The organism is Streptomyces sp. NPDC006012, from assembly GCF_042871185.1.
GTDB lineage: Bacteria > Actinomycetota > Actinomycetes > Streptomycetales > Streptomycetaceae > Streptomyces.
Map to the genome: position 1 here is coordinate 484,625 of NZ_JBIAIE010000002.1, position 115,343 is coordinate 599,967.

General features: G+C 70.2%; 97 protein-coding genes, 3 tRNA genes and 3 pseudogenes (2 of these 103 running past the window's edge). 41 read left to right on the forward strand and 62 right to left on the reverse strand.

Annotation, left to right across the window (positions count from 1 at the left end):
- A protein-coding gene (locus tag ACFYPJ_RS06280) for a protein kinase (RefSeq protein ID WP_389011287.1) crosses the window boundary here: on the forward strand, positions 1-337 show its 3' end. Its footprint begins 1,304 nt before the window's first position; the window shows 337 of its 1,641 coding nt (coding positions 1,305-1,641); its start codon lies off the left edge, out of view; its stop codon occupies positions 335-337.
- 270 nt (positions 338-607) lie between these two features.
- Here the strand turns inward: ACFYPJ_RS06280 and ACFYPJ_RS06285 are convergent, their stop codons facing one another.
- The gene (locus tag ACFYPJ_RS06285) at positions 608-1,150 is read right to left on the reverse strand and encodes a bacterial proteasome activator family protein (RefSeq protein WP_389011290.1); all 543 of its coding nucleotides are present in this window, start codon (positions 1,148-1,150) and stop codon (positions 608-610) included.
- A 133-nt stretch (positions 1,151-1,283) separates the two neighbouring features.
- Here ACFYPJ_RS06285 and ACFYPJ_RS06290 point away from each other — a divergent pair, with 133 nt between their 5' ends.
- Positions 1,284-1,919, forward strand: coding sequence for a hypothetical protein (locus ACFYPJ_RS06290; RefSeq protein ID WP_389011293.1), 636 nt, complete (start codon positions 1,284-1,286; stop codon positions 1,917-1,919).
- 21 nt (positions 1,920-1,940) lie between these two features.
- Here the strand turns inward: ACFYPJ_RS06290 and ACFYPJ_RS06295 are convergent, their stop codons facing one another.
- Positions 1,941-2,924: an NAD(P)H-quinone oxidoreductase gene (locus ACFYPJ_RS06295; RefSeq protein ID WP_389011296.1), complete on the reverse strand. Its 984-nt coding sequence runs from the start codon at positions 2,922-2,924 to the stop codon at positions 1,941-1,943.
- 180 nt (positions 2,925-3,104) lie between these two features.
- Positions 3,105-3,797, reverse strand: a pseudogene (locus ACFYPJ_RS06300) (potassium channel family protein); the annotation flags it as partial.
- A gap of 176 nt (positions 3,798-3,973) precedes the next feature.
- Between ACFYPJ_RS06300 and ACFYPJ_RS06305 the strand changes: the two are divergent.
- The gene (locus ACFYPJ_RS06305; RefSeq protein ID WP_389011299.1) at positions 3,974-5,065 is read left to right on the forward strand and encodes a potassium channel family protein; all 1,092 of its coding nucleotides are present in this window, start codon (positions 3,974-3,976) and stop codon (positions 5,063-5,065) included.
- A gap of 109 nt (positions 5,066-5,174) precedes the next feature.
- Here ACFYPJ_RS06305 and ACFYPJ_RS06310 read toward each other — a convergent pair whose 3' ends face one another.
- The 5 genes from ACFYPJ_RS06310 to pdhA all read right to left on the reverse strand — a co-directional run bounded on the left by ACFYPJ_RS06310 (position 5,175) and on the right by pdhA (position 11,189).
- Positions 5,175-6,539: a molybdopterin molybdotransferase MoeA gene (locus ACFYPJ_RS06310; RefSeq protein WP_389011302.1), complete on the reverse strand. Its 1,365-nt coding sequence runs from the start codon at positions 6,537-6,539 to the stop codon at positions 5,175-5,177.
- Positions 6,536-7,501: an NTP transferase domain-containing protein gene (locus ACFYPJ_RS06315; protein WP_389011305.1), complete on the reverse strand. Its 966-nt coding sequence runs from the start codon at positions 7,499-7,501 to the stop codon at positions 6,536-6,538. Before ACFYPJ_RS06315 ends, ACFYPJ_RS06310 begins: the two co-directional genes overlap by 4 nt.
- Before the next feature lie 117 nt (positions 7,502-7,618).
- Positions 7,619-9,040 (reverse strand): dihydrolipoamide acetyltransferase family protein, encoded by a 1,422-nt coding sequence (locus ACFYPJ_RS06320; RefSeq protein WP_389011308.1) that lies wholly within the window; start codon positions 9,038-9,040, stop codon positions 7,619-7,621.
- Positions 9,040-10,044: an alpha-ketoacid dehydrogenase subunit beta gene (locus tag ACFYPJ_RS06325; RefSeq protein WP_389011311.1), complete on the reverse strand. Its 1,005-nt coding sequence runs from the start codon at positions 10,042-10,044 to the stop codon at positions 9,040-9,042. The genes ACFYPJ_RS06320 and ACFYPJ_RS06325 overlap by 1 nt, the downstream gene beginning before the upstream one ends.
- Entirely contained in the window at positions 10,041-11,189 is a 1,149-nt protein-coding gene (pdhA, locus tag ACFYPJ_RS06330; RefSeq protein ID WP_389011314.1) for a pyruvate dehydrogenase (acetyl-transferring) E1 component subunit alpha, read from the reverse strand. Before pdhA ends, ACFYPJ_RS06325 begins: the two co-directional genes overlap by 4 nt.
- Positions 11,190-11,365: 176 nt before the next feature.
- Here pdhA and ACFYPJ_RS06335 point away from each other — a divergent pair, with 176 nt between their 5' ends.
- Complete coding sequence (locus tag ACFYPJ_RS06335) at positions 11,366-11,866, forward strand: Lrp/AsnC family transcriptional regulator (RefSeq protein WP_389011317.1); 501 nt, start codon at positions 11,366-11,368, stop codon at positions 11,864-11,866.
- Positions 11,867-11,868: 2 nt separating this feature from the next.
- On the opposite strand, the gene ACFYPJ_RS06340 is transcribed toward ACFYPJ_RS06335, so the two are convergent.
- Both ACFYPJ_RS06340 and ACFYPJ_RS06345 read right to left on the reverse strand, forming a co-directional pair.
- Positions 11,869-12,456 carry a TetR/AcrR family transcriptional regulator gene (locus ACFYPJ_RS06340; RefSeq protein WP_389011320.1) on the reverse strand — a complete coding sequence of 196 codons (588 nt, stop codon included), beginning with the start codon at positions 12,454-12,456 and terminating at the stop codon, positions 11,869-11,871.
- Entirely contained in the window at positions 12,453-13,970 is a 1,518-nt protein-coding gene (locus ACFYPJ_RS06345; protein ID WP_389011323.1) for a 3-hydroxyacyl-CoA dehydrogenase, read from the reverse strand. The genes ACFYPJ_RS06340 and ACFYPJ_RS06345 overlap by 4 nt, the downstream gene beginning before the upstream one ends.
- Before the next feature lie 160 nt (positions 13,971-14,130).
- Here ACFYPJ_RS06345 and paaN point away from each other — a divergent pair, with 160 nt between their 5' ends.
- The gene (gene paaN, locus ACFYPJ_RS06350) at positions 14,131-15,822 is read left to right on the forward strand and encodes a phenylacetic acid degradation protein PaaN (RefSeq protein WP_389011326.1); all 1,692 of its coding nucleotides are present in this window, start codon (positions 14,131-14,133) and stop codon (positions 15,820-15,822) included.
- A 197-nt stretch (positions 15,823-16,019) separates the two neighbouring features.
- Here paaN and ACFYPJ_RS06355 read toward each other — a convergent pair whose 3' ends face one another.
- The 3 genes from ACFYPJ_RS06355 to ACFYPJ_RS06365 all read right to left on the reverse strand — a co-directional run bounded on the left by ACFYPJ_RS06355 (position 16,020) and on the right by ACFYPJ_RS06365 (position 18,993).
- Complete coding sequence (locus tag ACFYPJ_RS06355) at positions 16,020-16,775, reverse strand: TrmH family RNA methyltransferase (protein ID WP_389011329.1); 756 nt, start codon at positions 16,773-16,775, stop codon at positions 16,020-16,022.
- Between the two features lie 227 nt (positions 16,776-17,002).
- Positions 17,003-18,316, reverse strand: coding sequence for an HTTM domain-containing protein (locus ACFYPJ_RS06360; protein ID WP_389011332.1), 1,314 nt, complete (start codon positions 18,314-18,316; stop codon positions 17,003-17,005).
- Positions 18,313-18,993, reverse strand: a complete 681-nt coding sequence (locus tag ACFYPJ_RS06365; protein ID WP_389011335.1) for a DUF5819 family protein — start codon at positions 18,991-18,993, stop codon at positions 18,313-18,315. Before ACFYPJ_RS06365 ends, ACFYPJ_RS06360 begins: the two co-directional genes overlap by 4 nt.
- A gap of 683 nt (positions 18,994-19,676) precedes the next feature.
- Between ACFYPJ_RS06365 and paaA the strand changes: the two genes are divergently transcribed.
- The 6 genes from paaA to ACFYPJ_RS06395 all read left to right on the forward strand — a co-directional run bounded on the left by paaA (position 19,677) and on the right by ACFYPJ_RS06395 (position 24,963).
- Entirely contained in the window at positions 19,677-20,699 is a 1,023-nt protein-coding gene (gene paaA, locus ACFYPJ_RS06370; protein ID WP_389011338.1) for a 1,2-phenylacetyl-CoA epoxidase subunit PaaA, read from the forward strand.
- Positions 20,696-20,983 carry a 1,2-phenylacetyl-CoA epoxidase subunit PaaB gene (gene paaB / locus ACFYPJ_RS06375; protein WP_145879076.1) on the forward strand — a complete coding sequence of 96 codons (288 nt, stop codon included), beginning with the start codon at positions 20,696-20,698 and terminating at the stop codon, positions 20,981-20,983. Before paaA ends, paaB begins: the two co-directional genes overlap by 4 nt.
- Positions 20,984-21,075: 92 nt before the next feature.
- Positions 21,076-21,765 (forward strand): 1,2-phenylacetyl-CoA epoxidase subunit PaaC, encoded by a 690-nt coding sequence (gene paaC, locus ACFYPJ_RS06380; RefSeq protein WP_389011622.1) that lies wholly within the window; start codon positions 21,076-21,078, stop codon positions 21,763-21,765.
- On the forward strand, positions 21,759-22,412 hold the full coding sequence (gene paaD, locus ACFYPJ_RS06385; RefSeq protein WP_389011341.1) for a 1,2-phenylacetyl-CoA epoxidase subunit PaaD: 654 nt from the start codon (positions 21,759-21,761) through the stop codon (positions 22,410-22,412). Before paaC ends, paaD begins: the two co-directional genes overlap by 7 nt.
- Positions 22,412-23,476, forward strand: coding sequence for a 2Fe-2S iron-sulfur cluster-binding protein (locus ACFYPJ_RS06390; protein ID WP_389011344.1), 1,065 nt, complete (start codon positions 22,412-22,414; stop codon positions 23,474-23,476). The genes paaD and ACFYPJ_RS06390 overlap by 1 nt, the downstream gene beginning before the upstream one ends.
- A gap of 353 nt (positions 23,477-23,829) precedes the next feature.
- Positions 23,830-24,963, forward strand: coding sequence for an acyl-CoA dehydrogenase family protein (locus tag ACFYPJ_RS06395; protein ID WP_389011347.1), 1,134 nt, complete (start codon positions 23,830-23,832; stop codon positions 24,961-24,963).
- A 26-nt stretch (positions 24,964-24,989) separates the two neighbouring features.
- Here ACFYPJ_RS06395 and ACFYPJ_RS06400 read toward each other — a convergent pair whose 3' ends face one another.
- The 8 genes and pseudogenes from ACFYPJ_RS06400 to ACFYPJ_RS06435 form a co-directional block, all read right to left on the reverse strand.
- Positions 24,990-25,319, reverse strand: coding sequence for a rhodanese-like domain-containing protein (locus ACFYPJ_RS06400; protein WP_389011625.1), 330 nt, complete (start codon positions 25,317-25,319; stop codon positions 24,990-24,992).
- Between the two features lie 227 nt (positions 25,320-25,546).
- A complete protein-coding gene (locus ACFYPJ_RS06405) occupies positions 25,547-26,359 on the reverse strand; it encodes a hypothetical protein (protein ID WP_389011350.1) in 813 nt (270 codons plus the stop codon).
- A 184-nt stretch (positions 26,360-26,543) separates the two neighbouring features.
- On the reverse strand, positions 26,544-27,911 hold the full coding sequence (locus ACFYPJ_RS06410) for a DUF2252 domain-containing protein (RefSeq protein ID WP_389011353.1): 1,368 nt from the start codon (positions 27,909-27,911) through the stop codon (positions 26,544-26,546).
- A gap of 367 nt (positions 27,912-28,278) precedes the next feature.
- Positions 28,279-28,483: pseudogene (locus ACFYPJ_RS06415) on the reverse strand (LuxR C-terminal-related transcriptional regulator); the annotation flags it as partial.
- Between the two features lie 46 nt (positions 28,484-28,529).
- A complete protein-coding gene (locus tag ACFYPJ_RS06420; RefSeq protein ID WP_389011356.1) occupies positions 28,530-30,107 on the reverse strand; it encodes an aldehyde dehydrogenase (NADP(+)) in 1,578 nt (525 codons plus the stop codon).
- The gene (locus tag ACFYPJ_RS06425) at positions 30,104-30,733 is read right to left on the reverse strand and encodes an isochorismatase family cysteine hydrolase (protein ID WP_389011359.1); all 630 of its coding nucleotides are present in this window, start codon (positions 30,731-30,733) and stop codon (positions 30,104-30,106) included. The genes ACFYPJ_RS06420 and ACFYPJ_RS06425 overlap by 4 nt, the downstream gene beginning before the upstream one ends.
- Positions 30,734-31,230: 497 nt before the next feature.
- Entirely contained in the window at positions 31,231-31,917 is a 687-nt protein-coding gene (locus tag ACFYPJ_RS06430; RefSeq protein ID WP_389011362.1) for an SDR family oxidoreductase, read from the reverse strand.
- Between the two features lie 868 nt (positions 31,918-32,785).
- Positions 32,786-32,869, reverse strand: a tRNA-Leu gene (locus ACFYPJ_RS06435).
- 480 nt (positions 32,870-33,349) lie between these two features.
- On the opposite strand from ACFYPJ_RS06435, the gene ACFYPJ_RS06440 reads away from it, so the two are divergent.
- From ACFYPJ_RS06440 to pknB, 6 genes are all read left to right on the forward strand, one after another.
- Positions 33,350-34,210: an FhaA domain-containing protein gene (locus tag ACFYPJ_RS06440; RefSeq protein ID WP_389011365.1), complete on the forward strand. Its 861-nt coding sequence runs from the start codon at positions 33,350-33,352 to the stop codon at positions 34,208-34,210.
- Between the two features lie 10 nt (positions 34,211-34,220).
- On the forward strand, positions 34,221-34,745 hold the full coding sequence (locus tag ACFYPJ_RS06445; protein WP_389011368.1) for an FHA domain-containing protein: 525 nt from the start codon (positions 34,221-34,223) through the stop codon (positions 34,743-34,745).
- 143 nt (positions 34,746-34,888) lie between these two features.
- Positions 34,889-36,436 carry a Stp1/IreP family PP2C-type Ser/Thr phosphatase gene (locus ACFYPJ_RS06450; RefSeq protein WP_389011628.1) on the forward strand — a complete coding sequence of 516 codons (1,548 nt, stop codon included), beginning with the start codon at positions 34,889-34,891 and terminating at the stop codon, positions 36,434-36,436.
- A 26-nt stretch (positions 36,437-36,462) separates the two neighbouring features.
- Entirely contained in the window at positions 36,463-37,902 is a 1,440-nt protein-coding gene (locus ACFYPJ_RS06455) for an FtsW/RodA/SpoVE family cell cycle protein (protein WP_389011371.1), read from the forward strand.
- Positions 37,899-39,380 carry a peptidoglycan D,D-transpeptidase FtsI family protein gene (locus ACFYPJ_RS06460; protein ID WP_389011374.1) on the forward strand — a complete coding sequence of 494 codons (1,482 nt, stop codon included), beginning with the start codon at positions 37,899-37,901 and terminating at the stop codon, positions 39,378-39,380. The genes ACFYPJ_RS06455 and ACFYPJ_RS06460 overlap by 4 nt, the downstream gene beginning before the upstream one ends.
- 170 nt (positions 39,381-39,550) lie before the next feature.
- Entirely contained in the window at positions 39,551-41,539 is a 1,989-nt protein-coding gene (pknB, locus tag ACFYPJ_RS06465) for a Stk1 family PASTA domain-containing Ser/Thr kinase (RefSeq protein ID WP_389011377.1), read from the forward strand.
- 331 nt (positions 41,540-41,870) lie between these two features.
- Here pknB and ACFYPJ_RS06470 read toward each other — a convergent pair whose 3' ends face one another.
- The 6 genes from ACFYPJ_RS06470 to ACFYPJ_RS06495 all read right to left on the reverse strand — a co-directional run bounded on the left by ACFYPJ_RS06470 (position 41,871) and on the right by ACFYPJ_RS06495 (position 46,498).
- Positions 41,871-42,584 (reverse strand): class E sortase, encoded by a 714-nt coding sequence (locus tag ACFYPJ_RS06470; RefSeq protein WP_389011631.1) that lies wholly within the window; start codon positions 42,582-42,584, stop codon positions 41,871-41,873.
- A gap of 47 nt (positions 42,585-42,631) precedes the next feature.
- Positions 42,632-43,666 carry a class E sortase gene (locus ACFYPJ_RS06475; RefSeq protein WP_389011634.1) on the reverse strand — a complete coding sequence of 345 codons (1,035 nt, stop codon included), beginning with the start codon at positions 43,664-43,666 and terminating at the stop codon, positions 42,632-42,634.
- Positions 43,667-44,073: 407 nt separating this feature from the next.
- Positions 44,074-44,748, reverse strand: coding sequence for an aminodeoxychorismate/anthranilate synthase component II (locus ACFYPJ_RS06480; RefSeq protein WP_389011380.1), 675 nt, complete (start codon positions 44,746-44,748; stop codon positions 44,074-44,076).
- Positions 44,745-44,942 (reverse strand): hypothetical protein, encoded by a 198-nt coding sequence (locus ACFYPJ_RS06485; protein WP_376525650.1) that lies wholly within the window; start codon positions 44,940-44,942, stop codon positions 44,745-44,747. Before ACFYPJ_RS06485 ends, ACFYPJ_RS06480 begins: the two co-directional genes overlap by 4 nt.
- 16 nt (positions 44,943-44,958) lie before the next feature.
- Complete coding sequence (locus ACFYPJ_RS06490) at positions 44,959-45,654, reverse strand: class E sortase (RefSeq protein ID WP_389011383.1); 696 nt, start codon at positions 45,652-45,654, stop codon at positions 44,959-44,961.
- 37 nt (positions 45,655-45,691) lie between these two features.
- On the reverse strand, positions 45,692-46,498 hold the full coding sequence (locus tag ACFYPJ_RS06495) for a DUF881 domain-containing protein (protein ID WP_389011386.1): 807 nt from the start codon (positions 46,496-46,498) through the stop codon (positions 45,692-45,694).
- 142 nt (positions 46,499-46,640) lie between these two features.
- Here ACFYPJ_RS06495 and crgA point away from each other — a divergent pair, with 142 nt between their 5' ends.
- Entirely contained in the window at positions 46,641-46,895 is a 255-nt protein-coding gene (crgA, locus tag ACFYPJ_RS06500; RefSeq protein ID WP_389011389.1) for a cell division protein CrgA, read from the forward strand.
- A gap of 353 nt (positions 46,896-47,248) precedes the next feature.
- On the opposite strand, the gene ACFYPJ_RS06505 is transcribed toward crgA, so the two are convergent.
- Together ACFYPJ_RS06505 and ACFYPJ_RS06510 are read right to left on the reverse strand one after the other, a co-directional pair.
- Positions 47,249-48,142, reverse strand: coding sequence for a rhomboid family intramembrane serine protease (locus tag ACFYPJ_RS06505; protein WP_389011392.1), 894 nt, complete (start codon positions 48,140-48,142; stop codon positions 47,249-47,251).
- A gap of 127 nt (positions 48,143-48,269) precedes the next feature.
- Positions 48,270-48,803 carry a peptidylprolyl isomerase gene (locus ACFYPJ_RS06510; RefSeq protein ID WP_389011395.1) on the reverse strand — a complete coding sequence of 178 codons (534 nt, stop codon included), beginning with the start codon at positions 48,801-48,803 and terminating at the stop codon, positions 48,270-48,272.
- Between the two features lie 402 nt (positions 48,804-49,205).
- Between ACFYPJ_RS06510 and ACFYPJ_RS06515 the strand changes: the two genes are divergently transcribed.
- Positions 49,206-49,910 carry a DUF5324 family protein gene (locus ACFYPJ_RS06515; RefSeq protein ID WP_389011398.1) on the forward strand — a complete coding sequence of 235 codons (705 nt, stop codon included), beginning with the start codon at positions 49,206-49,208 and terminating at the stop codon, positions 49,908-49,910.
- A 246-nt stretch (positions 49,911-50,156) separates the two neighbouring features.
- Here the strand turns inward: ACFYPJ_RS06515 and ACFYPJ_RS06520 are convergent.
- From ACFYPJ_RS06520 to ACFYPJ_RS06530, 3 genes and pseudogenes are all read right to left on the reverse strand, one after another.
- Positions 50,157-50,353, reverse strand: a pseudogene (locus ACFYPJ_RS06520) (DNA-binding response regulator); the annotation flags it as partial.
- A 417-nt stretch (positions 50,354-50,770) separates the two neighbouring features.
- Positions 50,771-51,763 carry a PP2C family protein-serine/threonine phosphatase gene (locus ACFYPJ_RS06525; RefSeq protein WP_389011637.1) on the reverse strand — a complete coding sequence of 331 codons (993 nt, stop codon included), beginning with the start codon at positions 51,761-51,763 and terminating at the stop codon, positions 50,771-50,773.
- A gap of 148 nt (positions 51,764-51,911) precedes the next feature.
- The gene (locus tag ACFYPJ_RS06530; RefSeq protein WP_389011401.1) at positions 51,912-53,153 is read right to left on the reverse strand and encodes a hypothetical protein; all 1,242 of its coding nucleotides are present in this window, start codon (positions 53,151-53,153) and stop codon (positions 51,912-51,914) included.
- Positions 53,154-53,586: 433 nt separating this feature from the next.
- Between ACFYPJ_RS06530 and ACFYPJ_RS06535 the strand changes: the two genes are divergently transcribed.
- A complete protein-coding gene (locus ACFYPJ_RS06535; protein WP_389011404.1) occupies positions 53,587-55,017 on the forward strand; it encodes a serine/threonine-protein kinase in 1,431 nt (476 codons plus the stop codon).
- A 154-nt stretch (positions 55,018-55,171) separates the two neighbouring features.
- On the opposite strand, the gene ACFYPJ_RS06540 is transcribed toward ACFYPJ_RS06535, so the two are convergent.
- Entirely contained in the window at positions 55,172-55,468 is a 297-nt protein-coding gene (locus ACFYPJ_RS06540) for a hypothetical protein (RefSeq protein WP_389011407.1), read from the reverse strand.
- A gap of 625 nt (positions 55,469-56,093) precedes the next feature.
- Positions 56,094-56,166 (reverse strand) — tRNA-Ala (locus ACFYPJ_RS06545).
- 183 nt (positions 56,167-56,349) lie between these two features.
- On the opposite strand from ACFYPJ_RS06545, the gene ACFYPJ_RS06550 reads away from it, so the two are divergent.
- Together ACFYPJ_RS06550 and ACFYPJ_RS06555 are read left to right on the forward strand one after the other, a co-directional pair.
- Positions 56,350-56,898, forward strand: coding sequence for a helix-turn-helix domain-containing protein (locus ACFYPJ_RS06550; protein WP_389011410.1), 549 nt, complete (start codon positions 56,350-56,352; stop codon positions 56,896-56,898).
- 150 nt (positions 56,899-57,048) lie between these two features.
- Positions 57,049-58,890 (forward strand): protein kinase, encoded by a 1,842-nt coding sequence (locus ACFYPJ_RS06555; RefSeq protein WP_389011413.1) that lies wholly within the window; start codon positions 57,049-57,051, stop codon positions 58,888-58,890.
- A gap of 150 nt (positions 58,891-59,040) precedes the next feature.
- Here the strand turns inward: ACFYPJ_RS06555 and ACFYPJ_RS06560 are convergent, their stop codons facing one another.
- Together ACFYPJ_RS06560 and ACFYPJ_RS06565 are read right to left on the reverse strand one after the other, a co-directional pair.
- Positions 59,041-60,252 carry a hypothetical protein gene (locus tag ACFYPJ_RS06560; RefSeq protein WP_389011416.1) on the reverse strand — a complete coding sequence of 404 codons (1,212 nt, stop codon included), beginning with the start codon at positions 60,250-60,252 and terminating at the stop codon, positions 59,041-59,043.
- A gap of 717 nt (positions 60,253-60,969) precedes the next feature.
- A complete protein-coding gene (locus tag ACFYPJ_RS06565; RefSeq protein ID WP_003999697.1) occupies positions 60,970-61,098 on the reverse strand; it encodes a DLW-39 family protein in 129 nt (42 codons plus the stop codon).
- A gap of 348 nt (positions 61,099-61,446) precedes the next feature.
- On the opposite strand from ACFYPJ_RS06565, the gene ACFYPJ_RS06570 reads away from it, so the two are divergent.
- The 3 genes from ACFYPJ_RS06570 to ACFYPJ_RS06580 all read left to right on the forward strand — a co-directional run bounded on the left by ACFYPJ_RS06570 (position 61,447) and on the right by ACFYPJ_RS06580 (position 63,887).
- Positions 61,447-61,785: a DUF6344 domain-containing protein gene (locus ACFYPJ_RS06570; RefSeq protein ID WP_389011419.1), complete on the forward strand. Its 339-nt coding sequence runs from the start codon at positions 61,447-61,449 to the stop codon at positions 61,783-61,785.
- A 546-nt stretch (positions 61,786-62,331) separates the two neighbouring features.
- Complete coding sequence (locus tag ACFYPJ_RS06575) at positions 62,332-63,120, forward strand: GntR family transcriptional regulator (protein ID WP_389011422.1); 789 nt, start codon at positions 62,332-62,334, stop codon at positions 63,118-63,120.
- Positions 63,117-63,887 carry a glycosyltransferase family 2 protein gene (locus ACFYPJ_RS06580; protein WP_389011425.1) on the forward strand — a complete coding sequence of 257 codons (771 nt, stop codon included), beginning with the start codon at positions 63,117-63,119 and terminating at the stop codon, positions 63,885-63,887. Before ACFYPJ_RS06575 ends, ACFYPJ_RS06580 begins: the two co-directional genes overlap by 4 nt.
- 59 nt (positions 63,888-63,946) lie before the next feature.
- Here the strand turns inward: ACFYPJ_RS06580 and ACFYPJ_RS06585 are convergent, their stop codons facing one another.
- The 3 genes from ACFYPJ_RS06585 to ACFYPJ_RS06595 all read right to left on the reverse strand — a co-directional run bounded on the left by ACFYPJ_RS06585 (position 63,947) and on the right by ACFYPJ_RS06595 (position 66,001).
- Positions 63,947-64,882, reverse strand: a complete 936-nt coding sequence (locus tag ACFYPJ_RS06585) for an FkbM family methyltransferase (RefSeq protein ID WP_389011428.1) — start codon at positions 64,880-64,882, stop codon at positions 63,947-63,949.
- A 114-nt stretch (positions 64,883-64,996) separates the two neighbouring features.
- Positions 64,997-65,182 carry a ferredoxin gene (locus ACFYPJ_RS06590; RefSeq protein ID WP_389011431.1) on the reverse strand — a complete coding sequence of 62 codons (186 nt, stop codon included), beginning with the start codon at positions 65,180-65,182 and terminating at the stop codon, positions 64,997-64,999.
- Between the two features lie 309 nt (positions 65,183-65,491).
- Positions 65,492-66,001, reverse strand: a complete 510-nt coding sequence (locus tag ACFYPJ_RS06595; protein WP_389011434.1) for a hypothetical protein — start codon at positions 65,999-66,001, stop codon at positions 65,492-65,494.
- Positions 66,002-66,779: 778 nt separating this feature from the next.
- On the opposite strand from ACFYPJ_RS06595, the gene ACFYPJ_RS06600 reads away from it, so the two are divergent.
- Together ACFYPJ_RS06600 and ACFYPJ_RS06605 are read left to right on the forward strand one after the other, a co-directional pair.
- Positions 66,780-71,240, forward strand: a complete 4,461-nt coding sequence (locus ACFYPJ_RS06600) for a hypothetical protein (protein WP_389011437.1) — start codon at positions 66,780-66,782, stop codon at positions 71,238-71,240.
- Positions 71,241-71,582: 342 nt separating this feature from the next.
- The gene (locus tag ACFYPJ_RS06605; protein WP_389011440.1) at positions 71,583-72,878 is read left to right on the forward strand and encodes an MFS transporter; all 1,296 of its coding nucleotides are present in this window, start codon (positions 71,583-71,585) and stop codon (positions 72,876-72,878) included.
- A gap of 229 nt (positions 72,879-73,107) precedes the next feature.
- On the opposite strand, the gene ACFYPJ_RS06610 is transcribed toward ACFYPJ_RS06605, so the two are convergent.
- From ACFYPJ_RS06610 to ACFYPJ_RS06625, 4 genes are all read right to left on the reverse strand, one after another.
- Positions 73,108-73,341 carry a hypothetical protein gene (locus ACFYPJ_RS06610; RefSeq protein ID WP_389011443.1) on the reverse strand — a complete coding sequence of 78 codons (234 nt, stop codon included), beginning with the start codon at positions 73,339-73,341 and terminating at the stop codon, positions 73,108-73,110.
- Positions 73,342-73,755: 414 nt separating this feature from the next.
- Positions 73,756-74,505, reverse strand: coding sequence for a hypothetical protein (locus ACFYPJ_RS06615; RefSeq protein WP_389011446.1), 750 nt, complete (start codon positions 74,503-74,505; stop codon positions 73,756-73,758).
- 182 nt (positions 74,506-74,687) lie between these two features.
- The gene (locus ACFYPJ_RS06620) at positions 74,688-74,894 is read right to left on the reverse strand and encodes a hypothetical protein (RefSeq protein ID WP_389011449.1); all 207 of its coding nucleotides are present in this window, start codon (positions 74,892-74,894) and stop codon (positions 74,688-74,690) included.
- Positions 74,895-76,107: 1,213 nt separating this feature from the next.
- Positions 76,108-76,842, reverse strand: a complete 735-nt coding sequence (locus tag ACFYPJ_RS06625; protein ID WP_389011451.1) for a GntR family transcriptional regulator — start codon at positions 76,840-76,842, stop codon at positions 76,108-76,110.
- A 240-nt stretch (positions 76,843-77,082) separates the two neighbouring features.
- Between ACFYPJ_RS06625 and ACFYPJ_RS06630 the strand changes: the two genes are divergently transcribed.
- The 4 genes from ACFYPJ_RS06630 to ACFYPJ_RS06645 are packed head-to-tail and all read left to right on the forward strand — an operon-like array spanning position 77,083 to position 80,121.
- Positions 77,083-77,358, forward strand: a complete 276-nt coding sequence (locus ACFYPJ_RS06630) for a hypothetical protein (RefSeq protein ID WP_389011454.1) — start codon at positions 77,083-77,085, stop codon at positions 77,356-77,358.
- 47 nt (positions 77,359-77,405) lie between these two features.
- Entirely contained in the window at positions 77,406-78,776 is a 1,371-nt protein-coding gene (gene repSA / locus ACFYPJ_RS06635) for a replication initiator protein RepSA (RefSeq protein WP_389011457.1), read from the forward strand.
- The gene (locus ACFYPJ_RS06640) at positions 78,773-78,964 is read left to right on the forward strand and encodes a helix-turn-helix domain-containing protein (protein WP_389011460.1); all 192 of its coding nucleotides are present in this window, start codon (positions 78,773-78,775) and stop codon (positions 78,962-78,964) included. The genes repSA and ACFYPJ_RS06640 overlap by 4 nt, the downstream gene beginning before the upstream one ends.
- Positions 78,964-80,121: a tyrosine-type recombinase/integrase gene (locus ACFYPJ_RS06645; RefSeq protein WP_389011463.1), complete on the forward strand. Its 1,158-nt coding sequence runs from the start codon at positions 78,964-78,966 to the stop codon at positions 80,119-80,121. The genes ACFYPJ_RS06640 and ACFYPJ_RS06645 overlap by 1 nt, the downstream gene beginning before the upstream one ends.
- A 78-nt stretch (positions 80,122-80,199) precedes the next feature.
- Here the strand turns inward: ACFYPJ_RS06645 and ACFYPJ_RS06650 are convergent.
- From ACFYPJ_RS06650 to dnaA, 9 genes are all read right to left on the reverse strand, one after another.
- Positions 80,200-80,276, reverse strand: a tRNA-Ile gene (locus ACFYPJ_RS06650).
- A 224-nt stretch (positions 80,277-80,500) separates the two neighbouring features.
- The gene (locus ACFYPJ_RS06655) at positions 80,501-81,316 is read right to left on the reverse strand and encodes a DUF3566 domain-containing protein (protein WP_389011465.1); all 816 of its coding nucleotides are present in this window, start codon (positions 81,314-81,316) and stop codon (positions 80,501-80,503) included.
- 20 nt (positions 81,317-81,336) lie between these two features.
- On the reverse strand, positions 81,337-83,934 hold the full coding sequence (gyrA, locus tag ACFYPJ_RS06660) for a DNA gyrase subunit A (protein ID WP_389011468.1): 2,598 nt from the start codon (positions 83,932-83,934) through the stop codon (positions 81,337-81,339).
- A gap of 42 nt (positions 83,935-83,976) precedes the next feature.
- Complete coding sequence (gyrB, locus tag ACFYPJ_RS06665) at positions 83,977-86,061, reverse strand: DNA topoisomerase (ATP-hydrolyzing) subunit B (protein WP_389011471.1); 2,085 nt, start codon at positions 86,059-86,061, stop codon at positions 83,977-83,979.
- Positions 86,062-86,506: 445 nt separating this feature from the next.
- Positions 86,507-87,049, reverse strand: coding sequence for a DUF721 domain-containing protein (locus ACFYPJ_RS06670; RefSeq protein WP_389011474.1), 543 nt, complete (start codon positions 87,047-87,049; stop codon positions 86,507-86,509).
- Entirely contained in the window at positions 87,046-88,206 is a 1,161-nt protein-coding gene (gene recF, locus ACFYPJ_RS06675) for a DNA replication/repair protein RecF (RefSeq protein WP_389011477.1), read from the reverse strand. Before recF ends, ACFYPJ_RS06670 begins: the two co-directional genes overlap by 4 nt.
- 54 nt (positions 88,207-88,260) lie before the next feature.
- Complete coding sequence (gene gnd / locus ACFYPJ_RS06680; RefSeq protein WP_389011480.1) at positions 88,261-89,136, reverse strand: phosphogluconate dehydrogenase (NAD(+)-dependent, decarboxylating); 876 nt, start codon at positions 89,134-89,136, stop codon at positions 88,261-88,263.
- A 146-nt stretch (positions 89,137-89,282) separates the two neighbouring features.
- Positions 89,283-90,413, reverse strand: coding sequence for a DNA polymerase III subunit beta (dnaN, locus tag ACFYPJ_RS06685; RefSeq protein WP_389011483.1), 1,131 nt, complete (start codon positions 90,411-90,413; stop codon positions 89,283-89,285).
- A 1,110-nt stretch (positions 90,414-91,523) separates the two neighbouring features.
- A complete protein-coding gene (gene dnaA / locus ACFYPJ_RS06690; RefSeq protein ID WP_389011485.1) occupies positions 91,524-93,461 on the reverse strand; it encodes a chromosomal replication initiator protein DnaA in 1,938 nt (645 codons plus the stop codon).
- Between the two features lie 375 nt (positions 93,462-93,836).
- Here dnaA and rpmH point away from each other — a divergent pair, with 375 nt between their 5' ends.
- The 9 genes from rpmH (at position 93,837) to ACFYPJ_RS06735 (ending at position 100,830) form a co-directional block, all read left to right on the forward strand.
- Positions 93,837-93,974: a 50S ribosomal protein L34 gene (rpmH, locus tag ACFYPJ_RS06695; RefSeq protein ID WP_003956500.1), complete on the forward strand. Its 138-nt coding sequence runs from the start codon at positions 93,837-93,839 to the stop codon at positions 93,972-93,974.
- Positions 93,975-93,994: 20 nt separating this feature from the next.
- On the forward strand, positions 93,995-94,366 hold the full coding sequence (gene rnpA / locus ACFYPJ_RS06700; protein WP_389011488.1) for a ribonuclease P protein component: 372 nt from the start codon (positions 93,995-93,997) through the stop codon (positions 94,364-94,366).
- Positions 94,363-94,728, forward strand: a complete 366-nt coding sequence (gene yidD, locus ACFYPJ_RS06705; protein ID WP_389011491.1) for a membrane protein insertion efficiency factor YidD — start codon at positions 94,363-94,365, stop codon at positions 94,726-94,728. The genes rnpA and yidD overlap by 4 nt, the downstream gene beginning before the upstream one ends.
- A gap of 3 nt (positions 94,729-94,731) precedes the next feature.
- Positions 94,732-96,042 (forward strand): membrane protein insertase YidC, encoded by a 1,311-nt coding sequence (gene yidC / locus ACFYPJ_RS06710; protein ID WP_389011494.1) that lies wholly within the window; start codon positions 94,732-94,734, stop codon positions 96,040-96,042.
- Positions 96,043-96,057: 15 nt separating this feature from the next.
- Complete coding sequence (locus tag ACFYPJ_RS06715) at positions 96,058-96,570, forward strand: protein jag (RefSeq protein ID WP_389011497.1); 513 nt, start codon at positions 96,058-96,060, stop codon at positions 96,568-96,570.
- Positions 96,571-96,683: 113 nt separating this feature from the next.
- Positions 96,684-97,400, forward strand: a complete 717-nt coding sequence (gene rsmG / locus ACFYPJ_RS06720) for a 16S rRNA (guanine(527)-N(7))-methyltransferase RsmG (protein WP_389011500.1) — start codon at positions 96,684-96,686, stop codon at positions 97,398-97,400.
- A gap of 328 nt (positions 97,401-97,728) precedes the next feature.
- Positions 97,729-98,802, forward strand: a complete 1,074-nt coding sequence (locus ACFYPJ_RS06725; protein ID WP_389011640.1) for a ParA family protein — start codon at positions 97,729-97,731, stop codon at positions 98,800-98,802.
- Positions 98,799-99,899: a ParB/RepB/Spo0J family partition protein gene (locus ACFYPJ_RS06730; protein ID WP_389011503.1), complete on the forward strand. Its 1,101-nt coding sequence runs from the start codon at positions 98,799-98,801 to the stop codon at positions 99,897-99,899. Before ACFYPJ_RS06725 ends, ACFYPJ_RS06730 begins: the two co-directional genes overlap by 4 nt.
- Before the next feature lie 313 nt (positions 99,900-100,212).
- Complete coding sequence (locus ACFYPJ_RS06735; RefSeq protein ID WP_389011505.1) at positions 100,213-100,830, forward strand: GNAT family N-acetyltransferase; 618 nt, start codon at positions 100,213-100,215, stop codon at positions 100,828-100,830.
- Positions 100,831-100,934: 104 nt separating this feature from the next.
- Here the strand turns inward: ACFYPJ_RS06735 and trxA are convergent, their stop codons facing one another.
- The 7 genes from trxA to ACFYPJ_RS06770 form a co-directional block, all read right to left on the reverse strand.
- On the reverse strand, positions 100,935-101,267 hold the full coding sequence (trxA, locus tag ACFYPJ_RS06740) for a thioredoxin (protein WP_389011508.1): 333 nt from the start codon (positions 101,265-101,267) through the stop codon (positions 100,935-100,937).
- Between the two features lie 42 nt (positions 101,268-101,309).
- Positions 101,310-102,278, reverse strand: a complete 969-nt coding sequence (trxB, locus tag ACFYPJ_RS06745; RefSeq protein ID WP_389011511.1) for a thioredoxin-disulfide reductase — start codon at positions 102,276-102,278, stop codon at positions 101,310-101,312.
- A gap of 167 nt (positions 102,279-102,445) precedes the next feature.
- The gene (locus ACFYPJ_RS06750; RefSeq protein WP_389011514.1) at positions 102,446-102,943 is read right to left on the reverse strand and encodes a hypothetical protein; all 498 of its coding nucleotides are present in this window, start codon (positions 102,941-102,943) and stop codon (positions 102,446-102,448) included.
- A 434-nt stretch (positions 102,944-103,377) separates the two neighbouring features.
- Entirely contained in the window at positions 103,378-104,103 is a 726-nt protein-coding gene (sigM, locus tag ACFYPJ_RS06755; RefSeq protein ID WP_389011517.1) for an RNA polymerase sigma factor SigM, read from the reverse strand.
- 26 nt (positions 104,104-104,129) lie between these two features.
- Positions 104,130-105,848: a protein kinase family protein gene (locus tag ACFYPJ_RS06760; RefSeq protein ID WP_389011520.1), complete on the reverse strand. Its 1,719-nt coding sequence runs from the start codon at positions 105,846-105,848 to the stop codon at positions 104,130-104,132.
- 119 nt (positions 105,849-105,967) lie between these two features.
- A complete protein-coding gene (murJ, locus tag ACFYPJ_RS06765; RefSeq protein ID WP_389011523.1) occupies positions 105,968-108,406 on the reverse strand; it encodes a murein biosynthesis integral membrane protein MurJ in 2,439 nt (812 codons plus the stop codon).
- A gap of 46 nt (positions 108,407-108,452) precedes the next feature.
- Entirely contained in the window at positions 108,453-110,819 is a 2,367-nt protein-coding gene (locus ACFYPJ_RS06770) for a DUF6049 family protein (protein WP_389011525.1), read from the reverse strand.
- Positions 110,820-111,076: 257 nt separating this feature from the next.
- Between ACFYPJ_RS06770 and ACFYPJ_RS06775 the strand changes: the two genes are divergently transcribed.
- Positions 111,077-112,519 carry a CCA tRNA nucleotidyltransferase gene (locus ACFYPJ_RS06775; protein ID WP_389011528.1) on the forward strand — a complete coding sequence of 481 codons (1,443 nt, stop codon included), beginning with the start codon at positions 111,077-111,079 and terminating at the stop codon, positions 112,517-112,519.
- Between the two features lie 140 nt (positions 112,520-112,659).
- Here the strand turns inward: ACFYPJ_RS06775 and ACFYPJ_RS06780 are convergent, their stop codons facing one another.
- From ACFYPJ_RS06780 to ACFYPJ_RS06790, 3 genes are all read right to left on the reverse strand, one after another.
- Complete coding sequence (locus tag ACFYPJ_RS06780) at positions 112,660-113,973, reverse strand: MFS transporter (RefSeq protein ID WP_389011531.1); 1,314 nt, start codon at positions 113,971-113,973, stop codon at positions 112,660-112,662.
- A gap of 86 nt (positions 113,974-114,059) precedes the next feature.
- Positions 114,060-115,142, reverse strand: coding sequence for an inositol-3-phosphate synthase (locus tag ACFYPJ_RS06785; RefSeq protein WP_389011534.1), 1,083 nt, complete (start codon positions 115,140-115,142; stop codon positions 114,060-114,062).
- Positions 115,143-115,185: 43 nt separating this feature from the next.
- Positions 115,186-115,343, reverse strand: the final stretch of a protein-coding gene (locus ACFYPJ_RS06790) for a PadR family transcriptional regulator (RefSeq protein WP_389011537.1). It continues 526 nt past the right edge of the window; 158 of the gene's 684 nt are visible here — the last part of the coding sequence; the start codon falls outside the window, past its right edge; its stop codon occupies positions 115,186-115,188.

A 115,343-nucleotide genomic window follows, 5' to 3' on the forward strand; every position in this document is an offset into this window, starting at 1 on the left:
CGACACCGGTACCTCGGCCCCCGCGTCGCAGGCGGTGGGCCATCGCGGCCCGGACCCGTCGAAGACGATGGACGCGACCGAGTGCTCGGAACCGCGGGAGTCCTACGAGGACCCGGACAAGATCCAGGTCCCCAGCTTCAAGTTCAAGAACGTCAGGTCGGTCAAAGCCTGCTTCCAGAACGCGGGCTGGAAGATGCAGGAGATCCAGGTCGACGAGAACACCTACGGCGAGGGCACGGTCATGGACCAGTTCCCCGCAGCCGGCACGGACGTCGACCCGCGGGACATGCCGATGATCCAGCTCAAGATCTCCACGGGCGATCCGGCGACGGGCTGAGCCGCAGGGGCGGAGGCTGCGGGGCGGAGGCCCACGGGCCAGAGGCCGCGCGGGGCGGGGCCGCGATCGGGAATCGGCCATCGGCGATCGGCGATCGGGGTCCGGGAGCGGCTGAGCGGCTGAGCGGCGCGGCGCTGAGTCCGGGCGGACGGTTCGGGCAGGACGTGCAGGTGGTGCAGGCCGTACCGACGGTGCGAGCCGTACAGGCCCGAACGGGCCCCGCGGGCCGAGGGCCCGGCGGCGTGGCCGGGCCCCTCGGGGAGCGGCGGTCTACAGGTACGGTCCGCCCGCACGGCCGCCCAGGTGCTTGTCCTCGGAGACGTCGGCCCCGCCCACACCCGGCGGCAGCGCACGACGCATCTGCTCCAGCTGGGCACGGGCGGCCATCTGCTGGGCGAACAGCGTCGTCTGGATCCCGTGGAAGAGACCCTCAAGCCAGCCCACCAGCTGGGCCTGCGCGATGCGCAGTTCGGCGTCGCTGGGCGTCGCCCCGTCGGTGAAGGGGAGGGAGAGCCGCTCCAGCTCCTCGACCAGCTCCGGGGCGAGACCGTCCTCCAGTTCCTTCACCGAGCTGCGGTGGATCTCCTTGAGCCGGGCACGGCTCGCCTCGTCCAGGGGAGCGACGCGCACCTCTTCGAGCAACTGCTTGATCATGCTTCCGATCCGCATGACCTTGGCGGGCTGCTCGACCTGCTCCGTCACCGGGATCTCGCGCGAGTCGTCGTCTCCGCCGCCACCGAGAGCCATGCCGTCCTGGCCCACGACCAGGATCTGGGGGTTCTCGGGCGACCTTTCGTTCCTCGGCATCTCCATGCCGCCATTCTCTCGCACGCCCGCAGCTCACCGTCCTGGCGCCCCCTGATCTTCCTGATCCGCCCGTTAGACCTGTCGGCGGAGTGCGGAATGCCGGGATTGAAGCGACATGTGAGGCTTGGCAGTGTTGATCTTGACGACTGGGTTCCGGGAGGTCACCGACGTGGCTCCATGGCTGCGTTTCACGCTCCGCCTCGCGCGGCTGCTGCTGGTGCTGGCGGCGGTCCTGGTGCCGTGCGGCACGGCCACCGCGTACGAACCCGAGGCCGCGCCCGCGGACTCCGCGAACCCCTCGACCTCCGCCGAGCCGTCCCCGGCCGGGAGCCGTACGGGCGGAGCGCTGCCACGGCCGGATCACCCGGACGGCCCCGCGGTCCCCACCAAGGGCAAGGAAGACCCGGATCGCACGCACGACACGGACGACACGGACGGCACGGAAGGCGCCGACGACGCCGACGAGGAGATCGGGAAAGGCGAGGGAGACGGAGACGACGACGCCTCGCCACGGCAGACCGGCCCGCGGAATCCGCACGAGGACGACGACGGCGACGGCGTCACCGACCCCGTCGGCTCCCAGTCGCCCCAGGCAGCCGGCCGGCTCCCCTCGGCGACCCCGTCGGCCGACGCCGCGAACCCGGGCATCGCCGGCGACGGAGGGGAGTCCGCCACCGAGCCCGCCATGCGGCTGCTGCCCCTGGGCAGCGGACTGATCCTCATCGGTCTGGGCCTCGGCCTCGCCTTCCTGGGGCTGCGGGTGCGGCGCGGCTGAGGGGCCGGGGCGGCGTGAGGATTACGGCGTGACCAGCAGGACCTTGCCGATGTGGTCGCTCGCCTCCAGCGTCCGGTGGCCCTCGGCAGCCTGCGACATCGGCAGTTCACGGTCGACGACCGGACGGACCTGACCCGAGCCGAACAACGGCCACACATGCTCGCGTACCGCCGCCACGATGGCTGCCTTCTCGGCGAGCGGGCGGGCCCGCAGCGAGGTCGCGCTGATCGCCGCCCGCTTGACCAGCAGCGCGCCGAGGTTCAGCTCGCCCTTGCCGCCGCCCTGCAGTCCGATCACCGCGAGCCGCCCGTTGACGGCGAGCGCCTGGACATTGCGCTCCAGGTACTTGGCGCCCATGTTGTCGAGGATGACGTCCGCGCCCGCGCCGTCCGTGGCCCGTTCCAGCTCGGCCACGAAGTCCTGCTCCCGGTAGTTGATCAGGATGTCCGCGCCCAGTTCGGCGCACCTCTCCAGCTTCTTCTTGCTGCCCGCGGTGACGGCGACCTTGGCGCCCACCGACTTGGCCAGCTGGATCGCCATCGTGCCGATGCCGCTGGACCCGCCGTGCACGAGCAGCGTCTCCCCCGGCCGCAGCTGGGCGATCATGAAGACGTTGGACCAGACCGTGCAGACCACCTCGGGCAGCGCGGCGGCCTGCTTGAGGTCGACGCCCTCGGGGAGGGGCAGCAACTGCCCCGCCGGGACGACGACGCGCTCCGCGTAGCCGCCGCCGGCCAGCAGCGCGCAGACCTCGTCGCCGACGGCCCAGCCGGTGACGCCGGGCCCGATCGCGGCGATCCGGCCGGAGCACTCCAGACCGGGGTAGGGGGAGGCGCCGGGCGGCGGGTTGTAGAAGCCCTGCCGTTGCAGGACGTCGGCGCGGTTGACGGCGCCCGCCACCACGTCGACCAGCACTTCGCCCTCGCCGGGAGGTGCCGGATCGGGCACCTCGCTCCACACCAGCGCCTCGGGACCACCAGGTTCGGGAATCGTGATCGCATGCATGCCCCGGACGCTACTCCTCCGCCCTGGGCGGGGTCCCCGACACGGCTCCGACAGTCCACGGGACCAGGCTCCGGGCCCCGGCCGACCGCACAGACCTGCCTCCGGGCCCCGGCTGTCCGTTCAGGTCCGGTGTTCAGGGCTCAGGCCCAGCGTTACCGGCTCAGGCCCGGTGTTCCCGGCTCAGGCCCGGGGCAAGTGGCGGATTCCGGGCGCGATCCGGGGCGTCGGCGACGCCCGGACGATCGTGATCAGACGGTCGGTCAGCTGGAGGGCTCCGACGGACGGATCGTCGTAACCGAGCACCCGGTGCCCGCGTACGACGCTCACCACCAGGTCGTCCGTCTGCCGCGGGCTCTTGCCGACCTCGGCCTTGACCACCGGGCGTTCGACGATGTCGAGCCCCATGCCCTGCTGGATGAGATCCTCCATGACCATGCCCGCGGCGGGGCTGAGCACGGACAGGCCGAGCAGACGGCCTGCCGCGCTGGCGCTGGTGATCACGGCATCGGCGCCCGACTGCTTGAGCAGCGGCGCGTTCTCCTCCTCACGCACCGCGGCCACGATCTTGGCGCCGGGGTTGAGCTGCCGGGCCGTCAGCGTGACGAGGACGGACGTGTCGTCGCGCTGCGGGGCGATGATGACCTGCCGGGCCTTGTGCACCTCGGCCCGCTTCAGCACCTCGCTGCGCGTGCCGTCGCCGGCGACGCCCGCGTACCCCTCGGCGGTCGCCGCCTCGACCGCCTTGGAACTGGGATCGACCACGACGACCTGATCCTTCTTCAGGCCGGTCGCACAGACGGTCCGAATCGCCGACCGCCCCTTCGTGCCGAAACCGATGACGACCGTGTGATCCCGCAAGGTGGCCCTCCAGCGCGTTCCCGAAAGTGACTGGCTCGTGTCTGCCCACGGCTACCCCCGTGTGGCAGGGTCACCCACGTCATGTGGACGGTGGCCGACCGGTCTGCCGGGGTGGACAAGTATGTTTCTCCCGCTCCTGCACGGAACATGGTCCTCTAGATCCGCGACGTCGACCGCAGAGGAAGCACCGGATGAGTTCCCCCAGGCAGCCGGCATCCGGCCGAGGCCGCCTTCCGATCCTGCGGTCCCTGCGTTACTGGTCACGGGCCGAGGAGGACCAGTCCGTCAGACTGCCGGTCGGCGTCACCGTGCCGCCCCTCCAACAGGTGCTCCGCCGCCTGGCGATGGCGCTGATCGTGCTCGTCGTCACCACGCTGGTGGTCTGGCTCGACCGGGCCGGATACCGGGACAACGCCGACGGCAAGGTCGACTTCATCGACGCCGCGTACTACGCGACCGTCACGCTGTCCACCACGGGGTACGGCGACATCACCCCGGTGGCCCACGGCGCCCGCATCAGGAACATCTTCGTCATCACACCCCTGCGTGTGCTGTTCCTGATCATCTTGATCGGTACGACCCTCGAAGTCCTCGCCGAGCGCACCCGGCAGCACGTCCGGATCGAACGGTGGCGCGCACGCACCCGCAGCCATGTCGTCGTTGTCGGCTACGGCACGAAGGGCCGGCACGCCGTGGAGACGCTGCTCGGGCAGGGAACCCCGAAGGACCAGATCGTCGTGGTCGACCCGCAGGAGAAGGCGGTGGACGCCGCCGGCAGCGACGGCCTCTTCTCCGTGCAGGGTGACGCCACCCGTACCGACACGCTGCGGAAAGCCGAGTTGCAGAGGGCAGCCCAAGTGATCATCACCCCGCAACGCGACGACACCGCCGCCCTGGTCACCCTGACGGCACGGCAGCTCAACAAGCGGGCGGCCATCGTCGTGGCCGTCCGAGAGGACGAGAACGTGCCTCTGCTCAAGCAGAGCGGCGCCACCACGGTGATCACCAGCTCCAGTTCCGCCGGCAAGCTGCTCGGGGTGGCCATGTCCAGCCCGCACAGCGCCGACGTCCTGGAAGACCTCATGACCTCCGGCAGCGGACTGGACCTGATCGAGCGCCCGGTGGCCTCGGCCGAGGTAGGGGAATCACCACGCCGCAGCGACGATCTCGTCGTGGCCGTCGTGCGCGGCAAAGAGGTGCTGGACTACGCCGACCCGAGGGTGGAGACCCTTGAGCACGGCGACCGGCTGATCACCATCCAGCGTGCTGTGCCGAGCTACTGACGGGCGAGGACGAGGGCTGGCGGACGAGGGCGAAGGCTGGCGGGCGAGTACGAAGGCTGGCGGGGCGGGGACGAAGATCGTCAGATCACGCTGCCGGGACGGGGACGTTTCACGTGAAACACACCCCGATCCCCGCGGATGCCCACGGCAGGTCGAGCAGTTCCGTCTCCTGCCCCTGTTCGGCCCCGCCCGGCGGCACGACCGCCAGCGCGTCGGCGGCGGCGATACCGCGCAGCATGGCCGGACCGCTGTAGTGCAGTGGCACGGCACGGTCACCGCGCACCGCGACGGGGACCAGCCGGGTGTCATGCGGATGCCCGTGCACCGCCTCCCACAAGGGCAGCGCGTACGGCTCGGGGGCGGGGTGGAGGGCCAGGGTGCGCACCAGGGGCTCGGCCAGGGTGAGCAGGCCCGAGACGGCCGCCAGAGGGTTTCCGGGGAGACCGACGAGGTGCTGGTTCTCCTTGGTGCGGGCCAGCAGCATGGGGTGGCCGGGGCGCACCTCGACCCCGTCGACGAGGAGTTCGGCGCCGATGCGGGTCAGCGTGGGGTGGACATGGTCGACCGGCCCGGCCGCGGTGCCGCCGGTGGTGACCACGAGGTCCGCGTCGGAGAGGGTGATGGCCTTCCGGAGGACCTGCGCGTCGTCGCCCAGCCGCCGCACGGCGATGACCTCGGCGCCGAGCGCCTGCAGCCAGGGCGGCAGCATCGGGCCGAGCGCGTCTCGGATCAGACCGTCGTGCGGCAGCCCTTTGGTGAGCAGTTCGTCGCCCAGGACGAACACCTCGGCACGCGGGCGGGGGACGGCGGTGACGGTGTCGTACCCGGCGGCGGCGGCGAGGCCCAGGACGGCAGGGGTGATCAGGGTGCCGACGGGCAGCAGCTGGTCGCCGGTACGGCACTCCTGGCCGCGTGGGCGGATGTCCTGGCCGTGGCCGACCTCGCGGCCGGCGTGCAGGCGTCCCTTGGGGTCGGTGCGGCCGTGTTCGGAGCGCAGGACCGCGGTCGTGTCGGCCGGGACGCGGGCACCGGTCGCGATACGCACCGCCTCGCCGTCGGTCAGCGGCTCGGGCTGTGTCTGGCCGGCGAGGACGCCCTCGTCCCGGACAATCCAGGGGCCGGGCCCGGCGACCGCCCAGCCGTCCATCGCGGACGTGTCGAAGGAGGGGAGGTCGCTGAGTGCGTCGAGCGGGGCGGCGAGAACCAGGCCGAGGGCACCGGTGAGCGGCACCGAGACCGGGGCGCGGCGGGAACCGGACCGGGCGGCCCGCGCGGCGATCTCCCGGGCCCGCCGCCAGGGGGTGGCCCGGTGCTCGTCTGCCGGGGCGGGCACCTGACCTGCGGAGGCGGAGCCGTGGCCGTCACCGGGACTGTTGGGTTGCCTGTGCTCCCTCACGAGGGCGAGCGCCTCCTCGACGTCGAGGTCGTCGGTGTCCTCGGCGGGCCCGTCGGCCCGGATGCCGCGGGCGGTCATCCGGCGTGCGAGCCCGGGTCGGGCTGGTCGGTGGGGCGCGGTGCCCCGGCCTGCGCGGTGTCGTTGCGTTCCGCCGGTTCGGCTGCCCGCGCGGCCTGCGCCTGCTCGGCCTCTTCTTCCCAGCGCAGCGCCAGCGCGGCGGCCTTGCGGGCGGCGTCGGCGACGGCCTCGGGGCCGCCCTTGCCCTGGGCGGCGGCGTAGCCGACGAGGAAGGTGGTCAGCGGTGCGGCGGGGCGGGCGACCCCGTGGGCGGCGTCACGGGCCAGGTCGAGCAGCACGCCGGTGTCGACGTCCAGGTCGATGCCCAGCTCGTCCTTGACTGCGGAGATCCATTCATCCAACACGTGTTCATGCTCCCTGATCCGTGCCCTTGCGGCGGCGATGTCGTCCCAGGTGTCGCAGTCGAAGGACGCGAGCGGGTCCGGGACGCGGGTGAGGTCGAGCGCGCCGGTGAGCCTGCGCAGCGGCAGTCCGGTGAGGCTGCCGTGCGCGTCGGCGAGCGCCGCGAGTCCGCGGCGCAGCGCGCTCGTGCGGTACGCGGCCACGAGCGGCTGCTCGCGGCCGTCCGCGTCGGTGACCAGCGCCCCCTCGGCACCGGAGGACACGAGGGCCGTCAGCAGCCCGTCCACCGTGGCCGCTGCGAGGAACGGCAGGTCGGCGGAGAGTACGACCGCGTACTCCGCTGCGGTGTGCCGCAGCCCGGCGTCGAGTGCGGCGACCGGACCGGCACCCGGAGGTTCCTCGCGCACCCAGCGCACGGGGCGCGCGGTGGGGCGGGGGCCGGCCACGACGACGGTCCTGCGGGCGGTGGCGCAGGCGGCCAGCACACGGTCGAGCAGGGACCGCCCGCCGACCCGGAGGCCGGGTTTGTCGACCCCGCCGAGCCGCCGGGCAGCACCGCCCGCCAGGACGACGGCGTCGTACGGCTCCGCCGTCCCGGCGGCGGGAACGTTGTCGGTCACACCCCGAGTATGCGTGCCGCGCTGATCACAGGGAAACGATCCGGGCGGACGTGATCCGCGGGCAGCGCCAAGACGGAGCGCTCGGGTCGGCCGCCCGGCCGCCTGATCACCGCGCGGTCACAGCGTCCGCAGCAGCACCGCCGGCTGTTCCACGCAGTCCGCGACATACCGCAGGAAGCCGCCCGCGGTGCCGCCGTCGCAGACCCGGTGGTCGAAGGTGAGCGAGAGCTGCACGACCTGCCGCACGGCCAGCTCGCCCTCGTGCACCCAGGGTTTGGCGGCGATGCGGCCGACGCCCAGCATGGCCGCCTCGGGGTGGTTGATGATCGGTGTGGAGCCGTCGACGCCGAACACTCCGTAGTTGTTCAACGTGAAGGTGCCGCCGGTGAGGTCTGCGGGGGTCAGCGTGCCGGCACGGGCGGCCTCGGTCAGCCGGGCGAATTCCGCCGTCAGGCCCTCGGTGTCCCGCGCGTGCGCGTCGCGTACGACGGGCACGACGAGGCCGCGCTCGGTCTGTGCGGCGAATCCGAGGTGGACGCGGTCGAGCCGGACGATCTCCCGGGCCTCGGTGTCGACAGTGGAGTTCAGGTCGGGGAACCGGGCCAGGGCTGCGGTGCAGATCCGGGCGAGGAGCGCGAGGACGGAGATCTTCGGTCCGCCCGCCGCGTTCATCGCCGCCCGCGCGCCGAGGAATTCGGTCGCGTCGGCGTCCACCCAGCAGGTCGCGTCCGGGATCTCCCGGCGGCTGCGGGACAGCTTGTCGGCGACGGCCCCGCGCATGCCCTTGAGAGGGATGCGGGTGGCCGCGGCGGCCGTTGCCGGGGCTGGTCCCGCCGCCACCGGGGTGAGAGGAGCGGGGGCGGTTCCGGCGGCCGGTGTGGTCGCACCCGCGGTGGACGAGCCGCCCGTCGCGGCGGCCCGGAGTACGTGCTCGACATCCGCGCGCAGGATCAGCCCGTCGGGACCGGAGCCGGTCAGCTGCCGCAGATCCACCCCGTTGTCCCGGGCGAGCCGGCGGACCAGGGGGGAGATCACGGGTACGGGGCCGTCTGCGGGGCGGGCGGCCCCCCGCGCGGGTGCCGTGGCCACCGCACCGGTACCGGCGACCGTGCCGGACGCCGCGGCCCCGCCGAGCGCCGCCGTCCCACCGGACGCCGCCGTCCCACCGGACGCCGCCGTCCCACCGAGCGTCGGCCGCACCCTGCGCCGCCGTGCCGGAGGCGCCCCCGTGCCGTAGCCGACCAGGACGTTCCCCGAACCCTCCGGCTCGCCGCCCGGAGCGTCCGTGGAGTCCGCCCCCACCGCGACCGTCAGCAGCACCGCCCCCACGGGCAGCTCGGCACCCTCCTCGCCGAAGCGGGCCGTGACCACACCGCCGTACGGGCACGGCACCTCGACCATCGCCTTGGCCGTCTCGACCTCGACGACCGGCTGGTCGACGGCGACCACGTCACCGACCTCGACCAGCCAGCGGACGATCTCCGCCTCGGTCAGCCCCTCACCGAGGTCGGGCAGCTTGAACTCCAGCACCTGTGCCATCAGCCCTCGGCCTCCCACTGCAGCCGCGCCACCGCGTCCAGGATCCGGTCGACACCGGGCAGGTGGTGCCGCTCCAGCATCGGCGGCGGATAGGGGATGTCGAACCCGGCCACCCGCAGCACCGGCGCCTCCAGATGGTGGAAGCAGCGTTCGGTGACCCGCGCCGCGATCTCCCCGCCCGGCCCGCCGTACCCGCCCGACTCGTGCACCACGACCGCGCGGCCGGTCCGCCGGACCGACGCGCAGGCCGTCTCGTCGTCGAACGGCACCAGGGAACGCAGGTCGACGACTTCGAGGTCCCAGCCCTCCGCCCGTGCCGCCTCGGCGGCCTCCAGGCAGACCGGCACGGACGGCCCGTACGTGATCAGCGTGGCGCTGCGCCCGGGGCGCCGCACCACCGCGCGGCCCAGCGGTTCGACGGCCGTGGGCTGCTCCGGGTTCCAGGTGTCCTTGGACCAGTACAGGCGCTTGGGTTCGAGGAAGACGACCGGGTCGTCGGAGGCGATGGCGGAGCGCAGCAGCCCGTAGGCGTCGGCGACGGTGGCGGGCGTGACGACATGGAGCCCCGGAGTCGCCATGTAGTACGCCTCGGAGGAGTCGCTGTGGTGCTCGACGCCGCCGATGCCGCCGCCGTAGGGGATCCGGACGGTGATCGGCAGGGGCATCGCCCCGCGGGTGCGGTTGCGCATCCGCGCCACATGGCTGACGAGTTGTTCGAACGCCGGGTAGGCGAAGGCGTCGAACTGCATCTCCACGACCGGACGCAGCCCGTACATCGCCATGCCCACGGCCGCGCCGAGGATGCCGGCCTCGGCCAGCGGGGTGTCCGTGCAGCGCTCGTCGCCGAACTCCCGGGCGAGCCCGTCGGTGATCCGGAAGACACCGCCGAGGGTGCCGACGTCCTCGCCCAGGACGTGCACCGCGGGGTCGTCGGCCATCGCATCGCGCAACGCGCGCGTGAGGGCCTGCGCCATGGTGGCGGGCTTGACGGCGACGGTGGTCATCGGTGACCGCCTTCCGGGCCGGCATCTGCCTCGGCGTCCAGTTCGGCCCGCAGCAGGGCCTGCTGCTCGCGCAGTTGCGGGGTGGGCGTGGCGTAGACGTGGGAAAACAGGTCCATGGGGTCGAGCGCAGGGTCCTGGTTCATGCGCTCGCGCAGGCGCGCGGCCATCGCCTCGGCGTCCTCGCGGGCGGCCGTGACACCGTCCTCGTCGAGCAGCCCGCGGCCGGTCAGCTCCCGCTCCAGCAGCAGGACCGGGTCGTGGTCGCGCCAGGCCTCGACGTCGGCGTCGCCGCGGTAGCGACTCGCGTCGTCGGCGTTGGTGTGGGCGTCGATGCGGTAGGTGACCGCCTCGACGAGCGTCGGACCGCCGCCCTCGCGCGCGTGCCGTACGGCGTCGGCGAGGACCTCGTGCACCGCGGCCGCGTCGTTGCCGTCGACCAGCCGGCCCGGCATGCCGTACCCGACGGCCTTGTGGGCCAGGGAGGGCGCGGCGGTCTGCTTGGCGAGCGGGACGGAGATCGCGAAGCCGTTGTTCTGCACCAGGAAGACGACCGGCGCCTGCCAGACGGCGGCGAAGTTCAGCGCCTCGTGGAAGTCGCCCTCGCTGGTGCCGCCGTCGCCGACCATGGCGAGCGCAACCACGTCGTCGCCCTTGAGGCGGGCCGCGTGGGCGAGGCCGACCGCATGCGGCAACTGGGTGGCGAGCGGGGTGCTCAGCGGGGCCACACGGTGCTCGTAGGGGTCGTAGCCGGTGTGCCAGTCGCCGCGCAGCAGGGTAAGGGCCTCGACCGGGTCGACGCCGCGGGCGACGACGGCGAGGGTGTCGCGGTAGCTGGGAAAGAGCCAGTCCCGGTCCTCCAGGACCAGCGCGGCGGCGACCTCGCAGGCCTCCTGGCCGGTGCTGGAGGGGTAGACGGCGAGCCGGCCCTGCTTGGTGAGGGCGGTGGCCTGGGCGTTGTAGCGGCGGCCGCGCACCAGCTGGGCGTACAGCCGAAGGAGCAGGTCGGGATCGGTCTGGGCGGCCGCCTCGGTACCGAGGACCCGGCGGGGCTCGGCGTCGGGCAGCAGCGGTGCGGGGTCCAGACGGGGCTGCCAGGCGGGCGGCGGCGAGGGCCGGTACGCGCCCCGCTGCTCCATGACCGTCATGACGGCACACCTCCTCATGGGAGTGGCTACGGGAGGCGTGTCGTCGTGACCCGCCTCACCCACCGATTCTTCGGTCGCCGACACATTTTGGCTACAGGCACCGTCAGGCTGTGGACAAACGGTTCTCCACAACTTGCAATGAACGCAGTACGTCCATGCCAGGGAGGCAGGAGGACATGGCACCTGAACAAATGGCCGAGGGCCCCGAGGCCGATGCCGCGCTGCCGCCCCCGCGCCCGCTGGACGCCATCGACCAGGACATCCTGCGGATCCTCCAGTCGGACGGCCGGGCGTCGATACGGTCCGTCGCCGAACGCGTCCACGTCTCGCGCGCCAACGCCTACGCCCGGATCAACCGGCTCGTCGAGGACGGTGTCATCCGGAGCTTCGGCGCCCGCGTCGACCACGAACGGGCAGGTCAGGGCACATCGGCATACATCACGCTGACGATCGTGCAGAACTCCTGGCGCTCGGTCCGCGAGCAATTGCGCGAGCTGCCCGGCGCCTCCCACATCGCGCTGGTGGGCGGCGATTTCGACGTGCTGCTCCTGGTGCACACGCCGGACAACCGGGCGCTGCGCGAGCTGGTGCTCACCCGGCTCCAGGCGATCCCGGAGGTACTGAGCACCCGCACACTGCTGGTGTTCGAGGAAGAGGACCTGGAGCCGAGCGGCTGACGTCAGCCGCTGCGCAGCCCGGAGAAGACCAGGCGCACCACCGCATCGGCGACCTCCCGCTCGGTGACGCCGCGCCCGTCGGGCCGGTACCACTCCACAATCGAGTTGATCATCCCGAAGGCCAGCCGGGTCGCCAGCCGCACGTCCACGTCCTCGCGCACGTCACCGTCGGCGGCGGCCGCCTTCAGCAGCATGGCCACCCGGTGGTCGAAGTCGCGGCGCCGCTCCAGGGCCCAGCGCTCGGTGGCGGTGTTGCCGCGCACGCGCAGCAGCAGCGTCACGTAGGGCAGCTCGGCCATGAGGACCTCGACCATCCGCCGTACGACGTGCTCCAGGCGCTGAACGGGCCGCCCCACGCGCGCGTGCTCCTCGTCGAGGATCCCGAAGAGGCCGTCGAGCGCCCTGCTGACGGCACGCCGCAGCAGTTCCTCCTTGCCCGCGACATGGTGGTAGATCGACGACTTGGAGATGCCGGCCGCCTTGGACAGGTGCTCCATCGACGTGCCGTCGTAGCCGCGCTCGTTGAACACCTGGACAGCCACGGAGAGCAGGGTCTCGGGGGTGTACGTGTCACGCCTGGCGGTGGTCATGAGGCGCTGCCCTCCACCCGTTCGTCGGCGTACGCGTGGCGGTAGAGCGCGAGGGACGGCGCGTAGCGGCCGCAAGGGTCGCGCCGGTGCAGGTCGCCCAGGAAGTCGTAGGCCCAGCTGCGGCCGAGCCGGCGGCTCCATTCGAAGGGGCCGAGGGGGTAGTTGACGCCGAGGCGCATCGCGGTGTCGATGTCCTCCTCGGTGGCGACGCCCTTGGCCACGGCGTCGTGCGCGAGGTCGATGATCCGCGCCACCGTACGGGCGACGATCATGCCGGGCATGTCGCCGATGACGCTGACGTCCTTGCCGAGCGCCTGGAAGAGGCCGGTGGCCTCGGCGACGGTCTGCGGGGAGGTGTCCTGGGAGGCGGACAGCGCGATGCGGGTGGCGCTGCGGTAGTCCAGCGCGAGGTCGAAGTAGACGACGTCGCGGAACTCCACCGAGGTCTGCCCGTCGGCGAGGGCCAGCTGGCCGCCGCCGGGCAGCGTCAGGCGGCTGCCGCGGTCCTCGTCCACCCGGCGGACATGGATGCCTGCCTCGCGGATCAGTCCGAGCAGGTCGGCCGCCGGGCCCAGGTCGCCCTCGGCGACGACGTAGGCGGGCGCCTGCTGCGGCTCGGCGGTGTGCGGCTCGGAGCGCTCGGCGTCCGCGCCGTAGTCGTACCAGCCGTGCCCCGACTTGCGGCCGAGCCGTCCGGCCTCGACGAGCCGGCGCTGCGCGAGCGAGGGCGTGAAACGCACGTCCTGGAAGAACGACTGCCATACGGAGTGCGTGACGGACTCGTTGACGTCCTGGCCGATGAGGTCGGTCAGCTCGAAGGCGCCCATCCGGAAGCCGCCGCACTCGCGCAGGACGGCGTCCACGGTGGCGGGGTCGGCGGCCTGCGACTCGTGGAGCGCGAACGCCTCGGCGTAGAAGGGCCTGGCTATCCGGTTGACGATGAAGCCCGGGGTGTCCGCGCAGGCCACCGGTGTCTTGCCCCAGGCGCGTGCCATCTCGTACGCGCGCGTGGCCGAGGAGACGTCGGTGGCGAACCCGGAGACGACCTCGACCAGCGGCAGCAGCGGGGCCGGGTTGAAGAAGTGCAGGCCCACCAGGCGTCCGGGGCTGCGCAGGGCGCCGCCGATGGCCGTCACCGACAGGGACGAGGTGTTGGTGGCGAGCAGGCAGTCCTCGGAGACGACGCCCTCCAGCTCGCGCAGCAGGTCCTGCTTGACGTCCAGCCGCTCCAGCACGGCCTCCACGACCAGCTCGCAGTCGGCGAGTTCGGCCAGGCTCCCGGCGGGCAGCAGCCGGGCCCGGGCCGCGTCCCGCTCGACCCCGGTGAGCCGGTCCTTCTCGACGAGCCGGTCGAGGCGGGCGCCGATCGCGGCGACCGCTTCCGCGGCTCGCCCGGGGACCGCGTCGTACAGCCGTACGAGGTGGCCCGCGACCAGGGCGACCTGGGCGATTCCCTGGCCCATGGTGCCGGTGCCGACGACGGCCACGGGGCTGCTGAGGTCAAGTCCTGTCATGTGCGCGATCCTCCCGCACGACGTTTTCCACAGATGCCGCGGACCCCCTTGTCCCGACCGATCGTTCGGTTACTCTAACCCTGACGGAGCGTCCCTGCCCATGTTTGCGCACAGGTCATGAGCTCGACGACGGGCTCTTGAAACGAGGAGTTGGTCCCGCATGGCCGCCCAACCGACCGAGCACGCACTGACCGCCAAGCACCGGCCCACCCTCGACCAGGCGCTGGAGGCCATCCGCACGCGCGCGTACTGGTCCCCGCACCCCGAGCACCCCAAGGCGTACGGCGAGCACGGCAGCCTGGACGCGGCCGCGGGCAAGGCCGCCTTCGACGCCGTCCGCGGCACCCGTCTCGACCTCGGCCAGCCCGGCACCGACGACTGGGTCGGCGGCGAGGTCTCGCCGTACGGCATCGAGCTGGGCGTGACCTACCCGCACCCGGACCTCGACACGCTGCTGCCCGCGATGAAGGCCGGTCAGCGCGCGTGGCGGGACGCGGGCCCCGAGACCCGCGCGGTGGTCTGCCTGGAGATCCTCGCGCGCATCAGCGCCCGGACGCACGAGTTCGCGCACGCGGTGATGCACACCAGCGGGCAGGCGTTCATGATGGCGTTCCAGGCGGGCGGCCCGCACGCCCAGGACCGCGGCCTGGAGGCGGTGGCGTACGCGTACGCGGAACAGGTCCGCACACCCGGCACGGCCGAGTGGTCCAAGCCCCAGGGCAAGCGCGACCCGCTGAAGCTGACCAAGCAGTTCACCCCGGTCCCGCGCGGCATCGCGCTGGTCGTGGGCTGCAACACCTTCCCCACCTGGAACGGCTACCCGGGCCTGTTCGCCTCCCTCGCCACCGGCAACGCGGTCCTGGTGAAACCGCACCCGCGCGCGGTGCTGCCGCTCGCGCTCACCGTGCAGGTCGCCCGCGAGGTGCTGGCCGAGGCGGGCTTCGACCCGAACCTGGTGGCACTGGCCGCCGAGCGCCCCGGCGAGGGCATCGCGAAGACCCTGGCCACCCGCCCGGAGATCAGGATCATCGACTACACGGGCTCCACCTCCTTCGGCGACTGGCTGGAGACCAACGCCCGGCAGGCCCAGGTCTACACGGAGAAGGCGGGCGTCAACACGGTTGTCGTGGAGTCGACCGGCACCTACCAGGGCATGCTGTCCAACCTGGCCTTCTCGCTGTCCCTGTACAGCGGCCAGATGTGCACCACCCCGCAGAACCTGCTCATCCCCCGGAACGGCATCCGCACCGACGAAGGCCCCAAGACCTTCGACGAGGTGGTCGCCGACCTCGCCCGCGCGGTCGACGGCCTGCTCGGCGACGACGCCCGCGCGAACGCCCTGCTCGGCGCCATCGTCAACCCCGACGTCAAGGCCCGCCTGGAGGCCGCCGCCGGACTCGGCGAGGTCGCCCTCGCCTCCCGCGAGATCGACAACCCGGACTTCCCGCAGGCGATCGTCCGCACCCCCGTGATCGTCAAGCTGGACGGCGCCAAGCCGGACGACGAGGCCGCCTACATGAGCGAGTGCTTCGGGCCCGTCTCCTTCGCCGTCGCCGTCGACTCGGCGGCCGACGCGGTCGAGCTGCTGCGGCGCACCATCCGCGACAAGGGCGCGATGACCGTCGGCGCGTACACGACCGACCCGGCGGTCGAGGAGGCCGTCCAGGAAGTCTGCCTGGAGGAGGCCGCCCAGCTGTCCTTCAACCTCACCGGCGGGGTGTACGTCAACCAGACCGCCGCCTTCTCCGACTTCCACGGCTCCGGCGGCAACCCGGCGGCCAACGCGGCACTGTGCGACGGCGCGTTCGTGGCGGACCGCTTCCGGGTGGTGGAGGTGCGCCGGGAGGTCTGAGAACGGTTGGGGGGCCGATGCCGGTCGGGGGCCCGGGGCCCGTCGGGGACCCAGGACCCGTCGGGGACCGAGATCCGTCGGGCTGGACGGGGCCCTGCGCTCCCGGGACCGACGGGCGCGGGCCCTGGAGCGCGCGGGCCCTGGAGCGCAGGGGTCCATCGGTGCATCGGTGTCACGGCCCGTCCAGCGGTGCGCGCTCAGGCGGACGACGAGGTGCCCCCGGCGGCGCTCCAGTGGTACAGCGTCATCGCCACGCTGGTGGCGAGGTTGTAACTGGAGACCTGGGGGCGCATCGGCAGAGCCAGCAACCGGTCGGCACGCGCCCGCAGTTCGGCGGACAGCCCACTGCGCTCCGACCCGAAGGCCAGCACGGCATCGTCCGGCAGCTTCGTACCCCGGATGTCCTCCCCCTCGGGATCGAGGGCGAACAACGGTCCCGGCGGCAGTTCCTCGACGGCCAGCCGCTCGACCACGGTCGCGAAGTGCAGGCCCGCACCGGCGCGCACGACGGTGGGATGCCAGGGGTCGACGGTGCCGGTGGTGACGACCCCGGTGGCCCCGAAACCGGCGGCGAGCCGGATCACGGCTCCCGTGTTGCCGAGATTGCGCGGGTTGTCGAGCACCACCACGGGCGCCCGACGGGGTACGTCGGCGAGCGCCCGCAGACCGGCCTCCCGGGACGGCCGTACGGCCAGGGCGGCGACCGCGGTCGGGTGTGGACGCGGGACCAGGGACGCGTACGTCCGCTCCGGCACCTCGGTGAGCAGGGCGTCCAGCACCTCCCGCACATCCGCAGCCAGCTCCTCGGCCAGCGCCAGCGCCGCCCGCCGGTCCGTGGTGACGGCCACCGGAACCTCGGCCCCGAAACGCAGGGCGTGTTTGAGGGCGTGGAAGCCGTCGAGCAGCACGGCACCGCCCGCGCGCTCGCGCCACAGGGTCACGGGGTCGGTCATGCCGGGAAGCCTACGCGTAGGAGCGCGGCGCCTTCGGGGGCGCGGGCCGCCGCGGGCCACGACGATCGGCGGTCTGCGCGGCGGGGTGGCCGCCGACGCGCGGTGGCCTGCGTGGCGGGGTGGCCGGGGTGGCGTGCGTGGCACGGTGGCCTGCGAGCGGCTCGGGCCCGGCGACCTTCAGCGTGCCCGGCGGCCCGCTCCTACGGCGATGGTGACGGCGACGGCGGCTACCGCTGAGACTGCGGCTGCGGCTGCGGCTGCGGTTCCTGGTCCGAGGGAGACTCCGGACTCGGTTCCGGTTCTGGGTCCGGCGCCGACTGCGTATCGGACTCCGGCTCCGACTCCGATATCGCCATCGATACCGGCACGGATTCCGGTTCGGGGTTCGGTTCGGTGCGGCCGGTGCCGCGGGGGTGGAGGAAGGGTGCGCGTGCCACCCAGCCGCCGACCCGGCGCAGGAACGGCGTCGGCAGGAAGACCGAGTCCGCGGCGATCATCGCCAGCGAGAAGAACGGCAGCCCCAGGACGACGGCGATCGCCAGGTGCTCGATCATCATCGCGACCAGGAGGACGTTCTTGACCCGCCGGTTGAACAGCGTGAACGGGAAGGCGACCTGCACCATGACCGTCCCGTACGTCACCAGCATGACCATGATGCCGCTGGCCGACAGCAGGCTGGCGAGGGCCGGCCAGGGCGAGAAGTAGTCGAGCTGCAGCGGGTAGTAGACCGCACTGCCGTCCTGCCAGCGGGAACCCTGGATCTTGTACCAGCCGGCCGTGGCATAGATCAGGCATGCCTCGACCATGATCACGAGCAGGGCGCCGTTGTGCAGGATGTTGGCGATCACGTCCAGCAGGGTCCGGGGCTCGGACGTCGGCCCGAACCGTCCCACCAGCCACCACAGCCCCAGCACCGCCCACACGGTCCACAGCAGCGCGGGCACCAGCCAGCCGTTGTCGAACCGGCCGCCCAGCGTCACGGCGGCCAGTACCAGGCCGAAACCGACCCACAGGGCAGGTCCCAGCCGGTCGGTCACCCGCTCCCCACGCGCGCGTGCCGCGCTTTCGCGCGCCGCCCGCCGCGCGTCGAGGGACCACACCTGAGCGCAACGCGTGAACACCAGGTAGATGGCCATCAGGTGCAGCACGTTGTCGCCGCCGTCGCCGACGAAGACGCTGCGGTTCTGCAGCGAGAGCACACCGACCATGAACAGCACCGACGACGTGCGCGAGCGCCAGCCGAGGAGCAGGAGAACGCTGGAGACGACGGCGAGCAGGTAGCAGACCTCGAACCAGAGCTGCCCGTTGGACCACAGCAGTGCCGAGAAAGCGCCGTTGTCGGCGGTCAGCTGCTTGCCGAGAGCCCAGTTCCAGGGGGCGTCGGGGCCGTACAGTTCCTGGCGGTGCGGGAACTCACGCAGCAGGAACAGCAGCCAGGTCGCCGAGAAGCCGATACGGATGACGGCGGACTGGTAGGGGCCGAGCGGGGATCCGGTGACCTGGGCGATGGCGCGCGAGATCGACGGTACGAGACGGTTCACCGCACACCCCCCGCGGCCTCGGCAGCCGGGACCGTCCACCAGGGCAGTACGCGGTAGACGGGCTTGTCGGAGAACTGCTCATCGCTCCACTTGGGCGGGGGCACGCTGGTGGTGCGCGAGCGGACCTGGATCCTCTCTATGGATCCCGCACGGCCGGCCGCGTCCTGCCGGTCCAGGCGCAGCACGACTATCCGCCGTACGTACTGCTCGGAGAGCGCGCCACGCAGTCCTACGGGACGGTTGTCGCCGTCGTGCGTGGAGACGAAGAAGTCCCAGGCCCTGCGGAGTTCGTTCTGCTGGGTGTGGCTGGGCAGCAGGTTGCCGTCGATGGCGCGGCCGTCCTGGGCGGACAGGTCGTACCAGCCGGTCGTCGCGGTGTCGCCGTTTGCCGTGCGGGTCTCCGCGCGGACCTGGACGGCGATGTTCTGCTGCAACGGGTTCGGCGCGAACAGCTTCCAGTTCTGCTCGAACTCCGGAAGGACCCACTCCTGTATCGCCTCGCCGTGCTGCTTCGACACGGTGTTGGCGGGCGCGACGCTCAGGAACACCATGCCGAGGTGCACGCATGCGGCGAGGGTGACGATCGCGAGAGCCAGGGCGGCACCGATCTGGTACCGCGGGGACAACGCGGTGAGTCCGGTACCCGGGACGGCCGGGGCCGCGGAACCAGCTCCCACGGAGACCGAGGCCACACTGACGGGGCCGACACCGAAGGAGCCAGTACCGACGGAGAATGCGCCCTCGTCTCCCGGGGAGGAACCGTCTGGCTGTCTGCCGCCCGGCGGCCCGTCCCACCCGGACCGCGGCCGTACCACGACCGCACCTCCGTCGTTGCCCACTGCACCGCCGACCCGGACTCCGGCCCCGGCTCCGGTCCCGAAGTCTCCGGCCTCGGAGTCGGCCCTGAGGCTCCCGGTCCCGGTCTCGGCTTCGGCTTCGGCTTCGGGCCTGTACGGCGCGGGGCCGGGACCACCCGGCCCTTCCACCGGACGCGCCTCACCCGACCCGTCCAGCCCCTGATGGGCGTGCGAGTCCTTGTCGTACGCGTCCATTCCGCCCCGTTCCCCATCCCGCTTCGTCGTCCGGCCGTCGCCGCGGGTCACCGCGCCGCCCGGCGAACCCTACTTGCTCGGCGCTCGCTCGAAACGGTACTCAGCCCCACCCGTCCGGCGCAGCCCCGAGGCACGGTTTCGCGGGCGTGGCCCCTCCGGTCCGCAGGTCGTCGGCCGCCGGGTCGGCCGGCTGCGGAGTTGTCCACAGCGGTTGACACCTCACAGCGGCTCGCCCACCATGGAATCGCACGGACCGAACGATCGGTCGGTTCTAAATTTCCGGAAGAGCCCGAGGTCAGGGGGACCGCATGGCCACAGCAGCCGCCCAGCGCACCGCCCACGCCGAGGCGTACGACGCCGAGGGCGCCGCCGACACGACGGCGTACGAGCGTGCCTTCGACGCCACAGTGGCCGCGGACGAGCGCATCGAGCCCCGCGACTGGATGCCCGACGCCTATCGCGCGACGCTGGTCCGGCAGATCGCCCAGCACGCCCACTCCGAGATCATCGGCATGCAGCCCGAGGCCAACTGGATCACCCGCGCCCCTTCCCTGCGCCGCAAGGCCATCCTGATGGCCAAGGTCCAGGACGAGGCAGGCCACGGCCTGTACCTGTACAGCGCCGCCGAAACCCTCGGCACCAGCCGCGACGAGCTCCTCGACAAGCTGCACACCGGCCGTCAGAAGTACTCCTCGATCTTCAACTACCCCACGCTGACCTGGGCGGACGTCGGCGCGATCGGCTGGCTGGTGGACGGCGCGGCGATCACCAACCAGGTGCCTCTGTGCCGCTGCTCCTACGGCCCCTACGCCCGCGCGATGGTCCGCATCTGCAAGGAGGAGTCCTTCCACCAGCGCCAGGGATACGAACTGCTGATGGCCCTCAGCCACGGCACCCCGGAACAGCATGCGATGGCCCAGGACGCGGTGGACCGCTGGTGGTGGCCGTCCCTGATGATGTTCGGGCCGCCCGACGACGCGTCCCAGCACTCGGCGCAGTCGATGGCCTGGAAGATCAAGCGCCACTCCAACGACGATCTTCGGCAGCGCTTCGTCGACATCTGCGTCCCGCAGGCCGAATCCCTCGGCCTCACCCTCCCCGACCCGGACCTCCGGTGGAACGAGGAACAGGGGCACCACGACTTCGGCGCGATCGACTGGACGGAGTTCTGGGAGGTCCTCAAGGGCAACGGCCCGTGCAACGAACAACGGATCACCCAGCGCCGCCAGGCGCATGACGAAGGCTCGTGGGTACGGGACGCGGCCGCAGCCCATGCGGCGAAGCACAGCGGCACGGCCGGATCCGGCCGGAGCGGAGGAGCGCAGGCATGACGAACACCGACTGGCCCCTGTGGGAGGTCTTCGTGCGCTCCCGCCGCGGGCTCTCCCACACCCACGCCGGCAGCCTGCACGCCCCGGACGCGGAACTGGCCCTGCGCAATGCCCGCGACCTGTACACCCGGCGCGGCGAGGGAGTCTCGATCTGGGTCGTCCCGGCAGCCGCGGTCACCGCGTCCTCGCCCGACGAGAAGGACCCCTTCTTCGAACCCGCCGCCGACAAGCCCTACCGGCACCCCACCTTCTACGAGATCCCGGAGGGGGTGAAGCACCTGTGACCACCACCGAGCCCACCCCCACCGCACCCGAGCCCACCGCGACCACGGCACCCGGGCCCACCCCCACCACGCGCACGCCCGCGACCGCCGCGCTGGCACTCGGCGACGACGCCCTGGTGCTCTCGCACCGCCTGGGGGAGTGGGCAGGCCACGCACCCGTACTGGAGGAGGAGGTCGCACTCGCCAACATCGCGCTCGACCTGCTCGGCCAGGCCCGGGTGCTGCTGTCGATGGTGGGCGACGAGGACGAACTCGCCTACCTGCGCGAGGAGCGCGCCTTCCGCAACGTCCAGTTGGTCGAACAGCCCAACGGCGACTTCGCCCACACCATCGTCCGCCAGCTGTACTTCTCCACCTACCAGCACCTGCTGTACACCGAACTGGCCGCCGGCGACGGTCCGTTCGCGCCTCTCGCCGCCAAGGCCGTCAAGGAGGTCGCCTACCACCGCGACCACGCCGAGCAGTGGACCGTGCGGCTCGGCGACGGCACCGAGGTCAGCCATGAGCGGATGACGCGCGCATCCGCTGCCTTGTGGCGATTCACCGGGGAGATGTTCCAGCCGGTGGACGGCCTGGACACCGACGGGGCCGCCATGGAGGCCGCCTGGCTGGAGTCCGTCCGGGACGTCCTGCACCGGGCCACCCTGACGGTACCCGAGGGCCCACGCACCGGCGCCTGGTCGGCGGGCGCGGGCCGGCAGGGCCTGCACACCGAACCGTTCGGACGGATGCTCGCCGAGATGCAGCACCTGCACCGCAGCCACCCGGGGGCGTCATGGTGACGACGCCGGCAACACCGCTGGAAGCGGAACTCCTCGACCTCGCGGGTTCGGTGCCCGATCCCGAACTGCCCGTGCTCACCCTCCGCGAGCTGGGCGTGGTCCGCGCCGTGCACCTGCGGGACACGGACGCCGTCGAGGTGGAGCTGACCCCCACCTACACCGGCTGCCCCGCGATAGAGGCCATGTCCGTCGACATCGAACGGATACTGCTCGACCACGGCATGCGCCAGGTCACCGTGCGCACGGTACTCACGCCCGCCTGGTCGACCGACGACATCACGGACGAGGGCCGACGCAAACTACACGAGTCCGGTATCGCTCCTCCGCGTGTCCGGCACGGATCCGGTCCGGTACCGCTCACCCTCGCCCCGCCCCGGACACACACCCGCACGTCAGAGGCACGAGAAACACCAGGGACACCAGGGACACCAGGGGACGCGAACTCAACCACCACGTCCGACGCATTCGACACGCCCGATAAATCCAACACATCCCATACAGCCGACGCGCCATCGGCCTCCATCCGCTGCCCGCACTGCGGATCGGCCGACACCGAGTTGCTGAGCCGGTTCTCCTCCACCGCCTGCAAGGCGCTGCGCCGCTGCCTGGCCTGCCGTGAACCGTTCGACCACTTCAAGGAGTTGTGATGGCCCGCTTCCACTCGCTCCAGGTGGCCGCGGTCGACCGGCTCACCGACGACTCCGTGGCCCTCACCCTCGCCGTACCGCCAGGGCTGCGCGAGGAGTACCGGCACGCCCCAGGCCAGCATCTCGCCCTGCGCCGCCGGGCCGACGGACTGGACATCCGGCGGACCTACTCGATCTGCTCCCCCGCCCCCGCACCCGGCGACGAAGGCCCGTCCACCCTGCGGGTCGGGGTGCGACTGGTGGAGGGCGGCGCCTTCTCGACGTACGCGATGAAAGAGATCAACGTCGGCGACGAACTGGAGGTGATGACCCCGGCCGGACGCTTCACTCTGGAACCGGCCCCGGGGCTCTACGCAGCAGTCGTCGGCGGCAGCGGCATCACCCCGGTGCTGTCGATCGCCTCGACACTGCTGGCACGCGAACCGAATGCCCGGTTCTGCCTGATACGCAGCGACCGTACGGCCGCCTCGACGATGTTCCTGGAGGAGGTCGCCGACCTCAAGGACCGCTATCCGCAGCGGATGCATCTGGTGACGGCGCTCTCACGGGAGCAGCAGCAGGCGGGCCTGCCCTCCGGGCGGCTGGACCGGGAACGGCTGGCAGAGCTGCTGCCCGCGCTGCTGCCCGTGGACGCGGTGGCGGGATGGTTCCTGTGCGGTCCGTACGGGCTGGTACAAGGTGCGGAGCGGGCACTGCGGGACCTCGGAGTGGACCGGGCGCGGATCCACGAGGAGATCTTCCACCTGGACGCGAGTCCGACGCCAAAAGTGAGCGTCCCGGCGCCCGCACACAGCACCGTGACCGCCCGGCTCGACGGACGCGGCGGAACCTGGCCGGTCCGGGACGGGGAGTCGCTGCTGGAGACGGTGCTGCGTAACCGGCCCGACGCGCCCTACGCCTGCAAGGGCGGCGTGTGCGGGACCTGCCGGGCCTTCCTCGTCTCGGGCGAGGTCCGCATGGACCGCAACTTTGCCCTGGAGTCGGAAGAGACAACGGCCGGATACGTACTGGCCTGCCAGTCGCATCCCGTGACGGAGGAGGTGGAACTGGACTTCGACCGCTGATACGCCACGGTCCCCACCGCCGCCCGCCGACCGTCGTCCGGCACTGCGGCCCTCGGCCCCACGGCCCCGCGGCCCGCCGAGTCGGCCGCCGATGCCGAGACCGACACCGGTCGGTGACCCGGACCGGTGGCGCCGACCGGTGACCCAAGCCGGTAACGCCCACGGGTGGCCCAGGCCGGTAGCCTCGGCCGCTGCCCGGAGGAGCTTCGCCCGCCGGACTGACAGGACTCATCGGACTGATCGGACTGACGGACCGACGGGGATCGACGGGCCGACGGGCCGTTCCATTCTTCTAGAACCTGTTCTATCTTGACGGACCGTCAGATAAGCGGAGCCGCCGGGAGGACAGGACCGTGGACTTCACCTTCACCGAGGAGCAACTGGCGGCGGCCGAGGCGGCCGCGGGAGTGTTCGCCGGGGTGGCGCCGGACGCGGTGCCGAGCCCCGCACTCACCACGGGCGCCGTCGCCGCGGACTTCGACCGGCCGCTGTGGACCCGGCTGGCCGAGGCGGATCTGCTGAGCCTGCTGCTCGACGCGGAGCACGGCGGAGCAGGTCTGGACGCCATCGCGCTCTGTGCGGTGCTGCGGGAATCCGCGAAAGTACTCGCCCGGGTACCCCTGCTGGAGAGCAGCGCCGCTGCCGCGGCCGTACAGACCTACGGCGGAAAGGAGTTGGCGGCCGAACTGCTGCCGCGGGCCGGAAGCGGCGCCCTCGTGTTCACGGTTGCCGCGAACGGGCGCAGCGGCCACGACCCGGCCGAACTGGCCGTCACCGCACGGTCGGACGGCGACGCATGGGTGCTGGACGGGGTACAGACGGCGGTGCCATGGGCGTACGGCGCCGATCTCATTCTCGTCCCCGCACGCTCCGAGGCCGGCCGGACCGTCCTCGCGCTGGTCCCCCGCGGCCACGCCGGCGTCGCCCTCGCCGAGCAGTTCTCCACCAACGGAGAGCGGCTGGGCGAACTGCGCCTGGAATCGGCGCGTCTCGCGGCCCGTCATGTCATCGACACCGACGGGGCATGGGAGTGGCTGCGCGGGCTGCTGACCATCGGGACGTGTGCGCTCGCGCTCGGGCTGGGCGAGCGGGTCCTTGAGATGACCAGCGGGTACGCGAGCAAACGGGAGCAGTTCGGGCACCCCATCGCGACCTTCCAGGCCGTCGCCGTCCAGGCCGCCGACCGCTTCATCGACCTGCGTGCCATGGAGGCCACGCTGTGGCAGGCCGCCTGGCGGATCAGTTCCGGGGCGCCGGGTGCGCTGCCCGTCACCGGGGACATCGCCGTGGCGAAGATCTGGGCGTCGGAAGGCGTCCGGCGGGTGGTGCAGACGGCACAGCACCTGCACGGCGGGTTCGGCGCCGACACCGACTACTCTCTGCACCGTTACCACGCCTGGGCCAAGCACCTTGAGCTCTCACTCGGCCCGGCGGCAGCCCACGAAGAGGCGCTGGGCGACCTGCTGGCGGCGCACCCACTGGGCTGACGGCGCCGCCCCGCCGCCCACGCCGTCTACAGCACGTGACCGGGCAGACCCCCGTCGGTGACGACCGGGCGGCCGGCGGCCGCCCAGACCTGCATGCCGCCGTCGACGTTCACGGCGTCGATGCCCTGCTGGACCAGGTACATGGTCACCTGGGCCGAGCGGCCTCCGGAACGGCAGATCACATGGACCCGGCCGTCCTGCGGGGCGGCCTCGGTCAGCTCCCCGTACCGGGCCACGAAGTCGCTGATGGGAATGTGCAGTGCTCCCTCGGCGTGGCCCGCCTGCCACTCGTCGTCCTCGCGGACGTCCAGCAGGAAGTCGTCGCTCTTGAGGTCCGCGACCTCGACCGTGGGCACACCAGCTCCGAAACTCATGCCGCCGACGCTACCCGAAGGGCATCGGGGACCCGAAGGACGTAGGGGATTTCCGAAGGCCGTCGGGAGTACGAAGCCCACCGGGAAGACGGAGGCGGCCGGGGAGGCGAAGGGCTCCGGGAAGACGAGGGCGGCCAGGAAGGCAAAGACGGCCGGAAAGGCGAAGCCCGTCGGGGACGGGGAGCGGGCGGGGACAGGACCCGGGCGGATTATCCCTGCGCCAGGAGTTCCGCCAGCTCCGCCTCACGCCGGGCCACATCGCCGCGAAGCTGCTCGGCGATCTCGTCCAGCAGGGCGTCGGGGCTGTCGGGGGCCAGACGGAGCATGGACGCGATCGCACCGTCCTCCAGTTCGCGGGCGACCATGGTGAGCAGTTCCTTCCGCTGGGCCAGCCACTCCAGCCGGGCGTACAGCTCCTCGCTGCGGCTCGGGACCGACTCGGCGGGCGCCGGGCCCGCGGCCCACTCCTCGGCCAGCTCACGCAGCAGAACCTCGTCGCCGCGGGCGTAGGCGGTGTTGACGCGGGTGATGAACTCCTCACGCCGTTCCCGCTCGTCCTTCTCCTGCGCGAGGTCCGGGTGGGCCTTGCGGACCAGCTCGCGGTAGAGCCTGCGGGCCTCCTCGCTGGGGCGCACCCGTTGCGGGGGCCGGACCGCCTGGTCGGTGAGCATCGCGGCGGCCTCCGGGAAAAGACCGTCCCCGTCCATCCAGCCGTGCAGCAAATCCTCTACGCCGGGCATCGGCATGACCCGGGCACGGGCCTCCTCGGCGGCCCGCAGGTCCTCGGGATCACCGGACCGGGCGGCTCTGGCCTCGGCGATCCGGGCCTCCAACTCCTCCAGCCGGGCGTACATCGGGCCCAGCTTCTGCTCGTGCAGCCGGGAGAAGTTCTCGACCTCGATGCGGAAGGTCTCCACCGCGATCTCGAACTCGATCAGCGCCTGCTCAGCAGCGCGCACGGCCCGCTCCAGCCGCTCCTCGGGACGGGGCTCCTGGGACTGCTCAGCTTCCGGGGTCGTCACCGGGCCAGCCTAGGCCACACCCGCGCCCCCCGGGACCCGGGCACCGTTCCCGCGCTCACCACCGGGAAACAGCCACCCTGGCCTGCGGCACCGCACACCCTTCGTAGGGGCCCCACCCCCCCACCCCCTCCCCCCTCCCGCCCCTCCCCGTCCCCCACCCACCCCAAAAGCCCCGCTCCCCTCCTCACACCCCGCTGTCCGCGGGGATGCGTCCTGCCCGTACCGCCGTCGCCAGTTCCGCGTGGTCCGCCTCGGTGCGGTCGGCGTAGGCGACCGCGAAGCCGGCTATCGCCTCGTCCAGTTCCTCGCTCTTGCCGCAGTAGCCCGCGATCAGGCGCGGGTCGGCGCTGTGGGAGTGGGCGCGGGCCAGCAGGGCACCGGTCATACGGCCGTAGTCGTCGATCTGGTCGGTGGTGAGCGCGGCGGGGTCGACGCTCCCCTTGCGGTTGCGGAACTGACGGACCTGGAAGGGACGGCCGTCGACCGTCGTCCAGCCCAGCAGGATGTCGCTGACCACCTGCATGCGCTTCTGTCCCAGCACGACCCGCCGGCCCTCGTGGTCGACGTGCGGCGTCTCGAAGCCGGCCGTGGCCAGGTGTGGGACCAGCGCCGAGGGGCGGGCCTCCTTCACCTGCAGGACCAGCGGCTCGCCACGGTGGTCCAGGAGCAGCACGACATAGGAGCGGGTGCCCACGCTGCCCGTGCCGACCACCCGGAACGCCACGTCGTGCACCGCGTGCCGGGCGAGCAGTGGCAGACGGTCCTCGGAGAGGGTGGACACATAGGTCTCCAGGGACGCCGCCACTTGCGCCGCCTCGGCGTCCGGTATGCGGCGCAGCACCGGTGGTGCGTCGACGAACCGGCGCCCGCCCTCGTCGACGGCTTCGGTGGACCGCGCCGCGAACCGTCCGCTGGTGTTGGCGCGGGCCTTCTCCGAGACCCGCTCCAGTGTGCCCAGCAGGTCGTGGGCGTCGGTGTGGGAGACCAGTTCCTCGTCCGCGATGGCGTTCCAGGCGTCCAGGACCGGCAGCTTGGCCAGCAGCCGCATGGTGCGCCGGTACGCGCCCACCGTGTCGTGCGCCGCGGCGCGGCAGGTGTCCTCGTCGGCGCCCGCCTCGCGGCCGGCCAGCACCAGCGAGGCGGCGAGCCGCTTGAGGTCCCATTCCCAGGGGCCGTGGATCGTCTCGTCGAAGTCGTTCAGGTCGATGACGAGGCTGCCGCGGGCGTCGCCGTAGAGGCCGAAGTTGGCCGCGTGGGCGTCACCGCAGAGCTGGGCGGCGATCCTGGTGGTGGGGGTGCGTGCCAGGTCGTAGGCCATGAGGCCGGCCGAGCCGCGCAGGAAGGCGAAGGGCGTCGCCGCCATCCTGCCCACGCGTATCGGTGTGAGGTCGGGTATGCGGCCCCGGTTGGACTCCTCGACGGCGCTCAGTGCGTCGGGGCGGGCGGCGTCCAGGTCGAGGGCGCTGTGTGTGCGGCGTGGGATGCTCGTCCGCAGTGCCTTGCCCTCCGCTTTGGGTGAGCCCGGCGACGGCCACGGGGCGAAGCCGCGCACCCGGGGGAGCCTGCGTCCCGCTCGGGTCGCCGTGCCGGCGGCTTGCGCCCCGTCCCCGGCGACGGTACTCGCCGCCGCGACTCCGGCTCGGACCCCGGCTCCGGTTTGGTCTTCGACTCCGGCTCGGTCTTGGACTCCCGATCCGGCTCCTACTCCGGCTCCTACTCCGGCTCCGGCTCCGGCTCCGTTCCCGGTCGTCGTAGCCGTCACTTCCGCCCCCGTCTCGGTCACCGCGACCGCCCTCCCGCACCTGTACGAACATCAACTTGTGCCGACCGTACCGCCGGGGGCCGGGGGCGCGTCAGACCCTGTGGACAACCCCACGGTTGTGGACAACGGCGTTGGCGGGCCCGCTGGGAGCGGGCGCTCAGGCCCTCGGACAGGCCGGCACTGCCAGCACTCTGCGGTGGGTGTCGTCCGCCGGTGGAGGTCCGGTTTGGTGAGGATGCCGCTGATGTGTTTGCCCCCGCCGCTTCGGACACCACGAGTGCGCGGACGATCGCGCCGTTCGACTCGCCCTCCGCGACCAGGGCGAGGACATCGCGTTCGCGCGGTGTGAGCCGCTCCAGCGGAGGGGCCCCTGTCAGGCGCGGGCCGAGTGGGTCAGTCGCGGGTGGGTCAGTCGCGGGTGGGTTCGCCGTCGACGAGGCGCCATACGTTCAGTGGGTTGGCCTCGCGCAGTGCCTCGGGGAGGAGTTCGTCGGGGAAGTTCTGGTAGGTGACGGGGCGCAGGAAGCGGTCGATGGCGGTCGTTCCGACGGAGGTGAAGCGGGAGTCCGACGTGGCCGGGAACGGTCCCGTGTGGACGGTGGCGTTGGAGACCTCCTGCGGCATGGAGAAGTTGTTGATCACGAGGCGGCCGGTGCGGCGCTCCAGGACGGGCAGGAGTTCTGCGGCGGTGGCGTGGTCGCTGGGTTCGGCGTGGACGCTGGCCGACAGCTGGCCCCGGAAGGCGCGGGCGGCTTCGCGGAGTTGGTCCGGTCCGGTCAGGCGGACCAGCAGGATGAAGGGGCCGAACACCTCTTCACGCATGGCCGGTTCGGCCAGTAGTTGTTCGCCGGTCACCTCGTAGACCAGGGACTGGCCCTCTCCGGCGCGGACCGGAGCCGGTCCGGCGCCGATCTGGGTGGCGCCGTTGTCCTGCATCCGCTGCACGTTGCCGGTGTAGGCGTCGTGGATGCCGGGTGTGAGCATGGTCCGTGCGGCGGTCTTCGCCACCTCGGCGCGTGCCGCGTCCCGCAGTTCGTCGAAGCCGGGACCGTCTACGGCCAGGAGGATGGCCGGCTTCAGGCAGGCCTGTCCGACGTTGTACTGCGCGCGCTGGGCGAGTCCGGCGCCGATCTCCGCGCCGCGGGCCGCCAGCGCGGCGGGCAGCACGAAGACCGGGTTGACGCTGGTCATCTCGGTGAACACCGGGATGGGGTCGGGACGCTGCTGGGCCCGGCGGAACAGGGCCATGCCACCGCCCTCGGACCCGGTGAAGGTGACCGCCCGGACCAGGGGGTGGTCCACCAGCGCTTCACCGATCTCGTTGCCCGCGCCCCGGATCAGCGAGAAGACGCCCTCGTGCAGACCCGATTCGGCCACCGCCTCCCGGATCACGCGTCCCTGGATCTCGGAGGCACCCGGGTGGGCGTTGTGCGCCTTGAGGACGACGGGACACCCGGCGGCCAGGGCCGAAGCGGTGTCACCGCCCGCCACCGAGTAGGAGACCGGGAAGTTGCCGGCGCCGAAGATCACCACGGGCCCGAGGGCCACCTTCTGCAGGCGGTGGTCCATGCGCGGGGCGGGCTGCCGGTCCGGCTGGGCGGGATCGACGGTCGCCTGGAGGAACCGTCCCGTGCGCACGGTGGCCGCGAACTTGCGGACGTTCGCGGCCGAGCGCACGATCTCGCCCTCGAACTGGGCGGCGGGCAGCCCGGTCTCCAGCGACGTACGCTCGGCCAGTTCGTCCTTGACCGCTTCGAGCTTGTCCGCGATCAGAACGAGGAACGCGGCCCGCTCGGCCAGCCCGGTATGGCTGTAACTGTCGAACGCCTCGTCGGCCAGGCGGAGCGCGCGGTCGACCTCTGCCGCACCCCCGTACGCGAACTCCGGCTCGACGAACTGGCCGGTGGCGGGATCGAGCGCCTTCATGGTGCCCGCGGTGGCGGCCACCTCGGCCGCTCCGATCAGCAGCTCTCCGGTCAGTGTCATGACTGCGCTCCCGTGAACGCCGTGGTGAGCTCGTCCGTGGTGACGATGGAGTGGGCGAAGGCGGGGCCGTTCAGTTCGTGAGCGGCGTGCATCATCTCGGGCTGGAAGGCCGCAGTGGCGTCCTTGACCAGCGTCACGTGGTAGCCCAGCTCCTGGGCGTAACGCCCAGTGGCCTCGATGCAGGTGTTGGCGATCAGGCCCACGATCACCACGTGGGTGATGCCGTGCTGCCTGAGCTGGAGGTCCAGGTCGGTGTTGGCGAAGCCGCTCGACCCCCAGTGCTCGTGGATCACCACGTCGCCCTGCTGCGGCTGGAAGTCCGGGTGGAACTCCCCGCCCCAGGTGCCCCGGGCGAAGTGATGCTGCTTCTGGATCTTGAGCTGTGAGGGGCTCGGGAAGGCGAAGTCCTCGTAGTCGCCCTCCTCCCAGCGGCGGTGCGGCACGAACATCACGCGCATGTCGTTCTCACGGGCCAAGGCAACTACGGAGCGCAGGTGATCCAGCAGACCGACCTCCGTCGCCACGGGCTCCAGCCGCGGCCAGACCTTGCCGCCCTCGGAGATGAAGTCGTTGTAGGGGTCGACCAGCAGAACCGCGGTGCGGCGGGGGTCGTAAGTGCCGGACATGGCTTCCTCCGAAAGTTGGATGATGGCCAACATCTGGATTCAGGATTACTACCATCATCCTGAATGTCAAACGGCTGCTCGGCGCGGATGCCCGGAGGGTCCCGGGCGCGGCGCCCACGGCCGCCCGGACGTCACGCGCTCGGCTCCGCACATCGGGCAGCCGCCCCAGGTGCGGAGTCCGGGGGCGAGCGGCTGCGACAGAGCGGCCTTGGCCTGCTTGGCCTGCTTGGCCTCGCCGGAGTGACCCACCCTCGATCTGGATTGCACAGATCATCCCGATCGGGTGACGAGCCGTTCGTGATGTCAGGGACGGATACGTGAAGGCCCGGACCCGCGCGACGGCCACGCGGTGCCAGGCGGCGTCAACCGCGCGGCTCCTCCTACGCGTTGCACACGCACACGCGAACCAGCAGCGCCGGTCCCGGGCGCGCGGATCGCCGCGGCGGACCCGCGGACGAGATCGCCGCACGCCAGCGACGAGCCGGCCGGCAGCCCCTTCAGTGATCGAGCGGCTGCGACAGGGCGCTCTTGACTTGTCTGGTCCGCTCGTCGGTGAGGACCTCGACCCGGTCGTTCTCCAGGGCGTCCATGGTCTGCTCGGCGACGTCGGCCGCACTGATCTTCGGAGCGTCCGTGAAGGAACTGAGTTCCGTGGCCACGAAACCGGCGTGGACGCCGACCACGAGCGTCCCCTGTGCGCGCAGGGCTTCCCGCAGCGCGCCCGTCAGCGACCACTGGGCCGCCTTGGAGGCCGCATACCCGGGATAGTCCGGCCGCGAGGCCCAGGATGCGGTCGACAGCATGTTCACCAGCGCTCCGCCGCCGTTGCGGGCCAGAATGGGAGCGAAGGCGCGGGAGACGGCCCAGGTGCCGAAGTAGTTGACCTCCATCGCCTCCCGCGCGCCGTCCATCGAACCCTCGAAGAGCTTGGTGCTGAAGCCTCCGACGCCCGCGTTGTTGATCAGAATGGTGACGTCACCGGCGGCCGCGGCAGCCGCGGCGATCTCCTCGGGATCCGTGACGTCCAGACGCAGCGGAGACAGGTTCTCGCGGCTCACGCTCGCCGAACCGCGGGTGCCGGCGTAGACCTTGCCCGCTCCGCGGTCGAGCAGCGCACGAGCGAACTCACGGCCGATACCGCGATCGGCTCCGGTCACCAGGGCGACTGATCCCCTGATCTCCATCGCGCTTCCTCCTGTCCGTGCCCGCCCCGCCCGGAAGGCGCCGCGGACACATGACGTCCCCGCGACCGGCTCACCTCGGCTCGCACCGCAGGCCACGCCGGTGCAGGCGCTGCGCGGAAAGGGATTGCCCGGCCACAGCCGGGGCCTGGAATGCCGTACGGTCGCTCGGGGCGGCGCCGTACAGACGGGCCGCAGACAGCGCTCCGGTGGGACGTGGTGTCCTCCTCTGCAAGCCTGCACCGAACCCCCCGTCTCCGCATCACGTCGCGGCTGTGCACCCCGCCGGGCAGCTCCGCCCACGAGGCCGGCGACAGGGGATCCGAGGCGGCCCACGCCGTGGTCCGCTGGTTCTTCCCGACCATGAACGACGCGGCGAACCCCTCGTCCCCCGCCGCCCGGAGGAGCGCCCCTGTCCTGCAGAAGCCCCTGCAGAAGCCCACGGGCCGACGGCGGCAACGGACGTCGACGATCTCGCCGAACGGCAGCGGCGCGCGGCCCTGTTCACCGAGTTCCCGCTCGACGCCCGCGTACGCCCCACCACGGGCCGCGCTGTCCGAAGATCCGCAACGGGACTTCCGCGAGCGTGGGCACCGACCCTGATTCCCCGTCGGCGCCCGCGCCTTCCGCATCTCCGGACCCGGCAGACGGCAGCAGCCCCCGTCGGCCGGGGCGCCCCGCCGAAAGTCCGCCGCCCAGGGGGACGGCCGGGGCCCGTCCCGTCCGTGAGATAGGTCACCGGCGAGGCGGGCAGCGGCCGTCCACGGGCTGTGCGATGCCTCACAGCCGCCGACTGCGTCGCAGCATGAGAAAAGGCCCCCGCCGTTGACTTCCGTCACCGGATGGGGCCTGTTCCGTCGATACTTCTCGGTGCGCGAGGGGGGAGTTGAACCCCCACGCCCTTGCGGGCACTGGAACCTGAATCCAGCGCGTCTGCCTATTCCGCCACCCGCGCATTGGGTGTATGTCTTCCGGTTCTGGTCCCTTGCGGGCTGGCGCCTTCCGACATGCAGAAGATTAGCACGCCGGACAGGGTGGGTTCACATCACTTCTTCCCGCCCTCCGGCCGCCCCCGGCCCCGCTCCGAGCACCATCGGCGCACCGGGAACCGCATCGCGTATCAAGCTGTCCTGCTTCGCGTATCAAGCTGTCCTGCTCCGCGTATCAACCTCGTACCGGTCCTGGCCATCTCTGTCTTCGGAGGGCAGGGTCCACAGCCGGGTGCGGGACACTTGTCTCCACTCACCTCTACGATCCTTGACAGCAGGAGTTCGAACGGCGGCCGTCCGGGGAACCGGCCGATCGACGGGCGCGTGGATACGATCAGTAAGCAGTACCAGGACCGGTCGACAGGACCGGGCCGGTGCGGCAGGAGCAAGAGTGACTGCCGCGGCAGCACGGCAGGGAAGTTCGGCGACGACGGAGGAGGTGCCCCATGGGAGTCCTGAAGAAGTTCGAGCAGCGTCTCGAAGGTCTGGTCAACGGCACCTTCGCCAAGGTGTTCAAGTCCGAGGTCCAGCCCGTGGAGATCGCCGGAGCGCTCCAGCGGGAGTGCGACAACAACGCCACCATCTGGAACCGCGACCGCACCGTGGTCCCCAACGACTTCATCGTGGAGCTGAGCGCCCCGGACTTCGAGCGGCTCAGCCCCTACTCGGGCCAGCTCGGCGACGAGCTGGCCGGCATGGTGCGCGACTACGCCAAGCAGCAGCGCTACACCTTCATGGGACCGATCAAGGTCAACCTGGAGAAGGCGGACGACCTGGACACCGGGCTGTACCGGGTCCGCAGCCGTACCCTCGCCTCCTCCAGCGACCAGCAGGGCCCGGCGGCCGCAGGTGCCGGGCGGCCCCGCAGCGGTGCCGCTCCGGGCGGCTACGGGTACCCGCAACCCGCCATGCCCGCGGGAGCGCCCCCCATGCCCACGTCGCCGCCGCCCGCCGGGCGGCCCGGCGGCTACGGCTACCCGCAGCCCGCGGGCCAGCGGCCCCCGGCCGCCCCGGCGGGCGGCGGCCGCACCCGCCACTGGATCGAGATCAACGGCACCCGCCATCAGATCTCCCGCTCGACGCTGGTGCTGGGCCGCAGCACCGAAGCCGACGTGCGGATCGACGACCCCGGCGTCTCCCGCCGGCACTGCGAGATCCGGACCGGAACGCCCTCGACGATCCAGGATCTCGGCTCCACCAACGGCATCGTGGTGGACGGGCAGCACACCACCCGCGCTACGCTCCGCGACGGCTCGCGGATCGTCGTGGGCAGCACCACCATCATTTACCGGCAAGCCGAAGGGTGAAGCGGGGGCAATGTCAGAGCTGACCCTCACGGTCATGCGGCTGGGCTTTCTGGCCGTACTGTGGCTGTTCGTGATCGTGGCCGTGCAGGTCATCCGCAGCGACCTGTTCGGCACGCGCGTCACCCAGCGCGCGTCCCGCAGGGACGCCGGGCGCCAGCAGGCCGCCCGCCAGGCCTCGCCGCCGCAACAGCAGCAGCGTCAGCAGCGCGGTCAGCAGAGCGGCGGCCGTCAGCGCCGTAACGCTCCCACCAAGCTGGTGGTGACCGAAGGCACGCTGACCGGCACCACAGTCGCGTTGCAGGGCCAGACGATCACCCTGGGCCGGGCGCACGACTCCACGATCGTGCTGGACGACGACTACGCCTCCAGCCGCCATGCCAGGATCTACCCGGACCGCGACGGCCAGTGGATCGTCGAGGACCTGGGTTCCACCAACGGCACGTACCTGGACCGGTCCCGGCTGACGACGCCCACGCCGATCCCGCTGGGCGGGCCGATCCGCATCGGCAAGACCGTCATCGAGCTGCGGAAGTAGTGCTACATCATGAGTGAGCGCGAGCGGAGCGAGCACGCAACGGCGGACCGCGGTGCGGTCCCCGGCGCGCTCCCGACCGGAGGGTGGGCAGGGTGGCTCGACACGACCGGCTGTACCCGGAGCAGCCGACCGGCGAGGTGCGCATGAGTCTGTCACTGCGCTTCGCCGCCGGATCGCACAAGGGCATGATCCGGGAGGGCAACGAGGATTCCGGCTACGCCGGTCCCCGGCTGCTCGCCATCGCCGACGGCATGGGCGGCCAGGCGGCCGGCGAGGTCGCCTCGTCCGAGGTGATCTCCACGCTGGTCACCCTCGACGACGACGTGCCCGGCTCCGACATCCTGACCTCCCTCGGCGCCGCCGTGCAGCGCGCCAACGACCAGCTGCGCTCCCTCGTCGAGGAGGATCCGCAGCTGGAGGGCATGGGCACCACGCTCACCGCCCTGCTGTGGACCGGTCAGCGCCTCGGTCTCGTCCACGTCGGCGACTCCCGGGCGTACCTCCTGCGGGACGGTGTCCTCACCCAGATCACCCAGGACCACACCTGGGTGCAGCGGCTCGTCGACGAGGGCCGGATCACCGAGGAGGAGGCCACCACCCATCCGCAGCGTTCGCTGCTGATGCGTGCGCTCGGCAGCGGCGACCACGTCGAACCCGACCTGTCGATCCGCGAGGTCCGGGCCGGCGACCGCTATCTGATCTGCTCCGACGGGCTGTCCGGCGTCGTCTCCCACCAGACGATGGAGGAGACCCTCGCCAGCTACCAGGGTCCGCAGGAGACCGTGCAGGAGCTGATCCAGCTCGCGCTGCGCGGCGGCGGCCCCGACAACATCACCGTCATCATCGCCGACGTCCTCGACCTGGACACCGGTGACACCGTCGCCGCCCATCTGTCCGACACCCCCGTGGTGGTCGGCGCGGTCGCCGAGAACCAGCTCCACCTGCACGACAACGGGATCATGCAGACCCCGGCGGGCCGCGCCTCCCACCTCGGCCGCCAGGTGCCCGGCCAGGGCGGCGGCGAGTTCGGGCCGCCCGGCAGCGGCGACACCACCGGCTACGTCCCGGCCGACGGCTTCGGCGACTACAACGACGACGACTTCGTCAAGCCGCGGGGGGGCCGCAGGTGGCTGAAGCGTTCCCTGTTCGGCGGTCTCGCCCTCGTCGTCATCGGCAGCGGCCTCTACGGCGCCTACCGCTGGACCCAGACCCAGTACTTCGTCGGCGTCAAGAACGAGCACGTCGCGCTGTACCAGGGCATCAGCCAGGACCTGGCCTGGGTGTCGCTGTCGAAGGTGGAACAGGACCACCCCGAGATCGAACTCAAGTACCTGCCGCCCTACCAGCAGAAGCAGGTGAAGGCCACGATCTCCGAGGGCGGGCTCAAAGCCGCCCAGTCGAAGGTCCAGGAGCTGGCGGTGCAGGCTTCCGCCTGCAAGAAGGAGACGGCGCGGCAGACCGTCCCGAGCGGAAGCGACGCGAAGACGGGCAAGGGCACGAACGGCAGCGCCGCCGGAACCAGCCACGCCTCCCTCAGGTCCAAGACCCCGCAGTCACCGAACCCGTCGACTTCCCCGGGGACTTCCTCGTCCTCGCCGAAGCCGTCCACGACCCCGTCCGCGACCCCCAGCCCCGGCCCCACCCTCTCGGAGGATGAGCAGAAGGTCGTCTCGCTGTGCGGTAAGCAGTAGGCAGCCGTGAGAGGCCCCGTCACACGATGAGCAGTACTACCAACACGTCGACGCACCAGACATCCACGATCGGCGCCATCGGCGCCCCGAGCCGGCGCAACACCGAGCTGGCGCTGCTGCTGTTCGCCGTCGCCATCCCGGTGTTCGCCTACGCCAACGTGGGCCTCGCCATCAACAACCAGGTCCCGCCGGGCCTGCTCAGCTACGGCTGCGGGCTCGGCCTCATCGCGGGCGTCGGGCACCTGGCCGTACGGAAGTTCGCACCGTACGCCGACCCGCTGCTGCTGCCCCTGGCCACGCTCCTCAACGGCCTCGGCCTCGTCGTCATCTGGCGGCTCGACCAGTCGAAGCTGCTGCAGTCCATCAACCAGGCCGGCAACGCGGCGCCCCGCCAGCTGTTGTACACCGCGATGGGCATCGCGCTGTTCATCGTCGTGCTGATCTTCCTCAAGGACCACCGCGTCCTGCAGCGCTACACCTACATCTCGATGTTCGGCGCGCTGGTCCTGCTCCTGCTGCCGCTGGTGCCCGGCCTCGGCGCCAACATCTACGGCGCCAAGATCTGGATCAACATCCCCGGCCTGGGCTCCCTCCAGCCCGGCGAGTTCGCGAAGATCGCCCTCGCCATCTTCTTCGCCGGGTACCTGATGGTGAAGCGTGACGCGCTGGCCCTCGCCAGCCGCCGCTTCATGGGCCTCTACCTGCCCCGCGGCCGCGACCTCGGACCCATCCTGGTCGTCTGGGCCATGTCTATCCTCATCCTGGTCTTCGAGACGGACCTCGGCACCTCGCTGCTGTTCTTCGGCATGTTCGTCATCATGCTGTACGTCGCCACCGAGCGGACCAGCTGGATCGTCTTCGGTCTGCTGATGTCCGCGGTGGGCGCCGTCGGTGTCGCGAGCTTCGAACCGCACGTCCAGCAGCGTGTCCAGGCCTGGCTCGACCCGCTGCACGAGTACAAGCTCAGCCAGCAGGGCGTGGTCGGCCACTCCGAGCAGTCGATGCAGGCGCTGTGGGCCTTCGGCTCCGGCGGCACCCTCGGCAGCGGTCTCGGCCAGGGGCACTCCGACCTCATCCGGTTCGCCGCCAACTCCGACTTCATCCTGGCCACCTTCGGCGAGGAACTGGGGCTGGCCGGCCTCATGGGGATCCTGCTGCTCTACGGCCTGATCGTGGAGCGCGGTGTGCGCACCGCCCTCGCCGCCCGCGACCCCTTCGGCAAGCTGCTCGCCGTCGGCCTCTCCGGCGCCTTCGCGCTCCAGGTGTTCGTCGTGGCCGGCGGTGTGATGGGGCTCATCCCGCTGACCGGTATGACGATGCCGTTCCTCGCCTACGGTGGTTCGTCCGTCATCGCGAACTGGGCGCTCATCGGCGTCCTGATCCGCATCAGCGACACCGCGCGCCGCCCGGCCCCGGCCCCCGCCACCAACTCCGACGCCGAGATGACCCAGGTGGTCCGCCCGTGAACAAGCCCCTCCGCCGGATCGCGATCTTCTGCGGCCTGCTGGTCCTCACGCTGCTCATCCGGGACAACTGGCTCCAGTACGTCAAGGCCGACAGCCTCAAGGACGACAAGCTCAACCGCCGCGTCACCATCGCCCGCTACTCCACCCCGCGCGGCGACATCATCGTGGACGGCAACCCCGTCACCGGGTCGAAGACGAACGGCACGAGTGGCCTGAACGACCTGAAGTACAAGCGGACCTACAAGGCCGGTCCGATGTGGGCGCCGGTCACCGGGTTCGCCTCGCAGTCCTTCGGCGCCAACCTGCTGGAGTCCATCGAGGACGGCATCCTGACCGGCAACGACGACCGCCTCTTCTTCCGCAACACCCTGGACATGATCACCGGGAAGCCGAAGCAGGGCGGCAACGTCGTCACCACGCTCAGTGGTGCCGCGCAGAAGGCCGCGTACGACGGTCTGAAGGCCCAGGGCGGCAAGGGCGCGGTCGTCGCCCTCGACCCGTCCACCGGGAAGATCCTGGCGCTGGCCTCGTACCCGTCGTACGACCCGTCGTCGTTCGCCGGGAACTCGACGGACACCGACGCCAAGACCTGGACCAAGCTGCTGAAGGACCCGGCCAACCCGATGCTGAACCGGGCGCTGCGCGAGACCTACCCGCCGGGCTCCACGTTCAAGGTGATCACCGCGGCGGCGGCGCTGGAGAACGGGCTGTACAAGTCGGCCGACGAGAAGACCGACTCGCCGCTGCCGTGGATCATGCCGGGTACGACCCTGCCGCTGGAGAACGAGGGCCCCCTCCCCTGCAAGGACGCCACCATGCGCGAGGCGCTGCGGGTGTCCTGCAACAGCGTCTTCGGCAAGATCGGCTCCGATCTCGGCAACAAGAAGATGCTGGACGAGGCGAAGAAGTTCGGCTTCACCGACGAGCATTTCACTCCGTCCCGCTCCGCCGCCTCCGTGTTCGACGACGACATGAACCAGTCGCAGACCGCACAGTCCTCGATCGGCCAGTACAACACCGCCGCGACGCCGCTGCAGATGGCCATGGTCGCCTCGGCGGTCGCCAACGACGGCAAGCTGATGAAGCCGTACATGGTCGACAAGCTCCAGTCGTCGAACCTGGACACCATCGAGCAGACCAAGCCGGAGGAACTGAGCCAGCCGCTGTCCTCCGACAACGCGCAGATCCTGCAGTCGATGATGGAGACGGTCGTCAGGAGCGGTACCGGTAAGAACGCGCAGATCCCCGGCGTCACGGTGGGCGGCAAGACCGGTACCGCCCAGCACGGTGTCGCCAACAGCGAGAAGCCGTACGCCTGGTTCGTCTCGTACGCCAAGCTCCCCAACGGCAGCTCACCGGTCGCCGTGGCCGTGGTCGTCGAGGACGACAAAGCCAACCGCGACGACATCTCCGGAGGCGGTCTTGCGGCGCCGATCGCCAAGAGCGTCATGGAGGCGGTCGTCAACGCCAAGCAGTGACTGCGGTCACGTCCCCTTCACATAGGTGCACAGTGCGATACCGGTCCTGTATCGGGTTTCGGGCTTGGCCAGGTCACACAGAGCGAGCCGGGTACGGTAGGCCCGGACGGCAGCCTCCGGCCGCGCACACCGCTGCGGCCGGGACCGACGGAGAGGGCTGGTAGGTAGCTATGGAAGAGCCGCGTCGCCTCGGCGGCCGGTACGAGCTGGGCCAGGTGCTCGGCCGTGGTGGCATGGCGGAGGTCTACCTCGCGCATGACACCCGGCTCGGCCGCACCGTGGCGGTGAAGACGCTGCGCGCCGACCTCGCGCGCGACCCGTCCTTCCAGGCCCGGTTCCGCCGGGAGGCCCAGTCCGCCGCCTCGCTCAACCATCCCGCGATCGTGGCGGTCTACGACACGGGCGAGGACTACATCGACGGGGTCTCGATCCCGTACATCGTCATGGAGTACGTCGACGGCTCCACGCTCCGTGAGCTGCTGCACAGCGGCCGCAAGCTGCTGCCCGAGCGTTCGATGGAGATGACCGTCGGCATCCTCCAGGGCCTGGAGTACGCGCACCGCAGCGGCATCGTGCACCGGGACATCAAGCCCGCCAACGTGATGCTGACCCGCAACGGCCAGGTCAAGGTCATGGACTTCGGCATCGCCCGCGCCATGGGCGACGCCGGCATGACGATGACGCAGACCGCGGCGGTCATCGGCACCGCGCAGTACCTGTCGCCCGAGCAGGCCAAGGGCGAACAGGTCGACGCCCGCTCCGACCTGTACTCGACGGGCTGCCTGCTCTACGAGCTGCTGACGGTACGCCCGCCGTTCGTCGGCGACTCCCCGGTCGCCGTCGCCTACCAGCACGTCCGCGAGGAACCGCAGCCGCCGTCGGTCTTCGACCCCGAGATCACGCCCGAGATGGACGCGATCGTGCTGCGTGCGCTGGTCAAGGACCCGAACTACCGCTACCAGTCCGCGGACGAGATGCGCGCGGACATCGAGGCGTGCCTCGACGGCCAGCCGGTCGCGGCGACGGCGGCGATGGGCGCGGTCGGCTACGGCGGCTACCCGGACGACCAGCCCACGACCGCGCTGCGCGCGGACGCCGGGGCGCCGGCGACGACGATGCTGCCGCCGATGAACCCGGACGACGGCGGCTACGGCTACGACGATCGCCCCGACCGGCGCCGCCAGCCGCAGAAGAAGAACCACACCTCGACGATCCTCCTCGTGATCGCGGGCATCCTGGTCCTGGTCGGTGCGATCCTGATCGGAAAGTACCTGGTCAGCGACAACAGCGGCGTGGGCGGCGGCAAGATCCCCACTCCGCACTTCGTCGGCGAGACCGAGCAGTCCGCCCGGAAGATGGCCGACAACGTCGGCCTGTCCGTGACCACGACCAGCAAGCCCTGCGAGAAGCAGCCGAAGGGCAATGTCTGCTCCCAGGACCCGGCTCCCTCGACGGAGATCAAGAAGGGTGACAGCGTCGCCCTGGTGATCTCGACCGGCGCCCCGAAGGTCACGGTGCCGGACGTGCGGGGCGTGGCCTACGACGAGGCGAAGGCCCAGCTGGAGGAGAAGGGCTTCAAGGTCGAGCAGAAGACCCAGGAGTCCGCCCGGACTCCCGACGTCGTCATCACCCAGGACCCTGAGGGCGGCACGGACAAGCAGAAGGGCTCCGTGATCACGCTCACGGTCGCCAAGGCACCGGAGACGGTGCCCGTGCCGGACGTGCGGAACCAGACCTGTGAAGCAGCCCAGAAGCAGTTGCAGGACAACCAGCTGACGGCGGGCTCCTGCACCGAGGTGGACACCACCGACCCGAACATGGTCGGCAAGGTCGTCCAGACCACGCCGCAGGCGGGACAGCAGGTCAAGAAGGGCACCACGGTCCAGATCCAGCTCGGCAAGGCGGCCCAGCAGGCCACGGTTCCGGAGGTCCGCGGCGGGACGGTGGCGCAGGCCAAGCAGACGCTGAACGCCGCCGGCTTCACCAACATCCAGTTCGCGAACGGCAGCGACCCGGGTGACGGTGCACTGGTCACCGGCATGAGCCCGAACCCGGGCTCGCCGGTCGGCGATCCCGCCGGCACCGTGATCACGCTGACGACCGTGGGCGGCAACGGAAACGGCAACGGAAACGGCGGCATGTGGGGCGAGCACGGCTGATCGGCCCCGAGCGCCACAACGGCAGTCGGCCCCTGCCGGGAACTTCCACTTCCCGGCAGGGGCCGACGCCTTTCCGTGGCCGAGCGGCTGCTGGGGAACGGCTGCTGCAAGGCGGCTGCTGGGGGAACGACTGCTGGGGTTACGGCTGCGCAGCGGTCAACCGCGCCGGGCCCGGCAGCACCGGGCCCGGCAGCGGCGGGCCCGGCAGCGGCGGGCCCGGCAGCGGCGGCTCAAGGAGCGGGAGCGGACCGGCCTGCCGTCGCGGTCACGGTCCGGCGGCCGTGACCGCCATGAAACGCAACGGAAGGCCCGCAGCAGGGCGGCCCAGCGCTCAGCGCAGTTCCTTCGGCGGAGTCCGCTTGCTGTCGACCTTCTCCACCCGGACCAGTTCGCCCCACACCACGTAGCGGTAGCGGCTCGTGTAGACCGGGGTGCAGGTCGTCAGGGTGATGTAGTGGCCGGGCTTCTTCTTGCCGGATTCCTCGGGGACCTGGTCGAGGACCTCGACGTTGTACTTCGAGGTCTCGGGCAGGACGGCGTACGTCCGGTAGACGTACCAGTCGTCCTTCGTCTCGAAGACGATCGGGTCGCCCTTCCTCATCTTGTCGATGTTGTGGAACTTGGCGCCGTGGCCGTCGCGGTGGGCGGCGAGGGTGAAGTTGCCCGTCCTGCCGGTCATGGGGAGCGCCGCCTTGGCCGGCTCGGTGTAGTAGCCCGCCACGCCGTCGTTCAGGACCTCCGACGACGTGCCCTTCTCGACCAGCACCTCCCCGTTCTTCATCGCGGGCACGTGCAGGAAGCCGATGCCGTCCTTGGTGTCCAGCGCGCCGGGTCCGGTGTCCTGGGCCCAGTGGTCGCGGACCTTGTCGGACTGTTTGCCGGCCGTACGGTCGGCGACGACGTTCGTCCACCACAGGGAGTAGGCGACGAACAGGGCGAGCACCAGGCCCGCCGTGATGAGGAGTTCACCGAAGACGCTGATCGCGGCGGCGATCCGGCCCGTCCTCCGGCGTCCCGGCTCCGGCACCGCCCCGGGTGCGGACATCTGGTCCTGGGTGTCGTCGGCGGTCGCTGACACAGTTCATCTGTCCTTTACTGGACGAGTGCATCCGGCTTGCCCTTGCTGCGCGGCCGTTCCTCGACCATCTTGCCCCAGACGATCAGCCGGTACTTGCTGGTGAACTCCGGCGTACAGGTGGTCAGGGTGATGTAGCGGCCCGGCACGGTGAGACCCGACCCCTTCGGTATCGCGTCCAGCACGCTCGTGTTCGACGGCGATGTCACGGGCAGGGTCGACGCCACCTTGTACACGAAGTACTCCTCCTGCGTCTCGACCACGACATCATCACCGGGCGTGAGCCTGTTGATGTACCTGAACGGTTCGCCATGGGTGTTGCGGTGGCCCGCGAGCCCGAAGTTGCCGGTCCTGTCGGAGGGCATCGCGGTCTTCAGCGGCTCCTCGCCGTAGTGCCCGACCATGCCCTTGTCGAGGACCTTCCCGTTGCTGACGCCCTCGGCTATCGGGACCACGACGTCCAGTTTCGGGATGTGCAGGATGGCGAAGCCCTGCCCCGGCGCGAAGACCCCCGGTGCCCGCTTGCCGCTCTCCCAGTCCTGCTGGAGGTTGTGGGCCTCATTGCCGGCCTGCGCGTGCGCCCGGACGTTCGTCCACCACAGCTGGTAGGTGACGAACAGCAGCATCAGCACACCGGTGGTGATGAACATCTCGCCTATCGCCCGGCTCGCGACCACGGCCGGGCTCGGTCTGCGCAGCCGGGCCTGCCTTCGGGCCTCGACCCGGGACAGCGGCGCCTTGGGCTCGTCCTCCGTCGCCGTCGGCTCGGCCGCTCTGGCGCCGCCGCCGTGACGCCCGCCGCGCCGCTTGGCGGCCTTCCTGCGGGCCGCGCGGCCACCCGGCTCGGCTCCCGTGGCCGACGAGCCGGAAAGGGCGCCAGAAGGCGTTCCAGCGGTGGTCGCGGACCCGGCCGCGCCCGACGGCGGAGGCGGTATCCGCAGCGCGACCGTCTCGTCGTGGGTGGGCGGCCGGTACAGCTCGTCGGCGGGGGCGCGGTACGGCTCGTCGACCGGGGCCCGGTCGGACGCCTTCTGCCCGCCTTGATCGCGCAGGTCCGCGGGGGCGAGCAGCGCGACCGTCTCGTCGTCGGCCGGCGGCCGGTACGGCTTGTCAGCGGGGGCCCGGAACGGCTCGTCGGCGGGGGCCTGGAACGGCTCGTCGGCGGGGGCCTGGAACGGCTCGTCGGCGGGGGCCTGGAACGGCTCGTCGGCGGGGGCGCGGGACGGCTCGTCGACCGGGGCCCGGTCGGACGCCTTCTGCCCGCCTTGATCGCGCAGGTCCGCGGGAGTGATCAGCGCGACCGTCTCGTCGTCCGTCGGCGGCCGGTACGGCTCATCGGCCGGGGCCCGGTACGGCGTCTCCTGCTCGCCCTGGTCACGCAGGTCCGCGGGGGCGCCGGAAACCTCGTACGACTGATCCTCGTACGAGGCACCGGTCTCGCGCTCCGGGCGCAGCGCGGTCACGCCGTGGCCCTGCCCACCACCGGGGCGAGCCCCGCCGACCTCGCCACGGCGTCCTGGTCCCCGCACTCCGTCAGCCAGTTGGCCAGCATCCGGTGGCCGTGCTCGGTCAGCACCGACTCGGGGTGGAACTGCACGCCCTCGACGGGAAGTTCCCGGTGCCGCAGGCCCATGATGATGCCGTCGTGGGTGCGGGCCGTGACCTCCAGTTCCGGCGGGACGGTGGCCGGCTCGGCGGCCAGCGAGTGGTACCGGGTCGCCGTGAAGGGGGAGGGCAGCCCGGCGAAGACTCCCCGGCCCTCGTGCTCGACCGGTGAGGTCTTGCCGTGCAGCAGTTCGGGCGCGCGGTCCACGACACCGCCGTACGCCACCTGCATCGACTGCATGCCGAGACAGACGCCGAAGACCGGGACGCCGGTGGCGGCGCAGTGCCGGACCATCTCGACGCAGACCCCGGCGTCCTCGGGAGTGCCGGGACCGGGCGACAGCAGAACGCCGTCGAATCCTCCCCCGCTGTCGGCCGAGCCGAAGCGGGAGGTGCCCCCGGGGACGTGCGCCGTCGACACCTCGTCGTTGCGCAGCACCTCGCACTCGGCCCCCAGTTGGTACAGGTACTGGACGAGGTTGAAGACGAAGCTGTCGTAGTTGTCGACAACGAGAATCCGCGCACTCACTGGTTGTCCACCGTCACATCGTTGAAGGGCAGCAGCGGTTCGGCCCAGGGAAAGACGTACTGGAACAAGACATAGACCACGGCCACGACCAGCACGAGGGAGATCATCGCCTTCACCCACGCGTTGCCCGGCAGATGCCGCCAGATCCAGCCGTACATGCCGCCCCTTCCGTAGCGCCACGGCACCAGACTCACGCCGTACGGCACCAGACTAACGGCGCAGCGCCCTCGGTTTGCCTGCCTCCACAGGCTGTGTGGAGTCCAAGTGCGCCCAGACGATCAACCGGTGGCTGTGGCCCCATTCCGGATCACACGTGGTCAGCGTCAGATAGCGGCCCGGACGAGAGTATCCGGACATAGGCGGCACCGGGTCGATCACCGCGACATCGGTCGGAACCGTTCTGTACGGGCCTTTGTCGATCCGATAGGTGAACCAGGTGGTCCCGTCCGTGAGCACCACCGCATCCCCGCGCCGCAGTTCGGGGAAGTCCTTGAACGGATCTCCGTAGGTGCGCCGGTGGCCGGCGACCGAGAAGTTGCCGGTCTGGCCCAGCCGAGCCGTGCTCGCGTAGTGGCCCAGCCCTTCCTTCAGGACGTCCGTGCCGGTGCCCTCCAGCACCGGCTTGTTCCACGTGAAACCGAACCGCGGGATGTACATGATCGCGAAGGCCTTGCCGTTGCGGTACGGGGCCGGCCGGGCGGGCGGGGCGGCGCTCTCGGCGGTTCCGGTGCCCGCCGGCTCGGGGACACGACCCTGGGACCACTGCTGCTGGAGCCGGTCGATCTGGTCGCTCATGGCGCCGTCGGCCTTCACTCCGGTCCAGAACAGCACATATGCGACGAACAGTACGATCAAGGCGCCGGCGGTGATGCACAGCTCGCTGACGGTCCTCACGATCACGCGCACCGGCAGCTCCTGTACGGGCGCCCACACGTCCTACGGGCTAGTCGACGGGTTTCGCGTAGTGCAGATCCACTGTGCCCGAGTAACCCGGCAGAGTCACCGCCCCGTCGTCGTCGACTTTCCAGCCGAGGCCGTAGACGTTGACGTACACCATGTAGTTCTGGATGGCCGGGGAACCCGTGAGCGCCTTGCGCAGCTTCGCCGGATCGCCCACCGCCGTGATCTTGTACGGCGGCGAGTAGACGCGGCCCTGGAGGATCAGCGTGTTGCCCACGCAGCGCACGGCACTGGTGGCGATCAGCCGCTGGTCCATGACCTTGATGCCTTCGGCGCCGCCCTGCCACAGGGCGTTCACCACGGCCTGCAGATCCTGCTGGTGGATGACCAGGTAGTCCGGCTGCGGCTCCGGGTAGCCGGGGAGCTTGGCGGTGGCGTTGGGCGGGGCGTCGTTGAGCGTCACCGTGACCGCCTTGCCGGTGAGCTTCTGGGTTCCCGTGCCCTTCTCCAGCCCGGAGACCCGGTCGTCCTGGGCCTTGCTGCTGCCGTCGTCGCGCTCGGCCAGCGCCTCGATCTCGTCGTGCGCTCCCGCGTTGGACTCGTCCAGCTCCTTGTTCTTGTGGCTGCGCTCCTGGATCAGGTCGGAGAGCTTGAGCAGGGAGGCGTCCGTGCGGATGTCCGTGCCCTTGGCCGTGTTGAAGCTGGTGAAGAAGAGGAGCCCAGCGAGGGCGAACACGCCCACCGTGAGGATCCGCACCGGCCGGAAGCGGGGCAAGTCGTCCTGCCGATCCGCGCGGACCTGCGAAGAACCCGTTGATCTCCTCCCTGGGGAGTCGGCAGAATTGCTCAACGTACCCTTATCTCCTTCGGCGCCGCGGAACCACTACGCTAACGGACGCCCGGGGGAGTACTCAGCGTCCCCTTGTACGCTGCTCCCGAGCCCGATCCAGTTACCTGCGCGGCCACGCAGCGCATCGACAGGAGAGACCCTCGTGCCGAAGTCACGTATCCGCAAGAAGGCCGACTACACGCCGCCACCGGCGAGGCAGGCGGCGGCTATCAAGCTGAACAACCGCACCTGGGTGGCACCCGTCATGCTGGCCATGTTCCTCATCGGTCTGGCCTGGATCGTCGTCTTCTACGTGACCGACGGCTCACTGCCCATCGACTCCCTGGACAACTGGAACATCGTGGTCGGTTTCGCGTTCATCGCGGCCGGTTTCGGCGTCTCCACCCAGTGGAAGTAAGAGCCGCACTCCGGTGAACAGGGCTCTACCCAGGGCTATCCGCTGAGTTATCCACAGGCCCGAGGTGGACATCCACATCGCCTGGGGAAAAGGTCTGAAGATCTGTGGATAACCCACTGGGTGTTGACGCCGGTGTGACTGACCTACTGGTCGCCGCAAACTTGTTCGCCCCCCACTCGACCTGGGAAAACACACCCAGGGGGCGGGGGGCGTACCTGTTCCGCACGCCGTGCACAGGATCCGACACGGGCTGTGGACAACGGTTCGGTATCAGCTGTGCCAAGGCGGTGCGTTCACCTGGCCCGGTCGGCTCTCGATCACGCGAGCCAGGTAAGTCGGGTGCGCCAGGTGCGTCAGGCGAGCTGCGTCGTTCTGATGACGGTCACGACCACGACGACCACCAGAACCAGGGCACAGACGCCGTACTGGATCAGCGCCCGGTTCTTCCGCGGGGCGTGCACCATCGCGTAACCGGTGATGACGCCGCCCACCAGGCCGCCGATGTGCGCCTGCCAGGCGATGTTGAAGGCCGGGCTGAAGGTGAAGATCAGGTTGATCACCAGCAGGGCGATGAGCGGACGCATGTCGTAGTTGAGCCGGCGCAGCAGGACGCCGGTGGCACCGAACAGTCCGAAGATCGCCCCGGAGGCACCCAGTGAGGGCTGGTTGGGCGCGGCGAGGAGATAGCTGAGCGCGCTGCCGGCCAGTCCGGAGACGAAGTAGAGCGCCACGTACCGGGCCCGGCCGAGGGCCGCTTCCAGCGGACCGCCGATCCACCACAGGCTGAGCATGTTGAACAGGATGTGGACGACGCCGGCGTGCAGGAACATCGCGGTCAGCAGGCGGTAGTACTGGCCTTCCGCGATGCCTTCGACCGAGCCGAGGGCCGGGACATATGCCTGGCCGATCAGCTCCAACCGGTTGGTGAAGCTGTCCCCGACGGCTTGCTGGACCAGGAAGAAGGCCAGGTTGAGGCCGATCAGCACCTTGGTGATCAGCCGGGGATCGGCGGTCACGGTACCGCCCGCGAGGGTGCGGGGCCGGGCGGCGGCGGCCGGGGGCTGTCCGGTGCCGGAACCACCGCGGACACAGTCGGGGCACTGGAAGCCCACGGAGGCACTGACCATGCATTCCGGACAGATCGGGCGTTCGCAGCGGGTGCAGCGGATACCGGTCTCGCGGTCCGGATGCCGGTAGCACACGGGCAGGCTCTGGGCGTCCTGCGCGCGGCCTGTGGCCTGGTCCATGAGATCCCCTCGGTCGGTTTCGGGCACTGCACAGCCCCGCCCATCCTTACGGACGAGCGGGGCGTTTGGTTCCCCGTGGCAGAACCGGAGCGCCTGCGCGGACCGGTGGTGGCCGAAGCGGTGCGGCTCAGCCCTGGCGCTTCTCGACGACGACCGACTCCAGGACGACGTCGTCGACGGGCCGGTCGTTGGGGCGGCTGGTGCGGACACCGGCGATGGCGTCCACGACCTTCTGGCTGGCCGGGTCGGAGATCTCACCGAAGATGGTGTGCTTGCGGTTCAGCCACGTGGTCGCCTCGACCGTGATGAAGAACTGCGAGCCGTTGGTGCCGGGGCCGGCGTTGGCCATGGCCAGCAGGTACGGCTTGTTGAAGGACAGGTCCGGGTGGAACTCGTCCTCGAACTCGTAGCCGGGGCCGCCGATGCCGGTGCCGAGCGGGTCGCCGCCCTGGATCATGAAGCCGCTGATGACCCGGTGGAAGATCGTGCCGTCGTAGAGCCGGTCGGTGCTTTTCACGCCGGTTCCCGGGTGCTCCCACTCCCGCTCGCCCTGGGCGAGTTCGACGAAGTTCTTGACCGTCTTGGGCGCGTGGTTCGGAAAGAGCCGGACCTCGATGTCGCCGCGGTTGGTCTTCAGGGTGGCGTAAAGCTGCTCGGCCACGATCTGCCTTCCGTTGTTTCCTGTGACTCTCCGATCCTCGCACGGCTCGGCCCGCACGTCGCCCGGCGGCCCTGCGCGGGCGGGCATCTCCACGAATCGCTTGCGGAAACCAGGTCGGGTCCCCTCGGATCGCTCGCGGAAAGCGGGTCGGGTCGACTCGGCTCACTCGCCTGCGGCAGCGGGGTCGGGCCCACTCGAACCCGAGGCGCATGCGGCAGCGATCCATGGCATCGTCGACGAAAAGTTCCCCTTCAGTGGAATATGCGCTTCGTGCGTTCTGCCGCTGATCGAGCAGACCGGCACCCGTATGCCCGCCCCGCATGCTTCGGGGCCCGCCGGCAGGCATGATCCTGAAAAGGGTGGAAAGTCGAAATACCGTACGCCACCGAGAAGGAGGATCCCGTGACCCGCATCGACAGCGTGCGCGCCGCGACCGGGTCGGCAAAGGACAGCGTGCTGCACGCCGCGGAAGTGGTGGCGCCCTACGCCGACACAGCCAAGGATCGCGCCGCGTACTACGCCCAGGAGGCGCGCGTACGGCTGGCGCCTGTGATGTCCCAGGCCGCCGGACAGGCCCGCGTCCAGTACGACGCCCGGCTCGCTCCGCGCCTGGAACTGGCGCGGTCCCATGTGCCGCCGAAGATGGACCAGGCCGCGCATGACGCGGCCGTACGGACCCGCCGGGCCGCCCGGCAGGCCGCCGCGTACTCACGGCCGAGGATCGAGCAGGCCGTGGCCGCGGCGGGACCGGTCCGTGAGGAGGCCGCGGCACGGAGTGCGGCGGCGCTCGCCGCGTTGCGTGGCCAGGTCTCGCCCCAGGAGATTCAGAAGCTGGTCCGCAAGCACGAGCGGCGGGCGAAGGCCGGCCGGACGGCGAAAGTGCTGGCCGTGGCCGGCGTGCTGGCCGGTGCCCTCGTCGCCGCCTGGAAGTGGTGGGACAGCCAGACCAACCCCGACTGGCTGGTCGAACCGCCCGCCGCGACGGATGTGTCCGAGGCGCATCGGCTGCATTCGGTGGACGGCAGCCCCGACGCCTCCTCCCTGGACCCCGAGGTCCGGGCCAAGCAGGCGGAGGAGCAGGCACGTAGGGACGACGACCAGCACTGACGGCCAGGTGTTCGGGTGGCCGGGCACCGGGTGACCGGGTGGCCGGGTGGCCGGGTGGCCGGGTGGCCGGGTTTCCGGGTGGCCGGGTTTCCGGACGTCCAAGCGGGCGTCCAGGCGTGCGTCCGGACGGCTGGTGCGGCGCCGTGGGGCGGGAGGCCGGTTGTCCCGGTCTTCCGCCGGCGTGGCTGGAGCGTGGTCGGCCCCTGGATGCCTGCGCGCCCGTGTTTCACGTGAAACATCGGGTGGTCAGGCCCGTCGGCGAGTGTCCTCCAGGTAGTGGACGACGGCAGCCACCCGTCGGTCCACCCGGTCGGTGGGGCGAGGTCGAGCTTGGCGAAGATGCTGCGGATGTGCTTGGCGGACGGCCCCTTCGGTGACCCGAGCCGCTCGGCGATGGCGCCGTTGCCCAGTCCTTCCGCCGTCAGGGCGAGCACCTCCCGTTCGGGCTGCTATCCGCCGCGGCGGTCACGGTCGCCGTGACGGTCTTCGTCACCGTCGGACTCCCCACCCGGCGCACCCTGCGCCGCCCGCCCGTGGAGACGATCCGTACCGCTTGGCGGACGGGCAGGACGGAGGGGCAGGACGGACAGGCAGGGGTGAGGCTCGATAGGGCATGGTGGACTCCGGTGGGGCTTGGCGGGCGCGGCATCGCCCATGCGCACGCCCGCCCGGCGCACCGGCCGCGGGCCGGGGCGTTTCCGGCCCGCCGCGGGGACCACCGCCCGTCGATGGGCGGGACGGCAGATGATCAGGCACGGCAGATGAGGCACGGCGTACGGGCTACGAACGTCCGAGCCGCAGCCGTACGAGCCACGGACGCACGAAACACCGGCGCCGGCCGCACCCGGACGGCGGCCGGGTCACCGGTAGCGCAGCAGGAGCATCGCGGCGTCGTCCTGGAGCGGACCGCTGACGTGCTGGAGCAGGTCTTGGCGCAGGGTCTCCAGGGCGGCCTCCGCGTCCCGCTCCTTCAGCAGGTGGGCGCGCTCCGGCAGCGGGAAGAAACGCCCGTCGGCGTCCCGCGCCTCGGTCACCCCGTCGGTGTACAGCAGCAGTTGGTCCCCGGGGAAGAAGCCCGCGTCGAAGGGCTCCGGCGGCTCCCCGCCGTGCGCGCCCAGCCCCAGCGGCAGCGCGTATGCAGGCGGTTCGGGCAGATCCACCGTGCCCTCGGCGCGGATCAGCAGGGGCGCGGGGTGCCCGAAGTTGAGGAAGGTGACGCGCTCGTCGCTCACCTCGGCCAGGATCGCGGTGACGAACTTCTCACCGTCCAACTGCCGGTCCACGGCCCGCTCCAACCGCCGCCCCACCTGCGCCAGAGCCGCTTCGTCCGGCGCGGCCTCGCGGAACGCGCCCAGGACCACGGCGGCCGTCTCCACCGCCTCAAGCCCCTTGCCCTGGACGTCGCCGACGATCACCCGCACCCCGCCCGGGAAGGCGACCACCTCGTACAGATCGCCGCCGATACGGGCCTCGGCGACGGCGGACATATAGGCGACCGCGGCGCGCAGCCGCCCGGCGAGCCGCGGCACCGGTTTGAGCAGCACCCGCTGGGCCGCCTCCGCGATCGACCGGAAGCTGTCCAGCTCCGCTTCCCGCCGCTCCCTCATGGACACGGCCACCAGCCCCGCCACCGTGACCCCGAGGACCGCGGCGATGGCCATGTAGCCACGCTGCGCGTCGATCAGGTCGCTGTGCCAGCCGAGACCGGCGGAGAGCAGCAGCGCCAGCAGGCCGATGCCGGCGGTGCGCCGCCAGCCGCCGACGAGCGGCGCGAACGCGGGTCCCACCGCGACCAGCGGCAGAAATCCCAGTGACGGGCTGGTGGTGAGATCGGCGACGGCGACCGCCGCCATCGTGGCGAACGGCAGCACGGCCAGCACCGTGCGACGGGGGCTCCGCACGGTCTCGTCCTTCTCCGGCACCGGCGCCCTCCCCCTCCACGCTTGCCGCAGAACAGGATCATCGTGGCAGAGCCGCGCATCGGCCTCCAGAGCGCACGGCTCAGTGCAGGACCGGGCCGCACCGCCCCTCACCCATGGAATCGGGATACCCAGGGTTTTCCGGAGATTCCAGCGATCCCGAATGTTCCTGAAGCTTCCGAGAATCCCGAGATTCCGGAGGTTCGGGAGATTTGGGAGATTTCAGATATTCCGGAGATCCCGGTGAAGCGGCCGGGGCTGGGACCGGGACGCGGATCGGGGCTGAGACCGGGATCGGGGCTGAGGTCGGGGCCAGTAGGCGCAAGGCGGGCCGTGGCGGGCGTGCGGGGGAAGTCGCCGGGGGTGCGTCGGCGTCCGGCGTGGGCGTGTCGGCGTCTGACGGGGGTGTGTCGGCGTCTGACGGGGGCGCGGGGGCTGTGGCTGCCTTCGAGTCAGGGCGGGGTGGAGGTACCGGGGAAGGGCTCGGGGAACTGGCGGGCGCGGGGGAGGAAGTCACGGAGGCGCGGGTGCGGCCGGGGACACGAAGGCCGAGCCGCCACGGCCGTAGAGAGAACCGGGAGCCGAGCCAGTGCGGCCGCGGAGAGAAACGCAGGTCGAGCCAGTGCGGCCGGTGTCCGTGCAGAAGGCCGAGGACCATCGCGCCGGCCACCGCGATCAGATGCTCACGGCCCGCCAGGTTGGGTACCGTGATCGACTCCCACACCATCGACCCGCCGGTGAGGGCGAACACCACCGGAGCGCGCCGGACGACCGAGAGGTACGTGAACAGGCCCACCACCGCGGCGGACGGCCCGGTGTCCAGGACCTGCCCGACCTCGGGCGGCAGCCCCAGCCCCCACCAGCCCGGCCCGATCGCGATCATCACCCGTACCGACAGGGTGCCGGCCAGCGTGGCCGCGTACGCCACCGCCAGCGTACGGGCCCGGCCCAGGGCGAGTTCGGCCAGCGCGAACGCCAGGAACAACTGGGTGATACCAGCCCAGACCGGCAGATCGAGGGCGGGTACGTAGAGAGACACCGGCGTACGCAGCAGGGCGAGCCACAGCGGCAGATCGGCGGTGACCCCGCCCAGCCGCCACACCACCAGCGCGCCGGTCGGCCGCTGTGCGAGGTCGTGGAAGAAGATGACCCCGAACGCCGCCACGAACGCCAGCAAGAGCCCGGACGGCCCGCGCCGCCGAAGCTGCCGCAGCGGATCGACGACGATCCCCTGCCACTCGCCGCGCAGCGTACGGCCCAGGAACCTCACCGCACGCAGCAGCAGGTCCAGCGGCCGTCGGCGCCCGGCCCCGCTCACGCCCACGGAAGCCCGCGGTACGTCATGATCGGTTCACCCCCACCCGTAATGACCCCGGTCACCCATTCCGGACGCCATCGTATAGATCGTCCGTACCGTACGACCGGGTGGTACCCCGTCGTACCGAACGACCGAGCGATGCCCGTAGTGCCCCCGCAGCACGGAACTGCGTGCCTCCACGGCACGGAGCCGGATACCGCTACAGCACGGAGCCGGATGCTCCCGCGGCACAGGGCCGGATGCTCCCGCGGCGCGGAGCGGGGATCGGAGGGCCCGCACCGGCAAGTAGGCTGAGGCCGCTGCGGCACCCCCACCAACACCGCCCCACGCACAGAGTGTTGGCCTGCGGCGATCAGGAGTTGGCCCACGGCGTGAGGATGAAGGACAGGTGCTGATAGCGGGCCGGTATCGGCCGCAGACCACCCTCGGGCGCGGAGCGATGGGTGAGGTCTGGCGGGCACGGGACGAGACGCTCGGCAGGGATGTGGCGATCAAGTTCCTGCTGGCCCAGGGCTCCGACGCCACCGCCACCGCCCGTTTCCGGCTGGAGGCGCAGACCGCGGGCCGGCTCGACCACCCCCATGTGGTCGGCGTCCTGGACTTCGGTGCTCAGGACGACCGGCTGTTCCTGGTGATGGAACTGGTCGACGGCGACAGCCTCGCGCGCGTACTGGCCAGTGCAGGTTCACTGCCTCCGGAGCGGGTGGCCCGCATCGCGGCCGAGGCGGCGGCCGGCCTGGCCGCCGCGCACCAGCAGGGCATCGTGCACCGCGACATCAAGCCCGGGAACCTGCTGCTCGCCGCCGACGGCTCCCTCAAGATCGGTGACTTCGGCATCGCCCGCTTCATGGACGACCCGGCGGGCGGGCTCACCGCGACCGGCCAGATCGTCGGCACCAGCCTGTACCTGGCCCCCGAACGCGCCCTGGGCCGGAACGCCGGGCCGCCGTCGGACGTGTACTCCCTCGGCTGTGTGCTCTACCAACTCCTCACCGGCCGACCGCCTTTCGAGGCCGACACGGCCGTCGCCATCCTCCACCACCACCTCGACACCGCGCCCACCCCGCCCCGGCAGTACGGCGTCGACATGCCGCCCGCACTGGAGAACTACCTGCTCGGCATGCTCGCCAAGCAGCCCGAGGCACGCCCCACCGCGGCCCAGGTCGCCGGCTGGTTCGGCGTCGACTCCTGGCGCGGGCACCGCGAACCGCTCCCGCCCGCCGAGCCCGGACAGTCCGGCAGGCGCGCGGCCGGCCCGGGCGGTCCCGGACAAGGCACTGCCGCCCCGACACCCCAGGCAACAGCCCGGCACACGGCCGCCGGCCCCGGCGGGAGGGCGGGAGCCGCCGGGCGGACCGTCGGCGGTCCGGGCAACCGGGCGGGCGGGCGCACCGGCGGCGGTCCGGCCGGCCGTACGGCCGGCGGTCCGGGCAGCCCGGCGAGGGGCGGTCCGGCCGGGCAGCCGGGCGCGGACGCGGTCGGACGGGCCGACGGCGGGACGACCCGGCACCCATCCGCCGAACCGGGCCCCGCGACCACCTACGCGCTGCCGAACTCCAGCGCCCACTCCTCCCTGGCCCGCCGGGGCCGTAGCCGTCGCCCCGCGCTGCGGCTCCTCGCCGCCCGCAGCCCCAGAATGATGGGCACCATCGCCGCGGCCGTGCTCTTCCTGGCCGCGCTGCTGATCAGCATGGCCTTGTTCTCGGCCGGCTCCGGCTCGGCGGAGACCTCCGGATCCGACCCGTCGCCCTCCACCGGTTCCACGGCGGACTCCGGAGCCCAGGGCGGCCTGTCCGAGAAGCAGCCGGAACAGAAGGACAACACCCAGCAGTACGACGACGAGCCCGACAACGACGACGGCGACGGCTGACCCGGCCGGAATACCGCTGGCGTCCCGCGCGCCTTGGCGGCCCCGGCCGGACACCGGTTCCTACGGACACCGATCCGACCGGGGCCGCTCCGTACGGTTCCATCCGGCTCATACGGTCCATACGTCCCATACGGTGAAACGTTCCGACCGCGCGTCAGTTGTAGTAGACGCTTTCCCCGAACTCGAAGACCTGCGTCTGCCCAGGCGGGACGACCCCGATCACCGACCCCGCGCAGTCACGACGGTCGAAGACGAGCGCCGGAGCGTTCGTCGTGTTCCGGACGATCAGAGGGTACGTCTCGGTGTTGACGCATCCCCGGGCCGCGACGTGGTGTGCGGGGGCGGCATCCGCCGTCGAACCCGGTGTCGCGGCCAGCGCCGCGGGCGCCCCCAACGTGGCTGCCAGCAGTGTCGCGGCCCCGCTCAGGACCAGGGCCATACGCGTCTTCATGAATGCCTCCCGAAGTGGTGGACGACGCGATCACTCGTCCGTTCGTCACACCCCTGGAAGACGTTGAGCCAAACCACCCTGAAAGGGTGCACCCGACGCAAACTGCCGCTCATGGCGAGCGGAAGAAGGCTCCGAACCGGCCGGGAGTCGTCCTCATGCTCACCTCCGATCGGCTCACCACGGCTCACGGCTCACGGCTCACGGCTCACGGCTCACGGCTCACGGCTCACGGCATCAAGGAACCTCAGTTGGGTTCCGCCGTCGGGTCTTTGGGTGAGAGGAGCTGACTCTCCTCGCGTGGAACCACCTGGTGAACCGGGAGATGCGGGCTCAGGGTTGTCGGCCACGATGCGTTCCAGGACGGGCACGAATCCGTCGGTGTCGACGGCGATGTCCGCGGCGGTGAGGGCGGTGCACCTGATCACGCTCGACCTTCCACGAGCCACACGCTGGCTCACAAGGATCAGGTCCCCACCAAGCCACTACGAGAAGGGGATCCAGAAGGGAGAGGCACCGCCCCGAAGCCCCTCAACCACCGGCCTCCACAGACGCCTGCCAGCACGGAAAATCGGAACAAAAAGACCCCTCTGACCACGTTTCCGCAGGTCAGAGGGGTCATTCAACGTGGAGCCTAGGGGAGTCGAACCCCTGACATCTGCCATGCAAAGACAGCGCTCTACCAACTGAGCTAAGGCCCCTGGTGAAAGACGTCCGCCGCGAGCATCACGCTCGGGTGGGCGCCGCAGACCAGAGTACCGGGTCACCCCGGGGATCTCGCAAAAAAGATGGGGGTCCCTGGAAACGACCACGCTCCGTAAGATGCTCGGCGTGGTTCGCTACAGCGAACCACGTTTCTTGGGGAAGCGATGGGGAGACGCGAAATGGACGCCGCACAGCAGGAAGCCACCGCCAGAGCGCGGGAGCTGCAGCGGAACTGGTACGGAGAGCCGTTGGGGGCGCTCTTCCGAAAGCTCATAGACGATCTCGGACTCAACCAGGCCCGCCTCGCGGCGGTGCTGGGGCTGTCCGCTCCGATGCTGTCACAGCTGATGAGCGGCCAGCGCGCGAAGATCGGCAATCCCGCGGTGGTCCAGCGGGTGCAGCTGCTGCAGGACCTGGCGGCGCAGGTCGCGGACGGCAGCGTCAGCGCGGCCGAGGCGACCGACCGCATGGAGGAGATCAAGAAGTCGCAGGGGGGCTCCATGCTCAGCAACACCACGCACACGACGAGCATTTCGGGTGCGCCGACGGTCAAGCGGGTGGTCCGCGAGATCCAGTCGCTGCTGCGCTCGGTGGCCGCCGCGGGGGACATCATCGAGGCCGCCGAATCCCTCGCCCCGAGCCACCCCGAACTGGCAGAGTTCCTCCGGGTGTACGGCGCGGGCCGCACCTCCGACGCCGTCGCGCACTACCAGTCCCACCAGAGCTGACTCCCCCCGGCCCGTCCATCGGAGGGGGTCCGGCGGACGGGCCGGCGCAGCGGGGGAGTGCCTGGGGGCACGACAAGGGGTCGTATCACTCATCTCGGGGGAAGCAAGAGGGGCAAGGGGGAACCGCAGGGGGAGGAGCGACGGACAGCCATGGGTGAGGTCTTCGCCGGCCGGTACGAACTGGCCGACCCGATCGGACACGGAGGCGTCGGCGCCGTCTGGCGCGCCTGGGACCACCGTCGCCGCCGCTATGTCGCCGCCAAGGTGCTTCAGCAGCGCGACGCCCATTCCCTCCTGCGGTTCGTGCGGGAACAGGCCCTGCGGATCGATCACCCCCATGTTCTCGCTCCGGCCAGTTGGGCCGCCGATGACGACAAGGTCCTGTTCACCATGGACCTCGTCGCCGGCGGCTCACTGGTCCACCTGGTCGGCGACTACGGCCCCTTGCCGCCGGCCTTCGTCTGCACCCTGCTCGACCAGCTCCTGTCCGGGCTCGCCGCGGTGCACGAGGAAGGTGTCGTGCACCGCGACATCAAGCCGGCCAACATCCTGCTGGAGGTCACCGGAACGGGCCGCCCGCGGTTGCGCGTGTCGGACTTCGGCATCGCCATGCGGCTCGGTGAACCGCGCCTGACCGAGACCAACCTCGTGGTGGGAACGCCCGGCTATCTCGCGCCCGAGCAGATGCTCGGCGCGGAACCCGACTTTCCCGCCGACCTGTTCGCCGCGGGCCTGGTCGCGTTGTATCTGCTGGAGGGCGCCAAGCCCGACGCGAAGGCGATCGTCCAGTACTTCGCCGAGCACGGGACGCCCGGTGCGCCCAAGGGCGTCCCCGAGCCGCTCTGGCAGGTCGTGTCGACGCTGCTGCAGCCGGATCCGGTGGCCCGTTTCCGCACCGCCACGGGTGCCCGCAAGGCGCTCGCCTCGGCCATGGAACTCCTGCCGGAGCCCGGGCCCGACGACGAGTTGATCGAGATCTTCGACCAACTCGGCCCTCTCCCGCCGGGCTTCGGGCCCGACGGCCCCTTCAAGCCGGCCTCGGGTGTGGACATCGAGGCGGAGGCGGATACCGGCACCCGACCCGGGCAGCCGAGACCAGCCGCACCGGGCACCGTATCCGGGCCCTGGACAGACGGTGCCTGGACTGCCGGTGCCTGGACAGCCGGTGTCGGAGGCTCTGGTGCAGGTGCTCCGGTCGCCAGTACGCCGGTCGGCAGTACTCCGGTATCCGGTTCTCCGGTATCCAGTACCCCGGTCACCAGTACTCCGGTATCCGGCGTCGGCGTCGACGTCGGTATGGCCGGTGGTCCGGCCGGAGCGCAGGACATGTCCGCTTCGGTGCACGACCACCCCACGCAGGACCCGCCCCGCCTCTCCGCACGGACCGGGCCCGCCACCAGCGGCTCTGTGCCAGGCGCTCCGGAAACCCCCTCGACCAGCGATCCGCGCGAGGACACCGGTCCGCAGCCTCCCGGCATGTCGGACACCGGGAGCTTCCATCTGCCGCCTCCGCTGCCGCAGCAGGCCGACCACCAAGACGACCACCAGGTCAATCACCAGGTCATACACCAGAACGAACAGCCGCAACCCCAGCCCCCCGCGCACCCACCCACGGTGACCGTGCCCAATTCCGGACAGGCCTCCGTCTCCCCCTCCCCTTACATCCCTACCCATGCCCTTTCCTCCCCCCGTCCGCAGTCCCCGTGGAACCCCGCTCAGGCCCTGCCCCCGGAACAGCCGCGCCGCATGGACGCCCCTACTGTTTCGTACACCGCTCAGAGCCCGCGGGTTCCTCATTCCGCGCCGGAATCTCACATGCCCGTGCCGGATCACGTACCCGTGCCGGAGTCGCAGGCACCCGTACCGCGCCGCGCCACGCGCCATGCTCGCCGCACCCGCCGCCCCGGCCCTCCCGCGAAAGCAGCGGTACCGATCCTCCTCCTCGCGCTGGCCTGCTACGCCGTGGGCTTCTGGGCGCTGACCCGCGTCTGAGCACCGAGCACCGATTACCGAGCACCGAGCACCGGTCATGACCGAGTGACGGATCGCGTCTGAGTGACGGTCCGTGGCTGAGCGGGCGTCCGTGGCCGAGCACCGGCCCACGGCCGAGCACCGGTCCGCTACCGAGAGCCCGTCCTTGTTCTAGGCGTCGGCCCGCCGCCGGGCGGCCACCGTCCACACCCCGAGCGCCAGCAGCAGCGCGCTTCCCATGCCGATGCCGCCCGTCGCGAGCGCCCGCATCGCGGTGTTCCCGCCGTCGTCGCCGCGTCGCGTCACGGCCGCCTCCCGGTCCTGGGCGGTGACGTCGAACACGTCCCGCGGCTCGGGCTGCCCGGCGTACCCGGGGGCGGCGTGCGGAGTGCCGCTGACGCGCACCCGCAACGTCACCCCGAAGGGGCCCTGGCCGAACGTGTCGGACATCCCCTCACTGAGGTGCACCACCAGGTAGTACGAGCCGGCGAAGCGCATGGACCTCACCCCGTCGGGCACGGCGTACCGGTTGCGGTACTCGACGGGCGGCAGTGGATCGAGGGCTGCCTCCTGCTGGCTGCCGTTGTAGCTGAGGGCCGCGTCGTCGACGTAGCCGCGTACGGGGTTGTGGAGCGTCAGGTCGAGGGCACCGCTGACGTAGCCACCGGACCCCGTCGTACTGCCGAGGTCGGCGGTGGCGTGCATCTGCTGGCCCCAGTCGACCGGGATCTTGTAGAAGAGGGTCTGTCCGGGCCGCAGGTCCGTCTGCCAGACCCCTGGTTCCAACGCCCGCGCCGTGGCGAAGCCGGCGCCGCCGGTCCGCCGCCGGGGCTCACCGGTGACCGGCTCGGGCGAGGCGGAGTCCCACACCTCGGGTGCGCTCGTGCTCCCGGACCGCGTCAGGCCCGGCTCGGCGACCGGAGCCAACTCCAGGTCCCAGGCCCCCGAGCCGGAACCCGAGCCAGACGTATCAGGTGATTCCAGGCGTTCGACCAGCACGTAGTACGTACCCGCCCCCCGGCACAGGGTCTTGCCGGCCTCGCGCATCCCCAGCGCCGTGACCGGCCGGGGGCTCATGCCGGCGCCGAAGCGTGCCGAGCCGTAGGAGCAGGAACCGCCGTTGGCGTCCTGCACCGACACCCTGATGCCGTCACTGGCCGAGACGGTGGCACCGGCAGGGGGTATGGCGGTCACGGGGACGTACGCGGTCGTCGGTGCCTGGAGTTCCAGGCGGTAGTACAGCTTGGCCTTCCCCGCGAGGGAACTCCGGTACGTCTCGCCCGGTTCCAGCCGCACGGCGTCCGTGGTGCTCTCCGCTCCGGCGGCGGGACGGGCACCGGGCGTGAACGCGTACCCATGGGAATCCGCGTTCGCCGATGCCAAGCCCCATCCCGAGCCCGATCGCGAGCCCAAGCCCAAGCCCGAGCCCGCTCCTGAGCCCGCCGACGCGGTCGTGGCTGCGGCAGCGGCTGCGGCAGCGGCTGCGGCCGACGTACCCGGCAGCAGCGCGACGGCGCACAGTACGGCCAACGTCCCGGTCGCCGCCGCACCACGCACGGCGGTGCCGGGAGCCCGACGGCGCCACCGGGTTCGCCCCGACCGCCGCCACCACGCCGTACGCCGCCCCATTTCGCGCCACCCCTCGTCGTGTCCCGCAGTTCGTCCCGCCGGCGGGACGCACATAAAGCGGGAAGCCGGATACCGCACGCGGCCGTCCCCCACCGCACGTTGCCGCCCACCGCCACCGCCCGTTGTCGCGCACCACACGCGCCACGCACCACACGCCGTCGCACCGTTGCGCACCACACGCCTCGCGTACCAGACGTCATCGCGCACCGCACGTCGTCCTACGCCACACGTCGCCTACGCCGCTCGTGGTCGATGGACCAGGAGGAGAGCCGTATCCGCCGCCGCGCCACACCGTCCGTACCGGACCGTGGCCCATCCTGCCCAATGCGCGCCCGGGTCATCCCGCTGATCCGCGCGGCCGTCCGAAACACCCCGTTCGCGAGCGGGCCCTACCCCGGCATCGGCGCCCAGGCAACACAAAACCCCGACCGCAAGGCGGCCGGGGTCCGATTCAGTTTCTGGTGTCTTTGTTCACGAACCCGTGGGCACGGAGTCAGTCGCCTCCGTCCACAGATCCTGCTCGGCGCGATCCGCCTGGATCTGGCGGTACACGAGGAGCCCGCCGATGGCGGCCAGTGCGACCAGGAGAAGCTTCTTCACCGCGCGACCTCGTCTTTCCTTGACGTAGGGGACCTCTGCCGCCCGACTATACACACCGACCGATATCGGTCGGTGACCTGCGCCGGGTCCCAACTCCCGCCCTCAAGAGCGCAATAGACCAGGTCGGCGGCACCATCACCGCAGGGTGATCATCGTTCCACACAGCGTCACTTTGCTCCCTCTTCATTCACTGGCATCCATATTTGGGAGCTTTTATTGCGACCTGAGCCCATTCGAGTGGTGTTCATCTGAACATCGACGCGCCACGGGCTCAGGTCCACCACTTCTCGACGCGCATACACATCATGAGGAAAGTACGCAAATCGCCCAACCCGAAAGTGAGGGGTCATGGCCCGCACCAGCACGGTCATGAAGCTGTGGACCGCCATCGTCACCGCCTTCCTCGCGCTGTTCACGGCGCTCGGACTCGGCACCGCCGCCACCGCCGCGGCCGCACCGCAGATTGAAGCTCCGCTCAAGAGCGCCGCACCCGCGCCGGCGCCGGCGACGGCCCAGTTCTCCTGGTCCAGATCCTGGGCCCGGGCAGGCACGCTGCCCCCCACGATGAAGCAACGGATCAGCGCCGAGGCCCACGGCAAATCCCCGAGCTGCCGCCACCGCCCCCTGGACGACACAGCAGCGGACAGCCCGACCGAAGCGGAAGCCGAAGCGCCGCTCACCTGCTGACCAGACGCTTCTCCACCGCGGGAAGTACGCGTGATCAAGAAATTCGCGCGATGACGTAATGCAGCGGCAGGACCACGAAAGACGCAGAACCGTCGTGACGCAGCACCCGGAACACCGGGACAGCGGAACGGCGAGGCCGCGGGACGACGTGCCTCCGCTACACAACAACACCGCAAGAACGCAAGAACGCGCCACAGCGACACAGCAGCGCAGCTACACAGCTACACAGCAGCGCAAGCAGCACCGTGATGCCGCGACGACGTAGCGACGTAAAGACGTAGCGCGCTGACGAGCAGCACCTTTCAAAGGCGAATTGCGTACAGCTTCATATCGCCAGAAGCCCCCCGGCCTGACCCCGCCGGGGCCTTCGCATGTCCGTTTTCTCCCAGTCGGCTCCCCGAATCGTCAAGACCTCTTTAGGAGTCGTACGCTGAAGACGGACCGCCGACGTGCGCGCGCAGCGCGGGCAGGCAGGTAAGCAGGTCACCGGGCGGGCAGGCAAGCAGGCAGTACCAGTGACGACGGACGACGGGGCGGTGAGCACCGGTGCCCAAGGCGTACGAAATGATCGCGGACGACATCCGCAGGTCGATCCGCGAGGGCCTGCGCGAACCAGGCGAGCGCCTGCCGTCCGAGTCGGAGCTGGCGGCGCACTACGGACGCAGCGTGCCGACGGTCCAGAACGCACTGCGGATGCTCAACGAAGAAGGTCTGATCGACAAGCGGCACGGCAGCGGCACCTTCGTCCGGCGTCCCCGTACCCGGGCGGTCCGCGACAACCGCCGGCACCAGTGGGAGAAGCAGCGGGCGCGCGAGCCGGAGGCGGAGCGGGCGCAGACCGGGGCGACCGAGCACGACACCGGGCTTGAGCTGCGGGATCTCGTCTTCTACGCGAAGTACCAGGAGATCAAGGCGCCCCCGGACCTCGCGGACGCGTTCGGCGTCCCCGAGGGCACCGTCCTGCTCGAACGCAGCTATCGGACGCGCCACGCGGCCGAGACCGCCCCGTTCAGCCTCGTCTCCTCCTATCTCGTCCGCGACGTGATCGCCGCGAACCCCGGCCTCCTGGACGACGGCAACGAGCCGTGGCCGGGCGGCACCCAGAACCAGCTGTACACCGTGGGCATCGAAGTGGATCGCGTCGAGGAGCGTTTCACCGCCCGCCCGCCGACGCCGGAGGAGGCCGAGGAACTGGAGCTGCCGCCCGGTACGTCGGTGATCCTCCTGCGGAAGACGTCGTACGACATCCACGACCACGTCGTGGACGTCACTCACGTCACGCTCCCCGGCGACCGCACGGAACTGTCGTTCACCACGTCCCTGGAAAGGTGGTGAGTGCCGCCGTGCGCCGGCGCATCGTCATCGTCACCGCTGTTCACGCGCCTTCGGCCCCGTTCCTGGCGGAGGCGTACGAGTCGTTGTGCGCGCAGGAGTTGCCCGCGGGCTGGGACTGGCACTGGCTGATCCAGGAGGACGGGAGGACGGACGACGTCCGTCCGTACGTACCCGACGACGAGCGGGTGACGTTCCGGCAGGGGCGGCCCGGCGGCCCGGGTGTGGCCCGCACGATGGCCCTCGCGCACGCCGACGGCGCGTACGTCAAGGTGCTGGACGCCGACGACCAGCTCACCGCGGGTGCCCTCGCCCGTGACCTGGCCGTCCTCGAAGGGGTTCCCGAGATCGGCTGGGCGACCTCGCGGGTCCTGGACCTCATGCCGGACGGTGCCACCGTCGGTTTCCCCCAGGACCCCGACGACGGGCCGGTCGAGCGTGGCGCCGTGCTGGACCACTGGGAGCAGAACGGCTTCCGCGCGCAGGTCCACCCCGCGACCCTCTGCGTACGGCATGACCTGCTGGTCGCCCTCGGCGGCTGGATGGCGCTGCCCGCGTCCGAGGACACCGGGCTCCTCCTGGCCCTGAACGCCGTCAGCCGTGGCTGGTTCTCCCAGGACGTGGGGCTCCTCTACCGGAAGTGGGAGGGGCAGGTCACGGGCCAGGCCCCGCACGTCGACCCGGCCGAGCGTGACGCGCGGATGGCCGTCGTCGGGGCCAGGGCACGGGCGCTGGCGCAGTTGGGGTGGCGCGGCCCGGCCGCGGACTGACCTGCGGACAAGGGGGCTTCAGCAGGGCTTCGCGGGAGTTCACCAGCTTCACGCCCCGGTCAGGGGAGCGTCTCCGCGTCCACCCGGGAGAAGATCAGGTCGCTTTCGGACCCGACGGGCCCGCGCCAGCGGACGGGGACGCCCGACCTGCCGCTCAGCGCCGCCGGGTAGCTCCCGGGCGCATAGTCGTTGGCCAGCCGATAGACGTGGAAGCCCGCGTCGGCCATCGTCCTCAGCAGTTCGCCGACCGAGTCCCCGAGCCGGGCCATGCGTTCGGGGGTCACCTCGACGCTGATCTCCGCGTCGGGCCGCAACCGTTCCAGCATGGGCGCGAGGCCCCGGACGACCGCGCCTTCCGCGCCCTCGACATCGACCTTGATCACCCGGGCGCTCGCGATCTCCGCCGGGTCGAGCAGGTCCGGCAGCGGATGTGCCTCGATCTCGAAGGTGGACTCCGCGGGACCGTCGTACGGAACGATGCTGTTCGCGCCCATGTTGCGGGAGCTGGCGAGGACGAAGGCCAGGGTCTTGTGGCCGTCCGAGACCGCGGCGTTGACGGTGCGGACGTTCCGGGCGTGGTTGAGCGCGCGCTGCTGCGCCAGACGCCGGTGGAACACGGGTGACGCCTCGATCGCCACGACCTTGCCCCGGTCGCCGACAAGTTGTGACGCCAGCACGCTGAGGACCCCCACGTTCGCCCCGACGTCTATGAAGGTGTCCCCCGGCTTCAGCCGGCGCCGGAGCCAGTTCGTCAGGTGCGGTTCCCAGACCCCGAACAGGTAGACGTACCGCTGGATGAGGTCCTGCGTGTCCACCGCGAACCGCGCGCCTGAGCGGGTCTCGACGACGCGTCGGCGCGGGTGGTCCCGCAGATACGGATTCAGCCAGCGGGCCACCAAGGGCGCCTTGCCGAACGAGCCCGGCGCGGCCCGCACGTACCGACGGCCCAGCGTCACCAAGGTCTCCGCCACGGGCCTGCCCAAAGCCTCCGCCACGGGCCTATCCAAAGCACCCCTCCACAGACCCGTCCAAAGCCTCCACCACAGAACCACCCGAAGTCCCCTCCACAGCACTGCCCGAGGTCCCCGCCACAGGATGGCGCATCGCCGCTACTCGGTGACGCTGATCGCCTGGGAGGGGCACCGCTCGGCCGCCTCCCGCACGAGCGCCTCGTCGCCGCCCTCGCGACCGGGCCGTACGCCGCCGTATCCGTCCTCGAACGCGAAGACCGCCGGCACCCGGTGGGCGCACTCGCCGGAGCCGTAACAGAGGTTGCGGTCGATGGAGACCGTCATGCGCACTCCAGTCGCGAGCGGGCACCGCCCCCGATCGGATGCGACGGGCGATGCGGACCAAGGGACCTGACCTACAACGACGTCACTGCCCCCGCAACGGCCCGGCAAATCGAACTTGGACGCCCCGACCCCGGATCCGGCCCCGGAAGCCCCGGAATCCGGATCCCTCTCCGGACCACGGATCCTTCTCAGCATCCGGATCCCTCTCCGGGCCCGGGACCCTCTCCGGACCCGAATCCCTTTTCCGGAACCGGAACGAGCGCGGACGCGATGGCGCGGCCGGCCCTCGCCGCCGGCGATCACCCGCTGCTAGCCCTCGCCGCCGGCGGTCGCGAGCCAGTGGGCGACCCTGCGCAGAGTGGTCTCGTCGAGTCGGTCGACGAGCGTCTGGACAGCGGTGAGATCGTCCGGCGCGAGATCGTAGAGGCCCGCCTTGCCCAGTCCCGCCATGAGTACCTGATGCCGCCGGTCGTCCATCCGCTCCGCGAGCTTGCTCTGCGGCTCCGTTCGCTCGCTCGCCTCGTCGGCGGTGTCGGCGCCGGCGTCGGCGGGGCGCGCGTGGGCGGCTGGATCCGGGGGACCGGCGGGCTCGGCGGACGATGGCCCCGCCGGGACGGCGGACGACACGTCGCCGGGCGACGCCGCGGAGCGTTCGACCCGGTGCCACGCGCCGTCCCGCGGCCCCCACAGGGCGACGACCGGTTCACCGCCACGCGCGCGTACGGTCTGCGTCATCTCGCCCACCGCGTGCAGCACCGGGGCGCGATGCGGCGACTCGGCGCCGATCCGCCATGCTGCCGAGGCCGGCTCGTAGAACATCGCAACCCAGCGTGGGGTACCCGGAGGCTCCGGGCTCTGGAGACGTGATTCCACCGCGCTCACCCTTTCGGAAGCAGCCCTGACGGCGACCATAACTGACGCATCGTCAGATTCACAGGGGTGGTGTACGGGCGTGGAGGCATACGGACGTGAAGGCGTGGAGGCGTAGAGCCGCCGTACGGACGTAGAGGCGTAGAGGCGCACGGGCATGGAGGCGCACGGGCGCAGAAACGTGACGGCGTACGGCTGGCGGCGCCTGCGGGCCCCGGCCGTCCGTGGTCGCCGGAACCCCGCCGTCCGGCGCTGGTCCCTCCCCACGCGGGGACCAGCGCCGGACGCTGCGGGCGGCATCGATGCGAGCCGAGCCGACTGGAACGGCGCGCATCGAAGGGTCGGGGGCCCGGTGGTCAACGCGACAGCCGCTGGAAGCGGCCGGCGTCACGCGCCTGACGGGCCTGCGGTCGGGACGTCGGACGCGTCGCGTCTGGGCATACGGTCGGACTTACGCGTCGCGTCAGGTCTGCGGGGCCGTACCTTCGCCGCCGTTCGGCGACTTGGGCCGAAGGTGGCCTAGAACGTACGGCGCCATGAGCTGTTCGCCGAAGCTCTGGGTTGCTGACCTGTCCGGACAACGAGTAACCGGTGGGCTACTGCATCGCGATCCTGCCATCTGCGGCGCTCCACAACGAGGGTCCGGTTTCCGGCCCCGGACATAGCCGCAGGTCAGCCGTATAAGGTGAGTTTTCCGGTCCGGACGTCCAGAGGCGGGGGAGAACGGGTGGAGACCTTGGGTTCCGGCTCAGGGGCGCGCACAGGCTTCGCGGAACGTCTCGCGCTGCTGTACAAGGAAGCGGGCAACCCTCCCCTCAAGCGTGTGGCCGAGGCGGTCGTCCGGCTCCATCGGGTCGACGAGCGCGGGCGGCAAGTACGGGTCTCCGCCCAGCGCATCAGCGACTGGCGGCGGGCCAAGAACGTACCGGCGCAGTTCGGTGCCCTCGCCGCCGTGCTCCAGGTGCTGATCCCCGAAGCGCGGCGCGCGCGGCCGAATCCGGTCTCTCCCGGCCTGTACGACCTGGCCGATTGGCAGCGCCGGTGGGAACGCGCGATGGCCGACCCGGTCGGCGACCGTCCCGTCGGCTCCGCGGACGAGGAGGACGGCGCACCGGGCGAGGCCCAGCCCGTCCCCGGGGTGTGCCCGTACCGCGGTCTCGCCGCCTACCGCAGGCAGGACGCGGGCTGGTTCTTCGGCCGGGAACGGAGCACGGAAGCCCTCGTCGACCAGCTCCGCGGCGCGGAACTGACGGGCGGTCTGGTCATGCTGGTGGGCGCCTCGGGGGCGGGGAAGTCGTCCCTCCTGAACGCCGGCCTGGTGCCCGCGCTCCGCGGCGCCGCCACCGGCGACGGGGACGGCGGGCCGCACGGCGAGGAGCGGCCGGGGCGCGTCGTCCTGCAACTCGTGCCGGGCAGCGATCCCCTCACGGAGCTGACCAGCCGAATCCCCGAACTGGCCCCGGTCGTCTCGGCGGCGGCGAGGTCGGCGGCCGACGAGCCCTGCGACCCTCGGTTCACGCAGGCCGTGGGCGACGCCTTCGCCGCCTGGGCGAGGCGCGAGGCCGCCGCCACCGAAGCGGAACACGGGGCCGGCACGGCAAGGACCGACCGCACCCACGCCTCCACGGGAACCGACCCCGCCACCGGCCCCACAGCGGCGGGCCGCAACACCCACCCCACCGGAACCGGCCTCATCACCGGCCCGACGGAGCCCGCCCGCAAAACCGCCGCCGACCCATCCGGGGCGGCTCCCGAAGCGGCCACCACCAGGACCGATCCCGAAACCGCCGCCACCAGGCCGGAGTCCGAAGCCGCCGCCACCGGTGTCGGGCCCGGACCCGGGCCCGGGCCCGACACCGCTCCGCCGGACCACAAAGCCTTCTCGCCCCCGCCCCCACCCGAACCCGCCTCCGCGCGCCCGGTCGTCGTCGTGGACCAGTTCGAGGAGGCGTTCACCCTCTGCGCCGACGAGGCGGACCGGCGCACCTTCATCCGGATCCTGCACGCCGCCTGCTCCGCCGTCGCCGAGGACCGCGCACCCGCCACCCCGGACACCACACCCGCTCCCGAGCCGAACCCCGCGTCCCCCACCCGGATCAGGACCACCCCGGCCCCGACCGCCCAGGCCCCCGTACTGGTCGTCCTCGGCATACGCGCCGACTTCTACGAACAGTGCCTCGGCTACCCCGAACTGGCCGACGCGTTGCAGCACCGGCACATGGTGCTCGGCCCGCTGACCGCCGCCGAGCTGCGCGAGGCCGTGACCGGACCGGCCAAGGCGGTGGGCCTGGAACTCGAACCGGGCCTGGCCGAGCTGATCCTGCGCGAGGTCAGCGCGGACGGCCCCCGGGGCGCACACGACGCGGGTGTCCTCCCCCTCCTCTCCCACGCGCTGCTCGCCACCTGGCAGCGCCGCAAGGCGGGCAGGCTCACGCTGGCCGGCTACCGCGCGTCCGGCGGGATCCAGGGCGCGGTCGCGGCGACCGCCGAGCGCGCCTGGTCCGGCCTCGGCCCTCAGGCACGCACGGCGGCCCGGCTGCTCCTGCTCAGGCTCGTCAAGCTCGGCGAGGACACCCAGGCCACCCGCAGACGCAGGACACGGCGGCGGCTCGCGGAGGAGTCGACGGACCCGGACGGTACGGAGGAGTCCCTCGAAGCCCTGGTCCGCGCCCGGCTGGTGACGCTGGACGCGGAGAGCGTCCAGATCACGCATGAGGCGCTGCTGCACGCCTGGCCCCGGCTGCGCGACTGGATGGACGAGGACCGGCAGGGCAATCTGCTGCGCCAGCGGCTGGAGGAGGACGGCCGGACCTGGGAGGGCGCGGAGCGCGACGCGTCGCTGCTCTACCGGGGTTCCCGGCTGGAGCAGGCCCGGACCTGGGCGGCGTCCGCCGGTGACACCGCCCTGACCCGCGGCGCGGCCGAGTTCCTGGCCGCCTCGGTCCGACTGCGCAGGCGGACGGTGCTGCTCAGCCGTGGCGCGGTCTCGGCCCTCGTGGTCCTCGCGGTGCTGGCCGCCGGTTCGGCGGTGATCGCCTGGCAGCAGCGCAACGACGCGGTGTTCGAGCAGGTGGTCGCCGAGGCCGATCGCGTCCAGTACACGGATCCGTCGCTCTCCGCCCAGCTCGATCTCGTGGCCCACCGGCTGCGGCCCGGCGACGAGGGCGCCGCCAACCGGCTGATCTCGATCGTGAACGCCCCGCTGGCCACCCCGCTCCTCGGCCACACCGGCGCCGTCTACCTCACCTCGTTCCGCCCGGACGGCAAGGTCCTGGCCACCGCCGGCTACGACCGGACCGTACGGCTGTGGGACGTGTCGGACCGCACCCGCCCAAGGCCACTGGGCAAGCCCCTGACCGGCCACTCCAGCTGGGTGAGCAGCGCCGTCTTCAGCCCCGACGGACGCACCCTCGCCAGCGCCGCGGACGACGGCACCGTACGCCTGTGGAACGTCGCCGCCCCCAGCCGCCCGCAGTCCCTCGGCAAGCCCCTGGCCGGTCACAGCGGCACCATCTACCTGGTCGCCTTCAGCCCGGACGGGCGCACGCTGGCCGCGGCCACCGACGATCACGTGGTGCGCCTGTGGGACATCCGCGACCCGGCCCGGCCGACCGCGCTCGGCGCGCTGACCGGGCACACCTCCGCCGTCCGATCCGTGGGGTTCAGCCCCGACGGACGGACGCTGGCGGCCGGTGGGGACGACGGCTCGATCAGGCTGTGGGACATGACCGATCCGCGCCGTCCGGCCCCGCTCGGACCACCGCTGGCCAGGCACGGCAGCACGGTGCACTCGGTGGCGTTCAGCCCGGACGGACGCACCCTCGCCAGCGGCAGCGCCGACGACACCGTACGGCTGTGGGACGTCCGCGACCCGGCCAGGGCCGCCCCGATCGGCAACGCGCTCACCGGGCACACCGGCCCCGTGTGGTCCGTGGCCTTCAACCGGGACGGAAACCTGCTCGCCGCGGCCAGCGCGGACAGCACCGCGAGCCTGTGGAACGTCAGCGACCCGGCGTACCCCTCCCAGGTCGGCGAGCCCCTCGCCGGCGGCAGCGGCGAGATGTACACGCTGGCCTTCAGCCCCGACGGCCGCACCCTCGCCACCGGCAGCGGTGACAGCAAGATCCGGTTGTGGACGATTCCGGCCACCGACATGATCGGCCGGATAGGCGCGTTCCGCCCGGACGGTCAGCTGCTGGCCACCGCGGCGCGCGACGGAAAGATCCGGCTGTGGAACATCTCCGACCCCGCCGGGCCCACACCGCTGTCCGACCCCTTCATGCCGGGGGACGGTGACGTACGGACGCTGACGTTCTCCTCCGACGGCCGGGTCCTCGCCGCGCGGACCGGCAACCGCTCGCTCCAGCTGTGGAACGTCTCCGACCCGTACCGGCCCGTGCCCTACGGCGCCCCGATCACCCTGCGGACCCGTTTCGCGGGGCCAGGGGCCCTGGCCTTCGCGCCGGACGGCCGCACCCTGGCCACCGCCTACGACGACCGCACCATCCGCCTGTGGGACGTCCGCGACCCGGCCCGCCCGGTGCCGCTCGGCCGGCCGCTCTCCGGCCACAAGGGCTACATCAACTCCCTCGTGTTCAGCCCGGACGGGCGCACCCTGGCCAGCGGCAGCGCGGACGGCGCCATCCGCCAGTGGGACACGGCCGACCCGCGCCGCGCCGCCGGCATCGGCACTCCGCTCACGGGGCACCTGGGCCCGGTCAACACGCTCGCCTACAGCCCGGACGGAAAGACGCTGGCCAGCGGCAGCGACGACGACACGGTCCGGCTGTGGGACATCACCGACCCGGCCGGGAGCACCGAACTGGGCGCCCCGCTCACCGGCCACACCGAAGCGGTGGTCTCCCTGACGTTCAGCCAGGACGGCCGCGCCCTGGCGAGCGGCGGCAACGACAACACCGTACGGCTGTGGGACGTCCGCGACCCGGCCAGGGCCGCCCCGATCGGCCAGTCGCTGAGCCCCAACGCGAAGACCGGCAACTTCCTGTCGTTCAGCCCCGGCAGCCACCTGCTCGGGGTGTCGAGCGGCGCGGACACCGTACGGCTGTGGAACCTGGACGTCGACCAGGCCATCAGCCGCATCTGCTCGACCACCTCAGGGGTGCTGACACCGCAGAAGTGGGACGAGTACCTCCCTCGTCTGTCGTACGACCCGCCCTGCGGAAACTGACCGCTCCGCGGCAGGGACAGCCGGCAACGCCGGACGACGAGGCGACGCCGGCGCCCGACGACCAGCCACATCCGACGACCGGTGACGCCCCTCCCCTCTGACACACCCACCTCCCCTGGGAGCCGCCGGACCTCAGCAACCCGCCCCACCCCGTGATCCAGATCACAACTCCCGGTCGCCGATCGCCAGTTGGCCCCCACGGCACGACCGGCCTTGTTACCCTTGGCCATAGCTCGACCGCTGGTGCATCCCCCGTCGCCAGCGGTCGAGCGTTTTCATGTCGTCCGCGGTGATGGCCGGTTTGCTGAACACCACCCGCACCCCGCCCTACAGTGCGACGCCGTGACGTCTTCCCTCCCCCGCTCCGGCCACCCGCACGACCGGCGACCCCACCAGTTCCTGCTGCTCGCCTCGGCCCGCGTCGTCTCGGTGCTCGGCAACGGCTTCGCGCGAGTGGCGCTCGGTTTCGCCGTACTGGCCCTGCCCGGGGCGACACCCGCACGGCTGTCGCTGGTCCTGGCCTGCCAGGCGCTGCCGCAACTGGTGTTCATCCTGGTCGGCGGCGTGCTCGCGGACCGGATGTCACGCGCCCGGCTGATGGTCCTCGCCGACCTCGCCGGCGCCGCCGCCTACGCGGGCCTCGCCGCCCTGGCGCTGTCCGGCCACGCGCCCCTGGTCCTCATGTGCGCGCTGGCGGTGGTGGCCGGCACCGCGACCGCCCTGTTCTCCCCCGCGATGGACGGCATGGTGCCGCTGGTCGTGCCCGCCGAACGGCTCCAGCAGGCCAACGGGCTGCTCCGGGTGGGCACCAACATCTCCCTGCTTCTCGGTCTCGCCCTGTCCGGGCTCACCGTCGCCTGGATCGGGGCCGGCTGGGCACTGGCCCTGAACGCCGCGTCCTTCGTCGTCAGCGCCGCCCTCACCGCCCGCCTGCGCGTGCCGGGCCGCCCCGCCAAGACGTCCTCGGGCTGGGACGACCTGCGGGAGGGCTGGCGTGAGTTCTCCTCCCGGCAGTGGCTGTGGGTGGTGGTCGCCCAGTACGCGGTCGTGGTCGCCGCGCTGAACGCCAACGCCGGTGTGCTGGGCCCCCTGATCGCCGAGGACGACCTCGGCGGGGCCCGCGCCTGGTCCGTCATCGTCGCCGCCCAGGCACTGGGCACCATCGCCGGCGCCGGCCTTGCCACCCGGGTCCGGGTGCGGCGGCCGGTCCTCGTGGCGGTGGCGGCCACCTTCCCGGCCGCCGTGCCGATCGCCCTGCTCGCCGCGTCGGCCCCGGTCTGGCTGACAGCCACGGCCATGTTCTGCTCGGGGATCTCCTCCGACGTCTTCGCCGTGCTGTGGTCGACCACGATCCAGCGCGAGATCCCCGAAGCGGCCCTGTCCCGCGTCAGCTCCTACGACTGGTTCGGCTCCCTGGCCTTCGCCCCGCTCGGCCTCCTCGTGGCCGGCCCCACGGCGGCCGTCACCGGCACCAGACCCGCACTGGCCGCCTGCGCCGCCCTCATCACCCTGGCCACCGCCACGGCCCTCCTCTCCCCCCAGGTCCGCAGCCTCACCTACCGCCGCCCCATCCCCGACCCTGAGCCGGCCCCCGCCCCGAACACACCGGGCACCGGCCTCCCCGGACCCTCCGAATAACGACACCGCACACCCGAATAACGACACCGCACACGAGTCGCGCACCAGCCCAGCAGCAAGGCAGCAAGGCAGCAAGGCAGCAAGGCAGCAAGGCAGCAAGGCAGCAAGCCGAAACCCGCAGACGGCCGACGGGTCACAAGGATCCGTCGGCCGTCCGAAGCTGGCCCCGTCCGTGCACTCCAGTCGGTGTCAGACGCCGAGGTCGGACACCGACTGGTTCCGCGGCTGCTTACGCAGTACGCGGTGGCGCGGAGGTCCGGAGGACAAGAATCAGCACGATGACCAGCGTGACCAACTGGGTCGACGAGTCGAGGGCTGCGGTGATGGGCTCGATGCCGATCACGCAGCCGGCGACAAGGGTGATGGCCGGCCACAGGGCAATGCCGACAGCTCGTGGCACAGTGTCAGTAACGCCATTGCCGCCCTTCGGAAGCAAGGCGCTGGGAATCGGATAGGACACCACGTGTTCTCTCCCTGGTTCTCTCCAGGGGCGCACTCGTCTCTCGCCAAAGTGGTCGGGTGCGCCCCTACCGTTGTCGGGCCAAGCCCGCGATGCGGCACGACGCTGACGAATGAGAGACCCAATTCCGCCTACGGGCAGGGCGATTGGGCAGATCACCCGTTTCGCGTGCGCCACCCCTACCCTGACGAAGCATCTGTGATCAGTTCAAATCCTCACGGTGAAAACGCGGTCACCGGGCGCATTCTTTGCGCTGAGGTCACCAGCCGTGATCCCCGCCGACCACGCCGCCTGCGGAGTTACCGGCAGGCTGGACGGAAGCTTCTGCGTCTGGGAAGCCGCCCCACCGGGTGGCCGACGAGCGGCGACGTCCGCCTGCACGCCACCTGACGCGGCCCTGACGATGGGTACCGACCTCTACGAAGTGGTTCGAACGGCGGCGTCCAGCACTTTCGACTGGGCGTCGACGAGATCACTCGGGATGCTCGCCCGCCCCCGGGGACCATCGGAAACGGCCTTGTAGATCGCCAGCGCGGACCCGTGGCGGATGACAGCCACGCTGACGGAGGACTTCAGCCCGTCCTCACCCGGCTCGACAACCCACTTGAGGCGGAAGGCGACCCCTTCATCGCCGTGCGGGGGAGCGTTGGTGACTTCGACGCCGTCGTACGTCACCTTCATGGCACCCGCGCCCGCCTCGAACCCCTTGCAGGACTTCAAGCTGGTACGAAGGTCCCTCATGATCTGAGAGGCATCCGCTGAGCGGTGCGACACCAGGGTGAGAACCGCAGGGTGGCCCTTCGTCCCTGCGATGCGCTGCACACTGCCGACGGGAGTGTAGCCGCTGGCTCCCACCACTGCGGCGCTGACCGGCGCGCACAGGGAGGGGTCGGTGTCGTTGCGGCGTGCGGCATGGATGACGCCATTGCCGGCGCCGCCCGTGCCCGCCCCGATCTCTTCCACTTGGACTCCGGGAAGGTCATGCGCGTCCACAACGGCATCTTCAAGCTGCTGCTGGGACAGCACACCCGCATTCTGGTCCGTGTCCCGGCCGACCGTTGCCTTCGCCGTCGGGGCGCCTGCATCATGGCGGCCGCCGCAAGCCGTCATGCAGATGGCCATCAAAGCCATAGCCGCCAGCTGTCTTCGTCCGATCGCCCTGCTCATGATCCCACCCCTTGTCCGCACGATGACGAGGAACGACACGACAGGTCATCGCGTGCGTTCCCCTCAAGCTTCAAGCTGCGTGCCAGGCGCGTCTTCCTGCTCAACCCACTGCCAACGTGTGCTGCACCTCGGCGGGCCGGTCGCTGAGGTTCGGCTTTGGGCCTCGTTCGCGACTGTTGGTGTCAGTTGCCGGTGTCAGCTCTGGGACGGTTCCTGATGCGGGCCCACTGGGCAGATTCACGCCCGTAGCGGATGGCCGTCAGCGTGAGCGCTGAAACCAGCAAGCATCGCGAGATTGTGTCGTCTTCCGTGATCAGGCAGATCATCTGCGGTATCACCATCACCAGGTGCCAGCGCGGGTGATTCCACCGACTGTTCTTGTCTGCCATGTCGCCCCTCCCTCAAGCGGCACGTTAGCGCGCGGTTGGCGAGACGATTCGAGCGGTTTCCGAGTTGATCAACTCGCCATCTTCCCCAGTTCCCATCCCACGCACACCACGACGGCCCCGCGGTCGGGACCCACGGCCAGGAACGGCGCCCCCTCCAAGCCGTCGGCGTCAATCGTGGATGTGCGGAAATCAAAAGACCCCCGGCCCAAGTGGACCGGAGGTCTTCGTACTGGTGGGGCTAACAGGATTTGAACCTGTGGCCTCATCCTTATCAGGTCGATCACCGGGGACCGTCGACGTCGGCCAACCGGTCCTTCCCCTCGGCAGATCGTCCATTGAAATCCGACGTGGACCGCTGCTGTTCGCGCTTGTTGGTGTCAGTCGCTGGTGTCAACCGCCGTGCGCGGTCTTGACAAGTGCTGCCCAGCCGCTCTACGGCACAGTATGGAAGATCTCGCATGCGGATGGGCTCTGTCTTCCGGGGATCCGCTCCCTAGCCGCGGATCGTACGCGGCAATACGCTTCGCCCATGAACCTGGGGGATATGGGGCGTGGGATCTTCGCTGTGGGACCCGGCGGCTTGTCGCCTCTCAAGCGTCACACAAGCGCGAGCTGGTCGTCCGGAATCTGGGGGCTGGTCGCGGTCCTGGTCATCCTGGCGCTAGTTGCGGTCTTGGTGTTCTCCGTACGGCGTGGCTCCTCGTCGGATGACGAAGATTGATTCTTCGCAGAGTGTTCCCGCCCGTTGGGCTGCACCTTCACCACCACCCTTACCCACCACTCTCCCCAGCTCCCATCCCGTCCGCCGTCGACCCACACACCGTGGAGCGGGCGTGGTTCATGGCGTCCAGGTGGAGCGCGCCACTGTACGAACGACCTGGACGCCATGGGCCGCGTCTGCTCGGCTCTGCCTGGGTGGACGGTGGACGGGATGGGAGCTCCCCGCGCACGCCACTACCTGCCCGCAGTCGGGAACGGCGCCCCCTCCATCCCGGTGCCGGCCGATCCCCCGCCGGAGGCATGTCCTTGACTGTGGCCGCTCCATGCGGTGATCAACTCATGGCCTCCGGCCCTATCCACGTGTGGGCGCGCGTCGGCGCAGCGCGCGCAGAGCGGGCCGAAGGCAGGAGCGCAGCGCGCAGCGGAGCCGGGAGCGCGCCCGGCGGAGCGGAGCGCAGCCGGGGCTTGATGAGGTAGAGAAACCTGTAACAACTCAGCTGCTCAGGCGGTACTCCAGGACATACGAACCGGCGTCCAGAAGCATCTGGTTGACCTCGACCGGGCGCTCGTCCTCGGTGAAGGCGGTTCGGCAGATCTCCAGGACCGGAGTGCCGGCCGCGAGGTTGAGGGCGGTGCGCTCTTCCTCGCTGGGCATCCGTGCACGCAACTCTTCCGAGAACGCGACTGGTTCCGCTCCCAGCTCGGCCAGGCGGGCGTAACTGCCTCCCGGGCCAGTGTTCGGCTGGGCGATCGCCGTGTCCCGGACCAGATCCGCGGGGAGGTACGACGTCGCGATCTGCACCGGGCGGTCCTCGACGACGAACTTCCGGCTCCGCACGATGACGGCCGCCCCGGGTTCGAGGTTCAGCAACCGCCCGATCTGGCGCGGGGCCTCCGCCTCGTAGACCTGGATGTCGGTCACCAGGGGTCGCTGGGCCACGTCGGCAGACCAGATGGACTGACCGGCCTCGCGGCGGGACTTGGAGAGGCGGTCGTTGGCCACTCGGCGGATCGGCCTGAACTCCCGGACGTAGGTCCCGGATCCGGGTCGTGCGACCGCCAGGCCCTCGCTCACGAGGATTTTCAGCGCCTGGTTGGCGGTCATCTTGGCGACGCCGTACGTCTTCACCAGCGACGGTTCACCGGGCAACCGATCGCCCGGCTGTAGTTCACCGGACTCGATCCGCGCCCGGAGATCGTCGGCGATCTGCCGCGCAGTCTCGGGCATTGTCTGTCTCCGCTCGTTGATGCTCCCTAGGGTGGTCAGCCTACCCGCCACCCCCTTCCGGACGCACGAGCGCATACCCGGTCACTTCCCCAACCCGCTACCTTCCGCGGGCCTTATTGACATCCCTAGGGAGGTTTCGTTTCAATCTCCCTAGGGAGGTGAACACTCCCTGAAGAAGGGCGGCGCCCCTACCGCCAAGCAGATGCGCCGCCCCACCCCTCTTCCAAGGGAGCCTCCATCATGCCTGTCTCGCTGATCCACTCCGGTCGGCCCACCGGGGTCTTAGCGCCGAGGATCGTTCGACGCACGGCCCGTAGCTGCGCGGTGTGCGGCAAGACGCGCTGCCAGGATGCGAATGCCTGCCGTACGGCTTTCGGCACCACCGAGTGGCTGGAGTGCCCGGCCTGTGCTGGCAGCGGCTATGACACCACCGGGTTCCAGCTCTACTGCCCCGACTGCGGCGGCGCGAAGGTCCTGGAGGTCGAGATCGTCGACGCTCCGGGGGTGGTCGAGTGACGGTGTTCCCCGTCGCCCCTGAGGCCGTGGCTGGTGCCGCGGCCACCATGGGTACCGACCCCGTGGCCCTGGCTGATCTGCTGCGGGTCGCCTCAGCTCCCGGCTTCGAGCGTTGGCGTGATCAGGTACGCCGTACGGGTGGCTGTGCGGACCCGATCCACCTGTCCGGTACGACGGTCACCCGTGACACCCGGACCGGGGATGTCCTCTACTCCTACTCCACGGCTGAGGAGCCGGGCGGACGTCTGCGGGTCGCCTGCGGCAACCGGAGGGCCTCCCGCTGCCCCTCCTGTGCCTGGACGTACGCGGGAGACGCCTACCACCTGATACGCGCCGGGCTCACCGGTGACCCGCGCATGGGCATCCCGGACGGCGTACGCATCCACCCCGGCGTGTTCGCCACCCTGACCGCACCTTCCTTCGGCCAGGTCCACAACCGCCCTGAGACTGGCTGTTGCCGCTGCGGTGTCGCCCACTCCGAGGACGCCACCGAACTCGGCACGGCGCTCGACCCTGATACGTACGACTACGCCGGGGCCGTGCTCTGGAACAACCATGCCGGGGACCTCTGGCGCCGGTTCACGATCTACCTCCGCCGGGAGATCGCCGCCCGCGCCGGGATCACCCAAGCCACCCTGCGACAGGTCTGCCGTATCTCCTTCGGCAAGGTCGCCGAGTTCCAGAAGCGTGGGGCCATTCACTTCCATGCCATCGTCCGCCTGGACGGCCCGGCCGGTCCCGACGACACCCCTCCCGAGTGGGCCAGCACAGCTCTCCTCGGCGCCGCGATTCGTGACGCCGCCGCCCGGGTCTCCGTGCCGGTTGCGCCAACCGGTGACCTCCCGGCGCGCGTCCTGCGCTGGGGCGCCCAGGTCGACGTACGCGCCATCGGCACCGACGGCCAGGAACTGACCGAGCAGGCCGTGGCCGCGTACGTCGCGAAGTACGCCACCAAGGCCGCCGAGTCCACCGGCACCGTGGACCGCCGCGTCGGGGAGCTCTCGGAACTCGACAAACGGCCCGACCTTCCCGACCACACCCGACGCCTGATTCGAGCCTGTCATGCCCTTGACCGGCACTACCCGGACCGCAAGCTCTGGGCCTGGGCTCACATGCTCGGCTTCCGCGGCCACTTCCTCACCAAGTCCCGCCGCTACTCCTCGACCTTCGCCGAACGTCGCCAGGTCCGCGCCGACTTCCGCGCCCGCCAGGAGCGTCGGGAGCGAGGGATCTCCGAAGACCTGGACGACTCGGAGGGCTCCACGCTCGTGCTCGCCCACTGGTCCTACGCCGGGCACGGCCATACCCCCGGCGAATCCTGGCTCGCCGCCTCCATCGCCCGAGACATCCGCCAGAACCGCGAAACCGCCCGCGAAGAACTCCCCACCCTGCTCGACCTGGAAGGAACCTCCGAATGACCGCCGCGTCCGAACTGCTCACCGTGACCGAGGCCATGGCCCGGCTGAAGATCGGCCGCACCAAGGTCTATGACCTGATCCGCACACGGCACCTCCCCTCCCTCAAAGTCGGGGGGTGCCGTCGCATCCCGGACTACGCCGTACGTGACTTCATACAGAGCCAGATGGAGCTGGAGGAGGCCGCCTGATGGCCAAGAGACGCCCCAACGGCGGGGGAACCATCACCAAGCGCAAGGACGGCCGCTACATGGGCCGCGCGTACGTCACCAACACCGACGGCAACCACGTCCGCAAGACCGTCTACGGCTCCACGTGGGACGAGGCGAACGAGAAGCTCGGCAAGCTCCAGGACCAGGAGCGCAACGGCATCCCGGTGCCCTCGCGTACCTGGACACTCGGCGAGTGGCTGCCGTACTGGCTGGAGCACATCGTCAAGCCGGAACGGGAGCACAACACCTACGCCAAGTACGAGTCCAAGATCCGGCTCTACCTGCTGCCCCACCTCGGCAAGAAGCCGCTCACCAAGCTGACGCCCGCCCAGCTCCGCACTCTCATGGCCACATTGAGGCGGCAAGAGGTAGGCGCGGCGACCCGCTTCGAGGTGCTGCGCGTCCTCCGCAACGCCCTCAACCGGGCTATGCGCGAAGAACTGCTCACGCGCAACGTCGCCCTCTTGGTCGACATGCCCAAGGTCGCCAAGGACAAGGGCACGGCCTGGAGCGCGCGGGAAGCGATCACGTTCCTGCGCTCCGTCCGCGCACACCGCCTCTACGCGGCCTGCGTCCTGGTGCTCGTCCTCGGCCTGCGCCGAAGTGAGGTCCTCGGCCTGCGCTGGCAGGACATCGACTTCGAGGCCGGCCGCTTCACCCCGGTCAAGCAGGTACAGCGGGAGAAGGGCGTCGGACTGGTCCTCAAGGACCTCAAGACCGAGTCCTCACAGGCGGTGCTCCCGCTGCCTGAGTTCTGCACTCGCGCCTTGGAGGAGCGCCGGGAGCTCCAGGAGTTGGAGAAAAAGATCGCCGATCAGCACTGGGCCCAGCAGGACGGCCATGACCTGATTTTCTCCTCGGAGCACGGCGGCATGATCGACCCCACCGGTTTCTCCCGGGCCTTCGACCGCCTCGTGAAGCGGGCCGGCGTCCGCCGCATCACGGTCCGGCTCGCCCGGCACACCTGCGGCACCCTGCTGGCCTTCCTGAAGGTGCACCCCAAGGTCGCTCAGGCGATCCTCCGGCACAGTCAGATCAGCATGACCATGGACGTCTACACGCACGTGGTGGGGGACAGCGAGCGGGAGGCTGTGACGATGCTCGCAGAGCTGCTCGAAGACCCGCTCATCGGCTGACCGCAGCCATTCGCCCTCGTTGGTGTCAACCATGGGTGTCAAAAGGCCCCCGGACAGCTGGTCCGGGGGCCTTCTCGCTGGTGGGGCTAACAGGATTTGAACCTGTGGCCTCATCCTTATCAGGGATGCGCTCTAACCAACTGAGCTATAGCCCCGCCGCGCTCTGCGGTGCGTGTCCCGCGCGCTGACTCCTGAAGATTAGCGCACGACCGCGGCAGTCCCAAAATCGGTTGTCGCAGGCTGCGCGGCAGAGGTTTGGCATCGCCGTGACGTGGTACGTCACGCCTCCCCGGGCAGCCCATCAACCGCCCAGACGCAGCCCGTCACGCATTCCAGGGGCAGCCCGGTCACTCGTGCCCGCCCTCGTCACTCGCCCTCGTCACTCGTCCTCGGCGAGCGTCAGCTCGACGCCGCCGACGAAGCCCGCGGACAGGTTGTAGATGAACGCGCCCAGCGTGGCCAGTGCCGTCGCCAGGATGACGTCGATGACCGCGATGATCGTCGTGAACGTCAGGACCTTCGGCAGCGACAGGAAGGACTGCAGGTCAAAGCCGTTCCCCTCGTTCGAGCCGGTCGCCTCGGAGATGGTGCCGCCGACCGTCGAGAAGACGCCCATCGCGTCCAGGACCATCCACAGCACCGCCGAGGCGACGATCGTGCAGATGCCGAGCGCGATCGAGAGCAGGAAGCTGACCTTCATCACCGACCACGGATCCGCCTTGGCCACGCGCAGACGCGCCTTGCGGGTGCGCGGCGTGGTCCGTGCGCCGGTGCGCGGGCGGCGCGTGGACCCGGTGGTCGAGGCCTGCGCCGAGTACGCCTGCGGCGGGTGGTACGGCCCGGTGGGCTGCTGCTGCCGCTCACCGGGCAGCGGTGAGGCACCGTGCGCCTCACCTGCCGGGGGCTGGGCCGGCGGCTGGGCACCGGGGGTGGCCGGGCCCACCCCAGCGCCGTAATGCTGGGTGTGCGGGCCTCGGGTGTCCGTCACAGTTCCCCCCTGGGATCCATGAGTGTCGGGCGAGTGCGGGTCGGTCGCGGGCGACGTGACCGGCTTCAGATTGGTCGTGTGCGGATCCGCCGCGTTCATCGGGTTCGCGGGGTTCGCGGCGGAGCCACGGCCGCCGTCGTCCGTTCCCGTACCGGAATCGGTCCCGGTCGAGGTACCGACCGAACCGGCGCCCGTGGCTCCGCTCACGATGACACACACTCCTCGTGCTACTCGGCCGAGGATGCCTCACCCTCGTCCGTGCCGGTGGCCGCGGCGTCCTCGGCGGTCTCGTCCACGGCCACGTCGCCGTCGACTTCCTCCGCCTCACGCCCCGCCTCGGCGTTACGTGCGATACCGACGACGGCATCGCGCTTGCCCAGGTTGATCAGTTGGACGCCCATGGTGTCACGGCCCGTCTCCCTGACCTCGTTGACTCGCGTACGAATCACACCGCCGGACAGGGTGATGGCGAGGATCTCGTCCGTCTCCTCGACGATCAGCGCGCCGACGAGCGAACCGCGGTCCTCCACGATCTTGGCGGCCTTGATACCCAGGCCGCCGCGGCCCTGGACGCGGTACTCGTCGACGCCGGTCCGCTTCGCGTACCCGCCGTCCGTTGCAGTGAACACGAACGTACCGGGTCGAACGACATTCATCGAGAGAAGCTCGTCGCCCTCGCGGAAACTCATCCCCTTGACACCCGAGGTCGCCCGGCCCATCGGCCGCAGCGTGTCGTCCGAGGCGGTGAACCTGATCGACTGCGCCTTCTTGCTGATCAGGACCAGATCGTCGTCCGCCGAAACCAGCTCGGCCCCGATCAGTTCGTCATCGGAACCGTCCTCCCGCTCGCGCAGGTTGATCGCGATGACACCACCGGAACGCGGCGAATCGTAATCCTTCAGAGGCGTCTTCTTGACCAGGCCCGCCTTGGTGGCCAGGACCAGGTACGGGGCCGCCTCGTAGTCGCGGATCGCCAGGATCTCGGCGATCGCCTCGTCCGGCTGGAAGGCCAGCAGGTTCGCCACGTGCTGGCCGCGCGCGTCCCGGCCGGCGTCCGGCAGCTCGTACGCCTTGGCCCGGTAGACCCGGCCCTTGTTGGTGAAGAACAGCAGCCAGTGGTGGGTGGTCGAGACGAAGAAGTGGTCGACGATGTCGTCTTCCTTCAGCTTCGTACCGCGTACGCCCTTGCCGCCGCGCTTCTGTGCCCGGTAGTCGTCCGTCTTCGTCCGCTTCACATAGCCGCCGCGGCTGACGGTGACGACGATGTCCTCCTCGGCGATCAGGTCCTCGATGGACATGTCGCCGTCGTAGGGCACCAGCATGGTCTTGCGGTCGTCGCCGTACTTCTCGACGATCGCGGCCAGCTCCTCGCTGACGATGCCGCGCTGGCGGACCGGCGAGGCGAGGATCTCGTTGTACTCGGTGATCTTCGCCTGGAGTTCGTCGTGCTCCTGGACGATCTTCTGGCGCTCCAGGGCGGCCAGTCGGCGCAGCTGCATCTCCAGGATGGCGTTCGCCTGGATCTCGTCGATCTCCAGCAGGCCCATCAGGCCCGTGCGCGCCACCTCGACGGTCGCGCTGCCCCTGATCAGCGCGATGACCTCGTCGATGGCGTCCAGGGCCTTGAGCAGGCCGCGCAGGATGTGCGCCCGCTCCTCGGCCTTGCGCAGCCGGAAGCGCGTACGGCGGACGACGACCTCGATCTGGTGCGTCACCCAGTGCCGGATGAACGCGTCCAGGGACAGGGTCCGCGGCACCCCGTCGACCAGCGCCAGCATGTTGGCGCCGAAGTTCGTCTGGAGGTCGGTGTGCTTGTACAGGTTGTTCAGGACGACCTTGGCGACCGCGTCCCGCTTGAGGACGATCACCAGGCGCTGGCCGGTGCGCGAGGACGTCTCGTCACGGACGTCCGCGATCCCGCCGACCTTGCCGTCCTTCACCAGGTCGGCGATCTTCTGGGCGAGATTGTCCGGGTTGACCTGGTACGGCAGTTCGGTGACCACCAGGCACTGGCGGTTCTGGATCTCCTCGACCTCGACGACCGCGCGCATGGTGATCGAGCCGCGGCCGGTGCGGTAGGCCTCCTCGATGCCCTTGCGGCCCACCACCAGGGCGCCGGTCGGGAAGTCCGGGCCCTTGATGCGCTCGATCAGGGCGTCGAGCAGTTCCTCGTGCGAGGCGTCCGGGTTCTCCAGGCACCACTGGGCGCCCGCCGCGACCTCGCGCAGGTTGTGCGACGGGATGTTGGTCGCCATGCCGACCGCGATGCCCGCCGAGCCGTTGATCAGCAGGTTCGGGAACCGGGCGGGCAGGACGGTCGGCTCCTGCGAACGGCCGTCGTAGTTGTCCGTGAAGTCGACGGTGTCCTCGTCGATGTCCCGGACCATCTCCATCGACAGCGGCGCCATCTTGCACTCGGTGTAGCGCATGGCCGCCGCCGGGTCGTTGCCCGGCGAGCCGAAGTTGCCGTTGGAGTCGACGAGCGGCATCCGCATCGCCCACGGCTGGGCCAGCCGCACCAGCGCGTCGTAGATCGAGCTGTCGCCGTGCGGGTGGTAGTTGCCCATGACGTCGCCGACCACACGGGCGCACTTGTAGAAGCCGCGCTCGGGCCGGTACCCGCCGTCGTACATGGCGTACAGCACGCGGCGGTGGACGGGCTTGAGACCGTCCCGGACATCGGGCAGCGCACGCGAGACGATGACGGACATCGCGTAGTCCAGATACGAACGCTGCATCTCCGTCTCAAGCCCGACGGGCTCGATGCGCATGGTGGTGTCGCCGCCCTCTGCCTCGGGCGTGCCTGGAGTGTTCTCGTCGGCCATTGCTGGTGAAGATCCTTCCCGGTGCGGTCAGCAGAGACCGACTCAGATGTCGAGGAAGCGAACGTCCTTGGCGTTGCGCTGGATGAACTGGCGACGGGCCTCGACGTCCTCGCCCATCAGGACCGAGAACAGGTCGTCGGCCTGGGCGGCGTCGTCGAGGGTGACCTGGCCGAGGACCCGGTGGTCGACGTCCATCGTCGTGATGCGCAGTTCCTCGGCGTTCATCTCGCCGAGTCCCTTGAAGCGCTGGATCGAGTCCTCCCTGATGCGCTTGCCGCGCTGGCGGCCCAGTTCCAGGAGCGCGTCGCGCTCACGGTCGGAGTACGCGTACTCGATGTCCTCCCGGCCCCACTTGATCTTGTAGAGCGGGGGGCGGGAGAGGAACACGTGGCCCCGCTCCACCAGGTCCCGCATGAAGCGGAACAGGAAGGTCAGCAGCAGGGTGTTGATGTGCTGGCCGTCGACGTCGGCGTCCGCCATCAGGATGATCTTGTGATAGCGGAGCTTCTCGATGTCGAAGTCCTCGTGCACACCCGTGCCGAAGGCGGAGATCAGCGCCTGGATCTCCTGGTTCTGCAGGATCTTGTCGATCCTGGCCTTCTCGACGTTGAGGATCTTGCCGCGGATCGGGAGGATCGCCTGGTACTGCGGGTTGCGGCCGGACTTGGCCGAACCGCCGGCGGAGTCACCCTCGACGATGAAGATCTCGCACTTGGTGGGATCGTTCGACTGGCAGTCGGACAGTTTGCCCGGCAGCGACGCCGACTCCAGCAGGCCCTTGCGGCGGGTCAGGTCCCGCGCCTTGCGGGCCGCCACGCGCGCGGTGGCCGCCTGGATGCCCTTGCGGATGATGTCCGAGGCTTCGTTCGGGTTGCGGTCCAGCCAGTCGTTGAGGTGCTCGTAGACGGCCTTCTGGACGAAGGTCTTGGCCTCCGTGTTGCCCAGTTTCGTCTTCGTCTGGCCCTCGAACTGCGGCTCGCTCAGCTTCACCGAGATGATCGCGGTCAGGCCCTCGCGGATGTCGTCGCCCGTGAGGTTGTCGTCCTTCTCGCGCAGCAGCTTCTTGTCCCGCGCGTACTTGTTGATCAGCGAGGTCAGCGCCGCCCGGAAGCCCTCCTCGTGCGTACCGCCCTCATGGGTGTGGATGATGTTCGCGAAGGAGTACACGCCCTCGCTGTAGCCGCTGTTCCACTGCATCGCGACCTCAAGGGACAGGCTCTTGTCCTTGTCCTCGGCCTCCAGGTCGATGACGGTGGGGTGCACCACGTCGCCCTTGCGGGAGTTGAGGTACTTCACGAAGTCGACGATGCCGCCCTCGTAGTGGTACGTGACCGACTTGACCTCGTCCTTCTCGTCGGCGCCCGCCTCGTCCGCGCCGGCGGTCGCCTTCGCGGACTCGCGCTCGTCGGTGAGCCGGATGAACAGGCCCTTGTTGAGGAACGCCATCTCCTGGAAGCGCCGCGACAGCGTCTCGAAGGAGTAGTCGGTGGTCTCGAAGATCTCCGGGTCGGCCCAGAAGGTGACCGAGGTGCCGGTCTCGGCGGTCTCCTCGTGCTCGGCGAGCGGGGCGGTGGGCACGCCCATCTTGTAGTCCTGCGTCCAGCGCCGGCCGTCGGTCCTGACCTCGACCGACACCTTGCTGGACAGCGCGTTGACGACGGAGACGCCGACGCCGTGCAGACCGCCGGAGACCGCGTAGCCGCCGCCGCCGAACTTGCCGCCCGCGTGCAGCACGGTCAGCACGACCTCCACGGCCGGCTTCCCCTCGGAGGGGACGATGCCCACCGGGATGCCGCGGCCGTTGTCGACGACGCGGATACCGCCGTCGGCGAGGATCGTCACGTCGATCGTGTCCGCGTACCCGGCCAGCGCCTCGTCGACCGAGTTGTCGACGACCTCGTAGACGAGGTGGTGCAGACCGCGCTCGCCGGTCGAGCCGATGTACATACCGGGTCGCTTGCGAACCGCGTCCAGACCCTCAAGCACGGTGATCGCGCTGGCGTCGTACGAGGCGGTGACGTCGCCGTTGGACGAGGTCACCGCGCCGTCGGCGCCGGCGTCGGGGGACGGGTTGTTCTCGTTGAGGTTGCCGGAATCGGCCACGAAGCGCCCTTTCTGGCACAGCACGAGCCGAACTCGTCGGCAGGTTGCCGGAGCGGCTGCGGCATGTTGCGTTGGTAAGCCCTGAATCAGCGGTGCTCAGCTTTTCCCGGACGGTCCCCACGTTTGGGGCGGGATTGGCTTCCAGTCTACCGGTAGCGCCGACAGTGATGGGGGTTTGCCGGTACCTGAGTCCCCATGTGCCGCCCTCAACCGGTCTCGGCCGGGTACCGATATGCGGATGGGGGCTCCAAGAGGCTCACAGCGCCACTCAGCGCTTCGAGCTGTCAACCCCCGGCTACTCCACGGTCAGGTCACGTCCCCGGCCACCGCGCGATCCCCCGCCCGGGTGGCCCGCCACGATCCGGCAAGCCCACCGGACCAGCGAATATGTGAAGTCGGTCACCTACTCGGCCGCCGCCGCCCGGCCCCTCTCCACAGCCCCGTACGTCACCCCTCGGCGACGCGCCGGTCACCCATAGGTGTCGCCGGGGCCCCTGCTGCCCGGGGCGCGCAGGGGACCGTGGCGACGGGTGGGGCCACCGGGACCGAACACCTTGATCAGCTTCACGGTCCCGTGCCCCAGGTCCTCGTTGAGGCGTGCCACCAGCGCCGGCGCGAGCAACCGCAGCTGGGTCGCCCAGGCCGTGGAGTCGCACTGCACCGACAGCGCGCGCTCCTCCTCGTCGTACCGCTGCGGCACGCAGTGCTTGGCCAGGTCGTCGCCGACGATCTGCGGCCAGCGGCCCATCACCCCGCCCACCGCGGCCGGCGCCTCCCAGCCGCGCTCGGTGATCAACCGGTTGATCGCGGCGCCCAGCGCCATCGGATCGCGGCCGTCGGCGCGCGCGCCGGAGCGCAGTCCTCCGCGCCGCGCCTGCTTCTTCTGCCGCACCGCGTCCCCACGCGCGCGTGCCGCCTCCTTCGCCGCGCGCAGCGCCACGCGCGCGAGATCGACGCCCGACGGCTCGGGGGAGTGCTCGGGCCGCGCGGGGGCGGGCTCGTCCGTACTCATGCGCGCTCCACCGTCCCGTCCGACACCGTGTACCGGGCCCCCGCCAGAACGTGCGGCACGTCGTCGTCGACCGCGGCGGTCACCAGCACCTGCTCACCCGGCGCGACCAGTTCCGCGAGCCGCTCCCGGCGGCGGGCGTCCAGCTCGGCGAAGACGTCGTCCAGCACGAGCACCGGTTCGTTGCCCTCCGCGCGGAGCAACTCGTACGAGGCCAGCCGCAACGCCAGTGCGTACGACCAGGACTCGCCGTGCGAGGCGTACCCCTTGGCCGGCAGCCGGCCGAGCTTGAGGACCACGTCGTCGCGGTGCGGGCCGACGAGGGTGACACCGCGCTCGATCTCCTGCTTGCGCGCCTGTGCGAGCGCCGCCGTCAGCTGCCCGTACAGCTCCTCGCGGGTCTGGGCCTCGCCCGGCGCCGACGGCTTGTACTCCAGGGCGACCGGGCCGCCCCCGGGAGCCAGTTGCTCGTACGCCTTGTCGGCCAGCGGTTCGAGCGCGGCGATCAGATCGAGCCGCTGGGCGAGCAGTTCGGCGCCCGCGCGCGCGAGATGCTGGTCCCAGATGTCGAGCGTGGACAGATCCGCACCGGCGCCCGGAGCCCCCTGCCCCGAGGCTCCCCCGGTCCGGCCGCCGCCGTGCCTGCGGGCCAACGCCGCCGACTTCAGGAGCGTGTTGCGCTGCTTCAGGACCCGCTCGTAGTCCGACCGCACCCCTGCCATGCGCGGCGCGCGGGCAGTGATCAGCTCGTCGAGGAAGCGCCGCCGCTCGCCCGGATCCCCTTTGACCAGCGCCAGGTCCTCGGGCGCGAACAGCACGGTCCGTACGATCCCCAGCACGTCCCGGGGGCGGACCTGCGACGACCGGTTGACACGGGCGCGGTTCGCCTTGCCCGGGTTCACCTCCAGCTCGACCAGCTGCTGCCGCTCGCCCTGCCTGACCTGCGCGCGGATGACCGCGCGCTCGGCCCCCATGCGGACCAGCGGGGCGTCCGAGGCGACCCGGTGGCTGCCGAGGGTGGCCAGATAGCCGACCGCCTCGACGAGGTTCGTCTTGCCCTGCCCGTTGGGGCCGACGAACGCGGTGACGCCCGGGTCGAGCGGGACCTCGACCCGGGCGTACGAGCGGAAGTCGGCCAGCGAAAGATGCGTGACGTGCATGGTCGTGCGCCAGCCTCCCCCAGCCTTGTGGACCCGGAACCCCGGCCCTGTGGATTACTTCTTCGTCACCGCGTGGCCGCCGAACTGGTTCCGCAGCGCCGCGATCATCTTCATCTGCGGCGAGTCGTCCTGCCGCGAGGCGAACCGCGCGAACAGCGACGCGGTGATCGCGGGGAGCGGCACCGCGTGGTCTATGGCGGCCTCCACCGTCCACCGCCCCTCGCCGGAGTCCTGTGCATAACCCTTCAGCCCGGCCAGGTGCTCGTCCTCGTCGAGGGCGTTCACCGCGAGGTCGAGCAGCCAGGAACGGATCACCGTCCCCTGCTGCCAGGAGCGGAAGACCTCACGCACGTCCGTGACCGAGTCGGCCTTCTCCAGCAGTTCCCAGCCCTCGGCGTAAGCCTGCATCATCGCGTACTCGATGCCGTTGTGAACCATCTTCGCGAAGTGGCCCGCGCCGACCTGCCCGGCGTGCACCGCGCCGAAGTCGCCCTCCGGCTTGAGCGCTTCGAAGACCGGCTGCACCTTGGCGACGTGCTCCGGGTCGCCGCCGTACATCAGGGCGTAGCCGTTCTCCAGCCCCCAGACGCCGCCCGAGACACCGCAGTCGACGAAGCCTATGCCTTTGGCGGCCAGTTCCTCGGCGTGCCTCTCGTCGTCCGTCCAGCGGGAGTTGCCGCCGTCCACGACGACGTCGCCCGGCTCCAGCAGCCCGGCGAGTTCGTCGACCGTGGCCTGGGTGGCCTCACCGGCCGGCACCATCACCCAGACCACGCGCGGCCCGGACAGCTTGCCCACAAGCTCCCCCAGGCTGTGGACATCGGCGAGGTCCGCGTTGCGGTCGTATCCGATGACGGTGTGGCCCGCGCGGCGGATCCGCTCGCGCATGTTGCCGCCCATCTTGCCGAGGCCGACGAGACCGAGCTCCATCTGATTGGTGTCCTTCGGTAGCTGTGTGACGGATGGGGCACACGTTCGTACCCGCGGCTGAGCCTAGACCCGGACCGCCGTGCACAGCTGTGGGCATACGCGCTCATACGTACGCCCCTCACCTGGGACTTTGCCGGACGGAAGGGTCAGCCGCTGAGGCGCACCGGCATGATCAGGTACTTGTAGGTCTCGTCCGCCTCTGCGTCCACCGCGGGCCTGCCGCTCAGCAGCGCGGGCTTCGTGGAGGTGGTGAACGACAGCTGGGCCACCGGCGAGTCGATGGCGCTGAGCCCGTCGAGCAGGAAGGTGGGGTTGAAGGCCACGGAGATGTCGTCGCCGTCCAGCTGGGCGTCGACTCTTTCCACAGCCTGTGCGTCGTCGCTGGAGCCCGCTTCCAGGATCAGCACGCCCTGCTCGAAGCTGAGCCGCACCGGGGTGTTGCGCTCGGCGACCAGGGCCACGCGCTTGACGGCCTCCACGAAGGGGGCGGTCTCGATCACCGCGACCGAGTTGAACTCGGTCGGGAACAGTGTGCGGTACTTCGGCAGGTCGCCTTCCAGCAGACGCGTGGTCGTCCGTCGGCCCGCGCCCTCGAAGCCGATCAGGCCCTCGCCCGCGCCGGAGCCGGACAGGGCCAGCGTGACGCTGTCGCCGCTGGTCAGCGCCTTGGCGGTGTCCAGGAGGGTCTTGGCAGGCACCAGGGCGACCGCCGACGTGTCGGGGCTCTCCGGCTTCCACAGGAACTCGCGGACCGCGAAGCGGTAGCGGTCGGTGGAGGCCAGCGTGACCGTGTCGCCCTCGATCTCGATGCGCACGCCGGTGAGGACGGGCAGCGTGTCGTCGCGGCCGGCCGCGATGGCGACCTGCGAGACGGCGGAGGCGAAGACCTCGCCGGGGACCGTGCCCGTCGCGACCGGCATCTGCGGCAGGGACGGGTACTCCTCCACAGGCAGGGTGTGGAGGGTGAAGCGCGAGGAGCCGCAGACCACCGTCGCCCGTACACCGTCTGTGGAAATCTCCACCGGGCGGTTGGGGAGGGCGCGGCAGATGTCGGCCAGGAGGCGGCCGGAGACGAGGACCGTGCCCTCCTCCTCGACCTCGGCGTCGACGCTCACGCGCGCGGAGACCTCGTAGTCGAAGCCGGACAGGCTCAGCTGCCCTTCCTCGGCCTTGAGCAGGAGGCCGGCGAGGACAGGCGCCGGCGGACGGGCCGGGAGGCTGCGTGCCGCCCAGGCCACTGCCTCCGCGAGTACGTCGCGTTCCACCCGGATCTTCACCGTAAGCCGCCTCCTGCTGTTGCCACTGAGCCCTACGCCGCTGTGTCGCTGTCCCCTGGGTGGGGAAGAACACCGGGAACCAGTCTGACGCACCGCACTGACAGTAGGTGCCTGTCGGGGTCAAGTCGTGCCGGGAGGCAGTCGGGCACGAGACAGCGAGTTGTGCACAGGCCCCACTTCGAAACGGATTCCGCTCTCTCTCTGCTTGGCAGTAGTAGTAGGGCCTGTGGAAACCGTGGATAACCACGTTTGCCCTGCTCAGCGCGGAAATTTTGTCCACCGGCCCTGTGGGCGGAGGCGGTGGACAACCGGGCCTGTCTGTGGAGAACAAGAAGTTCTGCACACCCCGCCCACAGCCTGGGGCCGGTTCTCCCCAGCTGCGTCCCCAGGTTTACCCACGTTTCCCACATGCCAATCCGGCAGCTTGATGTGACGCCTTTCACTCGACACGGTGATCGGGTGCGTCGCGTTGCCGAACAGTGGACAGTGATGTGGAGAACGCGGCGTTCGCTGGGGACAACGGGCCTCAGCCTGTGGGTTGCCGGTGGACAACTTTGTGCACAGCTTGTGGATCTCGGCTTTGTCCACAGTCTGTGGAGATCTTTCATCCACCGATCCACAACCGGATGACCTGCCTTGATGGTTTTTCGACAGGGTCAGCTGTGGACACGATCTGGACAACTCGGCGGTCCCCAGGGTGTGGACGGCAGAAAGTCACCGAATCTGTGGAGAGCAGCCGTAACCTGGCGGGTAATCGAACACGGGGTGGCCGACGGCCGTCGGGAATCTTCGGCCGCGCCGGCACTGGCCGGCGCCGGCGGGCACTGACCGGGCCCGGCCGGGGCCGTGACGAGGTGGCGGAGGGGCGGCGGGCGGCTTCGAGCCCGGCGGACTGCGGCGCTGGAGCGGGCGGCCCCCGCCCATGAGGCCGGTCCTGGCAGCCCTCGGCATCCCCTCGGTATCCCCGGGGCGGGACGGCGCACGACGGGTCCCAAGCCTCCGCAGCCTCCGTACGCACTCCCCTGACCTCAGGAAACCCCGGCATCACAAAGGGCGCCTCCAGGATCCCGACGGATCCCAGGGGCGCCCTCGTGCGTGCGGTGGCCGGCGTCAGCCGTTCTTGATGCGGTTGGTCAGCTCGGTGACCTGGTTGTAGATGGAGCGGCGCTCCGCCATCAGCGCGCGGATCTTGCGGTCGGCATGCATGACCGTCGTGTGGTCGCGCCCGCCGAACTGCGCGCCGATCTTCGGCAGGGACAGGTCCGTCAGCTCACGGCACAGGTACATGGCGATCTGCCGGGCGGTCACCAGTGCACGGCCGCGCGAGGTGCCGCACAGGTCCTCGACGGTGAGCCCGAAGTAGTCCGCGGTCGCCGCCATGATCGCCGTCGCGGTGATCTCGGGGGCCGAGTCCTCGCCGCCGGGGATCAGGTCCTTGAGGACGATCTCCGTCAGCCCCAGGTCCACCGGCTGCCGGTTGAGCGAGGCGAATGCGGTCACCCGGATCAGCGCGCCCTCCAGCTCGCGGATGTTGCGCGAGATCCGGGAAGCGATGAACTCCAGCACCTCGGGCGGAGCGTTGAGCTGCTCCTGCACCGCCTTCTTGCGCAGGATCGCGATACGCGTCTCCAGCTCGGGCGGCTGGACGTCGGTGATCAGGCCCCACTCGAAGCGGTTGCGCAGCCGGTCCTCCAGGGTGACCAGCTGCTTGGGCGGCCGGTCGCTGGAGAGCACGATCTGCTTGTTGGCGTTGTGGAGCGTGTTGAAGGTGTGGAAGAACTCCTCCTGCGTCGACTCCTTGTCCGCGAGGAACTGGATGTCGTCGACGAGGAGGATGTCCATCTCGCGGTAGCGCTTGCGGAAGCTGTCGCCCTTGCCGTCGCGGATGGAGTTGATGAACTCGTTGGTGAACTCCTCCGAACTCACGTACCGCACCCGCGTGCCCGGGTAGAGGCTGCGCGCGTAGTGCCCGATGGCGTGCAGCAGGTGGGTCTTGCCGAGTCCCGACTCGCCGTAGATGAAGAGGGGGTTGTACGCCTTCGCGGGCGCCTCGGCGACGGCGACCGCGGCCGCGTGCGCGAAACGGTTGGAGGCGCCGATGACGAACGTGTCGAAGAGGTACTTGGGGTTCAGCCGCGCCGTCGGCTCGCCGGGACCGGCCGCCGGCGCCGGCTGCGCGGTCAGCGGACCGTGCGCACCGCTCGCCGGCGGGTTCGTCGCCATCGGGCCGCCGCGGTGTGCCTGGCCGGAGCCGGACGGCGGCTCGGGCCGCTCATGCCTGGCCGGGCCGCGCTGGTCGTAGTCCGTGTGCGACCCGTCGTAGGCGGAGCGCTGCTGCTCGTACGGGCGCTCCCGGCCCGGTGGGCGGTAGTCGTGCCCGGAGCCGTACGCGCGCTGCCCCGGGGGGTAGGCGTCCGGTGGCGCGTAGGCGTCACGTGCCGGTCCGTAGGAGTCCTGCGGCGGCGGCGAGGCGTACGGATCGCGCTCCGGGAAGCCGAGCCGCGGCTGCTGCCAGCTGTATTCGTCCTGGCCGGGCTGCGGCCAGGCCCCGGGCTCGGGGCGCTGGTACTCGGAGGGATAGGCCGGGCGGGGGGTGGGAATCTGGTCCGCGCCGGGGCCGGACTCGGCGCCCGGCAACGGGTCGGCGCGGTGCCGGCCGTACCCGTCGTACGGGCCGGGGGGCTGCGCAGGTTCCTCGTAGCGGGACGGCGTCCCCGCACCCTCGTCGTACGACGGCGCGGGCTTGGGGACGGGCGTCGCCGCAGGCTCGCCCGCGGACTCGTCGACGGTGATCGCGATGCGGATCGGCCTGCCGCACTCGCGGCTCAGGGTCTCGCTGACGATCGGCGCCAGCCGGCCCTCCAGTACGCCCTTGGCGAATTCGTTCGGAACGGCGAGCAGCGCGGTGTCCGCGACCAGGGCGAGCGGCTGGCACCGCCTGATCCAGCGCTCGTCCTTCGCCTCCACACCCTGACCACGGCCTTCACCGAGGAGCTGGTCCAGAACGCGTGGCCACACTGCGGCAAGATCGGCAGGTACGTCAGCCACAGGGCACGCTCTCTCACAGGTCCCACGAACGTGTGGTTGTGGGACGGGTCGGGATCTAAAACGGGTGGTGCGGGGGACAAGGGAACGAATCGGAGTTCAGCCACGGTAGTCAGCGCGGCGGGTACGGTTCAAGTTGTTGTCCCCAGCCTGTGGATAGTGTCCCTGCGCGACTCGTGGTTTGACCGGATGGCGTAGCCGCGCGTACCGTAACCAGGTCGAGTTGTCGATGGCTGCTGCCGCCTGCCTCCGATGGGCACAGGTCACGTCAGGTGATCGGTAAGCGGTGCACTCGGGCGTCACTGCGAGCTACTCGTGGGCGCACGGTGACAGCCAGGACGGCACCCCGCCACCACCGATACCTTCTGGAGCCCCCGAGTGAGCAAGCGCACCTTCCAGCCGAACAACCGTCGCCGCGCGAAGACCCACGGCTTCCGGCTGCGTATGCGCACCCGCGCCGGCCGCGCGATTCTCGCGTCCCGCCGTAGCAAGGGTCGCGCCCGCCTGTCCGCCTGATCCCGATCGGTCATGACGTCGTGCTGCCCACCGAGAACCGGCTGAGGCGGCGCGAGGACTTCGCGACCGCGGTACGACGGGGTCGCCGGGCCGGGCGCCCGCTCCTCGTCGTCCACCTTCGTAGCGGTACCACGGACCCGCACGCGCCTGGGGAGAGTGCTCCCCCGACGCGTGCGGGTTTCGTCGTCAGCAAGGCCGTGGGCGGCGCCGTCGTCCGCAACAAAGTGAAGCGCCGACTGCGTCACCTGATGCGGGAGCGAGTGGCCCTCTTTCCCCCCGGTAGCCTGGTAGTCGTACGAGCGCTGCCCGGAGCGGGCGACGCAGACCATGCACAGCTGGCCCGAGACCTGGATGCCGCCGTGGGGCGGCTGCTGGGAGGGGGCGCGCGATGAAGTACCCGCTACTGGCTCTGATCAAGCTGTACCAGTGGACGATCAGTCCGCTGCTCGGACCGGTGTGCAAGTACTACCCGTCGTGTTCCCGCTACGGCTACACAGCCATCGACCGGCACGGTGCGATCAAGGGCACAGCGCTCACCGCCTGGCGCATCCTGCGGTGCAATCCCTGGTCGCTCGGCGGTGTGGACCATGTTCCGCAGCGCAAGCGTCCTCGGTGGCACGAAATGCTGCGCAGCGCATGGCACGCACGCAAGGGCGGGCCCTCCGCCGCCGAACCGGCCACCGAGGAGAAGCTCCCGTCCGGGCTTCCCGCGAGCCCGGCCGCTGAGACCTCGTCCCATGCCCAAGGAGCATGATTAGTGGACACGATTGCCAGCCTCTTCAGCTTCATCACGACACCCGTTTCCTGGGTCATCGTCCAGTTCCACACGGTGTACGGCGCCGTCTTCGGCCCCGACACCGGATGGGCCTGGGGCCTGTCCATCGTGTCCCTGGTGATTTTGATCCGTATCTGCCTGATCCCGCTTTTCGTGAAGCAGATCAAGGCGACCCGGGCTATGCAGACGCTCCAGCCCGAGATGAAGAAGATCCAGGAGCGCTACAAGAACGACAAGCAGCGTCAGTCCGAAGAGATGATGAAGCTGTACAAGGAGTCGGGCACCAACCCGCTCTCCTCGTGCCTTCCCATCCTGGCGCAGTCCCCGTTCTTCTTCGCCCTGTACCACGTGCTCAACGGCATCGCGTCGGGCAAGACCATCGGCGTGATCAACGACCAGCTGCTCGCCAGCGCCCAGAAGGCGCACATCATCGGCGCCCCGCTGGCCGCGAAGTTCACCGACGGCTCGGGCAAGGTCGGCGCCCTCGGCGCCTCGCTGACCGACGTGCGGGTCGTCACCGCGATCATGATCGTCCTGATGTCGGCGTCGCAGTTCTACACGCAGCGCCAGCTGATGACGAAGAACGTCGACACCACGGTGAAGACGCCGTTCATGCAGCAGCAGAAGATGCTGATGTATGTCTTCCCGGTCATGTTCGCCGTCTTCGGCATCAACTTCCCGGTCGGTGTCCTCGTCTACTGGCTGACCACCAACGTGTGGACCATGGGCCAGCAGATGTACGTCATCCGCAACAACCCGACCCCGGGTTCCAAGGCCCAGGCCGCCTATCTGGAGCGTCTGACCAAGCACGTCACGCACCACGGCAAGGTCGGCCGGCGCAGCGAGAAGGCCATCATCAAGGCGATCGTGAGCAAGGGCCGGGACCGCAATGAGTTCGAGCGCAAGTTCATCAACGGCCTGAGCAAGGCGGGTCTCGCCGCCCAGGCCGACGGTACGGTGCTCAAGAGCGACAGCCAGACCGTCACCGTGGCCGAGGACGGCACGACGACCACGACCACCACCGCCACCGCTCCCAAGCGCCAGCAGCCCAAGCGCCAGACCAAGGCCCAGCGCCAGTCCGGCGGCTCGAAGCAGGCTGACGCGGGCGCCCAAGAGGCCGATGCCGATGCTGATGCTGATGCCTCGCCCACATCGCTGGGGAAGTCCGAACAGCCGCAGGACGCCGAGCCCGCAGCCAAGCAGGCAGCGAAGCCGGGTGCCGGCACCCGGAGCAAGGCCCAGTCCGGGCAGCGCAAGAATCCGCAGCGGCCCAAGTCCCCGTCCAAGAAGTAAGAAGGAGTCCATCCCGTGACGGAAGGCACCACCTCCGCCGCTGCCGAGGGTGCAGACACCCTGACCCGCCTGGAGCAGGAGGGCGAGATCGCGGCGGACTACCTTGAGGGTCTGCTCGACATCGCCGACCTCGACGGCGACATCGACATGGATGTCGAGGCGGACCGCGCCTCTGTGTCGATCATCAGCGACACGAGCGGTCGCGATCTGCAGAAGCTGGTCGGCCGTGACGGCGAGGTGCTGGAAGCCCTTCAGGAGCTGACTCGCCTGGCCGTGCACAGGGAGACCGGGGACCGCAGCCGGCTCATGCTGGACATCGCGGGCTACCGTGCCAACAAGCGTGCCGAGCTCTCCGAGCTGGGAGCCAAAGCCGCTGCTGAGGTCAAGAGCTCCGGTGAGCCCGTCAAGCTCAAGCCGATGACCCCGTTCGAGCGCAAGGTCGTGCACGATGCGGTCAAGTCCGCGGGGCTGCGCAGCGAGTCGGAGGGCGAGGAGCCGCAGCGGTTCGTCGTCGTGCTGCCCGCCTGATCGGCCCCCTGGTTCTACCGGCCCCGTCTGTTGCCCAGGCGGGGTCGAACTTTGTCAGTCTGGTGTTCTGTGGTCGGCGCACGACGTCGGCGCTGTACGGAAGGACGGTCCCCGTGACGGAGGCAGCGGATCTCCCCCCTGCGCCCGAACAGGCGCGGGAAGTATTTGGCGATCGTTTCGCCGATGCGGTCCGCTACGCGGAGCTGCTGGCCGAGGCCGGTGTGCAGCGTGGGCTGATCGGCCCGCGCGAGGTACCCCGCCTGTGGGGTCGCCACCTGCTCAATTGCGCGGTGCTCTCCGAGGTGGTTCCAGAGGGAGTGACGGTGTGCGACGTCGGCTCCGGTGCCGGCCTGCCGGGTATCCCGCTCGCACTCGTCCGTGAGGACCTGAAGATCACGCTGTTGGAGCCACTGCTCCGGCGTACGAACTTCCTGACCGAAGTCGTCGAGCTGCTGGGCCTGGACCATGTGACGGTCGTCCGTGGCCGGGCCGAGGAGGTCATGGGGATGGTGCCGCCGGTCCATGTGGTGACGGCCCGGGCGGTGGCGCCTCTGGACCGCCTCGCCGGATGGGGGATCCCTCTGCTGCGGCCGTACGGCGAGATGCTTGCGCTGAAGGGCGACACGGCCGAGGAGGAGCTGAAGGCCGCGGGAGCGGCACTGAGCAAGCTCGGAGCGGTGTCGACCTCTGTTCTGCATGTGGGCGAAGGGGTCGTGGACCCGCTGTCGACCGTCGTGCGGGTCGAGGTCGGGGAGAGCCCCGGTGGTGTGCGCTTTGCGGCCAAGCGAGCGAAGGCGGCCCGTACTGGGCGCACACGCAGACGTCGCTGAGACGGTCGGACGGATGAGCGCTGCTGATCCGTCCTGACGACGCCACTTACTCCACACAAGCCTCCAAACCTACGCAACCCGGAGTGTCGCGGAGATACTGCCGCAGCCGCTGTGCATCGTGTTTCACGTGAAACGTCGCTCACTGCTGCACGGCATCATCAGTCGCGGCCGGGCCGCGGCCGAACCTCGCGACCGCAAGCCCCTCGGATCGCTCGGGGAGACAGCGCCTTCAGACGGCATTCCGCCCCTCTCCAGGGGCGCGGAGTTGTCCACAGAGGTGGAATTCTCCACAGAACGCCAGGGCTCACTGGTTCACGACCCCGAAGGCATGGGAGGCTCTGTTCATTGCGAGCCTGAAGTCGAGGAGAGTGAATCCTTGCGGTCCGACGCCAACATCGCGGGACCGATGACCGATCCGGTCCCCGGTCCCCGCACCGAGTCGATGGGGGCGGATGTTTCACGTGAAACACCGCCCCCCATGGACGACACTCCCATCGGTCGCGCTGCCCAATTGGCGGTGGAGGCTCTGGGTCGCGCCGGCGAAGGCCTGCCACGGCCTGAGCGGACCCGAGTCGTCGTGGTCGCCAACCAGAAGGGTGGCGTGGGCAAAACGACGACGACGGTCAACCTTGCCGCTTCGCTCGCTCTGCATGGCGGTCGTGTCCTGGTGGTCGACCTCGACCCGCAGGGCAACGCCTCTACCGCGCTGGGAATCGACCATCACGCCGAAGTCCCGTCCATCTACGACGTGTTGGTCGAGAGCAAGCCTCTTGCGGAGGTCGTCCAGCCGGTCCCCGATGTCGAGGGTCTCTTCTGTGCCCCGGCCACCATCGACCTCGCCGGTGCGGAGATCGAGCTGGTGTCGCTGGTGGCCCGAGAGAGTCGGCTCCAGCGGGCCATCCAGGCGTATGAGCAGCCTTTGGACTACATCCTCATCGACTGCCCTCCGTCGCTTGGTCTGTTGACCGTCAACGCCTTGGTGGCGGGGGCCGAGGTCCTCATCCCCATCCAGTGCGAGTACTACGCGCTGGAGGGCCTGGGCCAGCTGTTGCGCAACGTCGATCTGGTGCGGGGCCACCTCAATCCCAACCTGCACGTGTCGACCATCCTGCTCACCATGTACGACGGCCGGACGCGTCTTGCTTCCCAGGTCGCGGAAGAGGTGCGCAGTCACTTCGGTGACGAGGTGCTGAGGACGAGCATTCCGCGCTCGGTCCGTATCTCCGAGGCGCCGAGCTATGGCCAGACGGTACTGACCTACGATCCGGGATCGAGCGGTGCCCTGTCCTATCTTGAGGCGGCGCGAGAAATCGCGTTGAAGGGGGTCGGCGTCAACTACGACCCGACCCAGGCCCACATTGGGGCGCAGAGCAATCCGAGCATGGTGGAGGGGATCCAGTGAGTGAGCGACGGAGGGGGTTGGGCCGCGGTCTGGGGGCACTGATTCCTGCTGCCCCGACCGAGAAGAACCCGGCATCGGCCGCGATCGGGGGAGCGACGTCCCCGTCTCCCGTGGCGGCCCCGGTGCTGACGGCAGACCGCGGGGTGGCCGCGGCCAAGGTGGCCACGCTGCCACCTATTACTCAGGAAACCGAGGATCCGCCGGTGTTCGGTGTCGCGGAGACGCCCGCACCGCCGATGGGCGCTCACTTCGCTGAGATCCCCCTCGACTCCATCACGCCGAACCCGCGCCAGCCGCGTGAGGTCTTCGACGAGGACGCGCTGCAAGAACTCGTCACCTCTATCCAGGAGGTCGGCCTCCTCCAGCCCGTCGTCGTACGGCAGCTGGGTCCTGCCCGCTACGAACTCATCATGGGCGAGCGGCGCTGGCGAGCCTGTCGTGAGGCCGGCCTCGAAGCGATCCCCGCGATCGTCCGGGCGACGGACGACGAGAAGCTCCTCCTGGACGCGCTGCTGGAGAACCTGCACCGGGCCCAGCTGAACCCGCTGGAGGAGGCCGCCGCCTACGACCAGCTGCTCAAGGACTTCAACTGCACCCACGATCAGCTGGCGGACCGCATCGGGCGCTCCCGTCCCCAGGTCTCCAACACCCTGCGTCTGCTGAAGCTGTCGCCGTCCGTCCAGCGCAGGGTCGCCGCCGGCGTGCTGTCCGCCGGCCACGCCCGGGCGCTGCTCTCGGTGGAGGACTCCGAGGAGCAGGACCGGCTGGCACACCGGATCGTGGCTGAGGGCCTTTCGGTGCGTGCGGTCGAGGAGATCGTGACCTTGATGGGCTCGCGTCCCCAGGTCACGCAACGCTCCAAGGGGCCCCGCGCCGGAACCCGGGTCTCCCCGGCGCTGAACGATCTCGCCACTCGCCTCTCGGACCGCTTCGAGACACGGGTGAAGGTCGACCTCGGCCAGAAGAAGGGCAAGATCACGGTCGAGTTCGCTTCCATGGAAGACCTTGAGCGGATCCTCGGGACGCTCGCCCCGGGTGAGGGACCGGTCTTCCCGCAGGATCTCCAGGATGTGGACTCCGAGGTCCTGGAGGACTGAGCGCGCGCTGACCCTGCCCTCTCGGGCGACGGAGCGGATCGTGTCCGGTGTGTACTGGAACGCGGTCCGCTCTTTGCTTTCTGGCGGTATCGATGCAAACGCATCGTGGATACGATGCGTTCGGGTATGGCGCTTTCACCTGGCAGCCCCTCTCCTTGGGAGACGGGCCATGCGAACGGTGAGCCGGACCGGACTGGTGACGTGGGCTGGGACTGGACGCGCTCGGCGGCCCGCCGACAGCCTGCTCTAGGAACGGGGCGCTTTTGACAGCAGCTCGCGACGTCGCGGGCGAAGGAAGCGAGGAACAGCCTTCATGGGGCGTCGGCTCGTACCGCTCACGCTGGACAACCTTCAGGATCTTCCCAAGCGCTGTCGCTCGTGTGTCTTCTGGGAACTCGACCCGGTCAGTGGTGGGGCCGCGGTGAATGCGGGCACGGCCGCGGTGGAGAAGGAAGGCTGGATCTCCGCCGTCCTGCTGGACTGGGGATCCTGCGGCCGGGTGGTCTATGTCGATGAGGCGCCGGTCGGCTTCGTGCTCTACGCGCCCCCGGCCTACGTGCCCCGCTCGACGGCGTTTCCGACGAGTCCCGTCTCCCCGGACGCAGTGCAGCTGATGACCGGGTTCATCATGCCGGGTTATCAGGGGCAGGGGCTGGGCCGAGTGATGGTGCAGACCGTCGCCAAGGATCTGCTGCGAAGGGGGTTCAAGGCGATCGAGGCATTCGGGAACGCCCACTGGAAAGAGCCCGCCTGTGTCCTGCCGGCCGATCATCTGCTGGCAGTGGGCTTCAAGACGGTACGGCCCCACCCCGCGTATCCGCGCCTGCGTCTGGAGCTGCGTACAACGCTCTCCTGGAAGGAAGACGTGGAGATGGCGATCGACCGGCTCCTGGGCGCCGTACAGAAGGAACCAGCGCTGCGACCGCTCTAGGAAGGGCGTCGATCTCAAGCGAATGGGCCAACCCCGGAGGGCTGGCCCATTCATGTTTCACGTGAAACATAGCGCCGGTTCGACGGCGTCGCCGCGTAGCCGGCTCACTCGGCGATGAACTCCTCAAGGTCGCGTTCGATCGCGGCCTTGGGCTTGGCGCCGACGATGGTCTTCGCGACCTCGCCGCTCTGGTAGACGTTCAGGGTCGGGATCGACATGACGCCGTACTTGGCGGCCGTACCCGGGTTCTCGTCGATGTTGAGCTTGACGACCTCGATCTTGTCGCCGTGCTCGGCCGCGATCGCCTCCAGAGACGGCGCGATCTGGCGGCACGGACCGCACCAGGAGGCCCAGAAGTCCACCAGGACGGGCTTGTCGCTCTTGAGGACGTCCTCTTCGAAGGAAGCGTCGGTCACGTTCTTCAGGCTGCCGGCCACGGCGAGCTCCTTAACTTGATCGTGCGGTGGGGCGGAAGGGGGTCAGACGGAGGTCTTTTCGGGCTCGGCCTTCTCCGCGTCCGCGAGGGCGGAGAGGAACCGCTCGGCGTCGAGAGCGGCCGAGCAGCCGGTGCCGGCAGCGGTGACCGCCTGTCGGTACGTGTGGTCGACCACGTCACCGGCGCCGAAGACACCGGTCAGGTTGGTGTGCGTGGACGGGGAGTCGACCTTGAGGTAGCCCTCTCCGTCCAGGTCCAGCTGGCCCTTGAACAACTCGGTCCGCGGGTCGTGACCGATCGCGATGAACAGACCCGTCACCGGGAGGTCGGACAGCTCACCCGTCTTGACGTTGCGCAGCTTCAGACCGGAGAGTTTCTGATCGCCCTGGATCTCGGCGATCTCGCTGTCCCACACGAACTTGATCTTCGGGTCGGCGAAGGCACGCTCCTGCATCGCCTTGGAGGCGCGCAGGCTGTTCCGGCGGTGGACAATCGTCACCGACTTGGCGAACCGCGAGAGGAAGGTGGCCTCCTCCATCGCGGTGTCACCGCCGCCGATCACGGCGATGTCCTGGTCCTTGAAGAAGAACCCGTCACAGGTGGCACACCAGGAGACACCACGACCGGAGAGCGCGTCCTCGTTCGGCAGGCCGAGCTTGCGGTGCTGCGAGCCGGTGGTGATGATCACGGCCTTCGCCTTGTGGACGGTACCTGCAGTGTCCGTGACGGTCTTGATCTCACCCGCGAGGTCGACGGAGACGATGTCGTCCGGCACCAACTCGGCGCCGAAGCGCTCGGCCTGGGCTCGCATGTTGTCCATCAGGTCGGGGCCCATGATGCCGTCACGGAAGCCCGGGAAGTTCTCCACGTCGGTGGTGTTCATCAGCGCACCGCCGGCGGTGACAGCCCCCTCGAACACCAGGGGCTTCAGCGAGGCGCGCGCAGTGTAAAGCGCCGCCGTGTAGCCGGCGGGCCCGGAGCCGATGATGATCACGTTACGGACGTCGCTCACGGCTTCATTCCTCGTCTCTGGTCTCTGTCGTTCGACCGGTGGGAGTCCGTCAGAACTCTCACCCCACGCAACGGATCCTACGGGGCCCGCATTCCCGGTGTGTCCGGGCACACGGAGCCGCTCCATGCGAGGGTTTGCCGCTGGGGGCCGAGATGAACCGCAGATCTTCAGGAACGAGTGAAGGACTGCTTCCACAGGACCGTGCCCGGCGACACGGGCTCCTGGCCGACACAGGCCGCGTCGATGACGTAAGCGGTGACCCGCTTGGTGTCGGCGGTGTCGGGCAGCACGACGAGATAGGCGTCCTTCCCGTCGTAGATCCCCTTCTTGGCGGCGAGAATGTCGCCGGTGCCGTTGATGCCTCCACGGATGCAGTCCGGGACCGGGGCGGAGGTCTGAAGCAGGGTGCCTGCACTCTTGACGGCGTCCGGCGTCTGGGGATCCGAATCGGTGCCGATCCGTGGTTCCTGGGTGTCGGAGCCGGGCTGCGAGCTTTGATGCACGGCGAGAAGATCGGTCACCTGGTTCCCCAGAGTGCCCCCGGAGAAGGTGTCGGCTGCCGTGGTCTGCTGTGCGTAGGGCGTCACGGGGGTCTTGTCGGTGCCGAACGATCGCAGGAAGAGGGATCCGGCTCCCAGGACGGCAGCGGTGAGGACGGCTCCCATGACGACGGTCCTGCGGCGTCCGCGGCGGCGATCCTTCCGGCCTGGACCGGTCGCTCCATGAGGACGACCGACGGGACGGTCCGTGGGAGTCGATGTTTCACGTGAAACATGCGTCCCGGCGTCCTCATCGGCCGGATCGGTGGACGAGCTGACCGTGACAGGCACCGGGCCGGCGGTCGTCGTGGCATCGAGCACCGCTTCTGCGGCGAGCGCGGCGTCGATCCGGCCGGCCACATCGGCCGGCATCTGTGGCGGGCCCGGTAGCGTGCCCAGGAGGCCCCGGATCTCCTCCAAAGAACGGTGGACGTCGGCGCAGAGATCGCAAGCGGCGATATGACGCCGTACGTCAGTGATCCGCGGCGGTGGGAGCAGACCTTCGGTGAAGTCGGAGATCTCGGTGACGTCCAGGTGCCCGGTCGTATCCGTCCTCGAATTCATGCTCGCCCACCTCCGCCCTTCACTACGGCTGAATCACTGGACTCCGTTTGTCGTGGGTCTCTGTCCCCGGTGCTCGCTGTCGGTGGGACGGACGTCCCCTCCGAGTGGTTCCGTGCAGGAGCCGGCTGGGGGCCTTCACAGGTTTCTTCGCGCCGTAGGTGGGAGACCAGCGGGAGAAGTCTGGCTCTGCCACGAGCGCAGCGACTCTTCACGGTCCCGACGGGCACATCGAGGATGCGGGCGGCCTCGGCGACCGGGTAACCCTGCATGTCCACCAGGACGAGGGCGGCACGCTGATCGTGCGGAAGCGTCGCCAGGGCTTCGAGCAGCTGCCGGTGCAGATCGTTCCGCTCGGCCGGTGCCGAGGCCGATTCGTGGGGCTCCAGCAGTTGCTCCAGCCGCTCGGTGTCGTCGACCGGCGCGGTCCTCCGGGACGCCGCCTTGCGGGCGCGGTCCAGACAGGCGTTCACCGTGATCCGGTGCAGCCAGGTCGTGACGGCCGAATGCCCACGGAAGGTATGCGCAGCCCGGTAGGCGGAGACCAGGGCGTCCTGGACGGCATCAGCGGCCTCCTCGCGGTCCCCCAGCGTCCGCAGGGCGACCGCCCACAGCCGATCCCGGTGCCGGCGCACCAGCTCACCGAAGGCATCGGGATCCCCGCCGACGTGCCGGGCGAGCAGGTCCTGATCGCTCACCCCGTCGAATCCGGTGCCGTCCGCCATCCGACCCCCTCCCGCTCCGGTGAGCGTCAGCCTGTGAACTTCACCTCTGTGATGGCCTGCTTGTACCCGGCGGCGCTGTACTCGGCGGGATCAGGACCCGAATAGGGCACCGCGGTGAGCCACACGAGGACGTACTGCCCCTTCACCGGCTTGGTGAGCTTCACCGTGGCGTCGGTGCCACTCGTCTTGACGCTGCCGATCTTGTCCAGCGTGGCGAGTGACGACGGCGTGAGGGAGTCGGACGCATACAGCTCGACGGTGGTGTGATCGCCGGCGTAGCGCAACCGGATGGACGCAGCGGAGATCTCCTTCGCCGAGCCAAGGTCGTAGACGATGCCCACGCCCGGCTTGTACGGGGCGATGGTCGGACCCTCGTTGAAGGTCTTGGTCCGCCAGGTCGTCGAGGTGTCCCCGTCGTACGTCTTGCCGACATCCCCGGGGTGCTGGGCGTCGCCCTCGGCGACGAACTCCTGGGCACCCTGGATCTTGAGTGCCGTGGCGGGCTTGCCCGTGTCCTTGCCCTTGTCGCCCCCGTCCGACGTCTGGGTGTTGTTGCTGTCGCCGGACTGGTTGCCACGATTCATCAGTGCGTCCGCGAGCTGCCAGCTGCCCAGTCCCAGGGCGGCGATCAGAAGTGCGGAGACCGTCCACTTGAGGACCTTGCCGGTACGGGTCTGCAGCGGGGGCGGCGGGGGCTGGATGGGCTGGGTGGCGCCGGGGCGGGGCGCCGGGCGGCCGTAGGTGCCCTGCTGGTAGGTCGTGCGCTGGTACTCGGGCGGTGCCGTGAACGCCGGCTCCGGCGGGCGGATGCGAGGCATCTCGCCGACCGCTTTCACCAGCTCCTCCGGAGTGGTGCACGGTGCCTCGTGCCGGGAAGCGGTGGCACCGTCGTTGACGAGCGCACGCATGGCCAGCTCGGACAGTCCACGGTGGACACCAGCCCGCACCTGGTCCGGGGGGATCAGACCGACGTGCTTGGGCAGGCCGGGCAGCCCGTAGGCGTCGCTCTCGTACGGCCAGCGCTGGGTGAGCGCGGCGTACAGCAGGGCGCCGATGGACTCGGTGTCCGTGCGCTGCGGAGTGTCAGAGCTGATGCCGCGCAGGGCGGCGTTCACGGCGAGGCCGCGGATGCGCCACTGGCCGGTGGAGGCGCGCAGCACGGCGTTCGGGTTGAGACGGAGGTGGGCCAGACCTTCGCGATGGGCCGCCGCCATGGCGCCGGCGACCTGGCTGACCATCTGGTAGGCGTCGTGCGGCTCCAGCGGTCCGGCGGACAGCAGCGCTGTCAGCTCGGTGGCGTCCGGCAGCCACTCCTGTACGACGTAGACGAGATCGTTCTCCTCGACGGCATCCAGAACCTGGACGAAGCGGGGATCGCCGAGCAGCGCCGAGGACCGGGCCGCGGCCAGCACATTACGGGCCCGCGCATGGTCTGCCGGCAGGATGTGCACCCCGACGGCCCGGCGGAGCTTCTCGTCGACCGCACGCCAGCTGCTGAATCCGTCCAGACGGGTGACACATTCTTCCAGCCGGTAGCGTCCGGCGAGCTTGTGACCGCTGTGCAGCTCAGGAGGTGAGGTGTCCTTCCCGGGACCCTCGGCCCCGGCGTTCGCCTCGTCGTTGTCCGTGTCCCGCTCCGGGTTCTGGGCCACCCCGTCGGCCGTGGACTGGTCCGCCTTGGCGGTCAGCGGCTTGTCACCGCTGTTGTCTGCCACGTCGACGGCAGCCGTGCTCCGTTCCGCCACCGTCGTTCCCTGCCTCCCCATCCGTTGCACGCTGTCCGACGCCGAAACCAATTGTGCCCACAGTCTGCCGCTATGCACGACACATGGGGGCGGACGATGGTTGTGCGCCTACCCCTGCCTCAGCGTCCCAGACGCCCACGCACCATTCCCATGAGGGAGTTGATCTCCTCGATCCGCATACGGCGGGCCGCGACGAAGAAGACACCGAGCAGCAGCACACCACCGGCCACGAGCGCGAGGAACGAGCCGATGACGCCCTGGCCCAGGGAGTGGCCGATGCCGTAGCAGGCGGCGCCGCTGAGCGCGGCGGCTGGTACCGAGGCAATGCACAGCCGCGCGTACGTCCGCAGGACACGGGCGCCGTCCAGGTCGCCGCCGAGCCGCTTGCGCAGCCGCTTCCAGGCGACGCCCACGCCGATCGCGTACGCGAGGCCGTATGCGGCAGCCATGCCGGCCACGGCCCAGCGGGCGGGGAGCAGGAAGTAACAGGCGGCTGAGGCACCCGCGTTGACCGCGGCCACGATGACCGTGTTGTAGAAGGGGGTGCGGGTGTCCTCGTAGGCGTAGAAGGCGCGCAGGACGACGTACTGCACGGAGTAGGGGATCAGGCCGAGGGCGAAGGCCATCAGCATGTAACCCATGTTGGTGGCTTCGCTGGTGCCCGAGGAGCCGAAGATCAGGGTGCACATCGGGATGCCGAGAGCCACGAAACCGAACGCCACGGGCACGATCGCCACGGCCGTCGTCCGCAGTCCCTGGGAGATGTCGTCGCGGACGGCGCCGGTGTCGTTCTCCGCGGCCGAGCGCGAGATGCGCGGCAGCAGGGCCGCCATCAGCGAGACGGTGATGATGGCCTGCGGCAGACCCCAGATCAGCTGGGCGTTGGCATAGGCGGCGAAGCCGGTGCCGTCCACGGGTGAATGTTTGCCGGCCGAAGTGGAGAGTTGGGTGACGACGAGTGCGCCCGCCTGGTTGGCGAGGACGAACAGGAAGGTCCACTTGGCGAGCGTGGCGGCCTTGCCGAGACCGTGGCCCCTCCAGTCGAACCGCAGCCGCATCCGGAATCCGGTCTCCCGCAGGTACGGGATCATCGCGAGGGACTGGACGACGAGACCGAGCAGCACGCCGACGCCGAGCAGGCGTTGACCCTCCGGCGGGATGTTCGTGACCTTCATTCCGGAGTGTGCCGCGGTGCCGTACACCCAGATGAACATGCCGAGCGTCACGATGATGACGATGTTGTTCAGGACCGGGGTCCACATCATCGCGCCGAACTTGCCCCGGGCGTTGAGGATCTGACCCATCACCACGTGGATGCCCATGAAGAAGATCGAGGGCAGGAAGTAGCGGACGAAGGTGATACCGACCGCGTTCGCCCCCGGGTCGCTCGCCACGGGGTCCGACAGCAGGCGGATCAGGAGCGGAGCGCCGGCGACGGCGAGCACCGTGAGCGCGCCGAGCGCCACCATCACCAGGGTCAGCAGCCGGTTGGCGAAGGCTTCGCCGCCGTCCTCGTCCTCCTTCATGGCGCGCACGAGCTGCGGCACGAACACGGAGTTGAGGCCACCGCCGACGGTCAGGATGTAGATCATCGTCGGCAACTGGTAGGCGACCTGGAAGGTGTCGCCGAGCAGACCGACACCCAGCGCCGACACGATGAGCGCGGAGCGGATGAAACCGGTCAGACGGGAGACCATCGTGCCGGCCGCCATCACAGCACTCGACTTCAGCAGACCGGCCGCGCGTCCGCCCTTCTTCGCGGCGGGAGCGGCGGCGGAGGAAGCGGGCACCGAGGCCGTGGTGGCACCGGCGGGGGCGCCACCCGCGGCTGCGGTCGCGCTGGCCGTGGCGGGGGCCGCCTGGTACTGCGCCTGCCCGTACGGTCCTTGGCCGTACTGGGCCTGCGGGTACTGGGCCGCAGGGGACTGGCCTCCTTGGTACTGCGGCCCCGGGTACGGCGCGGATTGGTATTGCGCCGGGTACTCCCCCGCCGGGTTCGGACTGCCGGGGCGCGGCGACGCCTGGTGCGGCCCCGCGGGGCCCTGTCCACCGTCAGGGCCGGATTCGGCCGGGGACGTCATGGGCGGCTGTCCGGTGCCCTGCTGCTGGTCCCGGAAGAGATGAGCGAAGGCGTCCGGCTCGTGGCGTTCCTCACCGGAGTGCGTGACCAGGTCGTCCACGCCCACGAACTGGGTCGTACGAGGGTCCTCACCGTAGGGCCTGTGCTGCGTCGGCCGGGCCGGCTCGGGCGCCGGTGTCTGGGCCCACACCCGGGGGTCGGGGGCGTAGGGCGACTGGGGCGGCTGGCCGTACAGCGGCTGTTGCGGATAGGTCCCCGGAGGCGGCGGGGGGTGTGCGGCCCGGTCGTAGAGCGCCTCGCCGACCGGATCCTGGGCGGCGAGGTCCTGGGCCCGGTAGGGATCCTGGTCGTAGGCGTCCTGGAGGTACATGTCCGCCGCGTGCTGCGGCGGCACCTGGCCGGGCTCGGGCGGCGGCTCGGGGTAGCCCGAGCCGCCGCCCGAGCCCTGGCCACGGTCACCGTCGTACGGCGCGTTCATGGTTACCCCACCTCATCGTCCCCGGGCCCACCGGCCACGACATCGCTCAACGGTCCACTCTCTCACCCGCTGCGGACGGGCCGACGCTTTCCGATGCGGTGTCCGGTGTCGGGTCACTCGGCTGCTCCGGGTCCCCGGCCCCGGAACGGGCGTCGGACTCCTTCTGGAGACGGTCCTCGGGGTCTTCGGGGTTCTCCGGCCCGTCAGGGTTCTTCCCCGCGGTGTCGGATCCGCCCTTTTCGGCCTGCCGGGCGGCCGCACGCTTGCGCTGCGTGTACATCCGGAAGCCGGCGAGGACGAGAAGCAGCACGCCGCCGCCGATGACCAGCATCACAGTGGGGGTGACCTCGGTGACCTTCACATCGAAGCTGACCGGAGCGCCGTACTCCTGGCCGTCCTCCGTGTAGAGCTGGGCGATGACCGTGACCCGGCCGTTGGCATTGGCCGAGGTGGTGAATTTCACGGACTGGCTGTGGCCGCCGGAGACGTCGACGGGCTGTTCCGTGTATGCCTTGCCGCCGACGCTGAGGCGGGTCGGCATGGTCGAGGTGAGCCGCAGGACCAGGCGGTCGACGCCCTGCACCAGGTTGTTCTGGACGGTGACCGGGATGGTGGCGCTGCGGCCGGAGAGCTTCGTCTCCGACTTGTCGATCAGCTTGACCTGGTCGATGAGTTCGTCGAGCCAGGCTTCCACGCCCTGCCGGAAGCTGCCCGCAGCCCAACTTGTGCCTCGCCAGGACGTGGACATCTCACGGTTTATGGCCCGCCCGAAGGGGGTCACCACCCGGGACTTGTCGGTGAGGATCACCTGGAAGTTGTCGAGCTTGTCCTGCGTGCGTGCGATCTGCTCGAAGGCCGTCCGCGGCAGTTCCTTCTTGCGCAGCGAGGAGGGGTAGGCGGACGTGGAGGGGATCTTCGTGGCGGCGCCCGGGTCGGGCTTGGCCTTGGCTGCGGCGGTGAGTTCCTGCGCCTGGGACCAGTTCGAGCCCTCCAGGGCCGTGATCGCCTGGGCCATCGCCTGGGCCTGGCTCGCGGACGGCATGCGCTGCGGGGCGACGACGATGCTGCGCTGCTTCGTCGTCTGGGTGTTGAGCGCGAGGCTCTGCGCCAGGAACTTCTGCACGGCAAGCGTGGCCCGGCCCGCCTTCGTCAGATCGCCCTTGAACGCCGTCGACAGCCGCGCGTCGGCCACGACCGCCGTGGTGCCGCCGCCGACAGGGCGGGCCGCGGACGGCGTGTAGGACAGGTCACCGGTCTCCTGGAGGCTGTCGCTGCGGGCGATCACCTTGTCCGCGCCCGCGGACGTGGCCACCTTGATGATCGACGGGTCCACGGCGCCGTCCACCGGCCACGCGAAGTCGGTGTTCGATGTGACGTGGAGCACCGTCTGCACCGTGGTGGCCGCGACGTCCGTGGCGTCCTTGAGGTGGCTGAGCGAGCCCGTGACGCTCGTGCCGTTGTGGGCGAGGGAGGCCAGGTCCGGGTCACCGAAGGGAAGGGCGACGACCTGCTTGTCGGCCACCGCCTTCTGCAGGTCGGAGAGGAACTGTTTGGCCACCGCCTGGTGTGTGCCGGCCGCGGTGGTGCCGTCGTCGCCCTGGACCTGGTAGTTGCGCGTCATCGCGTCCACCGAGGCCAGCAGATCCGGGTCGATCACCCAGGTGACGTCCAGCCCTTTGCCGAGCGCCACCAGCTGATTCAGGCGGCCGCCGGGGGAGATCTCCTGGGCGAGGTCGTCATTGAGGAAGACCGGCGTCTGGTGCTCACCGGGACCGGTCTTCGCCGTCATGTGGACGGTGGAGATCAGCGGCCACAGGAACGTCGTCTTCGTCCGAGTGCCGGCCTCCGCCGCCTGCCAGGGCAGGAACGTCCGCCGGATGCCCAGGACCTGTTCCCAGGGCTGGGCGGAGGTCTGGCCGGACAGGGAGACGTCGAACTCGTAGACGCCGTCCTGACCGAGGTCGAGCTGGTCGACGGGCACGGAGATGGTGAAGGGCTCGGCGACCCCTGGAGTGAGCTTGGCGAAGTTCTCGACGTACTTGTCGCCGAGCTCGGAGCCGAAGATCCCTTGAGGGTCGGCGGACCGCTGAGCGACGCTGTCGATGGCGGAGCGGGTGGTCAGCGAGGGGCCCACACTCAGTCCCACATGGGCGTCCGTGACCGAATGCTTGCCTTGGTTGGTCACCGTGCCGGACACGGTCACCGTGTCCCCGTCGGTGGGCGCGCTGGGGGTGAGCGAGTTCACGGAGACGGACACGGTGTCCGAGGAGGAGGCGGCCCGTGCGGGCGCCGCCGCGGGCAGCTGCACCACACCCGCCAGCAGGGGCGCACCGGCGAGCAGCGCCCCGGTGCGCCGCAGCCACCGGCGGGCAGGTGAGGGAGCCGTCCCCTGGAAGTCTGCCGCCTCGGCCACGCGCTCGCCCGTCCCTCGTCGTCGTCAGTGGTCGTCGCAATGTGCGTCCACGCATGGTAACGATGCGCGCTGAGGGGAAGTGCCGCGGTCCACCTCACAAGATCGGGAAACCGGGGCGGTCCGTCCCGCATACTCGGTATCAAGAGGAAAGTGCGATTACGGGGTGATGGCTGCCCTTGCACAGGTACGGACGGAGATGTTCGCCGGGGGATAATGGAGGCGCTTCCTGTGGTCGGGGCCACGTACCCTCTTCTGTTGTGCCGAACGCCAACGAAGACTTTCCCACTCCCCTGAGCCAGGTGCAGCAGCGCGCGGTGAGCGAACTGCTGCGGGTGGCCCCCGTCGCCGACGATCTTGCCCGCCGTTTCCAGGCGGCCGGGTTCTCGCTCGCCCTGGTCGGCGGTTCGGTACGGGACGCACTGCTCGGTCGGCTCGGTAACGATCTGGACTTCACCACCGACGCCCGCCCCGAGGACGTCCTCAAGGTCGTGCGGCCGTGGGCGGACTCCGTGTGGGAGGTCGGGATCGCCTTCGGCACGGTCGGTGCCCAGAAGGACGGTTACCAGATCGAGGTGACCACCTACCGGTCGGAGGCGTACGACCGGACGTCACGCAAGCCCGAGGTCTCGTACGGCGACTCCATCGAGGAGGATCTGGTCCGACGGGACTTCACGGTCAACGCGATGGCCGTGGCCCTGCCGGAGAAGGAGTTCATCGACCCGCACGGCGGCCTTGAGGATCTTGCGGCGCGCGTGCTGTGTACACCGGGTGCCCCTGAGGACTCCTTCTCTGACGATCCGCTGCGGATGATGCGGGCCGCCCGTTTCGCCGCGCAGCTCGACTTCGAGGTCGCTCCCGAGGTCGTCCGGGCGATGAAGGAGATGGCAGACCGTATCGAGATCGTCTCGGCCGAGCGTGTCCGGGACGAGCTGAACAAGCTGATCCTCTCCGTTCACCCGCGCAAGGGCCTGGCCCTGCTCGTCGACACCCGCCTCGCGGAGCACGTTCTGCCCGAGCTGCCGGCCCTGCGTCTGGAGCGCGACGAGCACCACCGGCACAAGGATGTCTACGACCACACACTGATCGTCCTGGAGCAGGCGATCGCCCTTGAGGACGACGGGCCCGACCTGACGCTCCGACTGGCGGCCCTCCTCCATGACATCGGCAAGCCGCGCACCCGCCGGTTCGAGAAGGACGGCCGGGTCTCGTTCCACCACCACGAGATGGTCGGGGCGAAGATGACGAAGAAGCGGATGACGGCGCTGAAGTACTCCAACGACCTGGTGAAGGACGTCTCCCGACTGGTCGAACTCCACCTCCGCTTCCATGGCTACGGCACCGGGGAGTGGACGGACTCGGCGGTACGCCGCTACGTCCGTGACGCCGGCCCGCTTCTCGATCGTCTCCACAAGCTGACGCGCTCCGACTGCACCACCCGGAACAAGCGGAAGGCGGTTGCGCTGTCGCGGGCGTACGACGGGCTGGAGGAGCGCATCGCCCAGCTTCAGGAGCAGGAGCAGCTCGACGCGATCCGGCCGGACCTCGATGGCAACCAGATCATGGAGATCCTTGGAGTCGGACCCGGCCCGGTGATCGGCAATGCCTACAGGTATCTGCTGGAGCTTCGACTGGAGAACGGCCCGATGGAGCACGACGTGGCCGTGGCGGCGCTCAAGGAGTGGTGGGCCGGGCAGGGCTGAGCCCGTGGAACGAGACGATGTTTCACGTGAAACATCGCCCCGTTCCTGATCCACCGAGCCGCGATGTTTCACGTGAAACATCGCGGCTCTGCTGTCGGATCACTTCGGGCCAGGTGCCGCTGAGCTTCGCTTCCTGAGGTTCAAGCAAGCGAACTCTCGTCCGGAGGGGCCTGTTGCCACCGGCGTGAATCTCTCCGGCGCTCGAAGCGGCCCATGGCCACCGCGACCGCCGTGTAGACCAGGGCCACCATCAGTACGAGGGCCGTCGACCGGCCGTCCGGGGGAAGCATGAGGGCCGCCACTCCCGCGGCGCCGACGAACGCCACGTTGAACAGGACGTCGTACACGGAGAAGGTCCGGCCCCGGAAGCCGTCGTCCACGGACGACTGGACGATCGTGTCCGTGGCGATCTTCGCGCCCTGGGTGGTCAGTCCCAGGGCGAAGGCCGCCACCAGCATCGGCACCGTGGCGAACGGCAGGCCGAGTGCGGCCTCAAGAACGGCGGCGGCTGCGGCGCACACAGCGATCCAGCGACCCGATCCGATTCGTCCGGCCGCCCAGGGAGTCACCACCGCGGCCGCGAAGAAGCCCGCGCCGGACACCCCCAGCGCGAGCCCCAGCAGCCGCAGGCCGTCGTCGGGGGTGTCCGCGAAGGAGTACCGGCACAGCATCAGCACCAGGACCAGCAGGGCGCCGTAGCAGAAGCGCATCAGTGTCATCGCGGACAGCGCCCACACAGCCTCCCTGCGGTTGGGCTCGGCGAGATGGCGTACGGCGGCCAGCAGATCCCGTGCGGTGGACACGAGAGCGGTCCCGAGGCGCGGTTGCAGGGATCCCCGGTCCGGTCCCAGCAACTCCGGTGTCATCGTGAGTGACACGAGGGCCGAGCACAGATAGAGGATGGCGCCCAGCAGCGCCACCGCGGCATCGGAGTCGGACACCACCAGCCGTACCGCGAAGGCAAGACCGCCTCCCACGGTGGCGGCGAGGGTCCCTGCGGTCGGGGAGAGCGAGTTCGCCAGTACCAGTCGCTCGGCGTCCACCACACGCGGCAGGGAGGCGGACAGGCCGGCGAGGACGAAGCGGTTGACGGCGGTGACGCACAGGGCGGAGACGTAGAACAGCCACTCCGGGACACGGGTGACCATCAGAAGGGCGGTGGCGGTCGCGAGGACCGCACGCAGCAGATTGCCGTACACGAAGACCTGGCGCCGTCGCCAGCGGTCCAGCAGGACACCGGCGAACGGGCCGACCAGAGAATAGGGGAGCAGCAGCACCGCCATGGCGGAGGCGATCGCACCGGCCGAGGTCTGCTTCTCGGGGGAGAAGACGACGTACGTGGCGAGCCCGATCTGATAGACGCCGTCGGCGCCCTGGGAGAGCAGGCGTACGGAGAGCAGGCGACGGAAGTTCCGCAGGCGCAGCAGGACGCGCAGATCACGGACGACGGGCATGGGGCACAGCCTCACACATGGGAAGGGTCCCCGGGTCATGGACCCGGGGACCCTCACAGCCCTGGCAGGAGCGATTTCGATGTGGTCTAGCGCTCGACGTCGCCGCGGATGAACTTCTCCACGTTCTCGCGGGCCTCGTCGTCGAAGTACTGAACCGGCGGGGACTTCATGAAGTACGAGGACGCCGACAGGATGGGCCCGCCGATCCCCCGGTCCTTGGCGATCTTCGCGGCGCGCAGGGCGTCGATGATGACACCCGCGGAGTTCGGGGAGTCCCAGACCTCCAGCTTGTACTCCAGGTTCAGCGGAACGTCGCCGAAGGCGCGGCCCTCCAGGCGGACGTAGGCCCACTTGCGGTCGTCGAGCCAGGGGACGTAGTCGGACGGGCCGATGTGCACGTTCTTCTCACCGAGGTCCCGGTCGGGGATCTGCGAGGTGACGGCCTGCGTCTTGGAGATCTTCTTGGACTCCAGGCGCTCGCGCTCCAGCATGTTCTTGAAGTCCATGTTGCCGCCGACGTTCAACTGCATCGTGCGGTCCAGGATGACACCCCGGTCCTCGAACAGCTTCGCCATGACCCGGTGCGTGATGGTGGCGCCGACCTGCGACTTGATGTCGTCGCCGACGATCGGGACGCCCGCCTCGGTGAACTTGTCCGCCCATTCCTTGGTGCCCGCGATGAAGACCGGGAGGGCGTTGACGAAGGCGACCTTGGCGTCGATGGCGCACTGTGCGTAGAACTTCGCCGCGCTCTCGGAGCCGACGGGCAGGTAGCAGACGAGCACGTCGACCTGCTTGTCCTTGAGGATCTGGACGATGTCGACCGGCTCGGCGTCGGACTCCTCGATGGTGGCCCGGTAGTACTTGCCGAGGCCGTCGTGGGTGTGGCCGCGCTGGACGGTGACACCGGTGGTGGGTACGTCGCAGATCTTGATGGTGTTGTTCTCGGAGGCGCCGATGGCGTCCGCGAGGTCGAGGCCGACCTTCTTGGCGTCGACATCGAAGGCGGCGACGAACTCGACGTCACGCACGTGATAGTCGCCGAACTGCACATGCATCAGCCCGGGGACCTTGGACGCCGGGTCGGCGTCCTTGTAGTACTCGACTCCCTGCACCAGCGATGCGGCGCAGTTGCCCACACCGACGATGGCTACGCGAACCGAACCCATTCCGGTTGCTCCCTGTGTGTACGAGTGAGGCCCTGAGCGGGCTTCACATGGCGGTGTCGTCGGGCGTATCCGTCCCGGTTGTGTCTCCGGGACGGGGCAGGCCGCCCGTCGCTCCATTTGTGGTGTTCCGCTGAGCGGTTTCTCCGGAGGCGAGACCCGTCAGGTCCCGTCCGGCCCGCTCGCTTTCGATGAGCTCGTTCA

What these genes read in the sequence shown, in the direction of transcription:
- ACFYPJ_RS06285 (WP_389011290.1), bottom strand. Translation starts at nt 1,150, where the DNA reads ATGGAGATGCCGAGGAACGAAAGGTCGCCCGAGAACCCCCAGATCCTG.
- ACFYPJ_RS06295 (WP_389011296.1), bottom strand. Translation starts at nt 2,924, where the DNA reads ATGCATGCGATCACGATTCCCGAACCTGGTGGTCCCGAGGCGCTGGTG.
- ACFYPJ_RS06305 (WP_389011299.1), top strand. Translation starts at nt 3,974, where the DNA reads ATGAGTTCCCCCAGGCAGCCGGCATCCGGCCGAGGCCGCCTTCCGATC.
- ACFYPJ_RS06310 (WP_389011302.1), bottom strand. Translation starts at nt 6,539, where the DNA reads ATGACCGCCCGCGGCATCCGGGCCGACGGGCCCGCCGAGGACACCGAC.
- ACFYPJ_RS06320 (WP_389011308.1), bottom strand. Translation starts at nt 9,040, where the DNA reads ATGGCACAGGTGCTGGAGTTCAAGCTGCCCGACCTCGGTGAGGGGCTG.
- ACFYPJ_RS06325 (WP_389011311.1), bottom strand. Translation starts at nt 10,044, where the DNA reads ATGACCACCGTCGCCGTCAAGCCCGCCACCATGGCGCAGGCCCTCACG.
- pdhA (WP_389011314.1), bottom strand. Translation starts at nt 11,189, where the DNA reads ATGACGGTCATGGAGCAGCGGGGCGCGTACCGGCCCTCGCCGCCGCCC.
- ACFYPJ_RS06335 (WP_389011317.1), top strand. Translation starts at nt 11,366, where the DNA reads ATGGCACCTGAACAAATGGCCGAGGGCCCCGAGGCCGATGCCGCGCTG.
- ACFYPJ_RS06340 (WP_389011320.1), bottom strand. Translation starts at nt 12,456, where the DNA reads ATGACCACCGCCAGGCGTGACACGTACACCCCCGAGACCCTGCTCTCC.
- ACFYPJ_RS06345 (WP_389011323.1), bottom strand. Translation starts at nt 13,970, where the DNA reads ATGACAGGACTTGACCTCAGCAGCCCCGTGGCCGTCGTCGGCACCGGC.
- paaN (WP_389011326.1), top strand. Translation starts at nt 14,131, where the DNA reads ATGGCCGCCCAACCGACCGAGCACGCACTGACCGCCAAGCACCGGCCC.
- ACFYPJ_RS06355 (WP_389011329.1), bottom strand. Translation starts at nt 16,775, where the DNA reads ATGACCGACCCCGTGACCCTGTGGCGCGAGCGCGCGGGCGGTGCCGTG.
- paaA (WP_389011338.1), top strand. Translation starts at nt 19,677, where the DNA reads ATGGCCACAGCAGCCGCCCAGCGCACCGCCCACGCCGAGGCGTACGAC.
- paaB (WP_145879076.1), top strand. Translation starts at nt 20,696, where the DNA reads ATGACGAACACCGACTGGCCCCTGTGGGAGGTCTTCGTGCGCTCCCGC.
- paaD (WP_389011341.1), top strand. Translation starts at nt 21,759, where the DNA reads ATGGTGACGACGCCGGCAACACCGCTGGAAGCGGAACTCCTCGACCTC.
- ACFYPJ_RS06390 (WP_389011344.1), top strand. Translation starts at nt 22,412, where the DNA reads ATGGCCCGCTTCCACTCGCTCCAGGTGGCCGCGGTCGACCGGCTCACC.
- ACFYPJ_RS06420 (WP_389011356.1), bottom strand. Translation starts at nt 30,107, where the DNA reads ATGACACTGACCGGAGAGCTGCTGATCGGAGCGGCCGAGGTGGCCGCC.
- ACFYPJ_RS06425 (WP_389011359.1), bottom strand. Translation starts at nt 30,733, where the DNA reads ATGTCCGGCACTTACGACCCCCGCCGCACCGCGGTTCTGCTGGTCGAC.
- ACFYPJ_RS06430 (WP_389011362.1), bottom strand. Translation starts at nt 31,917, where the DNA reads ATGGAGATCAGGGGATCAGTCGCCCTGGTGACCGGAGCCGATCGCGGT.
- ACFYPJ_RS06440 (WP_389011365.1), top strand. Translation starts at nt 33,350, where the DNA reads ATGGGAGTCCTGAAGAAGTTCGAGCAGCGTCTCGAAGGTCTGGTCAAC.
- ACFYPJ_RS06445 (WP_389011368.1), top strand. Translation starts at nt 34,221, where the DNA reads ATGTCAGAGCTGACCCTCACGGTCATGCGGCTGGGCTTTCTGGCCGTA.
- ACFYPJ_RS06450 (WP_389011628.1), top strand. Translation starts at nt 34,889, where the DNA reads ATGAGTCTGTCACTGCGCTTCGCCGCCGGATCGCACAAGGGCATGATC.
- ACFYPJ_RS06455 (WP_389011371.1), top strand. Translation starts at nt 36,463, where the DNA reads ATGAGCAGTACTACCAACACGTCGACGCACCAGACATCCACGATCGGC.
- pknB (WP_389011377.1), top strand. Translation starts at nt 39,551, where the DNA reads ATGGAAGAGCCGCGTCGCCTCGGCGGCCGGTACGAGCTGGGCCAGGTG.
- ACFYPJ_RS06470 (WP_389011631.1), bottom strand. Translation starts at nt 42,584, where the DNA reads ATGTCCGCACCCGGGGCGGTGCCGGAGCCGGGACGCCGGAGGACGGGC.
- ACFYPJ_RS06505 (WP_389011392.1), bottom strand. Translation starts at nt 48,142, where the DNA reads ATGGACCAGGCCACAGGCCGCGCGCAGGACGCCCAGAGCCTGCCCGTG.
- ACFYPJ_RS06525 (WP_389011637.1), bottom strand. Translation starts at nt 51,763, where the DNA reads ATGGCGGCGGTCGCCGTCGCCGATCTCACCACCAGCCCGTCACTGGGA.
- ACFYPJ_RS06535 (WP_389011404.1), top strand. Translation starts at nt 53,587, where the DNA reads ATGGGTGAGGTCTGGCGGGCACGGGACGAGACGCTCGGCAGGGATGTG.
- ACFYPJ_RS06540 (WP_389011407.1), bottom strand. Translation starts at nt 55,468, where the DNA reads ATGAAGACGCGTATGGCCCTGGTCCTGAGCGGGGCCGCGACACTGCTG.
- ACFYPJ_RS06550 (WP_389011410.1), top strand. Translation starts at nt 56,350, where the DNA reads ATGGACGCCGCACAGCAGGAAGCCACCGCCAGAGCGCGGGAGCTGCAG.
- ACFYPJ_RS06555 (WP_389011413.1), top strand. Translation starts at nt 57,049, where the DNA reads ATGGGTGAGGTCTTCGCCGGCCGGTACGAACTGGCCGACCCGATCGGA.
- ACFYPJ_RS06570 (WP_389011419.1), top strand. Translation starts at nt 61,447, where the DNA reads ATGGCCCGCACCAGCACGGTCATGAAGCTGTGGACCGCCATCGTCACC.
- ACFYPJ_RS06590 (WP_389011431.1), bottom strand. Translation starts at nt 65,182, where the DNA reads ATGACGGTCTCCATCGACCGCAACCTCTGTTACGGCTCCGGCGAGTGC.
- ACFYPJ_RS06595 (WP_389011434.1), bottom strand. Translation starts at nt 66,001, where the DNA reads ATGTTCTACGAGCCGGCCTCGGCAGCATGGCGGATCGGCGCCGAGTCG.
- ACFYPJ_RS06615 (WP_389011446.1), bottom strand. Translation starts at nt 74,505, where the DNA reads ATGAGCAGGGCGATCGGACGAAGACAGCTGGCGGCTATGGCTTTGATG.
- ACFYPJ_RS06620 (WP_389011449.1), bottom strand. Translation starts at nt 74,894, where the DNA reads ATGGCAGACAAGAACAGTCGGTGGAATCACCCGCGCTGGCACCTGGTG.
- ACFYPJ_RS06625 (WP_389011451.1), bottom strand. Translation starts at nt 76,842, where the DNA reads ATGCCCGAGACTGCGCGGCAGATCGCCGACGATCTCCGGGCGCGGATC.
- ACFYPJ_RS06630 (WP_389011454.1), top strand. Translation starts at nt 77,083, where the DNA reads ATGCCTGTCTCGCTGATCCACTCCGGTCGGCCCACCGGGGTCTTAGCG.
- repSA (WP_389011457.1), top strand. Translation starts at nt 77,406, where the DNA reads ATGGGTACCGACCCCGTGGCCCTGGCTGATCTGCTGCGGGTCGCCTCA.
- ACFYPJ_RS06640 (WP_389011460.1), top strand. Translation starts at nt 78,773, where the DNA reads ATGACCGCCGCGTCCGAACTGCTCACCGTGACCGAGGCCATGGCCCGG.
- ACFYPJ_RS06645 (WP_389011463.1), top strand. Translation starts at nt 78,964, where the DNA reads ATGGCCAAGAGACGCCCCAACGGCGGGGGAACCATCACCAAGCGCAAG.
- gyrA (WP_389011468.1), bottom strand. Translation starts at nt 83,934, where the DNA reads ATGGCCGACGAGAACACTCCAGGCACGCCCGAGGCAGAGGGCGGCGAC.
- ACFYPJ_RS06670 (WP_389011474.1), bottom strand. Translation starts at nt 87,049, where the DNA reads ATGAGTACGGACGAGCCCGCCCCCGCGCGGCCCGAGCACTCCCCCGAG.
- recF (WP_389011477.1), bottom strand. Translation starts at nt 88,206, where the DNA reads ATGCACGTCACGCATCTTTCGCTGGCCGACTTCCGCTCGTACGCCCGG.
- gnd (WP_389011480.1), bottom strand. Translation starts at nt 89,136, where the DNA reads ATGGAGCTCGGTCTCGTCGGCCTCGGCAAGATGGGCGGCAACATGCGC.
- yidD (WP_389011491.1), top strand. Translation starts at nt 94,363, where the DNA reads ATGAAGTACCCGCTACTGGCTCTGATCAAGCTGTACCAGTGGACGATC.
- ACFYPJ_RS06725 (WP_389011640.1), top strand. Translation starts at nt 97,729, where the DNA reads ATGGGAGGCTCTGTTCATTGCGAGCCTGAAGTCGAGGAGAGTGAATCC.
- ACFYPJ_RS06735 (WP_389011505.1), top strand. Translation starts at nt 100,213, where the DNA reads ATGGGGCGTCGGCTCGTACCGCTCACGCTGGACAACCTTCAGGATCTT.
- ACFYPJ_RS06750 (WP_389011514.1), bottom strand. Translation starts at nt 102,943, where the DNA reads ATGGGAGCCGTCCTCACCGCTGCCGTCCTGGGAGCCGGATCCCTCTTC.
- sigM (WP_389011517.1), bottom strand. Translation starts at nt 104,103, where the DNA reads ATGGCGGACGGCACCGGATTCGACGGGGTGAGCGATCAGGACCTGCTC.
- murJ (WP_389011523.1), bottom strand. Translation starts at nt 108,406, where the DNA reads ATGAACGCGCCGTACGACGGTGACCGTGGCCAGGGCTCGGGCGGCGGC.
- ACFYPJ_RS06780 (WP_389011531.1), bottom strand. Translation starts at nt 113,973, where the DNA reads ATGCCCGTCGTCCGTGATCTGCGCGTCCTGCTGCGCCTGCGGAACTTC.
- ACFYPJ_RS06785 (WP_389011534.1), bottom strand. Translation starts at nt 115,142, where the DNA reads ATGGGTTCGGTTCGCGTAGCCATCGTCGGTGTGGGCAACTGCGCCGCA.